118 protein-coding genes, 1 tRNA gene and 5 pseudogenes (2 of these 124 running past the window's edge) are annotated in these 111,451 nt (G+C 58.1%); 86 read left to right on the top strand and 38 right to left on the bottom strand.

Translation table 11 applies throughout. From position 1 onward, the window contains the following. From rpoB to K3762_RS15605, 4 genes are all read left to right on the top strand, one after another. Window positions 1-2,884 carry the 3' portion of a DNA-directed RNA polymerase subunit beta gene (rpoB, locus tag K3762_RS15620; RefSeq protein WP_132446968.1) on the top strand. It extends 1,253 nt beyond the left edge of the window, so 2,884 of the gene's 4,137 nt are visible here — the last part of the coding sequence; its start codon lies off the left edge, out of view; it ends in the stop codon at window positions 2,882-2,884. Window positions 2,885-2,979: 95 nt separating this feature from the next. Beyond that, window positions 2,980-7,230 carry a DNA-directed RNA polymerase subunit beta' gene (gene rpoC / locus K3762_RS15615; RefSeq protein WP_067938323.1) on the top strand — a complete coding sequence of 1,417 codons (4,251 nt, stop codon included), beginning with the start codon at window positions 2,980-2,982 and terminating at the stop codon, window positions 7,228-7,230. 185 nt (window positions 7,231-7,415) lie between these two features. After that, window positions 7,416-7,820, top strand: a complete 405-nt coding sequence (locus K3762_RS15610; protein ID WP_067622145.1) for a two-component system response regulator — start codon at window positions 7,416-7,418, stop codon at window positions 7,818-7,820. Window positions 7,821-7,988: 168 nt separating this feature from the next. Further along, on the top strand, window positions 7,989-8,876 hold the full coding sequence (locus tag K3762_RS15605; protein WP_120351873.1) for a DMT family transporter: 888 nt from the start codon (window positions 7,989-7,991) through the stop codon (window positions 8,874-8,876). On the opposite strand, the gene K3762_RS15600 is transcribed toward K3762_RS15605, so the two are convergent. Then, window positions 8,849-9,652, bottom strand: coding sequence for a putative rhamnosyl transferase (locus tag K3762_RS15600; protein WP_260010425.1), 804 nt, complete (start codon window positions 9,650-9,652; stop codon window positions 8,849-8,851). The two genes, K3762_RS15605 and K3762_RS15600, sit on opposite strands and share 28 nt — an antisense overlap. A gap of 399 nt (window positions 9,653-10,051) precedes the next feature. On the opposite strand from K3762_RS15600, the gene rpsL reads away from it, so the two are divergent. From rpsL to K3762_RS15560, 8 genes are all read left to right on the top strand, one after another. Continuing rightward, window positions 10,052-10,423, top strand: coding sequence for a 30S ribosomal protein S12 (gene rpsL, locus K3762_RS15595; RefSeq protein WP_007118826.1), 372 nt, complete (start codon window positions 10,052-10,054; stop codon window positions 10,421-10,423). A gap of 87 nt (window positions 10,424-10,510) precedes the next feature. After that, window positions 10,511-10,981, top strand: coding sequence for a 30S ribosomal protein S7 (gene rpsG, locus K3762_RS15590; RefSeq protein ID WP_007118827.1), 471 nt, complete (start codon window positions 10,511-10,513; stop codon window positions 10,979-10,981). A 65-nt stretch (window positions 10,982-11,046) separates the two neighbouring features. Beyond that, entirely contained in the window at window positions 11,047-13,173 is a 2,127-nt protein-coding gene (gene fusA, locus K3762_RS15585) for an elongation factor G (RefSeq protein ID WP_120351871.1), read from the top strand. An 86-nt stretch (window positions 13,174-13,259) separates the two neighbouring features. Next, window positions 13,260-14,435 carry an elongation factor Tu gene (gene tuf, locus K3762_RS15580; protein WP_132446964.1) on the top strand — a complete coding sequence of 392 codons (1,176 nt, stop codon included), beginning with the start codon at window positions 13,260-13,262 and terminating at the stop codon, window positions 14,433-14,435. Window positions 14,436-14,815: 380 nt separating this feature from the next. Next, the gene (rpsJ, locus tag K3762_RS15575; RefSeq protein ID WP_067267998.1) at window positions 14,816-15,136 is read left to right on the top strand and encodes a 30S ribosomal protein S10; all 321 of its coding nucleotides are present in this window, start codon (window positions 14,816-14,818) and stop codon (window positions 15,134-15,136) included. A 17-nt stretch (window positions 15,137-15,153) separates the two neighbouring features. Further along, window positions 15,154-16,032: a 50S ribosomal protein L3 gene (gene rplC / locus K3762_RS15570; protein WP_082849552.1), complete on the top strand. Its 879-nt coding sequence runs from the start codon at window positions 15,154-15,156 to the stop codon at window positions 16,030-16,032. Further along, a complete protein-coding gene (gene rplD / locus K3762_RS15565; RefSeq protein WP_067622160.1) occupies window positions 16,029-16,646 on the top strand; it encodes a 50S ribosomal protein L4 in 618 nt (205 codons plus the stop codon). The genes rplC and rplD overlap by 4 nt, the downstream gene beginning before the upstream one ends. Beyond that, window positions 16,643-16,939 carry a 50S ribosomal protein L23 gene (locus K3762_RS15560; RefSeq protein WP_007118833.1) on the top strand — a complete coding sequence of 99 codons (297 nt, stop codon included), beginning with the start codon at window positions 16,643-16,645 and terminating at the stop codon, window positions 16,937-16,939. The genes rplD and K3762_RS15560 overlap by 4 nt, the downstream gene beginning before the upstream one ends. Before the next feature lie 34 nt (window positions 16,940-16,973). Here the strand turns inward: K3762_RS15560 and K3762_RS15555 are convergent, their stop codons facing one another. Next, the gene (locus K3762_RS15555) at window positions 16,974-17,399 is read right to left on the bottom strand and encodes a DUF1801 domain-containing protein (RefSeq protein WP_120351870.1); all 426 of its coding nucleotides are present in this window, start codon (window positions 17,397-17,399) and stop codon (window positions 16,974-16,976) included. Between the two features lie 173 nt (window positions 17,400-17,572). Here K3762_RS15555 and K3762_RS15550 point away from each other — a divergent pair, with 173 nt between their 5' ends. The 9 genes from K3762_RS15550 (at window position 17,573) to rplP (ending at window position 25,454) form a co-directional block, all read left to right on the top strand. Then, window positions 17,573-18,604 (top strand): fatty acid desaturase, encoded by a 1,032-nt coding sequence (locus K3762_RS15550; protein ID WP_120351869.1) that lies wholly within the window; start codon window positions 17,573-17,575, stop codon window positions 18,602-18,604. A gap of 240 nt (window positions 18,605-18,844) precedes the next feature. After that, the gene (locus tag K3762_RS15545) at window positions 18,845-19,993 is read left to right on the top strand and encodes a PRC-barrel domain-containing protein (RefSeq protein WP_120352286.1); all 1,149 of its coding nucleotides are present in this window, start codon (window positions 18,845-18,847) and stop codon (window positions 19,991-19,993) included. Between the two features lie 202 nt (window positions 19,994-20,195). Beyond that, window positions 20,196-21,725 (top strand): IS21 family transposase, encoded by a 1,530-nt coding sequence (gene istA / locus K3762_RS15540; RefSeq protein ID WP_260010420.1) that lies wholly within the window; start codon window positions 20,196-20,198, stop codon window positions 21,723-21,725. Further along, window positions 21,715-22,506: an IS21-like element helper ATPase IstB gene (gene istB, locus K3762_RS15535; protein WP_260010418.1), complete on the top strand. Its 792-nt coding sequence runs from the start codon at window positions 21,715-21,717 to the stop codon at window positions 22,504-22,506. Before istA ends, istB begins: the two co-directional genes overlap by 11 nt. A gap of 305 nt (window positions 22,507-22,811) precedes the next feature. Further along, complete coding sequence (gene rplB, locus K3762_RS15530; protein WP_067267965.1) at window positions 22,812-23,654, top strand: 50S ribosomal protein L2; 843 nt, start codon at window positions 22,812-22,814, stop codon at window positions 23,652-23,654. Between the two features lie 3 nt (window positions 23,655-23,657). Beyond that, window positions 23,658-23,936, top strand: coding sequence for a 30S ribosomal protein S19 (gene rpsS, locus K3762_RS15525; protein ID WP_007118838.1), 279 nt, complete (start codon window positions 23,658-23,660; stop codon window positions 23,934-23,936). Between the two features lie 3 nt (window positions 23,937-23,939). Further along, the gene (rplV, locus tag K3762_RS15520; protein ID WP_067267968.1) at window positions 23,940-24,320 is read left to right on the top strand and encodes a 50S ribosomal protein L22; all 381 of its coding nucleotides are present in this window, start codon (window positions 23,940-23,942) and stop codon (window positions 24,318-24,320) included. After that, window positions 24,320-25,027 (top strand): 30S ribosomal protein S3, encoded by a 708-nt coding sequence (gene rpsC / locus K3762_RS15515; protein WP_067936359.1) that lies wholly within the window; start codon window positions 24,320-24,322, stop codon window positions 25,025-25,027. Before rplV ends, rpsC begins: the two co-directional genes overlap by 1 nt. A gap of 13 nt (window positions 25,028-25,040) precedes the next feature. Continuing rightward, on the top strand, window positions 25,041-25,454 hold the full coding sequence (gene rplP / locus K3762_RS15510) for a 50S ribosomal protein L16 (RefSeq protein WP_007118841.1): 414 nt from the start codon (window positions 25,041-25,043) through the stop codon (window positions 25,452-25,454). An 84-nt stretch (window positions 25,455-25,538) separates the two neighbouring features. Here the strand turns inward: rplP and K3762_RS15505 are convergent, their stop codons facing one another. Continuing rightward, the gene (locus tag K3762_RS15505) at window positions 25,539-26,471 is read right to left on the bottom strand and encodes a DUF2806 domain-containing protein (protein WP_132444192.1); all 933 of its coding nucleotides are present in this window, start codon (window positions 26,469-26,471) and stop codon (window positions 25,539-25,541) included. Window positions 26,472-26,603: 132 nt separating this feature from the next. Here K3762_RS15505 and K3762_RS15500 point away from each other — a divergent pair, with 132 nt between their 5' ends. Further along, on the top strand, window positions 26,604-26,804 hold the full coding sequence (locus tag K3762_RS15500) for a hypothetical protein (RefSeq protein WP_132444193.1): 201 nt from the start codon (window positions 26,604-26,606) through the stop codon (window positions 26,802-26,804). A gap of 15 nt (window positions 26,805-26,819) precedes the next feature. Here the strand turns inward: K3762_RS15500 and K3762_RS15495 are convergent, their stop codons facing one another. Together K3762_RS15495 and K3762_RS15490 are read right to left on the bottom strand one after the other, a co-directional pair. Beyond that, window positions 26,820-27,392: a hemerythrin domain-containing protein gene (locus K3762_RS15495; RefSeq protein ID WP_165935547.1), complete on the bottom strand. Its 573-nt coding sequence runs from the start codon at window positions 27,390-27,392 to the stop codon at window positions 26,820-26,822. Window positions 27,393-27,407: 15 nt separating this feature from the next. After that, entirely contained in the window at window positions 27,408-28,028 is a 621-nt protein-coding gene (locus K3762_RS15490) for a TIGR02466 family protein (RefSeq protein WP_067622256.1), read from the bottom strand. A 183-nt stretch (window positions 28,029-28,211) separates the two neighbouring features. Here K3762_RS15490 and rpmC point away from each other — a divergent pair, with 183 nt between their 5' ends. The 27 genes and pseudogenes from rpmC to K3762_RS15355 all read left to right on the top strand — a co-directional run bounded on the left by rpmC (window position 28,212) and on the right by K3762_RS15355 (window position 51,091). Then, on the top strand, window positions 28,212-28,415 hold the full coding sequence (gene rpmC / locus K3762_RS15485) for a 50S ribosomal protein L29 (protein ID WP_007118846.1): 204 nt from the start codon (window positions 28,212-28,214) through the stop codon (window positions 28,413-28,415). Window positions 28,416-28,429: 14 nt separating this feature from the next. After that, window positions 28,430-28,675, top strand: coding sequence for a 30S ribosomal protein S17 (gene rpsQ / locus K3762_RS15480; protein WP_120351863.1), 246 nt, complete (start codon window positions 28,430-28,432; stop codon window positions 28,673-28,675). Between the two features lie 63 nt (window positions 28,676-28,738). Continuing rightward, window positions 28,739-29,107 carry a 50S ribosomal protein L14 gene (gene rplN / locus K3762_RS15475; protein ID WP_005621870.1) on the top strand — a complete coding sequence of 123 codons (369 nt, stop codon included), beginning with the start codon at window positions 28,739-28,741 and terminating at the stop codon, window positions 29,105-29,107. Window positions 29,108-29,109: 2 nt separating this feature from the next. Beyond that, on the top strand, window positions 29,110-29,421 hold the full coding sequence (gene rplX / locus K3762_RS15470; protein ID WP_067267981.1) for a 50S ribosomal protein L24: 312 nt from the start codon (window positions 29,110-29,112) through the stop codon (window positions 29,419-29,421). Then, entirely contained in the window at window positions 29,414-29,977 is a 564-nt protein-coding gene (gene rplE, locus K3762_RS15465; protein WP_067622246.1) for a 50S ribosomal protein L5, read from the top strand. The genes rplX and rplE overlap by 8 nt, the downstream gene beginning before the upstream one ends. Before the next feature lie 18 nt (window positions 29,978-29,995). After that, window positions 29,996-30,301, top strand: coding sequence for a 30S ribosomal protein S14 (rpsN, locus tag K3762_RS15460; protein WP_007118851.1), 306 nt, complete (start codon window positions 29,996-29,998; stop codon window positions 30,299-30,301). A gap of 12 nt (window positions 30,302-30,313) precedes the next feature. Next, entirely contained in the window at window positions 30,314-30,706 is a 393-nt protein-coding gene (rpsH, locus tag K3762_RS15455; protein WP_067622243.1) for a 30S ribosomal protein S8, read from the top strand. Window positions 30,707-30,716: 10 nt separating this feature from the next. Further along, window positions 30,717-31,250: a 50S ribosomal protein L6 gene (gene rplF, locus K3762_RS15450; protein WP_067622240.1), complete on the top strand. Its 534-nt coding sequence runs from the start codon at window positions 30,717-30,719 to the stop codon at window positions 31,248-31,250. An 11-nt stretch (window positions 31,251-31,261) separates the two neighbouring features. Continuing rightward, entirely contained in the window at window positions 31,262-31,621 is a 360-nt protein-coding gene (rplR, locus tag K3762_RS15445; protein ID WP_067622237.1) for a 50S ribosomal protein L18, read from the top strand. A 168-nt stretch (window positions 31,622-31,789) separates the two neighbouring features. Then, window positions 31,790-32,371, top strand: a complete 582-nt coding sequence (gene rpsE / locus K3762_RS15440; protein ID WP_067267992.1) for a 30S ribosomal protein S5 — start codon at window positions 31,790-31,792, stop codon at window positions 32,369-32,371. Window positions 32,372-32,373: 2 nt separating this feature from the next. After that, window positions 32,374-32,562: a 50S ribosomal protein L30 gene (gene rpmD, locus K3762_RS15435; RefSeq protein WP_007118856.1), complete on the top strand. Its 189-nt coding sequence runs from the start codon at window positions 32,374-32,376 to the stop codon at window positions 32,560-32,562. Between the two features lie 635 nt (window positions 32,563-33,197). Then, on the top strand, window positions 33,198-33,680 hold the full coding sequence (gene rplO, locus K3762_RS15430; protein WP_067622231.1) for a 50S ribosomal protein L15: 483 nt from the start codon (window positions 33,198-33,200) through the stop codon (window positions 33,678-33,680). Window positions 33,681-33,799: 119 nt separating this feature from the next. Then, a complete protein-coding gene (secY, locus tag K3762_RS15425) occupies window positions 33,800-35,182 on the top strand; it encodes a preprotein translocase subunit SecY (RefSeq protein ID WP_120351861.1) in 1,383 nt (460 codons plus the stop codon). Beyond that, the gene (locus tag K3762_RS15420) at window positions 35,179-35,826 is read left to right on the top strand and encodes an adenylate kinase (protein WP_260010414.1); all 648 of its coding nucleotides are present in this window, start codon (window positions 35,179-35,181) and stop codon (window positions 35,824-35,826) included. Before secY ends, K3762_RS15420 begins: the two co-directional genes overlap by 4 nt. Before the next feature lie 261 nt (window positions 35,827-36,087). Further along, complete coding sequence (gene rpsM / locus K3762_RS15415; protein ID WP_007118860.1) at window positions 36,088-36,456, top strand: 30S ribosomal protein S13; 369 nt, start codon at window positions 36,088-36,090, stop codon at window positions 36,454-36,456. 15 nt (window positions 36,457-36,471) lie between these two features. Beyond that, window positions 36,472-36,861: a 30S ribosomal protein S11 gene (rpsK, locus tag K3762_RS15410; protein ID WP_067622222.1), complete on the top strand. Its 390-nt coding sequence runs from the start codon at window positions 36,472-36,474 to the stop codon at window positions 36,859-36,861. A 114-nt stretch (window positions 36,862-36,975) separates the two neighbouring features. Further along, window positions 36,976-37,992 (top strand): DNA-directed RNA polymerase subunit alpha, encoded by a 1,017-nt coding sequence (locus K3762_RS15405; RefSeq protein WP_007118862.1) that lies wholly within the window; start codon window positions 36,976-36,978, stop codon window positions 37,990-37,992. A gap of 163 nt (window positions 37,993-38,155) precedes the next feature. Continuing rightward, complete coding sequence (rplQ, locus tag K3762_RS15400) at window positions 38,156-38,572, top strand: 50S ribosomal protein L17 (protein WP_132444198.1); 417 nt, start codon at window positions 38,156-38,158, stop codon at window positions 38,570-38,572. 128 nt (window positions 38,573-38,700) lie between these two features. After that, a complete protein-coding gene (locus K3762_RS15395; protein ID WP_260010412.1) occupies window positions 38,701-40,074 on the top strand; it encodes a trypsin-like peptidase domain-containing protein in 1,374 nt (457 codons plus the stop codon). A 1-nt stretch (window position 40,075) separates the two neighbouring features. Continuing rightward, window positions 40,076-40,840, top strand: a pseudogene (locus K3762_RS15390) (AAA family ATPase); the annotation flags it as partial. Between the two features lie 144 nt (window positions 40,841-40,984). Then, window positions 40,985-42,148, top strand: coding sequence for a site-specific integrase (locus K3762_RS15385; RefSeq protein ID WP_093737972.1), 1,164 nt, complete (start codon window positions 40,985-40,987; stop codon window positions 42,146-42,148). Continuing rightward, window positions 42,145-44,394: a hypothetical protein gene (locus tag K3762_RS15380; protein WP_139186604.1), complete on the top strand. Its 2,250-nt coding sequence runs from the start codon at window positions 42,145-42,147 to the stop codon at window positions 44,392-44,394. Before K3762_RS15385 ends, K3762_RS15380 begins: the two co-directional genes overlap by 4 nt. After that, entirely contained in the window at window positions 44,379-46,388 is a 2,010-nt protein-coding gene (locus tag K3762_RS15375; RefSeq protein WP_093737968.1) for a hypothetical protein, read from the top strand. The genes K3762_RS15380 and K3762_RS15375 overlap by 16 nt, the downstream gene beginning before the upstream one ends. Further along, the gene (locus K3762_RS15370) at window positions 46,381-47,046 is read left to right on the top strand and encodes a hypothetical protein (protein ID WP_093737966.1); all 666 of its coding nucleotides are present in this window, start codon (window positions 46,381-46,383) and stop codon (window positions 47,044-47,046) included. The genes K3762_RS15375 and K3762_RS15370 overlap by 8 nt, the downstream gene beginning before the upstream one ends. After that, window positions 47,046-47,480 (top strand): hypothetical protein, encoded by a 435-nt coding sequence (locus K3762_RS15365; RefSeq protein WP_093737964.1) that lies wholly within the window; start codon window positions 47,046-47,048, stop codon window positions 47,478-47,480. Before K3762_RS15370 ends, K3762_RS15365 begins: the two co-directional genes overlap by 1 nt. 3 nt (window positions 47,481-47,483) lie before the next feature. Next, window positions 47,484-49,676, top strand: a complete 2,193-nt coding sequence (locus K3762_RS15360; protein WP_093737962.1) for an AAA family ATPase — start codon at window positions 47,484-47,486, stop codon at window positions 49,674-49,676. 86 nt (window positions 49,677-49,762) lie between these two features. Continuing rightward, a complete protein-coding gene (locus tag K3762_RS15355; RefSeq protein WP_093737960.1) occupies window positions 49,763-51,091 on the top strand; it encodes a replication-associated recombination protein A in 1,329 nt (442 codons plus the stop codon). A 741-nt stretch (window positions 51,092-51,832) separates the two neighbouring features. On the opposite strand, the gene K3762_RS15350 is transcribed toward K3762_RS15355, so the two are convergent. Together K3762_RS15350 and K3762_RS15345 are read right to left on the bottom strand one after the other, a co-directional pair. Further along, the gene (locus K3762_RS15350) at window positions 51,833-52,798 is read right to left on the bottom strand and encodes a cation diffusion facilitator family transporter (protein ID WP_093737957.1); all 966 of its coding nucleotides are present in this window, start codon (window positions 52,796-52,798) and stop codon (window positions 51,833-51,835) included. Further along, the gene (locus K3762_RS15345) at window positions 52,788-53,552 is read right to left on the bottom strand and encodes a transglutaminase family protein (RefSeq protein ID WP_244153561.1); all 765 of its coding nucleotides are present in this window, start codon (window positions 53,550-53,552) and stop codon (window positions 52,788-52,790) included. The genes K3762_RS15350 and K3762_RS15345 overlap by 11 nt, the downstream gene beginning before the upstream one ends. Window positions 53,553-54,346: 794 nt before the next feature. On the opposite strand from K3762_RS15345, the gene K3762_RS15340 reads away from it, so the two are divergent. The 3 genes from K3762_RS15340 to K3762_RS15325 all read left to right on the top strand — a co-directional run bounded on the left by K3762_RS15340 (window position 54,347) and on the right by K3762_RS15325 (window position 58,491). Further along, the gene (locus tag K3762_RS15340) at window positions 54,347-55,012 is read left to right on the top strand and encodes a L,D-transpeptidase (RefSeq protein WP_067264455.1); all 666 of its coding nucleotides are present in this window, start codon (window positions 54,347-54,349) and stop codon (window positions 55,010-55,012) included. 716 nt (window positions 55,013-55,728) lie between these two features. Beyond that, window positions 55,729-57,915, top strand: a complete 2,187-nt coding sequence (locus K3762_RS15330) for a cation-translocating P-type ATPase (protein ID WP_260012835.1) — start codon at window positions 55,729-55,731, stop codon at window positions 57,913-57,915. A 66-nt stretch (window positions 57,916-57,981) separates the two neighbouring features. Beyond that, entirely contained in the window at window positions 57,982-58,491 is a 510-nt protein-coding gene (locus K3762_RS15325; protein WP_067264398.1) for a murein L,D-transpeptidase family protein, read from the top strand. A 3-nt stretch (window positions 58,492-58,494) separates the two neighbouring features. Here K3762_RS15325 and phnE read toward each other — a convergent pair whose 3' ends face one another. Genes phnE through K3762_RS15305 form a run of 4 tightly spaced genes read right to left on the bottom strand, consistent with a single transcriptional unit; the run spans window position 58,495 to window position 62,634 of the window. Next, window positions 58,495-59,256, bottom strand: coding sequence for a phosphonate ABC transporter, permease protein PhnE (gene phnE, locus K3762_RS15320; RefSeq protein WP_244153745.1), 762 nt, complete (start codon window positions 59,254-59,256; stop codon window positions 58,495-58,497). Beyond that, window positions 59,253-60,029: a phosphonate ABC transporter ATP-binding protein gene (locus K3762_RS15315; protein ID WP_244153747.1), complete on the bottom strand. Its 777-nt coding sequence runs from the start codon at window positions 60,027-60,029 to the stop codon at window positions 59,253-59,255. The genes phnE and K3762_RS15315 overlap by 4 nt, the downstream gene beginning before the upstream one ends. Window positions 60,030-60,031: 2 nt before the next feature. Then, window positions 60,032-60,907, bottom strand: a complete 876-nt coding sequence (locus tag K3762_RS15310) for a phosphate/phosphite/phosphonate ABC transporter substrate-binding protein (protein WP_093744240.1) — start codon at window positions 60,905-60,907, stop codon at window positions 60,032-60,034. Beyond that, window positions 60,907-62,634 (bottom strand): cytochrome c peroxidase, encoded by a 1,728-nt coding sequence (locus tag K3762_RS15305; RefSeq protein ID WP_260010383.1) that lies wholly within the window; start codon window positions 62,632-62,634, stop codon window positions 60,907-60,909. The genes K3762_RS15310 and K3762_RS15305 overlap by 1 nt, the downstream gene beginning before the upstream one ends. Window positions 62,635-62,878: 244 nt before the next feature. Here K3762_RS15305 and mntR point away from each other — a divergent pair, with 244 nt between their 5' ends. Continuing rightward, window positions 62,879-63,349, top strand: a complete 471-nt coding sequence (mntR, locus tag K3762_RS15300) for a manganese-binding transcriptional regulator MntR (RefSeq protein ID WP_260010381.1) — start codon at window positions 62,879-62,881, stop codon at window positions 63,347-63,349. A 239-nt stretch (window positions 63,350-63,588) separates the two neighbouring features. On the opposite strand, the gene K3762_RS15295 is transcribed toward mntR, so the two are convergent. The 11 genes from K3762_RS15295 to K3762_RS15245 form a co-directional block, all read right to left on the bottom strand. Continuing rightward, window positions 63,589-64,530: a cytochrome c oxidase assembly protein gene (locus K3762_RS15295; RefSeq protein WP_244153749.1), complete on the bottom strand. Its 942-nt coding sequence runs from the start codon at window positions 64,528-64,530 to the stop codon at window positions 63,589-63,591. A gap of 337 nt (window positions 64,531-64,867) precedes the next feature. Further along, window positions 64,868-66,439: an apolipoprotein N-acyltransferase gene (gene lnt / locus K3762_RS15290; protein WP_260010378.1), complete on the bottom strand. Its 1,572-nt coding sequence runs from the start codon at window positions 66,437-66,439 to the stop codon at window positions 64,868-64,870. Further along, on the bottom strand, window positions 66,436-66,930 hold the full coding sequence (gene lspA, locus K3762_RS15285) for a signal peptidase II (RefSeq protein ID WP_394421859.1): 495 nt from the start codon (window positions 66,928-66,930) through the stop codon (window positions 66,436-66,438). Before lspA ends, lnt begins: the two co-directional genes overlap by 4 nt. Beyond that, window positions 66,914-67,696 carry a ZIP family metal transporter gene (locus K3762_RS15280; RefSeq protein ID WP_067264372.1) on the bottom strand — a complete coding sequence of 261 codons (783 nt, stop codon included), beginning with the start codon at window positions 67,694-67,696 and terminating at the stop codon, window positions 66,914-66,916. Before K3762_RS15280 ends, lspA begins: the two co-directional genes overlap by 17 nt. Before the next feature lie 22 nt (window positions 67,697-67,718). Further along, complete coding sequence (locus tag K3762_RS15275; RefSeq protein WP_260010374.1) at window positions 67,719-68,177, bottom strand: DUF411 domain-containing protein; 459 nt, start codon at window positions 68,175-68,177, stop codon at window positions 67,719-67,721. A 3-nt stretch (window positions 68,178-68,180) separates the two neighbouring features. Then, entirely contained in the window at window positions 68,181-69,548 is a 1,368-nt protein-coding gene (locus K3762_RS15270; RefSeq protein ID WP_260010372.1) for a M23 family metallopeptidase, read from the bottom strand. Beyond that, on the bottom strand, window positions 69,545-70,162 hold the full coding sequence (locus K3762_RS15265; protein WP_120351836.1) for an SCO family protein: 618 nt from the start codon (window positions 70,160-70,162) through the stop codon (window positions 69,545-69,547). Before K3762_RS15265 ends, K3762_RS15270 begins: the two co-directional genes overlap by 4 nt. Next, a complete protein-coding gene (locus K3762_RS15260; protein WP_260010370.1) occupies window positions 70,162-70,629 on the bottom strand; it encodes a copper chaperone PCu(A)C in 468 nt (155 codons plus the stop codon). The genes K3762_RS15265 and K3762_RS15260 overlap by 1 nt, the downstream gene beginning before the upstream one ends. 28 nt (window positions 70,630-70,657) lie before the next feature. Then, entirely contained in the window at window positions 70,658-71,317 is a 660-nt protein-coding gene (locus K3762_RS15255; protein WP_067263745.1) for a thioredoxin domain-containing protein, read from the bottom strand. Between the two features lie 2 nt (window positions 71,318-71,319). Further along, window positions 71,320-71,736: a disulfide bond formation protein B gene (locus K3762_RS15250; protein WP_260010368.1), complete on the bottom strand. Its 417-nt coding sequence runs from the start codon at window positions 71,734-71,736 to the stop codon at window positions 71,320-71,322. 5 nt (window positions 71,737-71,741) lie between these two features. Next, window positions 71,742-72,308: an SCO family protein gene (locus K3762_RS15245; RefSeq protein ID WP_260012833.1), complete on the bottom strand. Its 567-nt coding sequence runs from the start codon at window positions 72,306-72,308 to the stop codon at window positions 71,742-71,744. Window positions 72,309-72,522: 214 nt separating this feature from the next. On the opposite strand from K3762_RS15245, the gene K3762_RS15240 reads away from it, so the two are divergent. From K3762_RS15240 to K3762_RS15155, 17 genes and pseudogenes are all read left to right on the top strand, one after another. After that, entirely contained in the window at window positions 72,523-72,951 is a 429-nt protein-coding gene (locus K3762_RS15240) for a helix-turn-helix domain-containing protein (protein ID WP_067263750.1), read from the top strand. A 437-nt stretch (window positions 72,952-73,388) separates the two neighbouring features. Further along, window positions 73,389-73,988: a cation transporter gene (locus tag K3762_RS15230; protein ID WP_093743398.1), complete on the top strand. Its 600-nt coding sequence runs from the start codon at window positions 73,389-73,391 to the stop codon at window positions 73,986-73,988. Window positions 73,989-74,142: 154 nt separating this feature from the next. After that, complete coding sequence (locus tag K3762_RS15225) at window positions 74,143-74,610, top strand: DUF411 domain-containing protein (RefSeq protein WP_093743399.1); 468 nt, start codon at window positions 74,143-74,145, stop codon at window positions 74,608-74,610. 96 nt (window positions 74,611-74,706) lie between these two features. Next, on the top strand, window positions 74,707-75,141 hold the full coding sequence (locus tag K3762_RS15220; protein ID WP_093743400.1) for a CBS domain-containing protein: 435 nt from the start codon (window positions 74,707-74,709) through the stop codon (window positions 75,139-75,141). A gap of 119 nt (window positions 75,142-75,260) precedes the next feature. Further along, window positions 75,261-76,208 carry a cation diffusion facilitator family transporter gene (locus tag K3762_RS15215; RefSeq protein ID WP_093743401.1) on the top strand — a complete coding sequence of 316 codons (948 nt, stop codon included), beginning with the start codon at window positions 75,261-75,263 and terminating at the stop codon, window positions 76,206-76,208. 580 nt (window positions 76,209-76,788) lie between these two features. Further along, window positions 76,789-77,736 carry an exo-alpha-sialidase gene (locus K3762_RS15210; RefSeq protein WP_244153696.1) on the top strand — a complete coding sequence of 316 codons (948 nt, stop codon included), beginning with the start codon at window positions 76,789-76,791 and terminating at the stop codon, window positions 77,734-77,736. Continuing rightward, the gene (locus K3762_RS15205; protein ID WP_093743402.1) at window positions 77,733-78,227 is read left to right on the top strand and encodes a DUF411 domain-containing protein; all 495 of its coding nucleotides are present in this window, start codon (window positions 77,733-77,735) and stop codon (window positions 78,225-78,227) included. The genes K3762_RS15210 and K3762_RS15205 overlap by 4 nt, the downstream gene beginning before the upstream one ends. Before the next feature lie 16 nt (window positions 78,228-78,243). Further along, complete coding sequence (locus K3762_RS15200) at window positions 78,244-78,381, top strand: hypothetical protein (RefSeq protein ID WP_162931771.1); 138 nt, start codon at window positions 78,244-78,246, stop codon at window positions 78,379-78,381. After that, entirely contained in the window at window positions 78,378-78,854 is a 477-nt protein-coding gene (locus K3762_RS15195) for a cytochrome c (protein ID WP_093743403.1), read from the top strand. Before K3762_RS15200 ends, K3762_RS15195 begins: the two co-directional genes overlap by 4 nt. Beyond that, the gene (locus tag K3762_RS15190; RefSeq protein WP_260010362.1) at window positions 78,851-79,429 is read left to right on the top strand and encodes a DsbE family thiol:disulfide interchange protein; all 579 of its coding nucleotides are present in this window, start codon (window positions 78,851-78,853) and stop codon (window positions 79,427-79,429) included. The genes K3762_RS15195 and K3762_RS15190 overlap by 4 nt, the downstream gene beginning before the upstream one ends. Further along, on the top strand, window positions 79,426-79,941 hold the full coding sequence (locus K3762_RS15185; RefSeq protein ID WP_093743405.1) for a TlpA disulfide reductase family protein: 516 nt from the start codon (window positions 79,426-79,428) through the stop codon (window positions 79,939-79,941). Before K3762_RS15190 ends, K3762_RS15185 begins: the two co-directional genes overlap by 4 nt. Window positions 79,942-80,252: 311 nt before the next feature. Further along, window positions 80,253-80,540, top strand: coding sequence for a hypothetical protein (locus tag K3762_RS15180; protein ID WP_260010360.1), 288 nt, complete (start codon window positions 80,253-80,255; stop codon window positions 80,538-80,540). A 54-nt stretch (window positions 80,541-80,594) separates the two neighbouring features. Continuing rightward, on the top strand, window positions 80,595-81,242 hold the full coding sequence (locus K3762_RS15175; RefSeq protein WP_093743407.1) for an SCO family protein: 648 nt from the start codon (window positions 80,595-80,597) through the stop codon (window positions 81,240-81,242). After that, window positions 81,239-81,877: a hypothetical protein gene (locus tag K3762_RS15170; RefSeq protein ID WP_093743408.1), complete on the top strand. Its 639-nt coding sequence runs from the start codon at window positions 81,239-81,241 to the stop codon at window positions 81,875-81,877. The genes K3762_RS15175 and K3762_RS15170 overlap by 4 nt, the downstream gene beginning before the upstream one ends. After that, a complete protein-coding gene (locus K3762_RS15165; protein ID WP_093743409.1) occupies window positions 81,865-82,356 on the top strand; it encodes a hypothetical protein in 492 nt (163 codons plus the stop codon). Before K3762_RS15170 ends, K3762_RS15165 begins: the two co-directional genes overlap by 13 nt. Beyond that, the gene (locus K3762_RS15160; protein WP_093743410.1) at window positions 82,349-83,077 is read left to right on the top strand and encodes a cytochrome c biogenesis CcdA family protein; all 729 of its coding nucleotides are present in this window, start codon (window positions 82,349-82,351) and stop codon (window positions 83,075-83,077) included. Before K3762_RS15165 ends, K3762_RS15160 begins: the two co-directional genes overlap by 8 nt. Before the next feature lie 218 nt (window positions 83,078-83,295). Continuing rightward, window positions 83,296-83,421: pseudogene (locus K3762_RS15155) on the top strand (NAD-dependent epimerase/dehydratase family protein); the annotation flags it as partial. Window positions 83,422-83,444: 23 nt separating this feature from the next. Here K3762_RS15155 and K3762_RS15150 read toward each other — a convergent pair. Further along, a pseudogene (locus K3762_RS15150) lies at window positions 83,445-83,833 on the bottom strand (transposase); the annotation flags it as partial. Between the two features lie 114 nt (window positions 83,834-83,947). Then, complete coding sequence (locus tag K3762_RS15145) at window positions 83,948-84,154, bottom strand: helix-turn-helix transcriptional regulator (RefSeq protein ID WP_093743552.1); 207 nt, start codon at window positions 84,152-84,154, stop codon at window positions 83,948-83,950. A gap of 121 nt (window positions 84,155-84,275) precedes the next feature. Between K3762_RS15145 and K3762_RS15140 the strand changes: the two genes are divergently transcribed. Then, a complete protein-coding gene (locus tag K3762_RS15140; RefSeq protein ID WP_260010353.1) occupies window positions 84,276-84,653 on the top strand; it encodes a hypothetical protein in 378 nt (125 codons plus the stop codon). 89 nt (window positions 84,654-84,742) lie between these two features. On the opposite strand, the pseudogene K3762_RS15135 reads toward K3762_RS15140, so the two are convergent. Next, a pseudogene (locus tag K3762_RS15135) lies at window positions 84,743-84,991 on the bottom strand (transposase); the annotation flags it as partial. Between the two features lie 705 nt (window positions 84,992-85,696). Here K3762_RS15135 and K3762_RS15130 point away from each other — a divergent pair. The 9 genes and pseudogenes from K3762_RS15130 to K3762_RS15090 form a co-directional block, all read left to right on the top strand. Further along, a pseudogene (locus K3762_RS15130) lies at window positions 85,697-86,257 on the top strand (replication-associated recombination protein A); the annotation flags it as partial. 31 nt (window positions 86,258-86,288) lie between these two features. Further along, window positions 86,289-86,642: a CrcB family protein gene (locus K3762_RS15125; RefSeq protein WP_120351821.1), complete on the top strand. Its 354-nt coding sequence runs from the start codon at window positions 86,289-86,291 to the stop codon at window positions 86,640-86,642. Next, the gene (locus tag K3762_RS15120) at window positions 86,639-87,685 is read left to right on the top strand and encodes an RluA family pseudouridine synthase (protein WP_260010350.1); all 1,047 of its coding nucleotides are present in this window, start codon (window positions 86,639-86,641) and stop codon (window positions 87,683-87,685) included. The genes K3762_RS15125 and K3762_RS15120 overlap by 4 nt, the downstream gene beginning before the upstream one ends. After that, window positions 87,682-88,365 carry an HAD-IA family hydrolase gene (locus K3762_RS15115; protein ID WP_132444200.1) on the top strand — a complete coding sequence of 228 codons (684 nt, stop codon included), beginning with the start codon at window positions 87,682-87,684 and terminating at the stop codon, window positions 88,363-88,365. The genes K3762_RS15120 and K3762_RS15115 overlap by 4 nt, the downstream gene beginning before the upstream one ends. Further along, entirely contained in the window at window positions 88,362-89,075 is a 714-nt protein-coding gene (locus K3762_RS15110; RefSeq protein ID WP_132444201.1) for an ATP12 family chaperone protein, read from the top strand. The genes K3762_RS15115 and K3762_RS15110 overlap by 4 nt, the downstream gene beginning before the upstream one ends. Window positions 89,076-89,268: 193 nt before the next feature. After that, entirely contained in the window at window positions 89,269-90,285 is a 1,017-nt protein-coding gene (locus K3762_RS15105) for an amino acid ABC transporter substrate-binding protein (protein WP_067622203.1), read from the top strand. A 217-nt stretch (window positions 90,286-90,502) separates the two neighbouring features. Further along, complete coding sequence (locus K3762_RS15100) at window positions 90,503-91,717, top strand: amino acid ABC transporter permease (RefSeq protein ID WP_120351818.1); 1,215 nt, start codon at window positions 90,503-90,505, stop codon at window positions 91,715-91,717. A gap of 3 nt (window positions 91,718-91,720) precedes the next feature. Beyond that, window positions 91,721-93,019 (top strand): amino acid ABC transporter permease, encoded by a 1,299-nt coding sequence (locus K3762_RS15095; protein ID WP_120351817.1) that lies wholly within the window; start codon window positions 91,721-91,723, stop codon window positions 93,017-93,019. A 14-nt stretch (window positions 93,020-93,033) separates the two neighbouring features. Continuing rightward, on the top strand, window positions 93,034-93,801 hold the full coding sequence (locus K3762_RS15090; RefSeq protein ID WP_120351816.1) for an amino acid ABC transporter ATP-binding protein: 768 nt from the start codon (window positions 93,034-93,036) through the stop codon (window positions 93,799-93,801). A gap of 62 nt (window positions 93,802-93,863) precedes the next feature. On the opposite strand, the gene K3762_RS15085 is transcribed toward K3762_RS15090, so the two are convergent. The 10 genes from K3762_RS15085 to rpmH all read right to left on the bottom strand — a co-directional run bounded on the left by K3762_RS15085 (window position 93,864) and on the right by rpmH (window position 102,257). After that, window positions 93,864-94,358, bottom strand: a complete 495-nt coding sequence (locus tag K3762_RS15085) for a histidine phosphatase family protein (protein ID WP_132444202.1) — start codon at window positions 94,356-94,358, stop codon at window positions 93,864-93,866. Window positions 94,359-94,423: 65 nt separating this feature from the next. Continuing rightward, window positions 94,424-95,287: an acetylglutamate kinase gene (argB, locus tag K3762_RS15080; RefSeq protein WP_205570871.1), complete on the bottom strand. Its 864-nt coding sequence runs from the start codon at window positions 95,285-95,287 to the stop codon at window positions 94,424-94,426. 37 nt (window positions 95,288-95,324) lie between these two features. Continuing rightward, window positions 95,325-95,975: a ribosome biogenesis GTP-binding protein YihA/YsxC gene (gene yihA, locus K3762_RS15075; protein WP_120351813.1), complete on the bottom strand. Its 651-nt coding sequence runs from the start codon at window positions 95,973-95,975 to the stop codon at window positions 95,325-95,327. Beyond that, entirely contained in the window at window positions 95,975-96,712 is a 738-nt protein-coding gene (locus K3762_RS15070; RefSeq protein WP_206054291.1) for an MOSC domain-containing protein, read from the bottom strand. Before K3762_RS15070 ends, yihA begins: the two co-directional genes overlap by 1 nt. Then, window positions 96,712-98,583 carry a membrane protein insertase YidC gene (yidC, locus tag K3762_RS15065; RefSeq protein ID WP_132444204.1) on the bottom strand — a complete coding sequence of 624 codons (1,872 nt, stop codon included), beginning with the start codon at window positions 98,581-98,583 and terminating at the stop codon, window positions 96,712-96,714. The genes K3762_RS15070 and yidC overlap by 1 nt, the downstream gene beginning before the upstream one ends. 287 nt (window positions 98,584-98,870) lie before the next feature. Then, on the bottom strand, window positions 98,871-100,412 hold the full coding sequence (locus K3762_RS15060; protein WP_132444205.1) for a bifunctional diguanylate cyclase/phosphodiesterase: 1,542 nt from the start codon (window positions 100,410-100,412) through the stop codon (window positions 98,871-98,873). Between the two features lie 107 nt (window positions 100,413-100,519). After that, a complete protein-coding gene (gene ttcA / locus K3762_RS15055) occupies window positions 100,520-101,389 on the bottom strand; it encodes a tRNA 2-thiocytidine(32) synthetase TtcA (protein WP_132444206.1) in 870 nt (289 codons plus the stop codon). Between the two features lie 66 nt (window positions 101,390-101,455). Further along, entirely contained in the window at window positions 101,456-101,677 is a 222-nt protein-coding gene (gene yidD / locus K3762_RS15050; protein WP_067626496.1) for a membrane protein insertion efficiency factor YidD, read from the bottom strand. Beyond that, on the bottom strand, window positions 101,674-102,096 hold the full coding sequence (gene rnpA, locus K3762_RS15045) for a ribonuclease P protein component (protein WP_132444207.1): 423 nt from the start codon (window positions 102,094-102,096) through the stop codon (window positions 101,674-101,676). The genes yidD and rnpA overlap by 4 nt, the downstream gene beginning before the upstream one ends. Before the next feature lie 26 nt (window positions 102,097-102,122). Then, on the bottom strand, window positions 102,123-102,257 hold the full coding sequence (gene rpmH / locus K3762_RS15040; protein ID WP_007118882.1) for a 50S ribosomal protein L34: 135 nt from the start codon (window positions 102,255-102,257) through the stop codon (window positions 102,123-102,125). A gap of 318 nt (window positions 102,258-102,575) precedes the next feature. Here rpmH and K3762_RS15035 point away from each other — a divergent pair, with 318 nt between their 5' ends. The 4 genes from K3762_RS15035 (at window position 102,576) to K3762_RS15020 (ending at window position 106,275) form a co-directional block, all read left to right on the top strand. After that, window positions 102,576-103,310 carry a TVP38/TMEM64 family protein gene (locus K3762_RS15035; RefSeq protein ID WP_067626492.1) on the top strand — a complete coding sequence of 245 codons (735 nt, stop codon included), beginning with the start codon at window positions 102,576-102,578 and terminating at the stop codon, window positions 103,308-103,310. After that, entirely contained in the window at window positions 103,307-104,728 is a 1,422-nt protein-coding gene (locus K3762_RS15030) for an NAD(P)/FAD-dependent oxidoreductase (RefSeq protein ID WP_132444209.1), read from the top strand. The genes K3762_RS15035 and K3762_RS15030 overlap by 4 nt, the downstream gene beginning before the upstream one ends. An 8-nt stretch (window positions 104,729-104,736) precedes the next feature. Further along, a complete protein-coding gene (locus tag K3762_RS15025) occupies window positions 104,737-106,122 on the top strand; it encodes a HAMP domain-containing sensor histidine kinase (RefSeq protein WP_132444210.1) in 1,386 nt (461 codons plus the stop codon). 76 nt (window positions 106,123-106,198) lie between these two features. Beyond that, a tRNA-Arg gene (locus tag K3762_RS15020) sits at window positions 106,199-106,275 on the top strand. A 38-nt stretch (window positions 106,276-106,313) separates the two neighbouring features. Here the strand turns inward: K3762_RS15020 and K3762_RS15015 are convergent. Next, entirely contained in the window at window positions 106,314-106,955 is a 642-nt protein-coding gene (locus K3762_RS15015; protein ID WP_120351806.1) for a 2-hydroxychromene-2-carboxylate isomerase, read from the bottom strand. A 439-nt stretch (window positions 106,956-107,394) separates the two neighbouring features. On the opposite strand from K3762_RS15015, the gene K3762_RS15010 reads away from it, so the two are divergent. Both K3762_RS15010 and K3762_RS15005 read left to right on the top strand, forming a co-directional pair. Then, a complete protein-coding gene (locus K3762_RS15010; protein ID WP_132444211.1) occupies window positions 107,395-107,568 on the top strand; it encodes a M24 family metallopeptidase in 174 nt (57 codons plus the stop codon). Then, entirely contained in the window at window positions 107,565-107,690 is a 126-nt protein-coding gene (locus K3762_RS15005; RefSeq protein WP_260010321.1) for a hypothetical protein, read from the top strand. Before K3762_RS15010 ends, K3762_RS15005 begins: the two co-directional genes overlap by 4 nt. Window positions 107,691-107,784: 94 nt before the next feature. Here the strand turns inward: K3762_RS15005 and K3762_RS15000 are convergent, their stop codons facing one another. Both K3762_RS15000 and K3762_RS14995 read right to left on the bottom strand, forming a co-directional pair. Further along, window positions 107,785-108,507 carry a hypothetical protein gene (locus tag K3762_RS15000; protein ID WP_132444212.1) on the bottom strand — a complete coding sequence of 241 codons (723 nt, stop codon included), beginning with the start codon at window positions 108,505-108,507 and terminating at the stop codon, window positions 107,785-107,787. A gap of 225 nt (window positions 108,508-108,732) precedes the next feature. Further along, window positions 108,733-111,451 carry the 3' portion of a hypothetical protein gene (locus K3762_RS14995; RefSeq protein WP_260010318.1) on the bottom strand. Its footprint extends 3,023 nt past the window's final position, so the window shows 2,719 of its 5,742 coding nt (coding positions 3,024-5,742); its start codon lies beyond the right edge, outside the window — the gene reads right to left on this strand; it ends in the stop codon at window positions 108,733-108,735.

Genomic DNA, 111,451 nt, shown 5'->3' with positions numbered 1-111,451 from the left:
GGCTGTTGGCCGCGTGAAAATGAACATGCGTTTGGCGCTTGATAAGCCCGACACACAGCGCACGCTCGACCGTGACGACATTGTCGCTTGTATCAAAGCGCTGGTTGACCTGCGCGATGGCCGTGGCGACATCGACGACATTGACCACCTCGGCAACCGTCGTGTGCGTTCCGTCGGCGAATTGATGGAAAACCAGTACCGCGTTGGCCTGCTGCGCATGGAGCGTGCGATCAAAGAGCGGATGTCCTCCGTCGAGATCGATACGGTGATGCCGCAAGACCTGATCAACGCCAAGCCGGCCGCGGCTGCGGTGCGTGAATTCTTCGGCTCGTCGCAGCTGTCGCAGTTTATGGACCAAACCAACCCGCTGTCCGAAGTGACGCACAAGCGTCGTCTCTCGGCGCTTGGGCCTGGCGGTTTGACACGTGAGCGTGCGGGCTTTGAAGTGCGCGACGTTCACCCGACCCACTATGGTCGGATGTGCCCGATTGAAACGCCGGAAGGGCCGAACATTGGTCTGATCAACTCGCTGGCCACTTTTGCCCGCGTGAACAAATACGGCTTCATCGAAACGCCTTACCGCGTGGTCAAGGACAGCACCGTCACCGACGAAGTGCACTACATGTCCGCAACCGAGGAAATGCGCCACACCGTGGCTCAGGCGAACGCCAACCTCGACGAGAACATGAAGTTCGTCAACGAACTGGTCTCGACCCGTCAGTCCGGTGACTACACGTTGGCCCCGACGGAAAACGTGGACCTGATCGACGTTTCGCCCAAGCAGTTGGTCTCGGTCGCTGCTTCGTTGATCCCGTTCCTCGAAAACGACGACGCCAACCGCGCTCTCATGGGCTCGAACATGCAACGTCAGGCGGTTCCGCTTCTGCAAGCCGAGGCGCCGCTCGTCGGCACCGGCATCGAAGAAGTTGTGGCACGCGATTCCGGGGCGGCCTACACGGCACGCCGCGCGGGTATCATCGACCAAGTCGATGCTTCCCGTATCGTGATCCGGGCCACCGAAGACCTTGAGCTGGGCGACGCGGGTGTGGACATCTACCGCATGCGCAAATTCCAGCGCTCGAACCAGAACACCTGCATCAACCAGCGCCCGCTGGTGAAAGTGGGCGAGAAGGTCACGAAAGGTCAGGTCATCGCAGATGGCCCGTCGACCGATATGGGGGAACTGGCGCTCGGCAAGAACGTCGTCGTCGCCTTCATGCCGTGGAATGGCTACAACTACGAAGACTCCATCCTGATCTCCGAGCGGATTTCCCGTGATGACGTCTTCACCTCGATCCACATCGAGGAATTCGAAGTTGCCGCGCGTGACACGAAGCTTGGGCCAGAAGAAATCACCCGCGACATTCCCAACGTCGGCGAGGAAGCTCTGCGAAACCTCGACGAAGCCGGTATCGTGTACATCGGTGCGGACGTAGAGCCGGGCGACATCCTTGTGGGTAAGATCACCCCGAAGGGCGAAAGCCCGATGACGCCGGAAGAAAAGCTTCTGCGCGCCATCTTTGGTGAGAAAGCCTCTGACGTGCGCGACACCTCGTTGCGTGTGAAGCCAGGCGATTTCGGCACGGTTGTCGAAGTGCGTGTCTTCAACCGTCACGGTGTCGAGAAAGACGAGCGTGCGCTGCAGATCGAGCGTGAGGAAGTCGAACGTCTGGCCCGTGACCGGGACGACGAGCTGGCAATCCTCGACCGCAACATCTATGCGCGTCTCAAGGACATGATCCTTGGCAAAATCGCCGTCAAAGGCCCGAAAGGCGTGAAGGCGAACAGCCAGATCACCGAGGAACTGCTGGAAACCCTGACCCGTGGTCAGTGGTGGCAGCTGGCCCTCGAGGACGAGGATGACGCGAAGATCGTCGAAGCCCTGAACGAGCAGTACGAGATCCAGAAACGGACCTTGGATGCACGTTTCGAGGATAAGGTCGAAAAAGTACGTCGTGGTGACGATCTGCCCCCGGGTGTGATGAAGATGGTCAAAGTGTTCGTGGCGGTGAAGCGTAAGCTGCAGCCGGGCGACAAGATGGCCGGTCGTCACGGGAACAAGGGTGTGATCTCGAAAGTGGTGCCAATGGAGGACATGCCGTTCCTCGCCGATGGTACCCCGGTCGACTTCTGCCTTAACCCTCTGGGCGTGCCTAGCCGGATGAACGTTGGTCAGATTCTTGAGACGCATATGGGTTGGGCCGCGCGCGGTCTGGGCCTGAATGTCGACGAGGCGCTGCAAGAGTATAAGCGTTCCGGCGATCTGACACCTGTGCGTGAAGCAATGCAGCTGGCTTATGGCGATGATGTCTACGAAGAGGGCATCACCGGCATGGACGAGGACACGCTTCTTGAAGTGGCCGACAACGTGCGCCGCGGCGTGCCAATTGCCACGCCGGTCTTTGACGGTGCCAAGGAAGCGGACGTGAACGACAGCCTCAAGCGTGCTGGGTTCGACACCTCCGGTCAGTCGGTGCTGTTCGATGGTCGTACAGGTGAGCAGTTTGCCCGCCCCGTGACTGTCGGCGTCAAGTACCTGCTCAAGCTGCACCACCTGGTGGACGACAAAATCCACGCACGTTCGACAGGGCCGTACTCCCTCGTCACACAGCAGCCGCTGGGTGGTAAGGCACAGTTCGGTGGCCAGCGCTTTGGTGAGATGGAAGTCTGGGCTCTTGAAGCTTACGGCGCCGCTTACACATTGCAGGAAATGCTGACCGTCAAGTCGGACGACGTCGCGGGCCGGACCAAGGTCTATGAAAGCATCGTCAAGGGCGAGGATAACTTCGAAGCGGGCATTCCAGAGAGCTTTAACGTTCTCGTCAAAGAAGTGCGCGGCCTCGGCCTGAATATGGAACTCCTGGATGCGGAGGAGGATGAGTGACGCGGTAAACGGGATTTTTTAAAAATCCCGGCCCGTTTTCTTCATAAGAAAACGGGTCCGGTCCCTCCCAACGCACCCCTTTCAAGGATTTGAAAATGAACCAGGAACTGACAAACAACCCGTTCAACCCGCTGACGCCGCAAAAAGCGTTTGACGAAATCAAGGTCTCTTTGGCCTCGCCCGAGCGGATCCTCAGCTGGTCCTTCGGTGAGATCAAAAAGCCGGAAACCATCAACTACCGGACGTTCAAGCCCGAGCGTGACGGCCTGTTCTGCGCGCGTATCTTTGGCCCGATCAAAGACTACGAATGCCTTTGCGGTAAATATAAGCGGATGAAGTATCGCGGCGTTGTCTGCGAGAAATGTGGTGTCGAAGTGACGCTGCAAAAGGTCCGCCGTGAGCGCATGGGCCACATCGAACTGGCATCGCCAGTTGCGCATATCTGGTTCCTCAAGTCGCTGCCTTCGCGCATCGGCCTGATGCTGGACATGACACTGCGTGATCTGGAACGTGTTCTCTACTTCGAGAACTACGTGGTGATCGAGCCGGGCCTTACCGATCTTCAATACGGTCAGATGATGACCGAAGAAGAATACATGGACGCCCAAGACGCCTATGGCATGGACGCTTTCACCGCCAACATCGGTGCCGAAGCGATCCGCGAAATGCTGGCCGCCATCGATCTGGAAGCCGAAGCCGAGACCCTGCGCGCCGATCTGAAAGAGGCGACAGGCGAGCTGAAGCCTAAGAAGATCATCAAGCGTCTGAAAGTGGTTGAGTCCTTCCTCGAGTCGGGCAACCGTCCTGAGTGGATGGTCATGACCGTGATCCCGGTGATCCCGCCAGAACTGCGCCCGCTGGTGCCGCTGGATGGTGGCCGTTTCGCGACCTCCGACCTGAACGACCTGTACCGCCGCGTGATCAACCGGAACAACCGTTTGAAGCGTCTCATTGAGCTGCGCGCACCTGACATCATCGTCCGCAACGAAAAGCGGATGCTGCAGGAATCCGTCGACGCTCTGTTCGACAACGGCCGTCGTGGCCGCGTCATCACCGGTGCCAACAAGCGCCCGCTGAAGTCGCTCTCGGACATGCTGAAAGGTAAGCAGGGTCGCTTCCGTCAGAACCTTTTGGGTAAGCGCGTCGACTTCTCGGGCCGTTCGGTCATTGTGACCGGCCCTGAGTTGAAGCTGCACCAATGTGGTCTGCCCAAAAAGATGGCTTTGGAGCTTTTCAAGCCGTTCATCTACTCGCGGCTTGAGGCCAAGGGTCTGTCCTCCACCGTGAAGCAGGCGAAAAAGCTGGTTGAAAAAGAGCGTCCCGAGGTTTGGGACATTCTCGATGAGGTGATCCGTGAGCACCCCGTCATGCTCAACCGCGCGCCGACGCTTCACCGTCTTGGCATTCAGGCGTTTGAGCCCGTGTTGATCGAAGGTAAAGCAATCCAGCTTCACCCGCTCGTCTGCTCGGCCTTCAACGCTGACTTCGACGGTGACCAGATGGCCGTTCACGTGCCGCTCTCGCTGGAAGCCCAGTTGGAAGCACGTGTCCTGATGATGTCCACGAACAACGTTCTGTCGCCTGCAAACGGCGCACCGATCATCGTGCCGTCGCAGGATATGATCTTGGGTCTCTACTACACGACCCTTGAGCGCAAAGGCATGGTTGGCGAAGGCATGGTCTTCGGCTCGGTTGATGAGGTACAGCACGCCCTCGACGCCGGTGCGGTTCACCTGCACACCAAGATTAAAGCCCGGATCAAACAGATCGACGCCGAAGGCAACGAAGTGATGATGCGCTTTGACACGACCCCCGGTCGTGTACGTCTTGGCGCCTTGCTGCCGCTGAACGCCAAAGCACCGTTTGATCTGGTCAACCGTTTGCTGCGGAAGAAAGAAGTGCAGCAGGTCATCGACACCGTCTACCGTTATTGCGGTCAGAAAGAGTCGGTTATTTTCTGTGACCAGATCATGACGATGGGTTTCCGCGAAGCTTTCAAAGCGGGCATCTCCTTCGGCAAAGACGACATGCTGATCCCAGACTCCAAATGGCCGCTGGTTGAAGAGACCCGCGAGCAGGTGAAGGACTTTGAACAGCAGTACATGGACGGCCTGATCACTCAGGGCGAAAAGTACAACAAAGTCGTCGATGCATGGTCGAAGTGTAACGACAAGGTCACGGACGCGATGATGGGCTCCATCTCGGCCACCACGTACCACGAGAATGGTTCCGAAAAAGAGCCGAACTCGGTCTACATGATGGCCCACTCCGGTGCCCGTGGCTCGGTCACGCAGATGAAACAGCTGGGCGGGATGCGCGGCCTGATGGCGAAGCCGAATGGCGACATCATCGAGACGCCGATCATCTCGAACTTTAAAGAAGGTCTGACCGTTCTCGAGTACTTCAACTCGACCCACGGTGCGCGGAAAGGTCTGTCGGATACTGCTTTGAAAACAGCGAACTCCGGCTACCTGACACGCCGTCTGGTGGACGTGGCGCAAGACTGCATCGTGCGTCAGCATGACTGTGGTACTGAGACTGCGATTACGGCTGAAGCCGCGGTTAACGACGGTGAGGTTGTCTCCTCGCTGGCCGAGCGTTTGCTGGGCCGTGTTGCGGCGGATGATATTCTGGTGCCCGGCACCGAGGATGTTCTGGTGCCCGCAGGCTCGTTGATCGACGAGCGCATGTCGGATGCCATCGACGAAGCCGGGGTGCAGTCCGCACGGATCCGCAGCCCACTTACCTGTGATGCCGAAGAGGGTGTCTGCGCCATGTGCTATGGCCGTGACCTTGCACGCGGTACGCTGGTTAACCAAGGTGAGGCTGTCGGCATCATCGCGGCCCAGTCGATTGGTGAACCCGGTACTCAGCTGACGATGCGGACCTTCCACATCGGCGGCGTTGCTCAGGGTGGTCAGCAGTCCTTCCTCGAGGCCAGCCAGTCCGGCAAAATCGTGTTCGACAATGCCCAGACGCTTGAAAACAGCGCCGGTGAAATGCTCGTCATGGGCCGGAACATGAAACTGTCGATCGTCGATGAGAACGGCGATGAGCGCGCCAGCCACAAGATCGGCTACGGCACCAAGCTTCACGTCAAGGAAGGCGACAGCGTGGCACGCGGCGACAAGCTGTTCGAATGGGATCCCTACACCCTGCCGATCATCGCCGAAAAACCTGGTATGACCAAATACGTCGACCTTGTTTCGGGCATCGCGGTCAAAGAAGACACCGACGAAGCAACCGGCATGACTCAGAAGATCGTGATCGACTGGCGCGCGGCCCCCAAGGGCAACGAGCTTAAGCCCGAGATCATCTTGGTGGGTGAAGATGGCGAACCGGTCCGCAACGATGCGGGCAACCCGGTGACCTATCCGATGTCGGTGGATGCGGTTCTGTCCGTTGAGGACCAGACCGAGGTTCAGGCCGGTGACATCATCGCGCGTATCCCGCGCGAAGGTGCCAAGACCAAGGACATTACCGGTGGTCTGCCGCGTGTTGCCGAACTCTTTGAGGCACGTCGCCCCAAAGACCACGCCATCATCGCGGAAATCGACGGCTATGTGCGCTTCGGCAAGGACTACAAGAACAAGCGCCGCATCGCGATCGAAAGCTCGGATGATCCGGACGTGAAGGTTGAATACATGGTACCCAAGGGGAAACACATCCCCGTTGCCGAAGGCGACTTCGTGCAGAAGGGTGACTACATCATGGACGGCAACCCCGCGCCGCACGACATTCTGGCGATCATGGGCGTCGAAGCTCTGGCTGAATACATGATTGACGAAGTGCAGGACGTTTACCGCCTGCAGGGTGTGAAGATTAACGACAAACACATCGAAGTCATCGTGCGTCAAATGCTGCAGAAGTGGGAAATCCAAGAAAGCGGCGACACCACGCTGCTCAAGGGTGAACACGTCGACAAGCAGGAATTCGATCAGGCCAACGAAAAGGCCCTGTCGAAGGGTGGCCGTCCTGCCAAGGGCGAACCGATCCTGCTGGGCATCACCAAGGCGTCGCTGCAGACCCGCAGCTTCATCTCTGCCGCGTCCTTCCAGGAAACAACGCGCGTGCTGACCGAAGCTTCGGTTCAGGGCAAGCGGGACAAACTGGTCGGTCTGAAAGAGAACGTCATCGTGGGCCGTCTGATCCCGGCGGGCACTGGTGGGGCGACCCAGCAGATGCGCAAAGTGGCGACAGACCGCGACAACGTCGTGATCGAAGCGCGCCGCGAAGAAGCCGAAGCCGCTGCCGCCTTGGCAGCACCTGCGGCCTCTGCGGATGACGACATCGTCGGTGGCGATGTGTTCAACACGCCGGTCGGTGACGACGAGAGCCGCGATTGATCGCCGCTCTGACCTGACAATCAAAAGCCCCCGCAGTGAAAGCTGCGGGGGCTTTTTAATGCGCGGTGCCCCAGCATTGATTGCACATTGCCAGCGAGATGGCCGGGAATTTGCCGCCGTAGCCTTACATCCGCCACATAGTCGCAATAGGTTTGCGAAAGCTTAACCGTCGTAAGGTTCTTCAGATGACGTCTCGCATTCTACATATCGACGATGATCCGATCATTCTGGAATTGGTAAAGATGATCTTTTCCGACGACAGATCGCTGACCTTTGTCTCTTGCCTGAACGCCCGCGATGCGCTGGCGGTGGTGAATGACCTGAAGCCCGATTTGATCATCAGTGATATCTCCATGCCCGATATGGGCGGCCTGGAATTGGCGCACCGCTTTGGCGAAAACCCCGCCATCGCCGGAACGCCTATTATCTTCCTCAGCGGCCGCACCCGCGATCTTGAGGTTTATGACGCCTTTCGCAATCTGGCCGCGACGGTGATGCAAAAGCCTGTCGAGCCGGGGTTGCTGCGCAGCACGGTTCGGAACCTGTTGGCCAGTCAGCAACAGCCGGTGGCGCAGGCGTCCAACCAGTAAGGCCGGGCAACTGCTGGGCACCCGTCTTGCGCAGCCGCCATGCCCCATTTGAGGGGCGCAAGCCGCTGTCCTGCATAGCCGCCCGTTCTTGACAGCTCCCGCGCCCGCTGCCAGTCATTCGGGAGCGGCATCGATATAAGCCGCGCGGTTTTTTCCCGGAGCGCTTTCATGTCCCCCAATACCATCGGCGCGCTGCTGATGATTGCCTCGATGGCCTGTTTCACGTTTAACGACACGCTGCTGAAAATGACCGACGGGGCCCTGCCGCTGTTTCAGCTTTTGTTCCTGCGGGGGGTGACGACCTCGGTCCTGATCTTGGCCCTCAGCCGCCAGCTTGGCCGGATTGATTTCCGGCTCCAGCCGCGGGATTGGCGGGTGATTGGCCTGCGCTCGGTGGCCGAGATTGCAGCGGCTTATTTCTTTCTCACCGCGCTGTTCAACATGCCTTTGGCCAATGTGACCGCCATCCTTCAGGTGGTGCCGCTTTCGGTGACGCTGGCCGCCGCGTTGGTGTTTCGGCAGGCGGTGGGCTGGCGGCGGTTGGTGGCGATCGGGATCGGTTTCTGCGGTGTCCTGCTGATCGTGAAGCCGGGCGCGGAAGGGTTCAACATTTGGTCGATCTACGTCTTGATAGCGGTGCTTTGCGTGACGGTCCGTGACCTGTCGACCCGCGCCTTGTCGCCTGCGGTGCCTTCCATGACCGTCACCTTGGTGACCGCGCTGTCGGTGATGACGGCGGCGGGGCTGGCATCCCTCAGCGGACCATGGGCGCCGGTGACCCCGTCGGTGGCGGCGCTGATCGGCGGCTCCGGGGTCTTTGTGTTGGGCGGCTATTTCTTTTCGATCCAAGTCATGCGGGTCGGCGATATCGGATTTGTCGCGCCGTTTCGCTATACTGGCCTGCTTTGGGCGCTGCTGCTGGGCTGGGCGGTCTTTGGGGAATGGCCGGGTGTCTTGACGCTGGTCGGCGCCGGCATTGTCGTGGCCACAGGGGTCTTTACCCTCTACCGCGAGCGGAAGCTGAAGGTTCAGGCCGAGAAGACACGCCGTACTTGATCGTTGTCGATGGCGAAACGCTCCCGAAACAGCGCTTCGCCTTCGGCGTCCAGCGGCGCGACCTCCACATGCCGCGCAAGCCCTTGGCGCGAATCGTTCGATCCGTTGTGGCTGCGCAGGAACATCGCTGCGTCGGGCAGGCTGACGCAGGGCATGAAGCGCGGCAGTTTCTCATGGGCGAAGTTCATGATGGTGACCGGACTGCCGCCCTTCACATACATCGCCAAGGCCGCCACATTGAGGGGGCGGAACACTTCCGCCGCGCGGATGCCGCCCTGCCCGAACTCCGCGATATACCCTTTGGGCCAGTCGAAAGCGACCGAGCGTTGACCCGTCAAAAGCCCCGCGCTGTTCTCAACCGTACGCCGCAGCCGGGCAATAAAATCGACCGAGACCGCATCGTCATCGTCATAGCGGAATTGGAGACAGGGCTCTTTGGGGTTGATCCGCGCGGCGTTCAGCACCTCTTTCATCACCTCGCGGTGCTGGCGGGGCGGCTCGCGGTGGATCACCGCTTGCGGCAGGTCGGCGAGGAGCGATTCGAGGCGGCGTGCGTGGTGGTCCGGGAACTGGTCGCCGATCACGAAGATCATTGAGAAATCCGGGTCTGACTGTGCTTTGAGGCAGGGCAGGGCGACGGCCTCAAGCAAGCGGAAGCGCTCCTCAAGCCGGGCGTCGTCATAGAGGTAGGCGATACGTTCCTCGGTGGTGTCGTGCCCCACCTGAAATCCCCCAAGGGCGGGGTAAGAAAAACGGCACAGGCCGATGGCTTGCATGGTATTGCCCCTCAAGGAAAACTTCGACGAATATGGCGACAGGGGGCAGCCGCTGGCAAGGGGGCTCTGCGAGGGAAGGGGCCACATGGCGCATCCAGAGCACGCGATCCTCTGCTCTGGACAGCGCCGGGCCGGGCCCTGCTGTTGACAGCCCCCGCGCAACGTCCTATACGCCCGCTATCTCGGGGGTGGAGGCCGCTCTGCCAATCCGAACTCATAACTCAAGTGGTCACGATCCGGCCTACTACTGGCCCGATCCTCTGTTAACCCACCGCGTCGTTTTCCTCGGTACGGGAACGTTGCGGTCATTTTGCTTTGTGGACGCACGAAGTAACCGAATTTAGCCGCATGGGGGATCCCCCGTGTACAAAATCTGAGCGATACGGGGATATATCCGGAATGCCAACGATCCAACAGCTGATCCGCAAGCCGCGGCAGCCGAAAGTCAAACGTTCGAAATCCATGCACCTGCAGGAGTGCCCGCAAAAGCGCGGCGTCTGCACACGGGTTTACACAACAACACCCAAGAAGCCGAACTCGGCCATGCGTAAGGTTGCCAAAGTGCGCCTGACCAACGGTTTCGAAGTCATCTCTTACATCCCGGGCGAGAGCCACAACCTTCAGGAGCACTCCGTGGTTCTGATCCGCGGCGGTCGTGTAAAAGACCTTCCGGGTGTGCGTTACCACATCCTGCGCGGTGTTCTCGATACCCAAGGTGTCAAGGACCGGAAGCAGCGTCGCTCCAAGTACGGCGCGAAGCGTCCGAAGTAATCTCGCAGTGGTGGGGCATGCCCCCACCAATCCATTCGATGTTGGGTGGGGCATGCCCCCACCACCCGCCAAGAGGAAGACACTGACATGTCACGCCGCCACGCCGCTGAAAAACGCGAAGTCCTGCCAGACGCCAAATACGGCGATCTGGTTCTCACCAAATTCATGAACAACCTGATGATCGACGGCAAGAAATCTGTCGCCGAGCGCATCGTTTACAACGCGATGACCCGCGTCGAAGACAAGATCAAGCGCGCCCCGATCGAAGTGTTCCACGAAGCACTTGAAAACATCCAGCCGTCCGTCGAAGTTCGTTCGCGTCGCGTTGGTGGTGCCACCTATCAGGTGCCAGTCGAAGTGCGCCCCGAGCGCCGTCAGGCGCTGGCGATCCGCTGGTTGATCAAAGCCGCGCGCGCCCGCAACGAAAACACCATGGAAGAGCGTCTTGCAGGCGAACTGATGGACGCTGTCCAGTCCCGTGGTACTGCCGTTAAAAAGCGCGAAGATACGCACAAGATGGCCGACGCCAACAAAGCGTTCAGCCACTACCGCTGGTAATTTCAACGTCGCGCCCGGTTTCGGGCGCGATCTGTTCGTACTGATATTTTCGAGGAAGCAGCCCCATGGCACGCGACTATCCGCTCCAACGCTACCGCAACTTCGGCATCATGGCTCACATCGATGCCGGCAAAACCACATGTTCCGAACGCATCCTGTTCTACACCGGCAAAAGCCACAACATCGGTGAGGTGCATGACGGCGCCGCAACGATGGACTGGATGGAGCAAGAGCAGGAACGCGGGATCACCATTACATCCGCCGCGACCACCACGTTCTGGCAGCGCCAGGAAGAGCCCACAGCCGATGCGACATCTGACACCAAGTTCCGGATGAACATCATCGACACCCCCGGCCACGTTGACTTCACCATCGAAGTTGAGCGTTCGCTGGCCGTTCTCGACGGCGCGGTTGCCGTTCTTGACGCCAACGCCGGTGTTGAGCCGCAGACCGAAACCGTGTGGCGTCAGGCTGACCGCTACAAGGTGCCGCGCATCGTGTTCGTCAACAAGATGGACAAAATCGGCGCTGACTTCTTCAACTGCGTGAAGATGATCAAAGACCGTACAGGTGCCACACCTGCTCCGATCCAGATCCCAATTGGCGCCGAGAACGAGCTTGAAGGTCTCGTTGACCTCGTCACAATGAAGGAATGGGTCTGGTCCGGTGAAGATCTGGGTGCCGGCTGGGAACAGCGCGAGATCCGTGACAGCCTGAAAGAGTCCGCTGATGAATGGCGTGCCAAGCTCATCGAGACCGCGGTCGAGATGGACGATGAGGCGATGGAAAACTACCTGATGGACGGCGCCGAGCCGGACGTCGACACCCTGCGCGCGCTGATCCGTAAGGGCACTCTGGCGATCAAATTCATCCCTGTTCTTTGCGGCTCTGCCTTCAAGAACAAGGGTGTTCAGCCGCTGCTTAACGCCGTGATCGACTATCTGCCCAGCCCGCTGGACGTTGTCGATTACATGGGCTTCAAGCCGGGCGATGAGACAGAAACACGTAACATCCCGCGTCGTGCGGATGATGACATGGCGTTCTCTGGCCTTGCGTTCAAAATCATGAACGACCCCTTTGTTGGCTCGCTGACTTTCACCCGCGTTTATTCGGGCGTGCTCAAGAAGGGCGATACCCTCTTGAACTCGACCAAAGGTAAGAAAGAGCGCGTCGGTCGTATGATGATGATGCACTCGATCAACCGCGAAGAGATCGAAGAAGCCTTTGCGGGTGACATCATCGCGCTTGCCGGTCTGAAAGACACCACCACAGGTGACACGCTTTGTGCTGCCAATGATCCGGTGGTTCTGGAAACCATGACCTTCCCCGATCCGGTCATCGAGATCGCGGTTGAGCCAAAGACCAAGGCCGACCAAGAGAAAATGTCTGCAGGTCTGGCCCGTTTGGCCGCCGAAGACCCCTCTTTCCGCGTCGAAACCGATCTGGAATCCGGTCAGACCATCATGAAGGGCATGGGCGAACTTCACCTCGACATTCTGGTGGACCGTCTGAAGCGCGAATTCAAAGTTGAAGCGAACATCGGTGCACCGCAGGTGGCATACCGTGAGACGATCAGCCGCGAAGCCGAGATCACCTACACCCACAAGAAACAGTCGGGTGGTTCGGGTCAGTTCGGTGAAGTTAAGATGATCCTGATGCCGACCGAGCCGGGCGAAGGTTACTCCTTTGAGAGCCGCATCGTCGGTGGTGCCATTCCCAAGGAATACATCCCGGGCGTGGAAAAGGGTATCAAATCGGTTCTGGACTCCGGTCCGCTGGCGGGCTTCCCGGTCATCGACTTCAAGGTTGCTCTGATCGACGGTAAGTTCCACGACGTTGACTCCAGCGTTCTGGCCTTCGAAATCGCCGCCCGTATGGGTATGCGCGAAGGCATGAAGAAAGCTGGCGCAAAGCTGCTGGAACCGATCATGAAGGTCGAAGTTGTGACACCGGAAGAGTACACCGGTGGCATCATCGGTGACCTGACATCCCGTCGGGGTCAGGTGCAGGGTCAAGACACGCGCGGCAACGCCATCGCGATCGACGCCTTCGTGCCGCTGGCCAACATGTTCGGCTACATCAACACTCTGCGTTCGATGTCTTCCGGTCGTGCGAACTTCACCATGCAGTTCGACCACTACGAGCCTGTGCCGCAGAACATCTCCGACGAGATTCAGGCCAAATTTGCATAACCGGGATGGCGGGGTGAACCCCGCCCTACCCAATCTGTAGGGTGGGTTTTTAAGCCCACCACCCAACATCTAAAGGAGCCAACACCATGGCAAAGGCAAAGTTTGAACGTAACAAGCCACACGTCAACATCGGCACAATCGGCCACGTTGACCACGGTAAAACCACGCTGACCGCGGCGATCACCAAATACTTCGGTGACTTCCAAGCGTACGACCAGATCGACGGCGCGCCCGAAGAAAAGGCCCGCGGCATCACCATCTCGACCGCGCACGTTGAGTATGAGACCGAAGCACGTCACTACGCCCACGTCGACTGCCCCGGCCACGCTGACTATGTGAAAAACATGATCACCGGTGCCGCTCAGATGGACGGCGCGATCTTGGTTGTGAACGCCGCCGATGGCCCAATGCCCCAGACTCGTGAGCACATCCTGCTCGGCCGTCAGGTTGGCATCCCCGCCATGGTCGTCTTCATGAACAAAGTTGACCAGGTCGACGACGACGAGCTGCTTGAGCTGGTTGAGATGGAAATCCGCGAGCTGCTGTCTTCCTACGACTACCCCGGCGACGACATCCCCGTTGTGCCCGGTTCCGCTCTGGCAGCCATGGAAGGCCGTGATGAGGCCATCGGCGAAAACGCGATCCGCAAGCTGATGGAAGAAGTCGACAACTACATCCCGACACCAGAGCGTGCGGTTGACCAGCCGTTCCTGATGCCCGTCGAAGACGTGTTCTCGATCTCTGGTCGTGGTACCGTTGTGACTGGCCGTGTTGAGCGTGGCGTGATCAACGTTGGCGACGAGATTGAAATCGTCGGCATCCGCGACACCAAGAAAACCACCTGCACCGGTGTGGAAATGTTCCGCAAGCTGCTGGACCGTGGTGAAGCTGGCGACAACATCGGCGCGCTGCTGCGTGGCGTTGAGCGTGACGGCGTTGAGCGCGGTCAGGTTCTCTGCAAGCCCGGTTCCGTGAACCCGCACACCAAGTTCGAAGCCGAAGCCTACATCCTCACCAAAGAGGAAGGTGGCCGTCACACGCCGTTCTTCGCGAACTACCGTCCACAGTTCTACTTCCGTACAACTGACGTGACCGGCACCGTTCAGCTGGCAGAAGGCACCGAGATGGTTATGCCCGGTGACAACGTGTCGTTCGGCGTTGAGCTGATCGCACCGATCGCCATGGAAAACGGTCTGCGCTTCGCGATCCGCGAAGGTGGCCGTACGGTTGGCGCCGGTGTTGTTTCCAAAATCACTGAGTGATTTTGGGCGGGGCCTTCGGGCCTGACGTCTGAGAGATTCGAAAGGCCGCAGCGTTTGCTGCGGCCTTTTGCTTTTGTGGGGGAGGGGGCTTTTGGGGACGCTTCGGTGAAACGGGAAAGCTAAGTGTGGTTTTCGGTGGTGATTGAACGTTGGCGGGGTGCGCTGTCACGCCGTGGCCGGCGTGACTTTGCGCACTGGTTCTAAAAACACGGGGGTTTTTAGAACCCTCTTGCCACCTGTTGCGATTCCCCCTATAGGACGCCCATTGAACCGGGGTGCGTTAGACGCGCCCCGTTTGATTTAATACCAAGGCGCGATGAGGGGGCCGGATGAGCCTGCTTCCTCCAATCCGTTAGAATCCCAAAACAAGGGATATGCATATGGCCGTTCAAAGCCAGAACATCCGCATTCGCCTCAAGGCGTTTGACTACCGGGTGCTCGATGCCTCCACTCAGGAAATCGTCAGCACCGCCAAGCGCACAGGCGCTTCGGTTCGCGGTCCCATTCCGCTGCCGAACAAAATCGAGAAATTCACCGTTCTTCGTGGTCCCCACGTTGACAAGAAATCCCGTGACCAGTTCGAAATCCGCACGCACAAGCGTCTGCTGGATATCATTGATCCGACCCCCCAGACCGTAGACGCGCTGATGAAGCTCGACCTCGCTGCTGGCGTGGATGTCGAGATCAAGCTGCAATCGTAAGCCGGGAGGGTAATCATATGTTGCGCTCAGGCGTTATTGCAAAAAAAGTCGGCATGACCCGGCTGTTCATGGAAGACGGCAAGCAGATTCCTGTGACCGTTCTTCAGTTGGACAAGCTTCAGGTTGTCGCACAGCGCACCGCAGACCGTGACGGCTACACCGCCGTTCAGCTGGGTGCCGGTTCGGCGAAAGCCAAACGCACAAGCCAAGCCATGCGTGGCCATTTCGCAGCTGCGAAAGTGGAACCCAAGCGCAAGGTTGCTGAGTTCCGCGTCGATGCGGACGCGATGCTGGACGTTGGTGAGGAAATCATCGCGGACCATTACTTCGCGGGTCAGTACGTTGACGTTGCAGGCACTTCGATCGGTAAAGGTTTTGCCGGTGCGATGAAGCGTCACAACTTCGGCGGTCTGCGGGCGACACACGGTGTCTCCATCAGCCACCGTTCGCACGGCTCCACAGGCCAGTGTCAGGATCCCGGCAAGGTTTTCAAAGGTAAGAAAATGGCCGGTCACATGGGCGCTGCCCGTGTTACCACGCAGAACCTCGAAGTCGTCAAGACCGACAGTGCGCGTGGCCTGATCATGGTCAAAGGCGCCGTTCCTGGCTCCAAAGGTGGCTGGGTCACCGTCAAGGATGCGGTCAAAAAGCCGTTCCCCGAAGACGCGATTCTGCCCGCCGCTCTGAAATCCGCCGCTGAAGAAGCCGCGAAAGCCGCCGAAGAGGCAGCCGCCGCAGCCGCAGCAGAGGCAGAAGCCGAAGCCAAGCGTTTGGCCGAAGAGCAAGCCGCACAGGAAGCCGAAGCGCTGAAGGCCGCTGAAGCTGAAATCGCAGCTGAAGGTTCGGATGCCGATAATTCCGATGCCGACGCTGACAAGAAAGAAGGTGACGCATGAAACTCGATGTCATCAAACTCGACGGTGGCAAAGCCGGGTCCGTAGACCTGGACGAAGCACTGTTCGGCCTTGAGCCGCGTGCCGACATCCTGCACCGCGTCGTGCGCTGGCAGCGTAACAACGCGCAGCAGGGTACGCACAAGGTCAAGACCCGGTCCGAGACCAGCTACTCGACCAAGAAGATCTATCGCCAAAAAGGCACCGGCGGCGCACGCCACGGTGACCGTAACGCGCCGATCTTCCGTAAGGGTGGTATCTACAAGGGTCCGACCCCGCGTAGCCACGGCCACGAGCTGACCAAAAAGTTCCGCAAGCTGGGCCTGCGCCACGCGCTGTCCGCCAAAGCAAAAGCCGGTTCCTTGGTCATCATCGACGAAGCCACATCCGAAGGCAAAACAGCCGCTCTGGCCAAACAGGTGTCGAACCTGGGCTGGAAGCGCGCGCTGGTCATCGATGGCGCTTCGGTCAACGAGAACTTCGCACAGGCCGCGCGCAACATCGAAGGGCTGGATGTCCTGCCGTCGATGGGCGCAAACGTCTATGACATCCTCAAGCGTGACACTCTGGTGATCACCAAAGCGGGGATCGAAGCATTGGAGGCACGCCTGAAATGAGCGCCAAGCATGAACACTACGACGTGATCCGCAAGCCGATCATCACCGAGAAAGCAACCATGGCGTCCGAACAGAACGCTGTCGTTTTCGAAGTGGCGATCGAAAGCAACAAGCCGATGATCAAAGAGGCCGTTGAGGCGCTCTTTAACGTCAAGGTGAAGGCCGTGAACACGTCCATCACCAAAGGCAAGGTCAAGCGTTTCCGGGGCCAGATGGGCCGCCGTAAAGACGTGAAAAAGGCTTATGTGACGCTCGAAGAGGGCAACACAATCGACGTATCCACCGGGCTGTAAGCTTTCGGTACCGACATTTAGAAAAGGCCTCCGCTCAGCGGGGGCCTTTTTCGTTTCGACGGTGGTAGGTCAGCGCCTGGGCGATCAAAAGGGCCAGGGGCGTATTGGCGACCTCGGTCTCTGCATCAAAGAGGACAGCGCGATTGCCGTCATAGGTGAAGGCATCTCCGAAGACCGCACGGGCGTCTGAAATTATGGTTGTCTGGCAGTGCACGAAGACCGCGTAACCGCCAGACTTTGGCGCCCCAATGCGCAGGGTCGTGCCGGATTTGCTTTCGGATGTGAGATAGGCGGGCTGACCCCATTTCAGGGTTTCATCGATGGGTCCCACATTCTCGGTCGCCGCGACTTCGAAGATGAGGTGCCGTACTTCCAAGAGGCCGGGGCGTACCTTATCTGGAAAGTCGGCGAAGGCGCGGGTTACGGCGTCGGTTTGAAAGGGCAGGTCGGGCAAAGTCATGCGCAAGCGTAGGCGTGGAGACCGATAGGATCAATCACTCGGGGCCAGCAAGGCGACCTATCTCGACAGTTATTTGCCGCGTGAGCGGAAACCCCGCGTTAATACTCAACGGATAAGTTGCTTGCTGCGCGCTTTCCTTTACAAGGCATGAAGCAACGATAAAAAGCAGCTCTATGTCCCACGAAAAATCTACCTCCGGCGCGTCTGCGGACGTGTCGAACGCGCGCGACTGGGTGCGCGTGCTGGCCCGCTACCGCGAGCCAAGCACTTGGCGAAGCAGTTTTGAACTGGCGATCACGCTTGGGCCGTTTGTCCTTCTCTGGGCACTGGCTTGGTGGGCGTTGTCGATCAGTGGCTGGCTGACGCTCGGCATTTCGCTGGTGAATGCAGGCTTCCTGCTGCGCCTCTTTGCGATTCAGCATGACTGCGGCCATGCGGCCTTTTTCAGCAGCCGTCGCACCAGCGATTGGGTGGGCCGCGTCCTGGGGGTGCTGACACTGACGCCCTATGACGTTTGGCGCCGAACCCATTCGATTCACCATTCCTCGGCCGGGAACCTTGGCCGTCGCGGGATTGGCGACATTCACACGCTCACCGTTGCAGAGTATCGCGAGCTTGGGCTGCTTGGGCGGTTGCAGTACCGTCTCTACCGCAATCCGGTCGTGCTTTTTGGTCTTGGGCCGAGCTACCTGTTTTTCGTGCAGAACCGCGTCCCGCTGGGGCTGATGGCGCAAACCCGTTATTGGCTGAGCGCGATGGGCACCAACCTGACGATCCTCGCAGCACTTGCGGTGATCTTCTATTTTGGGGGGATCATGCCCATTCTGCTTATCTTCGTCCCCAGCACCCTGTTGGCGGCCACGGCGGGCATGTGGCTGTTCTATGTGCAGCACCAGTTCGAGACGACCCATTGGGAGGAGAACGAAGCCTGGGATTTGCATGACGCGGCCTTTCACGGCTCGTCGCATTACATCCTGCCCCGGCCCTTGCAGTGGCTGAGTGCCAATATTGGCATTCACCATGTGCACCACCTTTACAGCCGCATCCCGTTCTATCGCCTGCCGGAAGTGCTGCGTGACCATGTGGCCTTGGCCGAGGGGAACCGCATGACCATTCGCGAAAGCCTCGCCAATGCGCGGCTGCATCTGTGGGATGAAAAGAGCAAGCGCCTGTTATCCTTCGCACAGGCGCGCCGCGCCGCTTAAGCCCTAACATATCGCTGATGCAAGACCCCCGCTCCGGCGGGGTTTTTGCGTTTTTAGGGGGAGGCATTACCCATGCGCGATCCCGTCGAGGCCTGCCTCAATCATGTGGCGACCCATAAAAAGTTCCGAAAAAAGGCTATCAATTTTCTTGGAACAGAGCAGAAAGCTGCCGGTTGTCTCACCGTGGAAGACGGGGTGCTGGGCGCCCCAACTATCTTAAACGAATACGGGAGAGACCTAATGATCTATACCAAAACACTCATGGCCGGCGTATCCGCCGTTGCCCTTTTCGCAGCCGCTCCGGTTCTGGCGCAGGACGCGACAGACAAAGTCGAAGAGACCATTGAGCGCAACGCCGAAGCCGAGATGGAAGCAGAAGCTGAAGTCGAAGTTGAAGGTGACGCAGCCGCGACCGCCAATGTGGCCGGCGGCCAAGTGGTTGTCGAGCAGGAAGACGCCGAAGTTGACGTGACCGTGCCCGAGCCCGACGTAAACGTTTCGCAGGACGCCCCCGTGGTAACGGTTGAGCAGGGCCAGCCCGAAGTGACCGTCGCTGTGCCCGAGCCGACTGTTCGCGTGCAGCAGCAGGCGCCGATCATCACCGTTGAGCAGGCACAGCCGCAGGTGACCGTGCGCATCCCTGAGCCGGTCGTGACCGTGCAGGTTCCCAAGCCGCAGGTCGATGTGGAAACAGGTGAGCCAATCGTTGACCTGGAGCAGCCCGAACCCGTCGTGAAATTCGTTCGTCCCGAGCCGAAAGTGACCATCGAAGAAGCCGAGCCGCGCGTGACGGTTGAGCAGGCCGAAGCCAATGTGAACGTGGCTGAATCCGAAGAGGCCCGCGTCGCTGTTGAGCAGGAAGAAGCCAACGTGAACGTGCAGCAGGGTGAAGACGCGAATGTCGTCGTCGAAGAAGCCGAAGCGCCGCAGGTCAACGTTGAAGGTGCCGAAGGCGCCGAGATCAACGTCGAGCAAGAGCAAGCCCGCGTGCTGATGGAAGACTTCAACGCTGACGAGCAAGGCAATATGGCCGAAGAAGACCGCACCCGCTATCAGGAGAACGTGCAGCGTCTGCCGATCTTTAACCTGACCGCCGAAGAACTGACCGGCCGCAGCGTCGCCACCGAAACCGGTGAAGACGTTGGCGAGATCGACTTTATCGGCGTCCGTGGCGACACCGTTGTTGCGATCATCGGCGTTGGCGGTTTCCTTGGGATGGGCGAAAACGAAGTCGCCATTCCGGTTGAGAAGCTGATCATGCGTGAAGACGAAGTGATCGTCCCCGGCGTCACCGAAGAGCGTCTGGAAAGCATGCCGGAATTCAACGAAGCAGAAGTTGAAATCCTTGACCCCGGTATGCGTCTGGCCGAGAGCATTGGCCTTGACTAATACCCGCTTTGGGTAATCGGTAAACCTACGGAAGAAGGCGCTTCGGCGCCTTCTTTTCTTTTGTGCGGGCAGTGGGAGAGGAATTTCGCTGTTGATTGTCACCGAGAACTGACCCGGCAACTGCAGAAATTGTCATTGAGAATTGACCCATGTGTAACCTTGCCCCTGCTTGAATCAGCTGGGAGCTATTGGAGTGTTAGACATGGGATTTCTGAGGATTATTCGGAAATGGGCTCTGCGAGACAAGATGCCCATCCGCGAGATTGCGCGCCGGACAGGGGTGTCTCGCAACACGATCAAGAAGTATCTGCGGACAGGGATAGTTGAGCCCGAGTTCCAAATTTTGGACCGACCGAGCAAGTTAGACCCTTATGCTGAGAAGCTGACAGGCTGGTTGCTGTCTGAGCAGCGTAAATCACGCAAGGAACGGCGAACGGCCAAACAGATGCATGCAGATCTGGTTCAGCTCGGCTTTGATGGTTCATATGAGCGTGTCGCGGCCTTCGTGCGGAACTGGAAGGGCGAACGCCAGCGTGCTCAACATACGACTGACCGGGGTGTTTTCGTGCCCTTGGTCTTTCAGCCGGGCGAGGCGTTCCAATTCGATTGGAGCGAGGACTGGGCCTATGTCGGCGGCGAGCGCCTCAAGCTTCAGGTCGCTCATATCAAGCTGTCACACAGCCGCGCATTTCTGGTGCGGGCATATCGGCTGCAAACGCATGAGATGCTGTTCGATGCCCACTGGCATGGCTTTCGGGTGTTTGAGGGTGTTCCGGGGCGTGGCGTCTATGACAACATGAAGACAGCCGTTGACCGGATTGGTGTCGGCAAGAAGCGCGATGTAAACGCACGGTTCCTTGCGATGACCAGCCATTATGTCTTTGACCCTGAGTTCTGCAATCCTGCGGCAGGGTGGGAGAAAGGTCAGGTTGAGAAGAATGTGCGCGACGCCCGCCATCGGCTTTGGCAACTCATGCCCGCCTTTCCGGACCTCAATGCGCTGAATGAATGGCTGGAGGAGCGCTGCAAGCTTCTCTGGGCCGAGACACCGCATGGCAGATTGCCTGGCAATATTGCGGATATCTGGGACGCCGAGAAGGCCGCGCTGATGCCACTGCCCACAATGTTTGACGGCTTTGTCGAGCAGAGCAAGCGGGTATCCCCCACTTGTCTGATAGCATTCGACCGTAATCGCTACTCAGTGCCTGCCAGCTTTGCGAACCGCCCTGTCAGTCTCCGCATCTATCCTGAACGGCTGGTCATCGTCGCCGAAGGCCATGTGGTCTGCACGCATGAGCGCATTATTGAACGCTCACACCGTCAGCCAGGGCGCGTTATTTATGACTGGCACCATTATCTGGCGGTGGTTCAACGCAAACCCGGCGCGCTGCGCAACGGGGCGCCCTTCGTTGAGATGCCAGAAGGGTTCCGGAAGCTGCAGGATCATATGTTGCGTAGGCCAGGTGGTGACCGCGAGATGATCGACGTCCTATCCTTGGTCCTCCACCATGACGAACAGGCCGTGCTTTGCGCAGTAGAAATGGCGCTGGAGGCGGGCGTACCAACAAAAACCCATGTCTTGAACCTACTTCACAGGCTGGTGGATGGCGCACCGATAGACCAGCCCGATGTGACCCCGCCTGCGGCCCTTTCTTTGAATAAGGAGCCCGAGGCCAATGTCGCACGATATGACGGGCTACGCACCACGGGAGGAACACGTCATGCGTCATGATCCCGCCGGTGCTGCCATCGTCATCATGATGCGTAGCCTGAAGATGCCAGGCATGGCTCAGGCCGTGCAGGACCTGCATGAGCAGGGATCGCCTGCTTTCGATGCAGCGATCCCCATGTTGTCGCAGCTGCTTAAAGCCGAGATTGCTGAACGTGAGGTGCGTTCCATTGCCTACCACATGAAGGCAGCACGCTTTCCGGCATACAAAGACATCTCTGGCTTCGACTTTGGCGCCAGCGAAGTCCGTGAAGCTTTGGTCCGCCAACTTCACCGATGCGAGTTCATGGACGCGGCTGAGAATGCAGTGCTGATCGGAGGCCCTGGAACGGGAAAATCGCATGTCGCTACCGCCCTCGGCATTCAAGCAATCGAGCATCATCGCAAGCGTGTGCGCTTCTTCTCCACGGTCGAGTTGGTCAATGCGTTGGAGCAAGAAAAGGCCCAAGGCAAGGCAGGAAAGATCGCTGAGGTGCTGGTGAAAGCTGATTTGGTGATCCTGGATGAGCTGGGATACCTGCCGTTCAGCGCTACGGGTGGCGCGTTGCTGTTCCACCTTCTAAGCAAACTCTACGAGCGCACCAGCGTCGTCATCACAACCAACCTGAGCTTTAGCGAATGGGCCAGCGTGTTCGGTGATGCAAAGATGACCACCGCGCTCCTCGACCGCCTCACACATCGTTGCCACATTCTCGAGACCGGCAATGACAGCTACCGGTTCAAGGCCAGCTCCGCGACAGCCAAACAGAAACGAAAGGAAAAAGCGGCATTGACGCCATCATAACGCAAAGAACATAACAACTGGGTGGGTCAAGTCTCGGTGAAAATGCCGGGTCAGTTCTCGGTGACAATCAACAGAATTTCGCCATGCCCACTGGACGGGCAGAATTGAACCTGCTAGGTCGCCACATCGGCTCAAGCCCCGGATTCGTCCGGGGTTTGGCTATTTGAACGATCCCGGTGGTTGGGATGCCTGCCTCGCAAGAGATTTCAGCCCACCCACCACTCCTACAGGGGACCTTCGGGGCCCTACAACCAACGCGCTTTCATCTCGGTGGATGCGTGCCAAGCAAACGGAAGACAGAGAACATGGCACTCAAGTCGTACAAACCGACGACGCCAGGCCAGCGTGGACTGGTACTGATCGACCGTTCGGAGCTGTGGAAAGGCCGCCCGGTCAAAGCCCTTACTCAGGGTTTGACCAAATCTGGCGGTCGGAACAACACCGGACGAATCACAATGCGTCGTACAGGTGGTGGTGCAAAGCGCCTCTACCGTATCGTTGATTTCAAGCGTAACAAGCTGGACATGTCCGCTGTTGTCGCGCGGATCGAATATGACCCCAACCGGACCGCTTTCATCGCACTGATCCAGTACGAAGACGGCGAGCAGGCTTACATCCTGGCCCCCCAGCGTCTGGCCATCGGCGACAAAATCATCGCCGGCGCCAAAGTGGACATCAAACCCGGTAACGCGATGCCTTTCTCGGGCATGCCAATCGGTACGATCGTCCACAACATCGAGATGAAGCCCGGCAAGGGCGGTCAGATCGCACGTGCCGCCGGCACCTACGCCCAGTTCGTGGGTCGTGACGGTGGCTACGCTCAGATTCGTCTGAGCAGCGGCGAGCTGCGTCTCGTGCGTCAGGAATGCATGGCCACCGTTGGTGCTGTGTCTAACCCCGACAACTCCAACCAGAACTACGGTAAAGCGGGCCGCATGCGTCACAAGGGCATCCGTCCTTCTGTACGTGGTGTGGTGATGAACCCGATCGACCACCCGCACGGCGGTGGTGAAGGCCGGACCTCTGGTGGTCGTCACCCGGTTACTCCTTGGGGTAAGCCGACGAAGGGTGCCAAGACCCGCAACAAGAACAAAGCGTCCAGCAAGCTTATCATCCGCTCGCGTCACGCCAAGAAGAAGGGGCGTTAATCAATGGCTCGTTCAGTATGGAAAGGTCCTTTTGTTGACTCTTATGTCCTCAAAAAGGCAGAGGCTTCCCGCGAGGGCGGCCGTAACGAAGTGATCAAGATCTGGTCGCGCCGCAGCACGATCCTGCCCCAGTTCGTGGGTCTGACGTTTGGCGTGTACAACGGTCATAAGCACATCCCTGTTAACGTCAGCGAAGACATGATCGGTCAGAAGTTCGGTGAGTACTCCCCGACTCGGACCTACTACGGTCATGCCGCCGACAAAAAAGCGAAGCGGAAATAAGCCATGAGCAAGGATAAGAATCCCCGCCGCGTGGCAGACAACGAAGCAATGGCAAAACTGCGCATGCTTCGCACAAGCCCGCAGAAACTGAACCTGGTTGCAGCCCTGATCCGTGGCAAGTCCGTGGACAAAGCGTTGACCGATCTGACCTTCTCCAAGAAGCGAGTCGCGCAGGACGTGAAGAAATGCCTTCAGTCCGCGATTGCCAACGCCGAGAACAACCACAACCTGGACGTCGATGAACTCATCGTGGCCGAGGCCTATGTGGGTAAGAACCTGACCATGAAGCGCGGTCGCCCGCGTGCCCGTGGCCGGTTCGGCAAGATCATCAAGCCGTTTGCCGAGATCACGATCAAAGTGCGTCAAGTTGAGGAGCAAGCCTGATGGGTAACAAAGTCAATCCGATCGGTATGCGTCTTCAGGTGAACCGCACCTGGGATAGCCGCTGGTACGCCGACACCAAAGATTACGGTGATCTTCTGCTCGAAGATCTCGCAATCCGCGACTTTATCAAGAAAGAGTGCCACCAGGCCGGTATCGCTCGTGTGATCATCGAACGTCCGCACAAGAAGTGCCGCGTCACGATCCACACAGCACGCCCCGGTGTTATCATTGGCAAGAAAGGCGCGGACATCGAGACGCTGCGCCAGAAGATCGCCAAGATGACCAACTCGGAACTGCACCTCAACATCGTTGAGGTCCGCAAGCCCGAGCTGGACGCACACCTTGTTGGTGAGAGCATTGCACAGCAGCTGGAGCGCCGGGTGTCTTTCCGCCGCGCCATGAAACGTGCCGTGCAGAACGCCATGCGCATGGGCGCACTGGGCATCCGCGTGAATCTCGCGGGTCGTCTTGGTGGGGCCGAAATCGCGCGTACCGAATGGTACCGTGAGGGTCGCGTGCCGCTGCACACATTGCGTGCCGACATCGATTACGCACATGTCGAAGCGGCCACCGCTTACGGCATCATCGGGATCAAGACATGGATCTTCAAAGGCGAGATCATGGAACACGACCCCGCCGCGCGTGACCGTAAGGCACAGGAACTCCAAGACGGCCCAGCACCTCGCGGTGCCGGCGGTCGTCGCTAAGGGGGAATGAGAAATGCTTCAACCAAAGCGTACTAAATTCCGCAAGCAGTTTAAGGGCTCGATCAAGGGTCTGGCAAAGGGCGGGTCTGACCTGAACTTTGGCACCTACGGCCTGAAGGCACTGCAGCCGGAGCGGGTTACAGCCCGTCAAATCGAAGCGGCACGCCGCGCCATGACGCGTCACATGAAGCGTCAGGGCCGTGTCTGGATCCGCATCTTCCCGGACGTACCGGTCACCTCCAAGCCCGTCGAAGTTCGTATGGGTAAAGGTAAAGGTTCCGTCGACTTCTGGGCAGCCAAGGTCAAGCCGGGCCGTATCATGTTCGAAATCGACGGTGTCGGTGAAGACGTGGCACGCGAAGCTCTGCGTCTGGCAGCCATGAAGCTGCCGATCAAAACCCGGGTTGTTGTCCGCGAGGACTGGTAAGCCTGTCACCCTGTCAGGGGTGATTGCGAAGAAATCAGAAACCCCCGCCGAGCGATCGGTGGGGGTTTTTCTATGATATGACAGTTAGAACAGTATTTTCGGCTGTGGCATTATGAGATTTGGTCCATCTTGGTAAATTTCGCCAAACCCAAAATGTTCAGCGCCTTTAGATTTGGCCTGTTCACTTAAAGCGGCGAATTCGAAAGGCGGCTGAACTACCCGGAGCAAATCTCGCCCTGCTCTCGAAAGAAGGCCGACCTTAAAAGCGAGTTCATTGCCCTCGCCTAACTGGACGAAAAAGCCTTCTTCTCCGCGAGTTCTTTGCACCGCTCGCTGGCCATTTTTCGTGGAAAAAGTCAATATTTTGTCCGCCGTCCAGAAGCCCGATTGCTCCAAGTAGGTAATTTCCTTTACGGTCAAATTTGGTTTGATACACTCAAGCAGTGTCATGCCATCGTCTAGGGTGAAGGGGAGAACACGTTGAATGAGATCAGCGACGTCTTTCTCTAGCATGGAAACAAAATGAAGGGTTAATGGTGCCACTGATCGGGGGGCTCGCAATTCGCCCGCTAATAGGCGGCCAAACATCGCTTGAAGCTCTTCATCGCTGGCGTCTTCAGCATAACTCTCGAACTTGGACATCCAACTATCCGATGGCGCCTCGTTTTCCTTCTCAGATGGATGAACCTGAAGTTCTTCGATAGCTATTTTCGCTACAGCGTCTTTATTGCGTTGTGTTCGGTAAGCTTTGCTCAGCATACTATTCATTGCCCGCTCAAGAACTTTAGGATCTGTTGAAGCTTCGCAAGCAACTTTTGCGGATAGAATTTCAGAAATTGCGCTACGAGCTTGCGTTTTATCTCGCGTGCCTTGAGCTATGCCCTCCAGCCAAACAGCCGGAATCTCAATTCCCGCACCGATTAAACGGCTTATCGCTTTGCCAGCTGGACCAGCAAGCAGTTGAGGGATTCCACCTTCAATCGCTGCCTTTAAAAAATGTGGTTCACCTTCACCCATTTTACTTCCTCAAAATGCTAAATCTTCAACCGTAAATGTAAAAAACCTATGGAGAAGGTATGTCACTGAAAGGTGGTAGCCAAGTGATATGCGGCAAACTACAAATAGAGGGAACACTGGAGGCCCAGTCCTATGAAGCACGTCCCCAAACCCAATACCGACGAAGACTTGATCCGCGCCTTTCTCGATAAGGGTGGCGAGGTAAAGAAGGGCAAGACCAAGCCGATGCCCAGTGATCTCGGGCTCAGCAACAATCAGTGGGGCAACAAGCTGACCAAGGAAGAGAAGGCAGCGGTCAAAGCGCAGGAAGAGGCGGCGAAGAAGCTAAAATAGCCGCCGGGAGGTGCCTTAGATGTCGACCTGATAGACGCCCAATGCCTCGGCCAAGGCGGTCTCTTCGAATTTGAAATGCGAGCGCACCACTGCGACCAGTTGGTCGAATATCGCGCGGGTTTCGGCGAATTGTTCTGAGCTTGGTGCCTCGGACAATCCGCCCGCCGCCGCGCCCAGCCGTTCGAGAAGCGCGTGAACGACCTCATGTTCGGCCCGCAGCCGGTCCACGATTGCACGTACGGGTTCAGAGCCGCGGGCGTGCAGCTGCGGGAAAATGCTTTGTTCTTCGATATTGTGGTGCATCGTCAACGCCCAGCATTGCTGACCGCAGAGCGTCCCGGCGGCGGCGAAATTCTGGGCCATCTGGCTATGCAGGACGATATGTGCAAGCTCAGCCGGGGGCGCGTCTCCGGCCTCAATGCGGGTCATCACCTGAGCGATTTGTGATAGATCGCTAAGGTAGTGACGGTGGATCGCCGCAAGGTGCCGCCCAGCTTGTCGCTGTGCCTCGGTGACGTCGCCCATGTCGGGCAGGGGCGGGCGGGTCTCGGCGTCGATTGTCAGGTCCGACAGGGGGAGGGCGCTCACGTCCTCGGCCATCGGTCAGGCCCAGTTGTAGTTGAATGAGACCGAAACGCGGTCTTCTTCGATCATGTTCATCGGCACCTCATGGCGCAGCCAGCTTTCCCACAGCAGCACGTCGCCCGCGTCGGGTGCGACATAGATGAAGGGGCGCAGCTCTTCGCGGGCGTCTTTCACCCGGCCCGGCGCGGCCATCATCATCGGCAGGCGCGGATCCTCGAAGCGGATCGCGCTGGCGCCTTCGGGCATGGTCACATAGGTCGTGCCAGAGATCACGGAGTGGGGGTGGATATGCGAGGTGTGGATACCGCCTTCGGGCAGGATGTTCAGCCACAGGGAGTCTAGCACCAGCTTGCGCTCGCCCAGATCGAAGTCGAGATCCTTGGCAAAGGCGGCCACATGTTTGTCCAGCACCGCGACCAGATCCTTGAAGATCGGAAAGCGGTAAGGCAGGTCGTCCAGCGACGCATAAGAGGTGTAGCCCGCATAGCCGTTCTCTTCGCACCAGTCCTGCCCGGCCTCATCATCCTCGGCGATCGAGAAACAAGAGGCGGCGAGCTCATCGGTGTCGATGGGTTTGCCATGGTCCGACAGGGCGGCGTGATAGAGGCGGGTGGCGAAAAGCGATTTGATGTTTGACATAGGCCCTTCTTATGCGGAACATGTTCCTATCGCCAGCGTCTTTCCCGCCTAATTCACAGGCGCCGGGCCATCGGGGGTTGCCATGTGCGACCTCAGCGCGTATTGGCACCTTTCATCATGAACTCCACCAGAATCATGGTCACCCTGACAGGGGCCTACTGGTGATGTTGAAAGGAAGAGGCCGTGAAAGCCAGCGAACTGCATGACAAGACGCCGGACCAGCTCCGCGACGAACTTGTGAACCTGAAAAAAGAATCCTTCAACTTGCGTTTCCAGCAGGCCACCGGCCAGTTGGAAAACCCCGCACGTCTGAAGACTGTTAAGCGTGACGTGGCCCGTGTCCACACCGTGCTGAACCAGAAAGCCGCTGCTGCGGCAGCCGAATAATAGGAGCCTGAAACATGCCCAAGCGTATCCTTACAGGCACCGTGACATCGGACGCCAACGCACAAACAGTTTCCGTTTCCGTAGAGCGCCGCTTTACGCATCCGGTTCTGAAGAAGACCATCCGTAAGTCCAAAAAATACCGGGCTCACGATGAGAACAACACGTTCAAGGTGGGCGACAGCGTTCGCATCATCGAATGTGCCCCCAAGTCGAAAACCAAACGTTGGGAAGTTCTGACTTCGGACAAAACCGAAGCCTGAGCCCCTTAAACGAAACCCTGGGATGAGGGCCGCATCGCCCCCCAGAAGGTCGGGAGAAACCAAATGATCCAGATGCAGACCAACCTGGATGTTGCTGACAACAGCGGCGCGCGCCGTGTTCAGTGCATCAAGGTCTTGGGTGGTTCCAAGCGTAAATACGCATCCGTCGGCGACATCATTGTCGTGTCGGTCAAGGAAGCCATCCCGCGCGGTCGTGTGAAAAAAGGCGACGTCCGTAAGGCCGTTGTCGTTCGCACTGCCAAAGAAGTTCGTCGTGAAGATGGCACCGCCATCCGCTTCGACCGCAACGCTGCTGTTATCCTGAATAACAACAACGAGCCTGTCGGCACCCGTATCTTCGGGCCGGTTGTTCGTGAGCTGCGTGCGAAGAACTTCATGAAAATCATCTCGCTCGCTCCGGAGGTGCTGTAATCATGGCTGCTAAACTTCGCAAAGGTGACAAGGTCATCGTCTTGTCCGGCAAGGACAAGGGCAAGACGGGCACCATCTCGTCTGTTGACCCCAAGTCGAACAAGGCCATCGTTGACGGCGTGAAAATCGCCATCCGCGCAACGCGCCAGACACAGACATCTCAGGGCGGCCGCATCCCCAAGGCGATGCCGATCGACCTGAGCAACCTCGCACTGGTGGATGCCAATGGCAAAGCCACGCGCGTAGGTTTCAAAATCGAAGGCGACAAAAAAGTGCGCTTTGCCAAGACCACGGGGGACGTGATCGATGCTTGATACCGCAACCTACACACCCCGCCTTCAGGCCGAATACCGCGAGAAGATCCGCGCCGCCCTGAAAGAGGAATTCGGCTACAAGAACGACATGATGATCCCCAAGCTGGACAAGATCGTTCTGAACATCGGCTGCGGTGCCGAAGCCGTGCGCGACAGCAAAAAAGCCAAGTCGGCTCAGGAAGACCTGACCGCGATTGCAGGCCAGAAGGCTCTGACAACCGTGGCCAAGAAATCCATCGCTGGTTTCCGCGTGCGTGAAGACATGCCTTTGGGTGCGAAAGTTACCCTGCGTGGCGACCGCATGTACGAATTCCTTGATCGTCTGATCACGATCGCAATGCCCCGTATCCGTGACTTCCGCGGCATCTCGGGCAAGAGCTTTGACGGCCGTGGCAACTACGCCATGGGCATGAAAGAGCATATCGTGTTCCCCGAAATCGACTTCGACAAAGTTGACGAGACTTGGGGTATGGACATCGTGATCGCCACCACGGCGAAAACCGACGCTGAAGCCAAGGCGCTGTTGAAAGCTTTCAACATGCCCTTCAATTCATAAGCGCGGGAAGGATTAGAAATGGCTAAGAAATCCATGATTGAGCGCGAGAAGAAGCGCGAAGCACTGGTCAAAAAGTACGCTGAGAAGCGCGCGGCTCTGAAAGAGATCGTGAGCGACGAAAGCAAACCGATGGAAGAGCGTTTCCGCGCTTCCCTGAAACTGGCGAAACTGCCGCGCAACAGCTCTGCTGTGCGTCTGCACAACCGTTGCCAGCTGACGGGCCGCCCGCACGCCTACTATCGTAAACTGAAAATTTCGCGGATCGCGCTGCGGGACCTCGGCTCTTCGGGCCAAATCCCCGGCATGGTCAAGTCGAGCTGGTAAGGAGCGCATCAGATGAACGATCCTATCGCAGATATGCTGACACGCATCCGTAACTCTTCGCTGCGCGGCAAATCCACCGTCTCCACACCGGCTTCCAAGCTGCGTGCATGGGTCTTGGACGTGCTGGCCGACGAAGGCTACATCCGCGGCTACGAAAAAGTCACGGGCGCCGATGGCCACCCCGCCATCGAGATCAGCCTCAAGTACTACGAAGGCGAACCTGTTATTCGTGAACTGAAGCGGGTTTCCAAACCCGGTCGTCGCGTCTACATGGCCGTCAATGACATCCCCGTTGTCCGTCAGGGCCTCGGCGTGTCGATTGTCTCCACCTCCAAAGGTGTGATGTCGGACGCATCTGCACGCTCTGCCAATGTTGGCGGCGAAGTGCTCTGCACCGTATTCTAAGGAGAAGACAATGTCTCGTATTGGTAAGAAACCAGTCGCCATGCCTTCGGGCGTCTCGGCATCGGTGAGCGGTCAGACGATCGAAGTGAAGGGCCCCAAGGGCACCCGCAGCTTCCGCGCAACTGACGACGTGACCCTGACGGTCGAAGACGATGCAATCTCTGTGACACCGCGTGGCAAGTCCAAGCGCGCACGTCAGCAGTGGGGCATGTCCCGCACCATGATTGAAAACCTCGTGACCGGCGTCACCGAGGGCTTCAAGAAGGAGTTGGAAATCCAGGGTGTTGGTTATCGTGCGGCCGTCAATGGCAACACGCTGAAACTGAACCTCGGCCTCAGCCACGATGTTGACTACGTTGCGCCCGAAGGCGTCACCGTAACGGCACCGAAGCAGACCGAAATCGTTGTGGAAGGCATTGACGAACAGCTTGTTGGTCAGGTCGCCGCGAACATCCGCGCATGGCGCAAGCCCGAGCCCTATAAGGGCAAAGGCATCCGCTATAAGGGTGAGTTCGTGTTCCGCAAAGAAGGCAAGAAGAAGTAAGGAACGGAAAGATGGCAAACACCAAAAGACAGCTGTTCCTGAAACGCCGCATGCGCGTTCGGAACAAACTCCGCAAAGTGAACGCCGGGCGTCTTCGCCTGTCGGTACACCGTTCGTCCAAAAACATCTCGGCTCAGCTGATCGACGATGTGAACGGCGTGACACTGGCTTCCGCTTCCTCGATGGAAAAGGATCTGGGCGTTTTCGGCAAGAACAACATCGAAGCAGCGACCAAGGTCGGTGCCGCGATTGCCGAACGTGCCAAGAAAGCTGGCGTCGAAGAAGCATACTTCGACCGTGGCGGCTTCCTCTTCCACGGCAAGGTGAAGGCTCTGGCCGACGCCGCGCGTGAAGGCGGTTTGAAGATCTGATTGTGCGGTGCGTGGGCAACCACGCACCTGCTTTCATATGGAGGCTGTGCCCCGCGCATAGCTTTCCTGCGAAGAGGGCCGGGTTGGCCCTCTCGATGATCCGGGGGCCAAGGGCTCACCAGGATTGATCCTAAGGGCCTCAGGGCCACAGAAAAAGGAAGATGCCAGATGGCAAGAGATGACAACCGTGGGGGCAACCGCCGCAACCAACGCGACGAAACCCCGGAATTCGCTGACCGTCTGGTCGCGATCAACCGCGTGTCCAAGACCGTTAAGGGTGGTAAGCGTTTCGGCTTCGCCGCACTCGTGGTCGTGGGTGATCAGAAAGGCCGCGTGGGCTTTGGTAAGGGTAAAGCGAAAGAAGTACCCGAGGCCATCCGCAAGGCGACTGAGCAAGCCAAGCGTCAGATGATCCGCGTTCAACTGCGCGAAGGCCGCACCCTGCACCACGACATGCATGGTCGCCACGGCGCAGGCCGCGTTATCATGCGTACAGCACCTGAAGGTACCGGTATCATCGCCGGTGGTCCGATGCGTGCCGTGTTCGAGATGCTGGGCGTGAAAGACGTTGTGTCCAAATCGGTCGGTTCGCAGAACCCCTACAACATGATCCGCGCCACTCTGGACGGTCTGAAAAAAGAGCAATCGCCCCGTTCCGTCGCGCAGCGTCGCGGCAAGAAAGTGGCTGACATTCTGCCCAAGCGTGAAGACAACGTAGAGTCCTCCGCACAAGTGGCTGAGGAGGCATAAGCATGGCCAAGACACTCGTAATCAAGCAGGTCGGCTCGCCGATCCGCCGCCCCGCCAAGCAAAAGGCAACTTTGGTTGGCCTGGGTCTGAACAAAATGGGTCGTACCCGTGAGCTGGAAGATACACCTTCCGTCCGCGGCATGATCAACAAGGTCTCGCATATGGTTGAGATCGTCGAAGAGAAAGGCTGAACTTTGGTTCAGCGGTAGGGTGGGGGACCACTCTACGAATGCGCCTCGCAGGGAACTGCGGGGCGTTTTGCTATTTGCGGCTTCACGTACTGTTCCGGACCGATGTGTCGGAGTGATGGTGGACGCCTTCATCGCGTCTTACGGAACCATGAGGCTATCACTGCTGCCGTAACAACGGGATTTTGTACACTTGTTAATATTTAGTTAACATTTACCGTTGAGTGGCCTCGTAGATTTTTGCGGGGGCGTTAACGTATTGGATAAACGATGAAAGCCTTTTCAGTTTTAGTACTCATTATTGCGACGTTCGGCATGCCATCCTTCGCGTCAGCTCACACGCAAAGGGCCACACCCTATACCTCCGAAGTTCCTTCGCATGGCGGCGGATGCCGGAAATCTTCACCGCCCGGTCAATGCTGCCATGCTGGGTCAGAGCCATACCACTGCCATTAAGCAAACGGATTGCGCAGGTAGGGGGAGGATGACGTCCTACCTGCGTTTACCCACCCCCTTGTCACGCCTCCCGCCATCCCCTATACGCCCCCGGTGGCCCGTGTTGGGTCGCAATGGAATCGAAACGCCGCGTTTGGCCACTCCCGTCGCTGGGGGCCATTTCCGGCATTAGGAGAAGCGACATGAAACTGCACGAACTTTCCGACAACGAAGGCGCAACCAAGAAGCGTATGCGCGTTGGCCGTGGTCCCGGCTCTGGCAAGGGTAAAATGGGTGGCCGTGGTATCAAGGGTCAAAAATCCCGTTCCGGTGTCAGCATCAACGGCTACGAAGGCGGCCAGATGCCAATCTACCAGCGTCTGCCCAAGCGTGGCTTCAACAAGCCGAACCGCAAGTCTTTCGCTGTCGTGAACCTGGGCCTGATCCAGAAATTCATCGACGCCAAGAAGCTCGACGCCGGCAACACCATCGACGGTGCCGCCCTGATCGCGTCCGGTCTGGTCCGTCGTGAGCTGGACGGTATCCGCGTTCTGGCCAAGGGTGACATCACCTCCAAGATCGACCTGAACGTCGCTGGCGCCTCCAAGTCCGCCATCGAGGCGGTCGAGAAGGCAGGCGGCAAGGTGACCGTGACCGCCCCCAAGGCGGCCGAGGCATCCGAGTAAAGCGGCCTTAAGGCTTGTGAGCGGCGCGCCAGCCGCTTACATATCCTCAAGTTTTCCCGAACGCCGCCCGCCGGAAAACGGCCCGGGCGGCGTTTTCGCAACAAAAGAAGAGACCCCTCATGGTATCTGCCGTCGAAAACATGGCCGCGAACACGAGCTGGGCCGCATTGGGTAAGGCAACAGACCTGCGCAATCGGATCCTGTTCACACTCGGGCTGCTTATCGTTTACCGCCTTGGCACCTTTATCCCGGTGCCCGGCATCGACGGCGGCGCCCTGCGTGACTTTATGGAGAGCGCGGGCCAAGGCATCGGCGGCATGGTGTCGATGTTCACCGGCGGCGCGCTTGGCCGGATGGGTATCTTCGCTCTGGGCATCATGCCCTATATTTCGGCCTCGATCATCGTTCAGTTGCTGACCTCCATGGTCCCGGCGCTGGAACAGTTGAAGAAAGAGGGCGAGCAGGGGCGCAAGAAGATCAACCAGTACACGCGCTACGGCACCGTGGCGTTGGCGACCCTGCAGTCCTACGGTCTTGCGGTCAGCCTCCAGGCCGGTGACATCGTGGCCGATGGGCAGATGGGCTTTAGCTTCATCGCCGCCTGTATGATTACCCTCGTCGGCGGCACCATGTTCCTGATGTGGTTGGGTGAGCAGATCACCGCACGCGGCATCGGCAACGGCATCTCGCTTATCATCTTCGTCGGCATCATCGCCGAGGTTCCCGCCGCCATCGCGCAGTTCTTCGCCTCGGGCCGCTCGGGTGCGATCAGCCCTGCGGTGATCGTGGGTGTGCTGGTCATGGTGATTGCGACGATCATGTTCGTGGTCTTCATGGAGCGCGCGCTGCGGAAGATTCACATCCAATACCCCCGCCGTCAGGTCGGGATGAAGATGTATGACGGCGGCACCAGCCACCTGCCCGTAAAAGTGAACCCGGCGGGCGTGATCCCGGCGATCTTTGCCTCGTCCTTGCTGCTGCTGCCGGTCACCGTCAGCACGTTTTCGGGCAATTCCACCAGCCCGGTGATGTCGTGGCTTCTGGCGAACTTCGGCCCCGGTCAGCCGCTTTACCTGCTGTTCTTCGTGGCGATGATCGTCTTCTTTGCCTATTTCTATACCTTCAACGTCAGCTTCAAACCTGATGACGTGGCCGACAACCTGAAGAACCAGAACGGCTTTGTCCCCGGCATCCGCCCCGGCAAGCGCACCTCTGAGTATCTGGAGTATGTGGTCAACCGCATCCTCGTCCTCGGCTCGGCCTATCTGGCGGCGGTCTGTGTTCTGCCCGAGATTTTGCGCGGCCAGTTCGCCATTCCCTTCTACTTCGGTGGCACCTCGGTGCTGATCGTCGTCTCGGTCACCATGGATACGATCCAACAGGTTCAGAGCCATCTGCTGGCGCACCAATATGAAGGTCTGCTTGAGAAGTCTCAGCTGCGCGGCAAAGGCGCGGGCAAAGGCAAAGGTACACGCAAGAAACGGAGCCCCGTACGTCGATGAATATTATCCTACTCGGGCCTCCGGGCGCAGGCAAAGGCACCCAAGCACGTTATCTGGTCGAAACCCGCAACATGGTTCAGCTCTCCACCGGCGACATGCTGCGTGAGGCCAAGGACAGCGGTACGGAGATGGGCAAGATCGTGGCCGATGTCATGGACCGCGGCGCGCTGGTCACCGATGAGATCGTCATCGGTCTGATCCGCGAAAAGCTCACCGACAAGGCCGAACATGGCGGCTTTATCTTTGACGGTTTCCCCCGCACGCTGGCGCAGGCCGATGCGCTGGCCGATTTGATGCAGCAAGAGGGCCAGACCCTCGACGCCGTGATCGAGATGAAGGTCGACGATGAGGCGCTGGTCGCCCGCATCACCGCACGCTCGACCTGTGCGTCTTGCGGCGAGGTTTACAACGACCTGACCAAGCCGATCCCCGAAGATGGGAAATGCAGCAACTGCGGCGGGACCGAGTTCAAGCGCCGCGCGGACGACAATGAGGAAAGCCTCAAAACCCGTCTGATGGCCTACTACAAACAGACCTCTCCGCTGATCGGCTATTACTACGCCAAAGAGATGCTCAGCGGTGTGAATGGTCTGGGTCAGATCGAAGAAGTCCGCGGCGCCATCGCGCAGATTCTCGACAAGTGATTTCCCGGCGGTGGGGGCAGGGGCGACGCTGCCTTTCGCTCCGCGCCGCCGTTCCTACGGGAGTTTTGTGCAAGGCTTGACGCCCTGCGCAAAACCTCATAGTCACCCCTATCTCGCAAGAGAATCAAATTGCGGCAAGGGTTCCGCCCAGCCCCGTAAGATCACCTGATCAGCCTCAGCCCGATGGCCCAAACGCCTCGGGCTTGTGTTGTGAAAAAAGGGTCTGGAACGACGGACCCGCAACGAAAAGGAATAGCTAACGTGGCACGTATTGCCGGCGTAAACATCCCGACTGCAAAGCGGGTTCCAATCGCCCTCACCTATATCACCGGTATTGGCACCTCCTCCGCCAAAGCCATCTGCGAAGCCGTTGGCATCGACGCGACCCGTCGCGTTAACGAGCTGTCCGACGCCGAAGTTCTGGCCGTGCGTGAGCACATCGACGCCAACTACACCGTCGAAGGCGACCTGCGTCGTGATACGCAGATGAACATCAAGCGTCTGATGGACCTTGGTTGCTACCGTGGCCTGCGCCACCGTCGTAACCTGCCCGTCCGTGGTCAGCGTACCCACACCAATGCTCGCACCCGCAAAGGCCCCGCTAAGGCCATTGCTGGCAAGAAGAAATAAGGGAGGGTCTGATCAATGGCACGCGATAAGACAAAGACCAAGCGTAAGGTCTCCAAGAACATCGCCGCAGGCGTGGCGCATGTGAACTCGAGCTTTAACAACACCAAGATCCTGATCTCGGATGTTCAAGGCAACGCAATTTCCTGGTCCTCCGCTGGCACCATGGGCTTCAAAGGGTCGCGTAAATCGACACCCTATGCCGCTCAGATGGCCGCAGAAGATGCTGGCCGCAAGGCGCAGGATCACGGTGTCAAGACGCTGGAAGTCGAAGTTCAGGGCCCCGGTTCGGGTCGTGAATCCGCACTCCGCGCTTTGGCGGCTGCCGGTTTCAACATCACGTCGATCCGTGATGTGACCCCGATGGCCCACAACGGCTGCCGCCCGCCCAAACGCCGCCGCGTTTAAGCCGGGACTGTTTTACATGGGGTCGCGCCTTGCGTGCGGCCCCATACCGCTTTTCAGAAACCTCGAGCGTTTGTGTCATTTGGACATGAGGCACAAACAAGGATGGAGGGACGCATGATCCACAAGAATTGGGCTGAATTGATCAAGCCGCAACAGCTTGACGTCAAGCCGGGCAACGACCCCGCACGTCAGGCGACCGTCATGGCCGAACCGCTGGAGCGGGGCTTTGGCCTGACCCTCGGCAACGCGCTGCGCCGCGTGTTGATGTCCTCGCTGCAGGGCGCGGCGATCACATCTGTGCAGATCGACAACGTGCTGCACGAGTTTTCCTCCGTGGCCGGTGTGCGCGAAGACGTGACCGACATCATCCTGAACCTCAAAGGCGTCAGCCTGCGCATGGAAGTCGAAGGTCCCAAGCGCCTGTCGATCTCTGCCAAAGGTCCGGGCGTTGTGACTGCCGGTGACATCTCCGAATCCGCCGGTATCGAGATTCTGAACCGCGAGCATGTGATCTGCCACCTCGACGATGGTGCAGATGTCTACATGGAGCTGACCGTCAACACCGGCAAGGGCTATGTCTCGGCTGACAAGAACAAGCCGGAAGATGCTCCCATCGGTCTGATCCCGATCGACGCGATCTATTCGCCAGTCAAGAAGGTCTCCTATGACGTGCAGCCCACCCGTGAGGGCCAGGTGCTGGACTATGACAAGCTGACCATGAAAGTGGAAACAGACGGTTCCATCACGCCGGATGACGCCGTGGCCTTTGCCGCGCGCATCCTGCAGGACCAGCTGGGCATCTTCGTGAACTTTGACGAGCCGGAATCAGCGTCCCGTCAGGACGACGACGATGGTCTTGAGTTCAACCCGCTGCTGCTCAAGAAAGTCGACGAGTTGGAACTGTCTGTGCGTTCGGCAAACTGCCTGAAGAACGACAACATCGTCTACATCGGCGACCTGATCCAGAAGACCGAAGCCGAAATGCTGCGGACGCCGAACTTTGGCCGCAAGTCCTTGAACGAGATCAAGGAAGTGCTGTCGGGCATGGGCCTGCACCTTGGCATGGATGTCGAAGACTGGCCGCCAGAAAACATCGAAGACCTCGCCAAGAAGTTCGAGGATTCGTTCTAAGAGACACGGACCCGGAAACTTTTAAAGTTTCCGGGCCGATTTCTTCAAAAGAAATCGGGCACCGTTACGACCGGGCGCACGCCCCAAGGAGAGCCCCTGACACGCATCGCGGGCCAGACAAAGCAAAACCGCCCGTAGAGGGCATCACGATTGGAGTAAGACAATGCGTCACGCACGTGGATACCGCCGCCTGAACCGTACACATGAACACCGCAAGGCGCTGTTCTCGAACATGGCAGGCTCGCTCATCGAGCATGAGCAAATCAAAACAACCTTGCCGAAAGCCAAGGAACTGAAGCCGATCATCGAAAAGATGATCACGCTGGCCAAACGTGGCGATCTGCACGCCCGCCGTCAGGCCGCCGCCAAGCTGAAAGAAGACCAGTATGTCGCGAAACTTTTCGACATCCTCGGCCCGCGCTACAAAGACCGCCAAGGTGGTTACGTCCGCGTTCTGAAAGCTGGCTTCCGCTATGGTGACATGGCGCCGATGGCGATCATCGAATTCGTCGACCGCGACCGCGACGCCAAAGGCGCCGCAGACAAAGCGCGTGTGGCCGAAGAAGACGCCGCAGAATAAGATTTCGCAGATTGCGGAATGGAAAGCCCTGCCATTTGGCGGGGCTTTTTCGTTGTCGCGGCAGAGATTTCAAGATCATTCCGAAATGGGAGTTGCGCCAGCCGGGGCGGCTGCGCATATCTGACGGCATGAAATATTTGCTGATGATCCTAACGCTGCTTGCCGCCCCCCTAGCGGCGCAGCAGGTGCCCAGTTCCGCCGCGCAGATGCAGTTGAGTTTCGTGCCACTGGTCAAACAGGCCACCCCCGCGGTGGTCAACATCTACGCCCGCATCCTGACCAAGCCACAGCGCACGCCGCTTCAGGCCGATCCATTTTTCGAACGGTTCTTTCGGGATCCCTTCTCAGAGCGGCCCCGCGTGCAGAATTCGCTCGGCTCCGGGGTGATTCTGTCGGCGGATGGCATCGTGGTGTCGAACTATCATGTGGTGGGCACGGCGACTGATATCCGTGTGGTCCTGAATGACCGGCGCGAGTTCAGTGCCCATGTGCTTTTGGGGGATGCGGAGAGCGATCTGGCGATTCTCAAGCTGGAAGGCGCGGCGGACCTGCCGTTTCTTGAGTTGCGTGACAGCGATGCAGTCGAGGTGGGTGAGCTTGCCTTGGCCATCGGCAATCCCTTCGGCGTGGGGCAGACGGTGTCGAGCGGGATCGTCTCGGGCCTTGCGCGGTCGGGGGCGGCGGATAATGGCGGGCAGGGCTATTTCATTCAAACCGATGCGCCGATCAACCCCGGCAACTCGGGCGGGGCGCTGATTGACATGGCGGGGCGGCTTATCGGGGTGAACACCTCGATCTTGACGCGCTCGGGCGGCAGCAACGGCATCGGTTTTGCGATCCCCGCTGATCTGGTCGCGGCCTTTGTCGCGCAGGCCCGCGCAGGGGAGGTGGCGTTCAGCCGCCCTTGGGCGGGTTTGGCCGGGCAACCGGTGGATGCAGATATGGCCGGGCCGCTGGGGCTGGATCGACCGGGCGGGATCATCGTCTCGGGGCTGCATCGCGCCAGTCCCTTCAACGCGGCGGGGCTGCAGGTGGGGGATGTCATCGTCAGCGTCGATGACCAGCCGGTCAACACGCCGTTAGAGATGGTCTACCGCATGTCGGTTGCCGGTCTTGGGCATTCCGCGCGTGTGGGCGTCAGGCGCGATGGCGTTCTGCAAGAGATGACCGTGGCGTTGATCGCCGCCCCAGATGAACCGGACCGGGCCGAGGTCACGTTGGGCACCCGAAGCCTTTTGCCCGGATTGCGTGCTGCGCGTATCAATCCGGCGGTGATTTCAGAACTGAACCTGCCGCTGGAAAGCAGTGGCGTCGTGGTCATGGATGCGGGCCGCTATGGCCCACGTGTGGGGCTGCGGGATGGTGATGTGATCCTTTCGGTGAATGGGGTAGAGGTGGCAGAGACGCACAGTTTGGCCGCCCTGCTGTCGGGCGAGGTGCGGCGCATTCAGATGGTTATTCAGCGCGGCGACCGGCGTGTCGCTCTGCGGTTCAGGGGGTAGCGTGGCGGATCTATTTGGTGACGGCGACCCAGCGGCAGAGGCCGGGCACCGCCCCTTGGCGGATCGGTTGCGGCCGCGCGCGCTGTCCGAGGTGATTGGGCAAGAAAAAGTGCTTGGCCCCGATGCGCCGCTGTCGGCGATGTTGGCCGCGGGCGCGCTGTCTTCGCTGATCTTCTGGGGGCCGCCCGGCGTGGGCAAGACCACCATCGCGCGGCTTCTGGCGGATGAGACCGATCTGCATTTCGTGCAGATCAGCGCGATTTTCTCGGGCGTGCCGGAACTGCGCAAGGTTTTCGACGCGGCCAAAATGCGGCGGCGGCAGGGGCAGGGGACGCTTTTGTTCGTCGACGAAATCCACCGTTTCAACAAGGCGCAGCAGGATGGGTTCTTGCCGCATATGGAGGATGGCACGATCCTTCTGGTCGGTGCCACCACCGAGAACCCGAGTTTCGAATTGAACGCCGCTGTGCTGTCCCGCGCGCAGGTGCTGGTGCTGGAACGCCTGCCGCTCACCGATCTGGAGCGATTGGCGCAGCGGGCGGAGCGCGAGTTGGGCAAGCCCCTGCCGTTGCAGCCCGAGGCGCGCGAGGCGCTTTTAGAGATGGCCGATGGCGACGGGCGGGCGCTGCTCAACCTGATCGAGCAGGTCACGGCGTGGAAAGGCGATGCGCCGCTCGACCAGGCGGGGCTGTCGAAACGCCTCATGCGGCGGGCCGCGCAATACGACAAATCGGGGGATTCGCATTACAACCTGATTTCATATTTAACTCTATAGACCAAAGCAAAAAAATACCCAAACCAGCGTTTTGAGGGTCGTTTCGACGACGGGGTATATTTTTACGGCAAAATGTAATATTGAATGGTGAATTAACTACCTGCCCACAGCCTGCAGATCATCATCAGGAGCAGTATGAGCGGATTTGAGGTTGTCACTTGCGAAGTCGAACACCAAGGCATGGTGAGAACCGTCAAGATGATCCGAGACGGTGATACGCTCGCACCCTACTTCCCTGCGTCTATCTGGCTCATGAATGAATACTACCGGAAGCCGAGAGGCTATGATCAACTGGCTCACCAAGTCGCAAATTTCCTGAACTTTGCCAAAAGCAAAGGGATAGAGCCTCTCCAAGTCGATGCGTTCTTTCTCGAAGCATACTTAGACAAACATCTCTTTCAAGAGAAGCGATTAGAAGCGACTACCGTTGAACACTATCACGGGTTCATCGCAAAGTTCTATAGGGCGATGGAGCATCTGGGGTTCATTGAGAAGGCTATAGAGGTATCGGAATACATAAATCATAGTCTGCAAGAGGAAGTGAATCTGGCGGCCGGAACAAAGAATTCACTCGATCCGTTTGGCCTTTACGCGAAATACCTTTCCTATAAAGACTTCGAAACCCTCTCTGGTTACGTTGTTAAAAAGAACGCGAGGCTAAGAAGGCGAGATGAACTCATACTTCGTGTAGCCTACGAGACCGGTTGCCGCGGCGCTGAAATTGTTGATCCCGACAACTTCAGTATTCCAAGAATTAGGAGTGAGCTGAAGAAAGCTGAAAGCAGCCAGAGAAACGAATTTTTGTACGCAATCATTGGTAAGGGGCGGGGTTCCGGAAAGGTACGGAAGATTGCTTTCCCAACTGCCTTGGCGAAGGATATCCTCCGCTATGTTAATACCTTTCATGTGTCGGGCGATATTGCGTTTGGGTCGGCGCGCGACAGAAGATTAAGCACGTCATATCCGTCAAAAATTTATAAGTCTTGCAAGGACGCCATACTATTGAATGGGAATGCGAACACTCCCAATCTCGATATGTGGATACGGCATAGCCGGACACGGACATTCCACGGATTGAGACATACCTACGCGACTAACCTTGCAAATAGGCTTCGCGCTTTGAACGAAAACTATGAGCAGCTTAGAGAGAGGTTAGGGCATGAAAGTCTCGACACCACGAATATATACATCAACTTCGAAATCCTTCTCCATGGCAACGCCGAAGAACAGAATGCCAAAATGGTCGATCAAACATCTGATGCCAGCCAAGTCCGCTACTTGACGGAGGAGTTTGAATGACTAATCGATCTTCATTTGCGGAAGCGCGTTTAATTCGTGGAGGCCTTACTGAAGAAGAGAGCGACTATGCTGCAGAATACCGTAGCAACGTCCAGAATGTACCAGGCACATTGAAGGGGGTGGCACGGATTGGTGTAGATAGCCTCGGCGTGGTTCAAGAGGTTGGCGTCCCTGCCCAACTACGATGCCACCGATATATCGGGCCGATGATTGCAGTCATAAATTCCCCAGAATCGGGCATCACAGCTTCCCGTGTGCCAAGTTATAAAAGAGCATTTGAATATATAGTGAAGGTAGCGGTCAGCGGTGAAGAATCAGACAGGCGTTATTTTGGAAGAGCGCTACTCAAGCGTTTAAAGTCTGAGTTGACATCAGAATACAGCATTAAGGCAAGCATGGACGACGCCAAGAGGCTGTTCAATAAAGCCGCCGATAAGAGCGATGATCTAAAAGTGAAGCGCGAGATCAGAACCCTTATCGGGGGGAAGGGGGCAAAAGCCCTCGATAGCGGCTATTGGCCAAACCTAAGAGCGGTAGAAAGATACCCGACCAGGTCTCTCGAAGATGTATTCGGCGATAGTCTTAACTATACGAATGAGCAGTACATCGATGCTGTTACTGATTATGCATCTGCGTTTATCCGAAAATGGTCAGATGTTCGAAAGCGACTTCGGAACGAACATCCAGAGCTATATGCTAAGATCTGTGATGCGGTGACGCGGATCGGCGTGGAACGGCTCAAGAAGATTGAAAGAACACAAGCGTACTCACCCAGAGTTCTGAAATGGGAGAATGAGTGGTTCGAAATCTTGGGTATTAACATCGAGATTCTGGTGGCTATGGATGATGCGTTTCTCAATGCAATCGCAATGTCCCAATGGCGGAAGTCAATACATTTCGAACGTTTTTCATCCGCAGTGAATTTGGCCAAAAATGGAGCGAAGGGTTTCGCAGACCAGCTTTTAAAAGTCACTGCGTCATGTTCATACCCGAAATCTCAATGGTCTATTTGGGAAAATGGAGGGAAGAATTTCTCCATTATGTCCAGATTAATGCTTTCACTTCTCGACTTCTTAGGCCCCAGTTTGGAAGAAGAGACGTGCCTTGTCTGGCTGTTGGCATCACGAAGAATTCAGTTGTCTAACACGGTTCGCCTCAAACGGGCGCAAATTGATGAAGATGCGACAGGAATTTGGATTAGAAGCTTCAAGGGGCGGAGTGGTAAGGCCGAGAACGTTTGTATTAAGAAGAATACTAGGATGGGTCGAGCGCTTAAAGCATATCTGTGGGACTATGATCAGCGCCCATTGGGGAATGTCGTTTCTGAAGCGATGATATCACCCTATAAACCGCAGACTGCCCGTTTTAGCTCCACCTGGAATTTCTATCATTTGGCTTTCTCCGATCACTCGGAAGGGCTGATCGAGTACGGTTTGTCAGACGCAAACTTAATTGTAGTTAAACAGATATACTTAAGCGTCGTTCAAGTCAAACGTCAGAATGGCAGAGCGTTTAATTTTGGTGACGTCGAAAGGCGTACGGCTAAAGCGCTGCTTCCTTCGGCAATTGCTCAGTCGCATGTATATGCGGAAGAAGCAAAACGAGGAGGATTCATTAAATCCACTACGCTGCTGAAGTCCTATTACAGTGAAGATCCAGATGAACTCTCACGACAAGCGCAGAATGAATTTCATACATTGAAGACCCGTGAGGAAATCTATCGGGCGCGGTCGAGAGATAAAGTGAAGCTGAGGAAGGGCAGGGCGTTTGCCGCCGCCGTGTCAGAGGAAATGGCCAGTATTTCACATGATATTATTGGTGAATGGGAGGAGAGAACAAGCCCGTTTTCAGTTTCTGCTTTAGTGGATTTTATAGGCTTGCGGGGAAGTAGTCTCGAAGCTCCTCCCGAAACAATCCTAGCGGCCGCCAAGGCAGAGAAATTTATTGTCGAAAAAAGCGGTTTGATTAAAAAGGATGGAATGATTTATCTCTTCGATTCCGGTCTCACGGCTCGCATGATGATGGAAGAGGTGCGCCATATCGAGGGAGAGTTAGAGGGTCTTTTTGCCACCCAAGACCTCGACAAGGCTATCAATGCGTGGGCAAAGCTTAACTTTCTTGAGTTGCTCCTGAAGCGCTTCAGTGCTGTCAGTCTGAAAGATGCATCTGAAAAATATGGGCATTTGGAACGCAGGATACCACATGCACCGATATCGGAAGGGGGGAACTCATGGATCGTGGAATGATAGATGCTGCTAGTTCGTCTGACGGTGCTCCTCTCATTGACTCTTCTTGTTACGCCAAGAACCCAGGTAAGTATTTCGACGATATTTGGTTTATTCATCACGTCGATTCAGGCGAGGTAGTGAAAATTGACTTTAGGAGTCGTTTCGGGGAGCTTCGAAGCTGGCAGCAGCTGGTCGCAAAGAATATTGTGTTCTTGCGTTGTGAAGGGGTGGATAATGGCTTTGCGACTGTGCAGAGTCCCAGAAGCATGAGTTCTACCTATGGTAACATTGCCTCAGTATTTCATTTCATGAACAGTAAGTTTCAGGGGCGACTGCTAGCTGATCTCAGTGAGAGTGAACTTATAGAGCTCGTGATACACAATATCGATGGTTCGATTGCTCGGGGGCCCACGGTGTTCAGTAGAATTCGTCTACTTGCGTGGATGTATGATCTGCGGTACGCGGAGCACCGTTTGGTGCCTGAGCAGTACTTACCGGCGTCTAATCTAAGTGGGCGTTGGGAAGACCTTTGCTCAGTATGGGTGAGAGATGCCGGCGAAAGCTACGCAGATTGGCGGGCTGGCGGAAGTTTTTCGATCGTTCCTTTCGAAATTGCTTTGGCTGTCCTAGGTTATTGTTTCCAGCTGATAAAATCGGATGAGACCAAATACGTCCTCGCGTGGTTTCAAACGGAACGAAGGCTTCGCGAAGAGGGAAGGCTTCCTAGTTGGAAGACCGCTGGCCAATTTTTCTCAAATTTTGGTGAACGGAGCACATGCTATGGCAGCCGATTAAAGGCTTGGTCTGTAGATCAAGTGTTCTTCGAGGAGCTTTGCAAGTGTTACCCGAACGTGAAGTCGAGAGATCAGCTTCCCCTTCCATCAATCCCATTCGCGATTGGCACACATTCAATTAAGAGTTCAATTACCCGAAAGGGGGACCATCTTCTTACAGCATGTTATTTGGCGATTCTTATTTTGACTGGTATCCGACATAGTGAAGCGAGCGGAATGGCACGCGACGCGTTCGAGAAAAAGGGGGCGGACTATATCTTCGCGTCGAACATCGAAAAAACCAACCATGGGGTCGTTACGGATCGGCATGTTTCGGCTGCTGTCGCCGATTTTATCGATGTCCTGGATGGTCTAGGTGGCGTCGGCTTGACCTGCGAGAGGAGGAAAGAGCTTTTCTCCTACTTTAGGTATAGTTTCAACTCGCAGAACCAGCCGGTATACTCTCTGAATAAAAACGCTATTAACGTTACGATGCAGGTTAATTCCTTCTACGAGATTTTTCTTGAGGGACAGGGTGATGATGTCCGTAACTATTGCCCGCACGTAACAGCTCATGGATTCCGCCATGCTTGGGCCGAGTTTGCCATGCGCCGTTTCGATGGAAATATTATGCCACTTATCCGCGATCATTACCGGCACCATTTCGGGTCGAAAATGACTGGAGTCTACACGCATAATAAGGTCGAGCTGTCGGAGTATCAGCACCTTGGTAGGCGCCAGATTTTTGAACTCGTCAGTCGATACGTAGATGGTGCTGCCACCCTCCATGGGCAGCTGGGTGAATTCCTCACGAGGCAAGCGGACAATATTGGTTTAGTCGAGATGCACGATAAGAGTGCGCGTGATGCAACCATTAGGCAGATTATAGAAGAGCATGTTGGCGAGCCGATTGTCACCCCTCATGAATATGGTTTATGTGTTTTGACTGAGAACACAAAACAACTCGCGAATTGCCGTGACGAAGCGGGTATTCCAAGAACCCAAACGGCTGATGTAGATAGCTGCGTAGGGTGTGTAAATAGTTGCATAATAAAACAAACTGACAACAAGGATGATCCTCACTTCCTGACATTAAAACGACGTCTTGCGACCTACCGAGCGGAGGCTCAGGAATGGCAAGGCAATGATCTGATCGGCCCACTGTTCGTTGATGGCGCTCAAAAGACTCTTAGGGCTCTGGAGGCTCTGGTGAGAAAAATGGAGAAGGTGGATGTCTGACCTTGAAATGGAAGATTTTGATCTCGATTTCTCTCCTCAGCTGCCTGACAAAGCTCGCCCGCCTCTCTGGTATTATGATGCTGATGTTGCGCAAAGCTACAAAAGCATTGTGGATGTCGCACTCGTAGCGTTCGAGAAGAAGCTGGCATTCACCCGGGGATTGAAGCCCGGACGCACAGTCAAAATCAAGGAGTGGAAATTGGTCGCCGCAACTCTCAACAAAGCAGCGGGGCTCAACGAGGGACACCTCAGAAATAAGGATCGGCGAGATGTTCTGCGCACTGTAGAGTTCATAGGGTCGCTGAACACGCGCTTGGAGGCCGCGATCAAGGCCCGGAGTTTGAGCAACGCTAGGCCCTCAGCAACTGAGAGAAAGGCCGCCTACTCCGCCCTGCTTGAAAAGTATCGTAAGCTCGAGCAGATAAAGCTTTCGGAGTATGCCAAAGCGGCGTTCGAGCAAAACATGGCCGATCGCCTAGCGTCCCAGAACCATTCCTATGTTTCGCTATTCCAACAGAACAATCGTCTTCTCGAAAATAACGCCAAGTTGGATGAGGATGTAGAGCGACTACAAGGGAAGCTTGTTGAAGCATACGAAGAGATCAGCAGGCTTAAAGATCAGTTGAGGACCAAGTTCCAGATGAAGGTGGCGGAATAATGTCCAGCGGTCGGCAATTAGGGAGCGAGAACTTTGCTCGCTTCGTTGCATGGGTCTCTGAGCGGGAAGCGCGGGGTGATCATGCGGACTATATTCGTCGGGGTAAGCTAAACCGCAAGGAGGTTGCCACTGAGCTTGGCTTCAACAGACGTTCATTTGGACAGAACCCCGCCATCAAACAACTCGTCGAAGAACTCGACGTTCGATGGGGTTCGCAACATCCAGCCCTATCCAAATCCATCGCTGAGGAAAGCGCCGCGAGGGAAAGAGCCAATGATCGAATGAAGCGCACAGCGACGTCGAATTCGAAGCTGTTGCAGCGGATCGCAAGCTTGCAAGAGGAGAACCGACAATTGCGCCGTGAACTCGAAGAGGTGAAGCATTTCAAGTCGGCGAGAGATGCCTTCTTGGAGACGACGAAAGACTTCCGCTGACCCATGCTCATCCAGGTATCGAAGAGGCGTCGAAATGGCTCTGTCAGCGCCATGCGCATCGCAGCTGATGGCAGCGTCATACACGTGGCGAATAGCCTCTCTGTTTCGCTGCCAGAAGCCTGCAAGGATGCTGCCAAGGTTGGTTCCTTGTGGGAAGTCGACGGGCCGACGGCACAGACAACGTTCACGGCCGGCGGATACACAATCATCGAGGATCATCTCGAAGCCCATACAGCTCGGTTCGTAAAGCCAAACACTCGCTTGCTGGAAACGTGGCTCCAGAGAAACGTGAAGGGCATTGGGGAGGTCAAGGCTGGTCGCCTGGCCCGCAATCCTCGCTTGATCGAGATCATCGAGGAACGGGACATTAGCTCGCTTTTGGAGGCTGGGGTTCCGAGTCGGTCCATCGGCCCACTGCTACTGGAATTCCCAAGCGATGCCTACATGGCAGCTATCAACTGGCTTGCTGATCACCATCTGCCGGTAAAGCTGGCTGAAACGCTTTCGGCGGTTTGGCGTGAGAAAACCATCGCGATGTTGAAGGAGAACCCGTTTCGGCTGCTGAACTTCGACGTCCCATTCGAGCTGTGCTGCAAGATTGCAAAGGGGTTGGGCTTTGCCTCGGATCACCCGAAATACCAAGCTGCGTTGGCAGCTGATCTCATTTCGCAATATTGTCGCGCTACGTCATCGACTTTGATGCTACGGCCTGCGTTCGAGAAGAAATGCAGAGAGATGGGTGTCGACTTCAATGTCGTCCTGCGGCACGCGATGGAACAGGAACTCATCGGCTATATCCGTGGCGAGGACGGCTTTCAACTTGAAGGGGAATTTCTGCTTGAGGCCCTTACGGGGCAGAGGCTGCGTGATGCAATCCTTCGACCGCCGGGCGCGGGCAGCAGCGCGGCGGATTGGGAGTGCAATCTAACCGTTGAGGCGGTTAAGGAGCGATTGCGCGAATTTGAGCAGACCATTCAATTCAGGCTCACGGATGAGCAAAGGCGTGCGGTGTTGCTTGCGTCAAGTATGAACGTGTTCGCGCTATCGGGCGGAGCAGGGACGGGCAAGACGACAATCCTTCAGGCTATCGTGACGGTGTTGGAGAGGGTCTCCTTTGGTGTTGATATCTTCCAGGTCGCGTTGTCAGGGCGGGCTGCACAAAGGATGGTTGAAGCCACTGGTAGACCTGCTTCGACAATTGCTAAGTTCTGTGCGGACATGGCAAGGAAGAAGCAGGACCAGCGTCCCGACCATTGCATCGTTGTGATCGATGAAGCCAGTATGGTCGATCTATATTCCATGCACGCCCTTCTGCTACACCTACCTGCTGCCACGCGTTTTATCTTCGTAGGTGACGTGGACCAATTGCCGCCCGTCGGGGGCGGCCTGTTGTTTCATAACATTATGAAATCGACCTTCCCGGCCGTCGAACTAACTGAGGTGAAACGCCAAGGAGCCGAGAGCGGAATTCATCGGTTTGCAACGGCGGTGAGGCATCAACACGGGTGCATAGCTTTGCCTGACTATCAGGAGGGAGTGGAAATTGATTGCGCTGTCCTACGACGCGTCGACCCAGATGAAATTGGTCAGTTGTTCCAGGTTCACGGGGGGGCTGAACGGTGCGCAATTCTAACCTCGATGCAAGCTGGCGAAGCTGGTGTCGGAAACCTGAACATGGGCATGCAACGCCGGCTGGGCTTCAACCGTCCTGTAGTTCGTCTAGTCCATGAGGACGGCGTCTATGACTACGTAAATTTCACAGGCAGCAAGTTCTACCTGAACGATCCAATCCTCATAACAAAGAACGACTACGACATTGGCGTTAGAAATGGCGATCTCGGCACCATCGTGGAGATCTTCGATGAACAAACCGAGGACGGGCACCTTGGCTGCGTTAAGATCGGCGGCCGGATGTTCGATCTAAATGCAGACCTGTTGGACAAGATGAGCCTCGGTTACGCTATGACCATCCATAAGGCGCAGGGGTCGCAGTGGGAGAACGTAATCCTCGTCTTGAACAGAAGGGCAACGCACATGCTGGATAAGACGCTGCTCTACACGGGCGCGACACGCGCACAGAAGAAACTAATTGTTTGCAGTGAGGATATGGGCCTGGTCCAGCAAGCGGTGGATCGAGGCTCAATCGCCCTCCAGCGAAAGACTAACCTTTTACAGCACCTGGACGCGGACTTCTAAGGTGGCCCGAATTCGATGCACGTTTGTCGCGAACCTCGAACGAAGACCTGATGTGCCTTTGATTGGGGAAATGAATGGAGCGACGAATGAACCTGTTTGAGCAACAAGACGATGCGACTGAGCCTGAAACAGGAAAGGCTAAGACCCGCCCCTTGGCTGACCTACTGAGGCCTCAAGCCATCGAGGAAGTTATCGGTCAAGACAAGCTACTGGCCGGCGATGGTCCGCTGGGCTCCATGTTGGCAGCAGGGAAAATCTCGTCTCTAATCCTGTGGGGGCCGACCGGCGTCGGGAAGACCACTATTGGCAGGCTGCTGGCTATGAAAACGGATTTTCATTTCGAGCAGATCAGTGCAATATTCAGTGGCGTCGCGGACCTTAAGAGGGCTTTCCAGGCGGCGCGCGGCCGCCACCGCAGGGGGCAGGGAACACTCCTTTTCATTGACGAGATCCACCGTTTCAACAAGACCCAGCTTGACGCCTTGCTGCCAGTGATGGAAGACGGGACGGTTACCGTATGCGGAGCAACGACAGAGAACCCATCATTCTCTGTGAACAGGGCTGTGCTTAGCCGGTGTCAGGTGATGGTCTTGGAGCGCCTTGACGAACGAGCGCTATCCGCCATAATTGCACGCACTGAGAGGGTTCTTGATAGCCCCCTGCCTTTGGACGACGAAGCGAAGGAGCTCCTTTGTGCCATGGCGGATGGTGATGGGCGAGCTCTTCTGAATTTGGTCGAGAGCACGCTCACTTGGCCCCGGGACCATATCTATTCTGCAAAGGAAGTGGCCAATCGCTTGACACAGCGCGCGGCGCAGTATGATCGCGCGTCAGATGGTCACTACTCGATCGCAAGTGCCATCCAGAAATCGATAAGGGGTTCTGACCCCGAGGCCGCAATTTACTGGGTCCATAGAGCGCTTGAGGGCGGCGAAGATCCTCGTTTTATCCTGCGGCGGCTGACAATGATCGCATGGGAGGACGTAGGGTTGGCAGATCCGGAGGCATCCCGTATCTGTCTGAGCGCGTGGGACACTTTCGAAAAGCTTGGCAGTCCCGAAGGCGATCTGGCTGTATCTCAGGCCGCAATTTACTTGGCCTTGGCCCCGAAATCGAATGCCGGCTATTTGGCACACAAAGCCGCGCGCGCTGATGCGAAAATATCCGGTTCCGCACCTCCCCCCATGCACATCGTGAATGCGCCCACAGCAATGATGAAGAATCTTGGATACGGCGAAGGGTATCAATATGATCACGATGCTCCCGACGGTTTCTCTGGTCAGGTTTTCTTTCCTGATGGGATGGCAAGGCCCCAGCATTATCTGCCTGTTGAACGCGGGTTCGAGCGAGAACTATCAAAAAGGGTTCGCTACTTCGAAAAGCTTCGGAAAGTCCGCAACTCCGAAGGCGGGTAAGAACTAGTAGGTGCGCCCCGCCGATCATTTCGCAGCAATGAGGGCCGACCGCTCTCATCATTAAGGGCCGTAGGTTGGCCCTCATTGTTTGTTGCGACCGGGCTATCGCCTGATAGACTTTTTACCTTCCGCGGTAGAAAAGGCGCTGGTACCAAATACTCGCACAGGAGGCTGTATATCTGCATGAATTGCAGGACGGGTTTCAAGCCAAGCGCTTAATCAAAGACTGGGTCGGGTTTTACAACTCCGAGGTGTCACACACGGCTCTCGACAAACAATCCTCTGACGACGCATTCGTTGAAGCAGAGCGGACCCAGAGGGCGGCATGAAACCAACCAAATTACATCTTAGCTGAGCCACAAAGCTGTCCTAAAAAACAGGACCATTTCAGGGGCACGAGAGAGGGGCGATATCGAGGTGAGCTTCACCGATACCTCGGGCTGATGTTCGCAGAAGCGCATCGGTGAAACACATGACGGAGCGAAACTCATCACTGGCAGGGGCGGCGCAGGTGAAAGCGATGCCCGCAGCTTACCCGACGGCCACTTCGGACGTAGGGTCGATTTTCTGACGGGGTGGCGTTCGGTCTTTTAACGCTGTCTGAAAGCAGTTTGTGGGGCCTTATCGTGGAGGCATTTCACTCGCCCCACCGACTTGGCCGGATGGTCCGCCACTCTTCATTCTTGTGCGCATGAGTGCGCTCCATACCGTTTGCTCTGGCAAACGATGCCGGTGACATTGTCACTGTCTTTCAGTATCTTTGTTGTCTTCGTGGTCGGGTTTCTTCTCTACGTCGCCGTGGCCGAAGAGTTGGACGTTCTGGTGCGCGTGGTGGATGTTCTCGAACTCAAAGCTGGAATGCATTATGCTGAACTCCGCACTCAGCCGTTCTTTGATTTCCGCCTTGACCGGTTCGATGCGGCTCCAGCCCGCCTCTGTCAGCACCACGTGACAGTCGAGCGCTGCTTCGTGTTCCTGCATTTGCCAGAGATGAACGTGATGCACGTCCTCGACACCATCCACCTCGGTCATCGCCCGGACCACTGCACGGCTATCCATGTCGGGGGGGCTGCCGAGCATCAACGTACGGATCGGCTTTCCGATTTCGGTCAGGGCGAGGTAGAGAATGTAGAGGGCAATGGCAATCGTGATCGCCGGATCGACCCAAGTCACGTCGTAGAGAATGATCAGCGTCCCCCCGATGATCACCGCTACTGAGGCCAGTGCGTCGGATAGATTGTGTAGGAAGAGCGCGCGGATGTTCACGCTGCCTTTCTGCATCGACCAGGTGAGCCATGCGGTCAAGCTGTCTACCGCGAGCGCCACGCAACCGAGGATAACGACGGTCCAGCCAGCGACCTCCGTTGGCTCGATAAAGCGCATCGCGCCCTCGTAAATCAGATAGACGCCGACAAGGATTAGGGTGGTGTAGTTGATCAGCGCCGCTACGATCTCGATCCGGCCATAGCCGAAGGTCATGCGTTCATCTGCCGGTCGCCGGGCAATCTTGCGCGCGACGAAGGCGATGACTAGCGATGCCATATCAGAGAAATTGTGCAGTGCGTCTGCAATGAGGGCAAGACTGCCAGAAAAGATGCCGCCGACGACCTGCGCAACAGTCAGAAGAGCATTGGCCCAAATGGCGACCGATACCCTCCGGTCCCCGGAAGTCGGGTCCATGTGGGCATTACCGTGATCATGCGGCATAATGCGGCTCCTCTTGATTGTGGGCCGTAATCTCTGGCGAGGGGACCAAGCGGCCCGACCGGAGCGCGGCGACACGTGCGTTCATCCAATGGCGAATTCCGTGTCGGTAGAGCCATCCACGAAGGCGTCCGAATTCCTGCCGATGTTGCCGATAGAATTCATCCGGGGCATCAAATGTTCCGAGGTCGCGCGTGATGCCAGTGCGTTGGATGTAGGTGTCACCACCGCGCCAGTCGACCGGTGGTGCGCCGAGACAATCTGTCCCGATGCCGTAACCGCAGAACTCTTTGCGTCCGGGGAAGTGCGCTTGGAGCCGGGTTAGGTAGTCAGTATCCAGAATAAAGCCTTCGAGGTTCACCCAGGTGCCAATAACGCGAACCTCGACCCATGAATGCAGGATCTCTACCGGCGCAATCGGGTAGACTGCTTCGGGCACGACGCCACGCTGAAGAGCCTTGTGAATGGTGAAGCCATGCAGCCGGCAAGGGAAACCGAGCGCGCGCAGAAGCGCCATCAGCAGCGTGGCCTTAGTATTGCACTGGCCATAGCCGTCCATCAGCACGACTGAGGCCGGAATGTTGTCCGCGCGGTTATAGCCGAAGTGGATCTCATTACGGACGAAATCATATGCTGCGCCGATCCGACCATGTTCGGAAAGCGCCAGCCAGCCACGCTTTTCGATGAGACTACTGATCGGGCCTCGGCAAAAGTCGAGTAATTCTGTCGGCTGAAGCAAAGTTGTGTCGGCATTCATTCCCGTCTCCATCGAATCGTGATGAGACAAGTGTAATTGCTACAGTAGATGTAGCTTCAAGTCGAAAGTTATCCCGTGCGCTGCGCTACTAGGATGATGTTCGCTCCCGCGAGGCACCATCACCAAAAAAGTCGAAATCCATTTTGAACATCCTGGAGGTTGATCCCTAGGTTAATGCGCTACACGAAGCCAACTACAAGTTCGGACCACCTAAGAACTCGAATTCCGTTCAGGGCGGTTAGCTCAGTTCATTTGTGTGGAAAAATCTGCTGCGATGGTGAGGTGCCCACATGCCAATGGATAGCGATGACCGTTTCCTTAACTACATCTTAGCTGGGGGCTGCGGCGTTAGCTGGGGTTTATGGGGCTACTTACATGCCTGTATGCCTGTGAAAACGGATCAGCGCCAATGGCCCGCGTCAGGAAGTGGCTGGCGTTATACATTCATAAAAGCCGGCCTTTGACCCTTGGCCGCAAACCGCCTGCTATTGTCCGTTGGCAGAGAATTGAAACGGTGAACTCGTATCATCAGTTGCTAGAAGTAGCTTTTTTCGTCACAGAAACCGCCCGAGTAGGGGTGTTAACACAAATAAGGGAACGGATTTAGGTTCCAAGAAGCCCGGTTCGATAGAAATATTTCTCTTGAACCTACAGCGGCTTTAGGAGTTAGGACCGCAGGCGAAGAACGGCATTCGAGTCAAACAGGCCATACTGCTTCAGGCTTTCCTTACTGAACGGCAGAGTGGTCTTGTTTAAGCTTAGTTTGCCTACCTAACGTTGAAGGAATAAGAATGATGCTGACAAGACGACATTTTCTCCAGACCAGCGGTGCGCTGTTTTCTACTCCAATCGCTGGCCCGCTACTGGCAGCCACCCGGCCCACCAAGGAGGAGAAGGCCGCCTGGGACGCGCAGGTCACACCTCCCGCTTTTGATCCAACTACGTCAAACCCGTGGGGCCTGCACCCGCGCTTTTTGCCCCAGCGGGTGGACGCTAAGGACGGGCTTGTTCCGGGAGACGTCCACGTCGATGCCGTAGCGCGCTACATCTATCACATCGAAGAAGGGGGAACTGCGATGCGTTACGGTGTGGCGATCGCCCGTGGTAACCTGTACGAGCCCGGCACGTATACGATCCAGCGAAAAGTGGAATGGCCAAACTGGACGCCGACCCAAAACATGATCGCACGCGATCCCGAGCTCTATGGCCCGGTTGCCGACGGTGTTGACCCTGGCCCAGAAAACCCTCTTGGCTCGCGGGCGCTTTACCTTTTTGAAGGCAACCGAGACACCTATCTACGCATTCACGGGACGCCCGAACCAAGAAGCATCGGCGGGCGCGCGAGTTCGGGGTGTGTCCGCATGGTCATGGCACATATCAACCATCTATACCCGAACGTCAAAACTGGTTCGACGGCGTTCCTGTATTCGGCAGAAGAAAGCGTGACCCCGCGAACGTGATCTACGCCCAACCAGTCTGCACTGGTCAATTAGTCACGCCGAGCGCGTGGTGCAGATCGGGTTGCCACCTATTGAGCGGAGCGGCACCAGTGTCGTTTCTACTGGACCGCTGTGCTCATACCAGTAGCATCCATCCTCGGAACGAAGCCGAGCTGTTGTGAGGTCCTGACCAGGTGCAGCTAGGTTAACGATTTGTTCGGGAAGGTTTCCAACCGCGTCTACCGGCGCGCGGGAGTTAGCCATTGGTGCGGCACATCCGCTTGCGAGCAGCAGGGCCGCTCCAATCATCATATGTCGTGTTTGCATTCAGTCCTCTGACCTGTCCTAATTTGGTTTTCACCAACAATCTTGCATACCGGGCACAGGTCCACAAGAACCACCCTGGGGCGGTCGGAGCGCGGCATCTTCAAAAGAGTTCATAAAAAGAAACGCAATTTTTCTATTGAACCTCTAGTAACTGTAGGGGCTATGTCAGAGTTGAATCAATCTAATCCTAGGGTCAATCTATGTCTATCCATGACCACCGCCGCGACCACAAACACAAATCTGACCGCGATCGCGAGCACAGTGATTATCAAGAGCATCCGAAAGGAGTTTCCCACTCTCATGGAGAAGGTGGTACGTGCTGCGGTGCTGGAGCCGACACGGAACCAGCACAACCCATCCCCGCGACCGGACGAAGTTTCCAGGTCTCTGGTCTGGATTGTGCCGAAGAGGTGGCGATCCTGAATAGGGCTGTCGGTCCAACAGTTGGCGGGACAGAGCATCTGGCGTTTGATGTCATTAATGGACGAATGACGATTCTGGATACTGCGGATAAGATTTCAGATGATGAGGTCGCTGAGTTGGTCGCGAGCACGGGCATGAGCGCGAAACCGTGGGATGCCGACAACGCGGCCGAAAATCAGGCAGCGCATTTGGCACGTCAAAAGCGTTTTACCACGCTGAGCGGCGGGTTTTGGGCGGCAGGATTTCTCTACCATATCGTCGAAACGGGCATGGGTGGTGCGCTTGGTCTGTTTGCAGGGCATGGCACGGCGCCGATGCCCATCGCGGAAGCCGGGCTGTTTGCCGTCGCAATCCTTTTTGGCGTCTGGCTCGTTGCACCAAAGGCCTGGTCTTCAGCACGCAGAATTAGCCCTGACATGAATCTATTGATGGTGGTGGCCGTGGCGGGTGCTATCGGGCTGGGCGAATTATTCGAGGCAGCGACAGTTGCGTTTTTCTTTTCACTGTCGCTCTACCTTGAGAGCTGGAGTGTGGGGCGGGCGCGCAATGCGGTGTCGGCCCTTCTGGATTTAGCACCACCGACAGCCAGGATTATCCGGCCGGATGGTAGCGAGGCGAATGTTCCAGCGGCAGAAGTTGCCGTGGATGATCGCTTCATCGTGCGCGGCGGCGACCGCATCCCACTTGATGGCGAGGTCTTAGAGGGGGCCGGGGCTGTCGATCAGGCCCCGATCACTGGCGAAAGCGCACTGGTTCCGAAGGAACTCGGCGACGAGGTTTATGCCGGCACAATCAATGGTGAGGGCACACTGACGGTGCGCGCGACGAAGGCCGCCTCGGACACGGTGCTCGCGAAAATCATTCGCATGGTCGGCGATGCCCATGCCCGTCGCGCCCCGGTCGAGCAATGGGTCGCGAAGTTTGCACGCATCTACACCCCCATAGTGATGGCGCTGGCGGTCGCCCTTGCGCTGGTGCCGCCGCTCCTCCTGGGCGGTGCCTGGGACTATTGGTTCTACAATGCGTTGGTGCTGCTGGTAATCGCCTGCCCCTGTGCCCTTGTCATCTCAACACCAGTTTCGATCGTGGCAGCGCTGACCGCGTCGGCGCGAGCAGGGGTGCTTATCAAGGGGGGCGCTTATGTTGAGGCGCCAGGTCGCACCACTGCGCTGGCGATGGATAAGACGGGAACGATCACTATGGGCGAACCCGAGGTTGCAGCAGTTCACGCATTGGGCGAAGCCTCCGCGCGCGATCTCATAACGCTGGCAGCGAGTTTGGAGGCACGGTCTTCGCACCCGCTGGCACGGGCCATTCTCGCGCGCGCGCAAACTGATGGTGTTTCCATAACTGCTGCAGAGGATACACGCACCGTGCCTGGACGCGGGCTGGAAGGGCGCGCCGACGGGCGTGTAATCTGGCTCGGCTCGGATCGGTTCGCTGAGGAGAAGGGGTTTGGCAATCACATTCCGACAGATTTGAGAGATCGAATAGAAGGAGCAGGGAGCACCTTAGTTGTAGTGGGTGACGAGACTGCCGTGGTCGGCATACTAGAGCTGCGCGACCGCATCCGCCCTGATGCTAAGGGGGTCGTTGAAAAGTTGCATGCGCAGGGTGTGGAGACGATCGTGATGTTGACGGGCGACAACGAACGCACCGCGCGTGCCGTCGCGGCCGAAGTTGGGATCGACGAAGTGCGCGCCGAACTTTTGCCAGAAGATAAGGTGACGGCCATCGAAGAACTGGTGGAAATCCACGACATGGTGGCGATGATTGGTGACGGCGTGAACGACGCACCGGCCATGGCGCGGGCGCATTATGCCATTGCCATGGGGGCTGTCGGATCTGATGCGGCCATCGAGACGGCCGACATTGCGCTGATGACTGACGATATCGGCAAGGTGCCCTGGCTTATTGGTCATTCACGCCGGACCATGTCGATCATCCACCAGAATATTGGTATATCGTTGGCGACCAAAGCGCTGTTCGTCGGGCTGACCGCGTTCGGCATGGCCTCTATGTGGGGCGCCATCGCTGCGGATGTGGGCGTATCCCTGTTGGTGGTCGCCAATGCACTGCGGCTTTTGAACGGCTATCAGGTCGAGGGCGGGCCTTCGGGCGGTGAACCGGTGGGCGAGAATATGGCAAAGGGAGCACTCGCGCACGGTCATTGATCCGGCATTTGCGGTTAAGTAACGCCTAAAACACATCAGACCTCACGAAAGGGGCATCAAGCAGTAATGACTACCAATTTTCCACGACGGGTCTTTATTCTAAGTGGGTTGGCTGCCTTCCTGTCAGGCTGTGCAGATAAGTTCCGGACCTACAACGGACCCAAAGTAACCCGTCTTCGCATGTACAAGGCACAGCGGTTGCTCGTCCTTGACGGGAAGGCGGGCGTTTTGCGTACATTTCCCATCGGATTGGGCTTCGCGCCCCAGGGTCACAAACAGTTCGAGGGAGACGGCCGTACGCCAGAAGGCACCTACGTGATTGACCGACGCAACCCGGACAGCCTCTTCCACCTCTCCATCGGCATCTCATATCCCAACGCGGCGGATATTGCCTTTGCTGAGTCCCAAGGAAAGTCGCCGGGTGGCGATATTTTTATTCACGGTGGGCCACGCAAGGGGATCGACCCGATGAACAAGCGTGACTGGACCGCAGGATGCATCGCCGTAACGGACCGTCAGATCGAGGAAATCTACGCAATGGTGAAAAATGGAACACCGATCGACATTTATGCTTGATGGTTAGGTAAATCGACGACGCAGCGTGATGTTGATCGCCTCGATGACGATGACTAGGCCGACGACGGCAATCGTGACGCTGGCCGCCTTGTCATACTGAAAAGAGCGGATGTAGGTCTGGATGTAAAAGCCGATCCCGCCCGCGCCGACGATGCCGAGGACCAACGACTCACGCAGGTTCAGTTCGAACCGGAAAATCGTGTCGCGGGCGATGACTGGGGCCATCTGTGGCCAAATCGCATGTCTGAGCCGCACGAGCGGTCCAGCCCCTGCACTTTCAAGTGCTGCGATGGGGGCGCGAGATACGCCGTCGATCGCCTCGGCATAGAATTTAGCGAGCATCCCAGTGGCATGAAAGGCAACTGCGATGATGCCGGGCAGCGGCCCGAGCCCGACCGCGCCCACCATGAGCATGGCCACGAGGATCAGCGGTACCGCCCGGATAAAGGCCAGCAGCGCGCGGACCGGCCCGAACACCGCACGCGAAACCATGGTTTCGGACGCGAGAATAGCCAGAGGGGTCGACAGCAGCACTGCGCCGAGGGAGCCGAGGATTGCTATTCTTAGTGTCTCTGCGCTGCCTTTTTTGATCTCGGTCATCACTGTCGGATCGGGCGGGAACATCCGGCCGATAAAGTCGGTAATCCGTGGACCGGCCGAAGCAAGACGCGACAACTCGACATCGGTTGTGACGAGGGACCATAGGATGGCAATAGCGATCAGCGAACTGGTGACGAAGCCGCCGAAGTCGCGGGGGGCCATCATAACACCGCCCGGGGACCGAGTTCCGGCGTCGGTCCTGACCCCCGATAGAGTTCGGCAGTCGCATCGTCTTTCAACTCGGACGTTGGCACGTTAAACGCGATCCGCCCCTCTCGTATGCCGATGATGCGCCCTGCAAAACGCCGCGCCAGATCGGGTTGGTGCGAGGAGAATAGCGCTGTTGCATCACGCGCTCGCGCCGCCTTGGTCATCAACCCCAGAACCTCTCCAGCGCGGGCGGGGTCGAGGTTGCTCACTGGCTCGTCGGCGAGGATCAGCCGTGGTTCCTGCGCCAGACATCGCGCAATAGCCACGCGCTGTCGCTGTCCTCCGCTGAGACTGTCGACACGGCGTTCCGCGAGTTCTGCGATGCCGCAATCGGCGAGTGCTGTGCGGGCAATATCGAGATCGTGAGCCATTGGCGATCCCAGTACTGCGTGGAAAGGTGACATCCGCCCCAGGCGGCCGTTGAGCACGTTGCGTAGTGCCGTGGAGCGTTCTACGAGGGCGAATTCCTGAAACACGAAACCGGTATCAGGACGGCGAGCTCGGGGTGGTGGGCGGTCGGGATTGAGCGGCGCACCCAAGACAGAAACGCGCCCGCGCCATCCCTGAATCCTACCGTCGAGCAGCGCCAGCAACGTCGTTTTGCCCGCCCCGGATGGGCCCAGTAAAGCGACACACTCGCCCGCCGGGATCCGAAATGAGACTCGTTCCAACGCTGGTAGCTGTGCGCCCTTATGGACATAACTCAGATCGTCTATTTCGATAGCCATGCTCATCGTAACAGCCCGTATTTCTTTGCCATATCGCGTACGCCTTCATACGCGGTGCCGTCTGCCCTGACGTAGCCATCTGGTCCGTAAAGATAGCTCAATTTGTCGCGGTGCTTCGGTTCGTTGAGCTTCAGCATGACGTCAACAAAACGAGCTTGCAGGGCGGCATCGAGTTCTGGGCGTGCGATCACAAGGTGACTTGGAATCGGCGCGCTTTCTACGAGCCAAGTCACCTCGGCCTGCTGTTGTGGGGTCAACAACAAATCCGCATACTGACTGGCACCGGCGGCATCGACCAGACCTTCGGCCATAGCCTGCATGGCTTGCTGGTAGCCTCCCGCAAAGAACACGCGGCCGAAGAATTTCTCCGCTGCGCCAGGACCCTCAATTAGCCCGGCCTTAACGAATTCGGAAAGAGGATAAAGATAACCTGATTCAGAGATCGGGTCGGCAAAGGCGATATCGCGCCCGCGCAGGTCTGCCAGCGTTTCGATACCGCTGTTGCGGCGGACAAAAATGCGTCCTGTGTAACTTGACGCGCCCCGGTAGACCTCAGACAAGAGAGGTACCGCGCCAATTTCCGCCTCCGCCAGAACGAAAGGCAATGCGCCCATGAAGGAGACGTCTGCATCTCCGTTGCGAAGTGCCTCGACAGCCGCAGCATGGTCGATGGTGACGAAGCCTTCCACGGGAACGCCAATCTGTTCGGATAGCCATCTTGTGATGGCCTCAATGTCGCCTAAGAGCTTGTCGGGATTCTCCTGCGGAATGAAAGCAAGCCGCAAGGGAGTGTCTTGTGCGGTCAGCGGGGAGGCCAGCGAGATCGCGCCTGCACTGGCCAAGGCCAGCATATTTCTGCGGGTTAGGTAGAATTCCATCAGAATGCCCTCTCTTCGATCGCGTCGGCTTCGGTCTTGAACGCGGTCCAACTTGCTTCGGCGGCCCCCCAGTCGTCGTCACGGACTGCATCGCCGACTGCGGCAAGACGCTCGGCCAAGGCATAGACTTCGGGCCGTGCGGTCAGGTTCGACATGGTGCTCGCGTCTGCGGCGAGGTCCGCAGCGACAGTATCGGTCAGCAGCAGGATGTGCTCTGCGTCACGTCGGGGCAGAAGCGTGTCGAGCGTCGATGCAAATGTCGCCAATTCGGCAAATGTCAGGCGAAAGGCGGTGTTCTCTGCGTCGAACTTCTCGTAAGGCTCGTCTGCCGACCCTACAGTCTCCAGATACGCGGTCAGTTCAGTCCGTTCCGTCTCTGATAGCCCAAGCGATTTCGTCTCATCGAACCACTCAACAACGGCGGCCAACGTCGACAGCGAACCGTCGTGAAAATAGGGGGCGGTATATGCGGTTCCCAGCAAGGACGGCGTATCCAGCGCGCCTGCGCGCGCGCCACTATATGCCGGCGAGACCGATCCAATGTCATGGGCTTGCCGATCGAGGAAATTTGCGTCAGGCACGTGGCAACTAGCGCAGGAGCGATCGCCTAGCCCAGCGAAAGGCCGATTAAAAATAGCCTCGCCTCGGTGCGCCGCGTCCGGGTTTGCCTCGGACAGCGTACCATCCGCATTCAGCTTAGAGTTTGGTAGGAAGTCGAACTCGAGCATGTATCCTACCAGCGCGTCGAGCATCAAGGGCGTCGGCTCCGCGCCGCCAAATTCATTGACGATCACGTTCCGGCTGAAGTCGCGCAGAGAGGCAAAGCGCCCATCGCGACCATAAGGCCCGGTGAAGCGCAGCCCGCGCAGGCTCGGAATGTCGATCGGGTCGTCGCGCCGGTCGTTGAAGATAGGATTAAAGAACGCGCCATCGACGTCGATGGCACCGGGTTGGTGGCTGGCGCCCGGGATGAAGAGGCGCTGGTTCACATCCGAGCGATTGTGACAGGTCGAACAGGCGATCCCGAGGTTTCGCGCAGGATTTCCGAATATCTGCGGGCTGTCGAAAAGCATGTCGCCATAAGCCACCAAGGGCAGATCGGTCTCGTCGATACCTTGTTCCTCGAAGTTGAGGACAAGCAATGGCAGCGGGTCCTGATCGAAGATGTCGGAGCCAGGCGGCAAGCTTGGCGGCACCTCGATAGTGCGTCGGCTGAACACAGCGGTTTCGGGCAGGGCACTCAGTGTCTGACGTGGAGCATAGTTGGCTAAGAGGTAATTTTCCGCGAGATAGCTGGAAATGACTGCGCGCGCGGCCTCCAGCGTGTCGCGATCCGCGGAAAAGGCGCCAGCGCCGAGAAGACCAGCGGACCCCGTGCTACTGTTAAGTTCCAGCCAAGCGAGGCCGATACGTCTTGCTGCTTCGGGGTCGGCTGCCGCGATACCATCCTCAAACGCACGGTAGAGCTCGCCTGCCGTTCGCAGAGCCTGGCGCGCCTTTGCAGGCTCTTCGGCTGCGAGAGTCCGGTCCAATTCCTCTTCGATCCTAAGCGCTACAAGACGAGTGGCCTCTGTGAAAACTGCTTGCCGGTCTTCACGTGCCATGGCGTCAAGGATACCATCCGGCTTGATACCGCTTTTGCGGTCCACCCACTCCAACGCGCCGGTCGAGAATTCCGAACCCCGGTGAGGTTCTGTCCAAGCGGTCTCGATGTCGTCCCAAGGCACTGGCGCGAGATTTCCAAGAAAAAGTGTCAGCCGATAGGCTGCCGCCTCAGGAAGCCACGGAGCCTCTTTGACAGGCGTCGCCCCCCCGGGTCCGGACAGCAGGACCGCGCTTGCAGCGGTTAGCAGCAGCCTCGAAAGATTTTTTATCACCATAGCCTCCAGCGCTAAAACTTAGACTCGTCTAACTTAGGTATTCTAGGCTAATTAGATTGTCAATTTTAGTTATTCGTTGCAATGTCCGGACATGTCGAAGCTACAATCATACGAACGCGAGGCGTTCGAGACTGTCGAGAGAGCTCCCGAAGCGCAGGCTAAGGGTTTCGCGACTGTGCGCCGAGCACATGAAAGCGAAATGGCGGAGGATTATGTGGAACTGATCGCAGAGCTGATCGAGTTGCGGGGGGAGGCTAGGCCGGTCGAAATCGCCGAGCGGCTTGGCGTGAAATCTCCAACAGTGACCAAGAACATCTCCCGACTCAAGGCTGCTGGTTTGGTGCGGCGGGAGCGTTACCGCGCAATATTTCTAACCGATGCGGGCCGAGAATTGGCCGAGGCCTGTCGCCGCCGCCATAGAGTCGTTGTCGCGTTTCTTCTCAGCCTGGGAATCGACGAAGAGACTGCGGAACGCGATGCGGAGGGGATCGAGCATCACGTCAGCACGACCACGCTGGAGGCCTTCGAGCACGCCCTCCAGAAGTTTCAGAGCAGCAAGTAGCGCAGCATCGAGTTCTCTCGAAATTCAGCAAGGCGAGACTCAAGAGGCTGCAGCGTCAGCAGTCATACGTTGGCGGGGTAGCATTTGTGTCAATGCTTAACTCTGGTCCAACCCATCGCATCCTCTGAGTTTGGCCAGCACGAAATAGTGCGCCCAATATTCCTACCTGCGCCGACCATGCAGCGAAAATGCCGGTCGCGTGAAAAGAGGTAGGCGCAACCCTTGAGTGGGTCCTCTGTTCAAAGCGCATAGACAATTGTCACCACCGTTGTGATGACGATCAAGAACATGACCAATGCGCCTATGGCAAGGGTCCGGCCCATGTCGCGGTTTGTCTTTGCCACTTTCAGACGCAATTCTTCGGCGGTTTCCGGAAACTCCAGTGCCGCTGAATTCGAGCCGCGTAGCAGGTCGTATCTCGTATTCCAGCGACGTACTTCCGCAGCGTCCCAGCCGTTCATGACCAGAATGATCGCGACGATCATCACCATCGAAGACGGGACCCAAATAGTATAGCCGCCGATCGTTTCGTCGGACAGCGCATCGATCAATCCAATTCTTTCCCTATGGGAGAATGCGTAAAGGCTCACCTCCTTGAGTGTCGTCAGGGAACCTAGAAAAATGTTTGCTACGATCACAACAAAGGCGGACAACAGCCTCGCTCCGCGTTTGGCGCCCACAGGGGGGTCTCTGGGATCGAAGAGCATGGTAAAGAACCAGAGCCCTGCTAGTACCATTCCCAGATGAGCGAACACTTCGATAGCCGCGATACGCTGCGCAAGTGCGTAAATGACAGGTACCTGCCAGATAAATAGCGCTCCAACAATCAACCCAGTTGCGGCCGTTGGATGCGCTACGAAACTTTGTCCCCGGGAGTTCGCTGGCGCACTGAAGTGTTGACGCCGGCGTCTTTCGAGGCTGGATAGCAGGATGCGCCACGGCTGCGATACGGCGATGAGAAGGGGGCCGATAAGGCGAAGAAGAAGATGTTCGACCTGATGTATTGAGAATAAGGTATGTCCCATTACAGCGAGCGGTGCGTTCATGGCTGCAAGAATGCAAGCAAGGCCGGCGAAGAACAAGATCGGACGCCAGACAGAGATCGTTCCGCGGATACGCACGGGTCGTCTGAGGCCGCGCATATAGAACCATGCGGCCAAACTGACGGATACAATGGACACTGGCGAAATCGCAAATCCAAACGGGTCGAAAAGAAGAAAGAAGGGGATTATCAGCTCCTGTCATTTTGTATTGTCAGCCAGTCGATAGGTACCGATGAACGTCGGGATTTTCCCATTACGCAACCCTAGGAAGCGGGCAGTTTTAATTCGATACAAAGACCAAATTCGCGTCAGGAAGTGATGCGTAAGAGAACCACTGAGATGAAGAAACCCAGTAGGCCTAGGGCGATGCCGAAGCTTGCCGCATATTGAAGGATGTCTAGGTAGTTCCCTTTGCGGCTCCGGGCTAAATAGCCTCCCCAAAAAGCACCTCCGATAAAGCCTACAAACATTAGCATCACGGTTCCTTTGGGTTTGTTTTTACAGACTTATGTCGCTGTTTGGCCAAGCCGAAGGCAAATCTCAACGTCCAAGCTGCACAGATGAGCGACAGAAATGTCCAATCGCCGAAACGTCCGTAAGGCGTAGCCGTACGCGCTGCCGGTAGGCTTTCATTTATGACGTCTGTTCGCCCAGTGTCGAGGCGCGCGACGATCTCGCCGTTAGCATCAATAATTGCGGATATCCCGGTGTTCGCAGCGCGCACCACGGGTAGCCCTTCCTCCACAGCGCGCATGCGCGCGGATGCGAGGTGCTGCTCGGGCCCGATGCTGGCGCCGAACCAGGCGTCATTTGTGGCGTTGAAAATCCAGTCGGGACGAAAAAGATCGTCGACCACCTGGCCCGGGAAAATGATCTCGTAACAGATTGCCACCGCAACCAGAGGCGCGCCCGGAATTGCCAGCGTTCGTGGCCCTGGTCCCGGCGTGAAATCACCCAAACCTTCGGCCAGACGCTCGAACGGCAGCCAACCTTTCAGGGGCACATATTCCCCGAACGGAACAAGATGATGTTTTGCATATCCCGTTAGAATTTCGCCGCTGCCGTCATAGACCTGAACCGTGTTGAAATATCGGGTTCCCCCATCCCTCTCTACGCGGTCAGGCACACCTGTCAAAAGGATCCTACCGTCTGGCAAAACCGTGGATAACCGCCTGCGCGCCAAGGCGTCTTCGTCCAGAAAACCGGGAAAGGCCGTTTCCGGCCACAGCAGCAGGTCGAAGCGTCCGGGTTGAGCGGACAAGCCGAGGTATTTTTCCAGCGTGCGTTCGCGGCTGCCCGGCGCCCACTTCTCGACTTGCGGCACATTGCCTTGGACGATGCGCAAAGCAATGTCCGTTGGCGGCACGTTCTGATTTAGCCGAAGCACACCGCCCCCCCAAATTACCGTCACCGCGACGGCAAAGAGCGCCAAAACAGCTGCGCGGCTGTTTGGCGCGGCTGCGATGAACACACCTGGCAATATGCTGATAAATACCGTGACAAAGCCCAGACCGTAACTTCCGACCCATGCGGCGGGTTGGCGCAGGGGGGCATGTTCGACAAGGGCATAAGCAGCAAGGTTCCAGGGAAACCCCGTCAGGACATGACCACGCAGCCATTCCGCGGCAACCCAACACGTTGCAAGCAGAAGACCTGCCGTAATGCCGCCGACAGCACGGCGCTGCATTACGGTGGCAAATAACATCGCCGCAATAGCTGGAAAAATGGCCAGTCCGGCGGACAGTCCCGCGACTGCTGGGATCGCAAGGGCACCGAAACGTTCGGAATCGACGTAAAAGCTTTCGGCAATCCAGGAAATTCCAAACAGGAACTGGCCCATTCCAAAGATCCAGCCGATGACGAAGGCGCGCGCGGTGGAAACCTGCATGAGCACGAGAAAGAGTGCTGAGAAGGCGACTGGAACAGCGATGATCCATGAGAACGGTGGAAGGGTTAAAACCGTTAAACCGCCCGCCATAAAGCTAATCCCTGATCGCAGGGGAAAGCAACGGCTGCAGCCAGTCAATTGCAGCCAACCCGTCATCATGGGTCAGTGTGAAGTTTAGCGGCTAACCACGGTGCTAGGAGCAGCAGCCCCACGCCACCGACCACGAACACATCCGCCATGTTGAAGGCGGGCCAATGCGTGGAGCCGACGTAGAAATCGAGGAAGTCCGTCACACCCCAAAATCGAATGCGGTCGAGGACGTTGCCGAGCGCGCCACCGATGATCGCACCATAGGCGATAGCCTCAACCCGGTTGTCAGTGCGTACCAGCATGACGGTCAACCCGCCGCAGATGGCTAGGGCCAAGGTCGCAAGGCCCCACCATGGTGCTCCACCAAGCAGTCCGAATGTCACGCCATCGTTGCGCAAGTAAATAAGATTAAAACTGGGAAAGACCGGAATTCCGGCGCTCAAATCTGTCGCATTAGCGACGACGATTGCTTTTGTCACCTGATCGACAAGAAAAGCAGTTCCAGCCGCAATGAAGCCTTGGAAATGGGACTGTTTCATCTCATCACCCCAGCCATACATCTAGGAACAACATGATCACGAGGCCGACCGCGAGACCGAAAGTCGCCCTGTTTTGATGGCCGGATCGGTGGGTTTCGGGAATGATTTCGTGGCTGATTACGTAGAGCATCGCCCCGGCGGCGAAGGCGAGGCCCCATGGCAACAGGGGCTGCGAGATGCCGATGATGCCAGCGCCAAGAAGCCCGCCTACCGGCTCGACAAGACCTGTCAGGGCGGCAACCCCCCACGCACGGCGCCTGGAATACCCCTCACCAAGCAATGAGACCGCTACGGCGAGACCCTCGGGCGCGTTTTGCAGCCCGATGCCAATCGCGAGCGGCAAGCCACCAGAGAAACCATCAGCCCCAAACCCGACACCAACGGCAAGCCCTTCGGGAAAATTGTGGATCGTGATCGCTATGATGAAGAGCCAGACGCGGCGCAGAGATGCGGCGGCGGGCCCTTCTCGCCCCGTTTTGAAATGTTCATGCGGCAGTCGTTCATTCATCAGAGCGACCGCCCCCATGCCAAGCAAGATCGCAACACAAACGATGGCTGCCGGGAGAGCACCGTTGTCGAACTGTCTTTCGGCTGCGTCGAGAGCCGGAATGATCAACGAAAAGAATGAAGCAGCGAGCATGACACCCGCCGCGAAGCCAAGCAGCAAATCGCGCGTGGCACGGGAGGGGACGCGTCCAAAGAGAACGGGGGTCGCCCCGACCGCTGTCAGCGATCCGGCGGCAAGGCTTCCAAGAAAGCCGAGAGTTATTGGGGACAAGGGTTCCAAGCGCTGAGTTCCCGCCGATACGTCAGTCAGCGGCCAAATAGCTGCTAAGGATTTCGGTCGACCCATCGCCCTGGATCAAAAAGACATCGTAGCCCTCGCGATCATTTTCCGGTCCCATGCCCGGGGAGCCATAGGGCATACCCGGCACCGCCACCCCCACTGCATCTGGACGCTCATCCAACAAACGCTGGATGTCTGATGCCGGTACATGACCTTCGATCACGTAGCCGTCGACCAAAGCCGTATGGCAGGATACCATGCGCTGAGGCACGCCGGTGTCGAGTTTGAATCGCACAAGAGATCCCCCGAACATGTCCTCGCCTATCGGCGCGAATCCGCTTTCCTCAAGGTGCTTCATCCAGGACAGACAACAGCCGCAGCCGTTTGTCTTCCGGACATCAATCTGGATCGCATCGGCGACAGCTTGCGCCGCGGAAAACAAGGCCAGCGTGACTGCAAGAGCGGGAGCCAGTCGTTTCATGGATTAAAGCCTTTCGGTTGTTGTCTGCACAAATTCGCTGGTGAGCCTCTCGGCCAGTAGCGAGCGAGCCTCAGCCAATCGCTCAAGTGCAGCCGTGCCAACCGCATCCCGGTCGGCCGCCTCTACCAGTCGGTCGTCTGAGAGAGGATCCGTCGGGCGACCATCGACCAGAACCTCATAATGCAGATTTGGGCCGGTCGCGGTGCCGGTCGCACCGACGCGACCGATTATGTCTCCGGCCGTTACGCGCTGCCCTTGTTCGAGTGTGTCCGGCACCTCGCTGAGATGTGCGTATCGTGTCAGGGTGTCGGAACCATGCGATATCTCCACCACCCGGCCATATCCACCACGACGTCCGATGAAGCTCACGCGTCCAGGCGCCGTTGCTTTTACAGGCGTACCGCGGGCCGCAGCAAAGTCGACGCCGGTGTGCATGCGTACATTCCCATAGACCGGGTGCGTGCGACGGCCGAAGACGGAACTCAGCCGCGCTCCTTCCACCGGTTGGGCAAAGACACGCAGGACCTCTCCATCCACATAGATCGTCGCTTGACCGCTGCCGTCATCCGGCCAGACGATCTCATAGACCGATCCAGCAAGGTCCAATGCGGCAAAGGCAAGCTCGGGCTGGCCAATCCTTTTGTTTCCTTCTCGCGCCTCACGCCAAAGGAGACGCATCCTCTCACCCCCGGAGAGTTCACGTCGAAAATCGATTGTGCCGCCCAGCATCTGTGCCAGATCGACCGCGAAGCGTGCAGGTATCTTTGCCTTGTCCAACGCTGCGGAAATCGAACTTTCAACCACCGCCTCGCTTGCGAAAATCACCACTTTAGGGTCTGGTTCCAATACGCGCGTAAGAAGTTCTTCACCAAAAACCGTTTCGATCCGCACTCCATCATCAATGGCCAGTTCTACGCGCTTCGGATTGCCGTCCGCGTTTGAGATCACGGTGATCTCATGGCCTGGGCGCAATCGGCGCAGATCATATTCCACTCCAAGTGCCAGAGCGATCTCCGCACGGGCGGGTGCGGCAACGCCGGCGTTCGCTAAAACTGCATCCAACGTCTCACCCGACGCGATTTGACGCGTCCAAGTCACCAAGGGCGGTTCAATTGCTGGCAAGGCGGTTTCGGTGACGTCAGGCTGCAAGAGAGGGACGTTTAGGATTTTGCGCGCTCCGCCGACTTGTGTGGTTTTGGGAACCGTCATGACGCTATCAGCAAGTCGCGGTTCCAAAACTGCAGCAGGCGCCCATTGCGTTGCTTCGGCAATCGATTGGGGCACCGGTTCTTTGGGCCACCACCCTAAGGTGGCGATGGCAGTCATCGAAAAGGCGCCTACCAGGGCCACCGAGGCAACTCTTATTCTCATGTTGTGATCTCTACATCTTCTGTCAACGCACGTCGGATCTTCGGTACTGCGAATTCTCTTGGCTCGTGGTGGTCAATCATGGTGACGAACTCACCGTTGGCGCCAAAAAGAAATATGCTTGCCGTATGGTTCATCGTGTAGTCACCTCCCTCGGTCGGGACGCGCTCATACGAAGCCCGAAACCCTTCTGTAGCGCGGGTAATCTGGTTTTCCGTCCCGGTCCAACCCCGAATGGCCGGATGAAAATAGCCGACATATTCGGCCATGGCCTCGACCGTGTCACGCGCCGGGTCGACCGTGATGAAGACCACGTTCATCTGCGCGGCTTCGTCTCCGAGATCTTCAAGCCAGCCTGAGATATCCGATAACGTCGTGGGGCAGACATCCGGGCAGTAGGTGAACCCGAAGAACACCATGGTCGGCCGTCCGATCAGGGTTTCTGGGCCCACTTCATGGCCTTCGTGATCGGTCAGTCGGAAATCCATCGCCGTTAGGGGGAGCGGCCTTTGGCCAGTAGGTTTCGGAGCGCCGGGACCATCCACGCGCCACCAGCCGATACCAAGCATCATAGCCAGAGCGCCTGCACCGTATTGGAACAATTGCCGACGCTGCATCAGCTTTCCGGCCCGCGCGCGGCGATCCCCAGAATTGGGACCTCAACAGTCACTTCGCTACCGTCCGAGAAAGTCAGTGTCAGCGGGAAGGTCTCGCCTTCGATCATCGGGTCTTGCAGCTTCATGAGCATGGCGTGCAGCCCGCCCGGCTCCAATGCCACGCTTTCGCCCGGCCCAATCGTGATGTCGTCTGCAGGTGACATTGAACTGACGCCTGCAGCGTTGGTTTTCGTCTCATGGATCTCGGGCATCGTGGCAAGTGGTGTTGTAAGTCCGGTCAGCGTGACTGTGTCTTCAGTTGCGTTATGTATAGTGAAATATGCCGCGCCCGGTCGGTTTATACCAATCGAAGCACGGGACCACGCGTTTACTACGATGACGTCCTCCGAACCGGCAAATGTCGGAGTCGATATGCCCGAGAGCAGCAAAAAAAGAGTCAAGCCCTTGATATAAGGTAGCTCTATCATGACAGATTCTCCTTTATCTATCCGAGCATCAACTTTGGCTGACCGCAATTTCTGCAGCGACCAGTCGCCGCAGTTCGGCCTCACCGAACGGGTCTAATGGCTTGGCGTTGACGAAGAACGTGGGCGTTTGTCGCACGCCTACCGCTTCGACATCAGCGCGGTCCTGATTGAGCACTGCCACGACACCGGGGGCCAGCATCTGTGTTCGAGCAGCTTCGACATCCAGACCACCGCTTGCGGCAATCTCAAGGATCAAACCCGGTGCTGGAGTGCCATGGGACGCCCATCGTGGCTGCTCGCGCAGGACCGCTTCCAGCACGGGTTCGAACACATCCTGCATCCGCGCAGCTTCGAGAACACGGATCGCTTCCACTGAAGCTTTCCCGTGAAAGGCAGTATATCGAATGACGACACGGACCGCACCACCGTGCTCAGTCATGATATCCTTGACCACGGGATAAAAGGCGCGGCAGGCCTCGCAAGCTGGATCGAAAAACTCGACAATCGTGACAGGTGCCGTTTCGGGGCCAAGGATCGGGGAATAGGACCGGATCAGCACATCGTTCACTTCTGGCGCGACAGGGACTGCCTCTGCCATGGGTTGGGGGCGGGTGGCATACCAAGCCGCGCCGCCAAAACCTGCGGCACCAACAGCCAGAACGGATAGAACGAGGCCGCGTCGATTCATGTTTATTTTTCCTTCAGTGAAAGGGCCGACAGCACCCCGATAATCGTGAAGGCGACAAGCGCCATCAGCGGAATCGGAATCCCGGAGACCAACTGGTTGTCGTCGGTACAAGAGGGGCCAGTCGCCGTGCAGGGCTGGATCGCCTCGGGGATCAGACCGACATAGAGGCCGATGTGATACATCGCCACCGCCGCCCCCCCAAGCGCCAGTGCAACGCCATAGCGCCCCACGCGGGAATCCTGCCACCACAACCCGAGCCCAAGAACGATGGCCAAGGGGAACATGAAGGCGCGCTGGAACCAGCAAAGGATGCAAGGCGTTTGACCAAGCACCTCGCCAATAAAGAGCACGGCAAGCGATGAGATAAGCGCAATGATCCACGCTAGGCCAAGGGCTGTTTCTCCGGAGAGTCGGGGCATGACGATCAGATCCTCTCTTTCAGATCGGCGAGGATCTCTTCGGCGGGCGTGCCATAGGGCCAGGAATCCGCGAAGCCTGCCTGTTTGTCGAAAAGGAAAAGGTGCGACGTGTGACCCATCGTGTATCCACGCGGCGCAGTAGCCTCCTCGATCCGCTCAAAGAAAATTGGGAAAGTCTCGGATGTTGCGGCGATCTGCTCCGGCGTGCCGGTCAGCCCGATGATTCTTGCGTCGAACACGGGCACGTACTCTGCTAAAGCCGTCGGCGTATCTCGCTCAGGATCGATCGTTATGAAAATCGGCTGAACCATTGCCGCCTCATCGCCCAGACCCTCCATCACGGCCGCGACTTCGGACAGTGTTGTCGGACAGACGTCGGGGCAATTGGTGAAGCCGAAGAAGACCAACATCCAGCGACCTTTGAAATCTTCCTCCGTTTGGACCATCCCGCGATGATCGGTCAGTTCGAAATCAGCAAAAAACGGTGGTTCACTCTCTGTGCGGGCAAGGTCGGCACGGTAGTCCAACCACAGCAACAGCCACATGAGAACGAACGCCGCCACGCCCGCCAACACCTTCGATACCTTCTGAAAACCTGGAAGCCTCACACCGCTACGCCCGAACTTGATTCTATATTTTGGAGGTGTCTACAACTTCTAGCAGCTGTAGGTTCAAGCGCGATTGTCGCTAATTGGCTGGCAATCACGGACCTGTGAGGAGGTGGTGAATCTTGTGATGTCTGCCACTTAAAGCTACACCCTCTGTAGCTAATGTGGAGAGCCTGAAATGTTGACCATTGGGACGCTTGCAAAAAAGACTGGTACAAAAGTGCAGACAGTCCGGTATTATGAGCAGATCGGGCTCATGCCAGAACCCGGCAGAACTGAAGGCGGCCAGCGACGATATGGTGATGCCGAGCTTGACCGCCTGTCGTTCGTCCGGCACGCGCGGCAACTGGGGTTCTCGTTGGATGCGATCCGCGAACTGCTCGACCTCAGCGATCACCCGGGAAAATCTTGCGCGGAGGCCGATGCGATTGCCCGCCGGCAGCTTAAGCAAGTTGAGCATCGACTGGCTCGCCTGGAGGCGCTGCGCACGGAATTGAAACGTATGGTGCATGAGTGCAGTGGCGGGCAGACCGCTGACTGCCGTGTGTTAGAGGTGTTGAGAGACCACTCCGAATGCCTGACAAACCATGAAGAGATCGGCGGCTAAGATGCCCGTTGCGTTTGTCTATCCGATCGCGGCGCTTGCCGAAATCGCAGGGTGTTTCGCTATCTAGGCCTGTTGGCACTTTGGGTTTCGCCTGGCACTGCTGCTGTCCTAGCCTTGTTCGGATGGCTCTAGGCGCAGGTGGAAGCTGTCGCCGCGGGACACACATTTACAGCTTATGGTGGCGTCCATATAGCGGCCTCGGTTGTGTGGATGTGGTGGGCAAAAGTAGGCCTGACAGCCGGGAACTGCTCGGGACCGTTATTTGTTTGCTAGGGGCAACAGCCGCACCGCATGAATACTAAGAAATGGGCCCGTTCGGCTCAAGCGAAATCTGGTTCAACTTACTTTGATTCATTCCAGAAAGACGAAAGAACTCCGGAATAATAGCTCGTCGTTTGAGTTTGCAATTCTGCAAGTTCTGGGATTAAGAATAGCGCATGGTAGAGCAGAAGAATGCATCGGAAAGACGCACACTCTGGATCGTTCTGGGGCTGAACATCGGGTTGGCTATCGCCTTCTTTATCTCGGGCGCATTTGGCGATTCAACCGCCCTTATCGCCAATGGTCTCGACAATTTATCAGATAGTTTTGTCTACGGGATCAGTCTCTTTGCCTTGTCCCGATCCGCGAAGTGGAAGCGTGGAGCGGCGAATGTTTCGGGCGGCCTGCTGATCCTTTTCGCCGTCGGCATCCTTTATGATGCTTGGCGTCGCTACGTTGGCGGATCGGATCCTCTTGGCATAATCATGATCATCATGGCACTGGTCGCGGCGGGCATTAACGCGCTCTGCGTTTGGCTGTTGGCACGTATTCGCGATCCAGATGTGAACATCCGCGCGGCGAACACATTCAGCTGGAACGATTTCGCCGCCAATCTCGGCATTGTTGCCGCAGGCTTACTCGTGGCTTGGCTTGGAGCGAATTGGCCCGACCTTATTGTTGGCGTTATTGTTGCTGGCATTGCTGCTTGGGGCGGTGTCGGAATACTGAAAGACGCACATGGTGAACATCATAAGGCTGTTTGCCATGACGATTAGGTAGGGACGTGGGCTTGACCGGAGGGGTAATGACAGTTTAGCGCGCTGTGATTGTTTTTCTTCTGGCCTTTCTACGCTGTCTATCTGATCAAGCGAACGACTGTAATTCGCTCTTATCCTGTCCGATTTAGGAAAAACCTTGGAAGGATTTCACATGACCCTCACACGCCGCCGCCTTCTGGCCTGTTCCGCGAGCTCATTCGTCGCTGCGCCATTCGCAGTTTGGGCTGAAGAAAAGCCTACCATCCACGTGATGAAAGATCCCAATTGCGGGTGCTGTTCGGCTTGGATCGACATCTTGGAAAAAAACGGTTTTGCCGTAACAACTGAACGCAGCTTTGGGACGCTGTTGATCCGGCACAAGTTGGACAGCGGCATCCCGCAGAACATGACCTCGTGTCACACCGGCGAGATTGAAGGCTATATGATCGAAGGTCACGTTCCGCCCGCCGACATCCGCAAACTGCTGGCCGAGCGTCCAGATGCCATCGGCCTTGCCGTGCCGGGGATGCCCTATGGCTCACCAGGTATGGGGTCAGAAGATGAACGCGAAGCCTATGAGGTCTTTCTAATCTTTAGGGACGGCAGCACAAAAGTGTTTTCGCATTACGACGCTGCATAGGGCACTGCGCTGAAACTTGCTGCAAAGTATGGTGACAGGAACCTCAGTGTCCATCTTTTGGTTTGCACTGTGTCAACCAAAGCAAGGAGCAAGATCATGCAAGTTCAGGACATCATGACGAGCAATCCCACCTGCTGCGACCCCGATACTTCGATTCAGGAAGCCGCTGCCCTTATGGCTGAAAAGTCTGTCGGCTCCATTCCGGTGCTCAATGACGCCGGTGAGCCCGTTGGCATCGTGACGGACCGCGATATCTGCTGTGGTGCCGTTGCGCAGCGCAAGACGGTTGAAACACCGGTTTCAGAAGTCATGTCGAACGACCTTCTGACAGTCTCTGCTGACGACGACGTTGAGAGCTGTTGCAACAAGATGGAAGAAAAACAGGTTCTGCGTAGCGTGGTCACCGACGAAAGCGGTAAATGCTGTGGCGTCGTCGCCCAAGCGGATGTCGCCCGGGAGGCCGGTGAAGCGGAGACCGCAGAGTTGGTGGAAGAAGTTTCGCAACCCAAGAAGAAATCGGGCTGCTGCTGACAACGTAATGAGCCCAACGGTTCATCCGGATAAGGGCTTTCAGTTTTTTGCCAATGGAAATGATCAGAACGCGGTGTAGGACCGCGTTCTGATCGAACTAACAGAAAGAGGCGCGGCCGATGGCTCACGATCACGCTCATATAGATCCCGAGAGTGGTGACCGCAGGGTATCCATTGCGATTTGGGCGAACGCGCTGCTTACGGCGGCACAGATCGTTGGCGGGATTTTCGCCGGTTCGTTGGCGCTTATTGCTGATGCGCTGCATAACTTTTCTGACATGGCCTCATTGGTCATCGCCTTTGTCGCCCGAAAAATCGCGCGACGTCCAGCGGATGAACGCATGACCTTCGGCTATGGCCGGATCGAAGTCGTTGCCGCCCTGATCAACTACACCACGCTTATCCTTGTCGGGCTTTACCTGATCTATGAAGGCGGGATGCGCATGATTGACCCGCCGCAAGTGGCGGGTTGGACTGTCGTGATTTTGGGCGGGGTCGCGCTTGTAGTCGACACTCTTACGGCGCTGCTGACCTACTCAATGCAAAAGGGCAGCGTGAACATCAGAGCGCTGTTCCTGCACAATTTATCGGATGCTTTGGCTTCAGTTGCCGTAATCATCGGCGGCATCCTGATCATCCTTTACGATCTTCGGTGGGTTGATCCGGCCATCACCATCGGCATTGCCCTTTATATCCTATACCTCGCTCTAACTGAGATCGGCGATCCTATACGTATGCTGATGCTGGGCAGCCCGCCTGACATGGATGCGGGTGCGGTGGTTGAAGCGATGACGAACGTCGAGGGTGTGCGCGATGTGCATCACGTTCACCTATGGCAAATGCAGGAACATGAGGTCGCACTCGATTGTCATGTGGTTTTGGAGGGAACAGGTCTCGAGGACCTTGAGTCTGCAAAAGATACCCTCAAAGGAATATTGGCAGACGACTTTGGCATCACCCATTCAAGCCTTGAGTTTGAAACCCTCGGCAATGCGCATGAGAATGCATCACTGTTCGGTCATGCGGATCGGCGAAAGAGTAAAGGCGAAGGAACCGGCACAGATTGAGCGGCAGCCGAACTCGCGAAGGCTGCGCGCCGCCTTGAGCAACGTCCCGCCCATATGAGCGCATTCCGCCATTCTTCCGCTTTCCTTTTCGACCAAGGATCGACATTTCAACAACGTGCTCCTATATCACCATCATGCGCATTTTGCTTCGCCTTGCCACGTTCTGCCTATCACTCGTTCTCCTAACGGGTGCGTTGGCGCATGATCTGGCGGCGGCGAATATGTCGATAGAGATGTCCGGCATGACCGTATCCTCGACAAGTGATCAGGGCGAAGCCTGCGCAGCTTGTTTGCCAGGGGAGCAAAGCGAGGTTGTCTGCGACATAGATTGCACAGCTCCCGTATTTGTTTATTCGCAGATGCATCAGTCATCCATAGAGAGCGTTCAGCGCTTCTTCATGCCTGCGCCAGCGGATCTCAGCCTTGCCGGGCTTAATCCCGGGTCTGATCCTTTCCCACCAAGAACCACCTTCCTGAGTTGACCGGCCGCACCGAAGGGTGACGGCCCGGTCTCGCGTTGTCTGCTGCCAAGCGGCAGCAAAGCGATCGACCTTATCCGTCACTTTCGGGAACGACCTTCATGTCACTTTATCAATCGCGCGATATTTCGCGTAGACGCATGCTGTCCAGCGGACTCGCTGCCATGGGTGCGGCGCTGACCCTACCTCATGTGTCATATGCAACCACTCAGGGGGCTTCGATCCGGGCCCTCGGATACGACGGCAACTCATTGATCGTCGCGTCTGAGCATGCTCTCTGGCGCGTCTCCACCGCAAATCAAATAAGCGAACGGCCACTTGATCACACAGTCACCGCGATCGCCAGCCACCCCGAGGCTTCGGGCAGTCTCTTTGCGGCGGTCGAGCCAACCGGTCTCTTGCGCAGCCGCGACGGCGGGCGCACGTGGACCAACGCAGGTGCAGGTTTGCCTCCAGTCCGGGTTACTGCTCTGACCCAAGCGGCCCTTGAGCCAGGTTTGGCCTATGCTGCGCTTGCGGGTGACGGGCTCTGGCGCAGCGAAGACGCCGGGGAAAGCTGGGAGTTCGTGATGGACCGGCCCTATCTGAACGGAGCCGAGCAGGAGGTGCTCACGCTCGTTTCTGTGGGAAATCCGACTGGCATGGGCGGCATCTGGCTATATGCCGGAACTGAGGCAGGACTAACCCGCGTGCCCGATTGCTTTTGTCGCTGGCAGGATGTGACGGCGGGTAATGCCATGGATGCTCTGGTCGAGGGTAAAGCGCTGCCGCCCACGACACCGCTGCCTGTAGGGCAGCCTGTCCCACATCTCGCGCTCTCGCCCAAAGCACCGGAGCAACTCTACGTGGGCCTCGACAGTGGCCTTTGGACTTCGGCAGACGCAGGGGTGAATTGGTCGCTGGTTGCTGATGGAAAAATCGACGCACTGGCTGTCGATCCTGCCGATCCTCAGCGTCTGACCGTCGTTCGCGACGGCAATCTTTCTGTCAGCCGCGATGGCGGCCTGACGTTCGACACTCTCGACATCTTTGAAGGAGACAAAAATTGAACAGTAAATTCACCCTCGGCACGGTTGCCGCAATCACAGCCGCCGGCATCATTGGTTTTGCCACCTTCGGCATGGCCGAAAGCGACAGAGCGCCTGACACGGATACCGCTGCGATCACCGTTCCGGCTGACCGCCAGATGACCATTTGGCGCGATCCGTCCTGTGGCTGCTGTGACGCCTATGCCGATTATGCAGAAGAAAACGGTTATCATGTCACCCGCATTGACGACCGCGATTTTGACAAGCGTTCTGTCGAAGTTGGCGTGCCAGAACAGGGGCTCGGTTGCCACCTCGCTGAGGTCGATGGCTATTACATCAGTGGTCTGGTCCCTGTGGAGGTCATTCAACGCCTAACGTCTGAACGCCCCGAGATCACCGGCATTACGCTGCCGGGTATGCCCAGCAACGCACCCGGCATGGCGGGCAAGAGTGGCACCCTCAAGACCTATGCCTTCGGCGAGGACGGCGTGGCCGTGTATTCAAATGAGTGAGGATGGAATGATGGAAATGATGAACGGATCTATGATGAATGGGCCGATGTCGGCCGGAATGATGATCGGCTGCGGCCTGTTGTTCCTTTTGGTGCTGGCGGTGCTGGTTCTGGGCGTGTTGGCTCTGGTCAAATACCTGAGGCGCTCGGCATGAGAGCGTTGATCGTAGCCGCTGTGGTTGGCATCACGGGCGCCGCTGCGGTTGCTGTCTGGGCCGGGGGGAAGGAAGACGCCCCCCCGGCGCTCACCGTGCTTGGCGTGCCTGTGGATGCGGAAATGCTCGATCAGGGCGCTGACCTCTATGCGGAGAACTGTGCCTCCTGCCACGGCGCAGACCTCGAGGGCCAACCGGACTGGCGCAGGCGGCTCGACAATGGTCGCATGCCCGCGCCGCCGCATGATGAAACGGGCCATACATGGCACCATGCCGATCAGCAGCTTTTCGACATTACCAAGAACGGGCTGGCCTCGGTCGTGCCGGGTTATGAAAGCGACATGCCCGTGTTCGAGGGCATTCTGAGTGACGCGGAAATCACAGCGATCCTTGGCTATATCAAGAGCACATGGCCCGAGCGTGAACGCAATTATCAGGCCGAGATCACCTCGAAGAACGAGGAAGGATCATGAGCAACCAGGATCAAGCTGCGCCCAAGTGGCGATGGTCCCTTCTGATCGCCGCGCTTCCTGCGGCGGTCTTCGCGGCCATCGCGGCGGCTTTCCTATGGGGACTGTTTAACAATGAAGACAGCCTTCCGAGCACCATGATCGGCCGGGACATCCCAGAGTTTGATTTGCCTCCAATCGAAGGACGCGAAAACGGCTTGTCGACATCAGATCTCCGCGGCGAAGTTTCACTCGTAAATGTCTGGGCCTCCTGGTGCGTGCCATGCCGGGTCGAGATGCCGCTGCTGGTGGAGCTTTCTCAGACCGGCAGCGTGTCAATCCACGGCATCAATCTAAAGGACAAGCCAGCCGCTGCACGCAGGTTTCTCGCAGAACTCGGCGATCCCTATGACCGGATCGGTGCGGATAGCTCTGGCCGGGCCTCTATTGACTGGGGCGTTTGCGGAGTGCCGGAAACCTTTGTGATCGATTCAAAAGGGCGCATTGCTTACAAACATGTTGGCCCCTTCAACCGGCACTCTCTGGAAAACGATATTCTTCCAGTGGTGCGGCGTTTGCAACAGGAGCAGGGGGCATGAAGCGGCGCGGTTTTCTTGGCGGCGCACTGGCGCTCGGGGCCACGCCGGCTGCGGCGCGTCCGGTCATGGCCGAGCACAACGCGCCCTTACCAATGCTCTCGCCGCCGATCACCGACGGGAGGGGCCGGGACCTGACTTTGGCAGATTTCCGGGGACGCACGGTGTTGCTTAACATCTGGGCGACATGGTGCGCCCCTTGTCGTGATGAGATGCCAACCCTCGACAGACTACAGGCAAAGCTTGGCGGGCCAGAGTTTCATGTGCTCGCCTTGTCGATCGACCGGGGTGGTTTCGACACCGTCCGCGCATTCTATTCCGACATCGGCATTCAGCATCTTGCTCTCTACGCCTCGGATCAATTGAGGGCGATGATGGCTCTTGGCGTGGTCGGCTTACCGACGACACTTCTTGTTAGCGCCGAAGGCCGCGAAGTCGCCCGCAAAGTGGGACCGGCCGATTGGGACAGCCCGGCGGTAATCTCTCAAATCAAGCACGTCGTTTCAAAAGGATGAACCCAACAGTGACCCAAATTTCAAACAACGATAGGTCAGCAAGTGCGATCCCCGTGCCTTCGCGGCGACAGACCCTCATGCTGACTGGCTTTGCCGCTATCAGTGGCGGCGCTGCGCTCAACTGGGACTGGCTGACTGCTGTTGGTGCGGCACCTTTGATCCTTAGCCTCGCTCCTTGTGCCGCTATGTGCGCTCTGGGGCTTTGCATGCGCGGCGGCTCTGCCGGCTGCGCCAAAAACGATCCGACAACCAAGCCGGACACCACGACAGACTAATTCTCAACCCAAGAAGGAACTGACATGACTTACAAAATGAAAATCACCGCTGCTGCCCTGACCGGCATGATGTTGGCCGCTCCCATCGCTCAGGCACAAGATGCAAAACCAGAAGCGGGCGATATGCCGATGGCCGAAGGTCACAGCATGAACGGCGAGATGTCCGGCATGAAAAACATGGAAGGCATGAAGGGTATGGAAGACATGATGCCCATGATGAAAATGATGTCTGATATGGGGCCGATGATGGAAGCCTGCACAGAGATGATGCAGTCCATGACCGACCACATGAATTCTGCGCATGGCGAAGATCAAAAGGGCTGAACCTCGGTCCGCCCGTCTGACTGGCGGGCGGATCATTCTATTGAAAGAAGTATCATGACTAAGATTACGCCGGCCCGTCGTCGGCTAAGCATTGCCCTGTGGGCGAGTGCTATCGCTGCCGCCGTGCTTGTTGCGGGCCTTGCCCTGCTGCGCCCGGACCACGTTCCTGCCGGCCAAGCGGTCTATCGCGGCGACGCTGACATCCGTTCAGAATTCTCGTTGCTCGACCACAACGGTCAGGTCGTTAGCCAAAAGGACTACGCAGGCCGCTGGCAGCTTGTGTTTTTTGGCTTCACCCACTGCCCAGATATCTGTCCAACCACCTTGGCATATATGGGTAACGTGCTGGAACTGCTGGGCCCTGAAGCTGATGAGATTGCTCCGCTCTTCGTGACGGTCGATCCAGAGCGCGATACGCCTTCGGTTCTGAAGGAGTATGTCGCGAATTTTCACCCGAATCTGATCGGGTTGACCGGAAGCGAGGACCAAATCGCCGAGGCGACCGAGGCCTTCAAGGTTTACAACGAGAAAATTCCCGCAGAAACGGCGCCCCACGGATACATGATGGCCCACGCCGGCCATATTTACCTGATGAACCGCAAGGGTGAGTTTGACGCTGTTTTTCTTGAAAGCGCGCAACCAGCTGAGGAGATGGCCGAACAAATCTCCATGCGTATCGCGAAAGAGAAACGGACCCAATGACCCAAAAATACACCCCCATCACATGGCGCAGCGCCCTCTTACTTGTTGCCAGCCTACTTTTGGCCTCACCGGTTTTTGCCGATCATCCGGGTGAGAACCTTAATCAGGTGATGGCTGCCAAGGAAGCCGCCTTCGAACCGATCTTGCCCGGCGACGCACCAGACCTCGCTTGGATAGGGGCGGCGCATGAAAGCACATCCCTCAATGCTTTGAGGGGAAAGATCGTGGTTCTGAGCTTTGTGCCCGAAGGTTGTGGCGATCCTTGTGAGGCACAACAAGCTACGCTCACCGAAACGCTCACTGCGCTCAACTCCAGCGCGATGCGCGATATGGTGGTCTTTGTTACCCTTAGCGACGAGCCGCAAAGCGGTCCCGCTACGCAGAACAGGATATTCGCGCGGACGCCAGACCCTGAAAAACTTAGTCATCCAAACGCTGCTCTCGCTGGGGTAAGCGAACGGAAAGACCTAACCCCTCAGGTCCATCTGCTGAACCGCGCAGGCCAGCAGGTCGGCATTTTTCACGGCGCTGATTTTGAGCCGCTTAACCTCTTGCTCTATATCAATGTGCTGACCAACACCCATCCTCATGCTGAACCCAGCTTCTGGCAGCGAATGACTGGATGGTTCTTATGAAATCTTACAGCACGATCACGGGACCCCATTGGCTTTCCGCACTTCGGCGTTTTGCCGTAATCACCTTCCTGGGGCATCTTATTTGGGAGGCCGCACATATTCCACTTTATACCATCTGGGTTGAGGGAACGTGGGGTGAGATTATCTTTGCTGCCGTGCATTGCACCGGAGGCGATCTACTGATCGCCATGAGCAGCATATTGCTTGCCCTGTTCTTCTTTGGCACCGGCTCTTGGCCGCAAAGGCGGGTATATCCTGTTTTAGGCGCAATGATGGTGATGGGGCTTGGCTACACGGTTTTCAGCGAATGGCTAAATATCGAAGTGCGCGAAGCATGGGCCTACCGCGAGATCATGCCGGTCATTCCGATCATCGACGCCGGGCTAACCCCCATGTTGCAATGGATCTTCGTTCCTCTCGCGGCCTACTTCGGCGCGGTTAGGCATTCCTCCCGCAAGGTAGACGTGCCTGATGCTTGATGTCTCCTCTCTCGGGCTCATAGCGGCTTTGCTCGCCGGGATAATCTCCTTTGTGTCACCTTGCGTCTTACCTTTGGTGCCCGGCTATGTCTCCTATATCGCGGGACGAACTGGGGTTACTGGGGCGCATCGCAGCCGCAAACAAGCGGTTTGGTTAAGCTTCTGCTTCGTAGTGGGGTTTTCGACGATTTTCATAGGACTCGGGGCTTCGGCAACGGCTCTGGGGCAAGTGCTGCTGCGTTGGCGGTTCGAGTTAAACCTGATTGGCGGCGCAATCGTAATCCTTTTTGGGCTGTTCATGCTCGGGGCCGCCCGCATTCAGGCCATGGAACGTGACATGCGTTTCGACATTGACCTTCCCGGCGGGCAGCCGGTGGCATCCTACGTTCTGGGGCTTGCTTTCGGCTTTGGTTGGACCCCATGTATCGGACCGATCCTGGGTGCGATCCTGACAGCAAGTGCTGCCAGCGCCACAGTATCAGAAGGGATCGGATTGTTGGCTGTCTACTCAGCCGGCCTTGGCGTGCCATTCCTCATCGTTGCGGCTTTTACGGAGCAGGTTGCGGCCCGTCTGCGTGCCATCGGCTCTGTCGGGCGACGGCTCCATCAGGTGGCGGGGGGGATTATGGTCGTTATGGGGCTCACTATGATGACCGGACAGCTCAGTGCTTTCTCATGGTGGCTCTTGGAAACCTTCCCGATGCTGGGGCGGATCGGCTGAACTTTATTTGGAACCTTCCAGGGCTGGAAAGTGATTGTCCTCTTATAGGGTTAGTTTCGACCAGCAATAGATAGGGAAAAGAGATGATGGACGGTGATATGATGGGCGGCGGGATGATGTTTGGGATGGGGATCGGCTGGCTTTTGATCATCGTGATCCTCATTTTGGTGATCGCAGCTCTGGTTAAATATCTACGCAAGTAAAGCAGGAGACTGGCAATGAAGGAGTCCGACAAGCCAGTCATCGTCGTCACCGGTTCAAGCGGCTACCTCGGGGCGGCGGTCGTCAAACGATTGCACGAAAAATACCGTGTCGTTGGACTGGACCGCCATTCACCGCCTCATCCCCCGCATCAGGCCGAATGTATCTGCTTTGCTGGATACCTCATTCCTCGAACTGCCCAGCCCCTGTCATGCTTTTTTGAGCAGACGGTTCTCGAGTGTTAGGTCGGCCGCGCATTCTTTCAGAGCCATGGCTTCCGATCTCAACTCCTTCACCTCAGGGATGTCGCCTGACGCGCTGTCTCGCCGGAAAGACGACGATTTCCAGTCTCAAGGAATTCCTTCGACCAAGTGCAGTACAGGCTGTCAGAGATGCCCTTGCGGCGACATAACGCCGAGATGCTTTCCTCCCCGCGCAATCCGGCTAAAACAATTCTGATTATCTCCTCCGCCGAGTAGGTCTGGCGGTCTTACGGCGGAAGTTCTTGACCAGCTTGTTTGCTGCGTCTTTCGATGTTCCGGGCTTCTTGTTCATCTTCGCTCCTTAAAAGCTACGATGAACCAAAAACACTCCGTCGTTCAAATTCTAAAATCTGTCCCCCGGGGTGCTGGCGTCAGGCAGCGGACGCTTAACGATCGAAGCGTTACGCTAGCGTAAAGACGTTGGTGCGACTTCAAAAATAGATTGGAGAAACCGACAAGGATTGGTCCCAATACATTTCAGTATGACGCACAACTCGACCACATCTAAACGACGTTCTCCCAACTCATACTTGGCTACGTAAGAAGGAGGCTTTCCTAGCATTTTCGCAAGCTCAGCTTGTGAAAGTGCTGCAGCCTTCCGGCTTTCGATCAATTTTTTGCGGAAAACCAAGTATGTCTCCGTGTGCGCGGCGCCTGCCAATGTTTTGCTCCAATCGTGCTCGACAGGGTGCAATACGTTGGTTAGTCAGGCACTCCCAAAATAGGAGTGATTCGTGTCCCCAATAAATGGCCAACTTTCTGCCCTCGGTCTAAGCAATGATCTTGTTCTGCCCTTTTTACTCGTTTGGTATGGTTGGCTTTCTAAAGAGCAAGCTGGCGTTGCGAAAAAGCGGCGGCTCATAGTTATCAAGTGCAAGCTATCTGCCGAACCTGATGGAGGGCGTGCGTTTCTAACAGAGCGCGGGAGACGCAAGTTAAAAGCTTTTTTTGCAACCGACGTAGATCACGAAATGGCGTACGTTTATGCTACCTATCTAAAGGAGTACGGCAAGGTCAGCTCTGATCGTTGGTGCATGTACGCGGGCACTCCTCTCGGAGGCGGAGCAAGCGGGTTTGATTGGTATCACAATAAGGAAAATCTCATGCCATAAGGGCTTTTCGCTGACCTGCTCCCCTTAGTCCGCTATTTTGAGTTAGCTCTGTTCAGGTCTGGGTCTTTTACTAACCGTTGGTGATGCTCTCACGGAATGAGCCCGTCGAGGCTCGTGTGTGGGCGATGGGGATTGTAGTCCTCGCGCCAGGCAGAGAGCAGGTCCCGGGCTTGGCGCAGGTCGGCGAACAAATGCTCGCTGAGGCATTCGTCCCGCAGACGGCCATTGAAGCTTTCCACGAAGCCGTTCTGCATAGGTTTTCCGGGGGCGATGTAGTGCAATTCGACGCATCGCTCCTCCTGCCATTGCAAGATGGTGTTCGATGTTAGCTCCGTTCCATAGCACGTAGGGAAGAAGCGCCGCTGAGAGGTTCTAGCAGCTTCCGCAACCCTCAAATTGCGCAGCGGCTAGCCATAACCGGGTCTCAGGTCTCAACAGTGGTTTTGCATAACCACACCGCTGAGGAGACCGGCAATGGCGGCTATCTATGCTACCCTTGTCAACCGTGTTGGTCGCCATCGACATGAGGTTCTGATCAGCACTCCCGGCAAGTAGCGCCGCCGCCGCATATCGATCATGAACACGCTGGAAGATTTCGACCGCTTAGCCATAAATCCCGCCAGCTACGCCCGCAACAAGAGCTGCGGTTTGCCGGGAAGGCCCAGTAGGTCAGCCCACATCACACGTGAGCAAAATCGTGTTACTCGACTGGTTGTCGGTACATCTGTGGAATCACCACATACAAATCGACATGGCCGACACACTATTACTGCGGCGCAACGGCTGCGCACCGAACCGACCCGATCTGAGAAATCTGCAAACAGACACACCTTTCAATCTTGTGAGCCCGAGATTCTGGGTGGAAAACTCTGTATCACCTATTAGGTGACGATCTGGACGCTCGCCGATAGGTTGCGATTGGGAAGAAAAAAAATATACCCATGGAGAATACTGTTAAGGTTGCAGTTTCAGAACGCGCCGATCTACCTGATTATAAAGAAAATTTACTCGCTCACTCACTCACCGGGTAGAAAAACAAGTTAAATACGATTTCCGCCCTACACAAATCCATGCGCGGCTCGGACCCGGACGCGGCGCTTTATTGGCTGGGCCGGATGCTGGAGGGCGGGGAGGACCCGCGCTACCTGATGCGGCGCATTACCCGCATGGCGGTTGAGGACGTTGGCCTCGCCGATCCGCAGGCGCAGGCTTTCTGCCTTCAGGCATGGGAGACCTACGAACGGCTTGGCAGCCCCGAGGGGGAGTTGGCCATCGCGCAGGCGCTGACCTATATCTGCCTCGCGCCCAAATCCAACGCCGTCTACAAAGCCTACAAGGGGGCCCGCAGGCTGGCCCGCAGCACCGGGTCAGAGCCGCCGCCCAAGCATATCCTCAACGCGCCCACTAAGCTGATGAAGGAGCAAGGCTACGGCAGCGGCTATGCCTATGACCACGACGCCGAAGACGGGTTCTCGGGGCAGAACTACTTTCCCGACACGATGGAGCGCCCCAGCCTCTACGAGCCGGTGGAACGTGGCTTCGAACGGGAGTTGAAAAAGCGACAGGATTACTTCGCGGGGCTGCGGGCCAAGCGGAAAACTTGACTCCGGGCCGCGCCCGCGCGATGGGGTGTCGATGATGAAAACACTGATCATGGTGGCGCTCGGCGGCGCTCTGGGCGCGTGCTTGCGCTACCTTGTCGGTCTGACCGTCGGCTTCCCGCTGGGCACGCTGGCAGTGAATGTCGCGGGCTCGCTCGCAATCGGGGTGGTCTGGGTCGCACTGGCGGATAAGGCGCTGTTGCTGCCCTTTCTGATGACCGGCCTGCTGGGCGGCTTCACCACCTTTTCGGCGTTTTCACTCGACACGATGCGGCTGCTTGAAACAGGCCGCGCCGCTGTCGCATTTTCATATGTGGGGGCCTCGGTGATCTTGTCGCTGGCCGCCTGTTTGCTGGGCCTCTGGGTGGCCCGAGAGGTATTGGCATGAGCCGCGTACAAACCATTACCGTCGCCGAAGGCGATGGAGACCAGCGGCTGGACCGTTGGTTCAAGCGGATGTTTCCGCAGATCAATCAGGGGCTCATCGAAAAGATGTGCCGCAAGGGCGAGATTCGCGTCGATGGGGGCCGGGTCAAGGCCAACACGCGGCTCGAAGCCGGCCAAGAGGTGCGCGTGCCGCCGCTGCCCGACAGCGCCCCGCCGCCCCCGCCAAAACGGACGCGCATTACCGATGCTGATGCCAAGATGATCCGCAACTGCGTGATTTACCGCGACGAGCATGTCATCGCCCTGAACAAACCGCCGGGTCTGGCCGTGCAGGGCGGCTCGGGGCAGGCGGATCGCCATGTCGATGCGCTGTCTGAGGCGTTGATCTTTGACGCCGAGGAAAAACCGCGTCTGGTGCACCGGCTTGACCGTGATACCTCGGGCGTGCTGCTGCTGGCGCGGACCCGCTTGGCGGCCAAGGCGCTCACAGCGGCGATGCGGCACCGCGAGACGCGCAAGATTTACTGGGCCATCGTCGCCGGTGTGCCGACGCCGTACTTGGGCGAAATCAAATACGGTCTCGTTAAAGCTGGCGGTCATGGCCGCAGCGGCGAGGGCGAGAAGATGATCGCCGTGCATCCGCGCGATATGGATGACACGCCGGGCGCGAAACGGGCGCATACGCTCTATGCCACGCTGTTCCGCGTCGGCTCGCGCGCGTCTTGGGTGGCGATGGAGCCAGTCACCGGCCGCACGCACCAGCTGCGCGCGCATTTGGCCGAGATCGGGCATCCGATTGTCGGCGATGGGAAATACGGCGGCTCGGGGCAAGAGAACCTCGGCGACGGCTGGGGCGCGCAACTGGGCGGGATCATCTCGAAAAAGCTGCACCTGCACGCGCGGATGATGCGGTTTGAGCATCCCCATACCCGCAAGACGGTTACCATCACCGCCGAGTTGCCCGAACATATGGCGCATAGCTGGGACACCTTTGGCTGGACCGAAGATCTTGCCGACGAAGACCCCTTTGAGTCGCTGCAATGAGCAAGCCACTGCGTTTGGTGATCTTTGACATCGACGGCACGTTGGTCGACAGCCAAGGCGATATCGTGGCCGCGATGACGGCGGCCTTTGCGGCTGTCGACGCGCCCGCGCCGAGCCGTGCCGAGATCCTGTCGATCGTCGGCCTGTCGCTGGACGTGGCAATGACCGTGCTGGCGCCCACACGCCCAACCGGCGATCACCTTGCGATGGTGGAGGCCTATAAGGCCGCCTATATGACCCTGCGGGCCGAGGCGGGCGTGGCGCAATCCTCGCCGCTTTATCCCGGCGCGCTGGACACGTTGCGGCGCCTTCACGGCGAACCGGAGGTGCTGTTGGGCGTTGCCACTGGCAAGTCGAAACGCGGGCTTGACAAGCTGATCGCCGGGCACGGGCTGGAGGGGCTTTTTATCACCCAGCAGGTCGCGGATTTTCACCCCTCCAAGCCGCATCCGTCGATGATCCATCAGGCGATGGCCGATGCCGGGGTGGGGCCGGAGGCGACGGTGATGATTGGCGATACCTCTTTCGACATGGACATGGCCGCCGCCGCCGGGGTGGCCGGGATCGGGGTCAAATGGGGCTATCACGGTCCGGAACGGTTGGCCGCCGCCGCGCATCTGGTTGAGGAATTCGCGGCGCTGCCCGCACTGCTGGAACAAATCTGGAGCATTCCCGCATGAGTGACTGGAAAGCCAAACGCTTTTGGAAAGACGCCGCCGTGGTCGCGGTCGAAGACGGTTTCACCGTAGAACTGGATGGCCGCCGGGTGAAGACCCCGGCCAAGCGCCCCCTGACCCTGCCGACCCGCGCCATGGCCGATGCCGTGGCCGCCGAATGGCAGGCGCAGGAAAAGCAGATCGACCCCCGCACAATGCCGGTGACCAAAACCGCCAATGCCGCGATCGACAAGGTCGCGGTGCAAAAGGCCGAGGTCGTCGACATGCTGGCGGCCTATGGGGACAGTGACTTGCTGTGCTACCGCGCCGACAGCCCCGAAGAGTTGGTCGCCCGGCAAGCAGCGCAGTGGGATCCGATGCTGGATTGGGCGGCAGAGACACTCGGCGTCCGTTTGGAGCCGCGACAGGGCATCATGCATGCCCCGCAAACGCCCGAAGCCTTGGCCGAGTTGCACCGCCGGGCGGCGCGGCTCGTTGCGTTCGAACTGGCGGCATTTCATGACCTCGTCAGCCTGACCGGTTCGCTGATCCTTGGCTTTGCCGCGCTGGAGCAAGCCTTTGACCCCGAAGAGATTTGGGCCTTGTCGCGGCTGGATGAGAATTGGCAGGCCGAGCAGTGGGGCCGCGATGACGTGGCCGAGCAAGAGGCCGAAATCAAGCGACAGGCGTTTTTACATGCATGTGCAATTATCGTGCTTTGCAAAGCTGCTTAACTTGATAAAAGCTTTGCCACGCGATGTGAAAACCCGCCCTGATTTTGCCCATCGCGCCCTTGACCTTCAAACCTGAATCCGCCCACACTGCTTTTCATTGAGCAGGGGGAACCCTGCGCAAGATCGCTTTCGGCGTCACCTGACGTCGGATTAACCGCCAGTGAACGTGGCGGACTATCAGGAAGAGGTAAAAATGAAAAAAACCGTAATTTTTGGCGCGCTGACCGTTGCTGGCCTTGCGGCCGGTGCTGCTGGTGCCGCCACGCTTGATGACGTCAAGGCCCGCGGCAAGCTGAACTGTGGCGTGACCACAGGCCTTGCAGGCTTTGCCGCGCCGAATGCCAACGGCGAATGGGAAGGTTTCGACGTGGCTGTGTGCCGTGCCGTTGCCGCCGCCGTACTGAGCGACAAGAACGCCGTGGAATTCGTGCCGACAACCGGCAAGACCCGCTTCACCGCGCTGGCCTCGGGCGAGATCGACTTCCTCGCACGGAACACCACATGGACCTTCAGCCGTGACACCGACCTGAAGTTCGACTTCATCGGCGTCAACTACTACGACGGTCAGGGCTTCATGGTCCCCAAAGCGCTTGGCGTTTCCTCGGCCAAGGATCTGGACGGCGCGACCGTCTGCATCCAGACCGGCACAACAACCGAGCTGAACCTCGCGGACTTCTTCCGCAAGAACAACATCAGCTATGAGCCGGTGCCTGTCGAAACCAACGCCGAAGGCCAGCAGCAGTACCTTGCTGGTGCCTGCGACACCTACACCACAGACGCATCCGGCCTTGCCGCGACACGCGCCACTTTTGAGAACCCCGGCGAGCACGTGCTGCTGCCCGAGATCATCTCGAAAGAGCCGCTCGGCCCGCTGGTCCGTCACGGCGACAACGACTGGGGCGACATCACCCGCTGGGTGCTGAACGCGCTGATCGCTGCTGAAGAACTGGGTGTCACATCCGCCAACATCGAAGAGATGACCGGCAACACCAACAACCCTGAGATCGCTCGTCTTCTGGGCACCGAAGGTACCTTGGGTGAGATGATCGGCCTCGACGCCGAGTGGGCCAAGCGCGCCATCATGGCCGAAGGCAACTACGGCGAGATCTTTGCCAAGAACATCGGCGAAGAGACCCCGATCGGTCTGGCACGCGGGCTGAACGCCCAGTGGACAGACGGTGGCCTGCTCTACGCACCGCCCTTCCGCTAAATAGCAAGCCAAGGGGCGCAGGAATTCCTGCGCCCTTTGTGCCTCTGGAGGCGCGAAGTGCCTTTGCGACACGAAAAACGGTCTAAAAACGACTGACAAAACCCCAACGAGACAATAAAAGCCCACGATCGAAGAAACGATCAACGACCAAAAATGATTCGGCCAAGGTGCGCCAAATGCACCAATAAAAAACAAGCCGGAACACAGGGATACATACATGACGACATTCTCCGACCCTCCCAAGGAGTCGTTCCGGCCATCTATGCTGTTGAGCGACACCCGCTATCGGTCGATTACCTTTCAGGTTATCGCACTTGCGCTGCTGGTCACGGCGATCTGGTATCTGGGATCGAACCTTGCCGCGAACCTTCGCGCCGCCGGGTTGAACATCTCTTTCCAGTTCCTCGGTAACCCCGCGGGCTATGACATCAACCAAACGCTGATCCCCTACACCAGCCAGTCGTCGAACCTTCAGGCGGCATGGGTCGGCATCATCAACACGCTGCTGGTGTCCCTCCTTGCCTGCGTGACGGCCACGATCTTTGGCGTCGTCGCCGGGGTTCTGCGCCTGTCGAACAACTGGCTCATCCGCAAGCTGATGGCAGGCTATGTCGAGATCTTCCGCAACATCCCGGTGCTGATCTGGATCCTGATCATCTACACCATCATGACCGCCGCGATGCCCGCGCCTTCGGCCTTCCGGGGCGATGATCCGGCGTCGAGCATGATGCTGGGGTCTTTTGCCTTTACCAACCGGGGCGTCTATATCCCCGGTCCGGTCTGGGGACCGGGCTCGATGATCGTGGTGGCGACCTTTGTCGCCTCGGTGATCGGCGTCTTTGCCTACCGCCGCTATGCGACGAAACTGCTTTACGACACCGGTCGCCTGCTGCCGATGCTTTGGCCCTCGGTCGCGATCTTGTTGCTGCCGACGATCATCATGTTCTTCATCATGGGCATGCCGATCGGGCTGGATTACCCCGCGCTCAAAGGGTTCAACTTCCGCGGCGGCATCCAGATTGGTGCACCGCTGATCGCGTTGTGGTTCGCCCTGTCGATCTACACCGGTGCTTTCATCGCCGAGAACGTCCGCGCGGGCATCCAAGCCGTCAGCAAGGGGCAATCCGAAGCCGCTGCTGCCTTGGGGCTGCGGTCGGGCCGGATCATGAACCTTGTGGTGCTGCCGCAGGCGCTGCGCGTAATCATCCCGCCGCTGATCTCGAACTACCTCAACATCACCAAGAACTCCTCGCTGGCGATCCTCGTGGGCTATGCCGACATCACCGCCACACTGGGCGGGATCACCCTGAACCAGACCGGGCGGGCGATCGAATGTGTCGTCTTGTTGATGCTCTTCTACCTCGTCATCTCGCTGGGCATCTCCATGGTGATGAACGTCTACAACAACGCAACGAAGCTGAAGGAGCGTTAAGCCATGTCAGACACACATGCTGAATCCATCGCCTTCGTGCGTGAAACCTCACTGCCGCCTTCGGCACCGCCGGACAAGGTGGGCGGCCCGGTAAAATGGGTGAAAGACAACCTCTTCCCGACTTGGGCGAACGCCCTGCTGACGGTGGTGGCGCTTTATTTTCTCTATCTGTTGCTCGCCGGTTCTCTGCCATGGCTGTTGAACGGCGTTTGGTCGGCAAGCAGCCTGTCTGAATGTCGCGAGGTGCTGGACGGGGCCACGGGGGCCTGTTTCTCGGTGCTGAGCGAGCGTTGGCATCAGCTCTTGTTCGGGTTCAAATATCCCAGTGATCAATACTGGCGTCCGACCCTCGCGCTGGTGCTGCTGTTCCTTGCGGTGGCCCCGGTGCTCTTCATCGACCTGCCGCGCAAGCTGCTTTATTTCACTGGCGTCTACCCGTTTCTGGCCTTCTGGCTGATCTGGGGCGGTCCAATCTGGGGGCCGATCTTTGCCCTCGTGGGCGTGATCGCGGGCTATATCGTCTATAGCCGTCTGGTGCAGAAAAGCTTTGCCATGGCGCTGGCGGGTGGCCTCGTTGCTGCGGTGTTCGTCTGGTATATCGGTGGCTTCATCGGGGAGGCTTTGCGCCCCGCCTCGCCACTGCTGCAAGCGATCCCCAGCCGTGACCTTGGTGGCTTCATGCTGAACATGATGCTGGGCATCACCTGTGTGTCGCTGTCGCTGCCGATCGGGATTGCGCTGGCTTTGGGGCGTCAGTCCCACCTGCCAATCGTCAAAGGCATCTGCGTGGTCTTCATCGAATTCGTCCGGGGCGTGCCGCTGATCACGCTCTTGTTCGTGGCGAACGTGATGCTCGCCTATTTCTTCCCGCCGGGCTCAGGCGTTGACCTCTTCATCCGCGTCGTGATCATGATCACCATGTTCTCTTCGGCCTATATCGCCGAGGTGATCCGGGGCGGTCTGGCCGCGTTACCAAAGGGCCAATACGAGGCCGCAGACAGCCTTGGCCTTGATTACCCGCAGGCGATGCGGCTGATCATCCTGCCGCAGGCACTGAAGATCTCGATCCCGGGCATCGTCAACATCGCGGTGGGCCTGTTCAAGGACACCACGCTGGTCTCGGTGATCTCGCTCTTCGATATCATCGGCATGATCCGCGGCCCGATCTTGGCCTCGACCGATTGGAACGGCGTCTACTGGGAGCTTTTCCTCTTTGCTTCCGTGCTGTTCTTCATCGTTTGCTACGGCATTTCTCAATACTCGCAGTGGCTGGAACGCCGTCTTGCGACTGACCATCGTTAAGGGAGGGTTCTCGCATGGCTGAGACCGCACAAATGAAAGTATCCGACGAAGTCGCGATTCGGATCGAGAACATGAACAAGTGGTATGGCGCGTTCCATGTGCTGCGTGACATTGATCTGACCGTGCACCGGGGCGAGCGGATCGTGATTTGCGGGCCTTCGGGCTCCGGCAAGTCAACGCTGATCCGCTGTATCAACGCGTTGGAGGAGCACCAAAAGGGGAGCATCGAAGTCGACGGCACGCTCCTCAGCTCGGACCTTAAGAACATCGACAAGATTCGCTCCGAGGTCGGCATGTGCTTCCAGCACTTCAACCTCTTCCCGCATCTGACGATCCTTGAGAACTGTACGCTGGCGCCGATCTGGGTGCGTAAAACACCCAAGAAGGAAGCTGAGCAAACGGCGATGCACTTCCTCGAAAAGGTGAAGATCCCCGATCAGGCCAACAAGTATCCCGGCCAGCTTTCGGGCGGTCAGCAGCAGCGTGTGGCGATTGCCCGCTCGCTCTGCATGCGCCCGCGCATCATGCTTTTCGACGAGCCGACATCGGCGCTTGACCCTGAGATGATCAAGGAAGTGCTCGACACGATGATCGAGCTTGCCGAAGAAGGTATGACGATGCTCTGCGTGACCCACGAGATGGGCTTTGCACGTCAGGTGGCGAACCGGGTGATCTTCATGGACGAAGGCCAGATCGTTGAACAGAACGAGCCCGAAGCCTTCTTTAACAACCCACAAAGCCCGCGCACACAGTTGTTCCTGAGCCAGATTCTGGGGCACTAAGCCGCGTTACAGCATGATAACCAACCAAACGCCCCGGCCAATCGGTCGGGGCGTTTTGCGTTTCAGACCAGTTGCTTGGGCACGGTAAAGGCGCGCAACCCGCCGCTGCCGGGGGCGAGGTCGGCCCAACTGTCGATATCGAAATCCATTACCGTGGTCGCCCCCGAGGGATAGCGACCGAACGCATCTTGGTCGGGCGTGTCCTGCAACAGCGCCACCGCGGCGGCGGCAATGCCGGGGTTATGCGCGATAAGCAGCAGGGTGTCGCCAGACGTCCGCTGGCGCAGGGTCGCTATGATCTCATCAGGCTCGGCGAGGTAAAGCTGGCGGAGATGCGTCACAGTGCAGCTTTCAGGTAGGTTCAAAAGCGCGCAGGTTTCGCGCGTGCGCGCCGCCGTGGAGCAGAACCCCACATCAGGCACAAACCCTTCCGCCCGCAGCCAGTTGCCAAGCGCTTCGGCTGCGCCACGCCCACGGGGGTTCAGGGGGCGATCATGGTCGCTGGTGCCGTGGGACCAGTCCGATTTCGCGTGTCGCATTAGGATCAGGCGGCGCATGTCATTCCTTTCACTGCTCGGCCCATCATAGGCGCGAAGCAGGGGCAGGGGGCAAGCGCTTTGCCTTAGCCTTTGCGAATGATGCTTCCCGCGCCGTGTTCTGTGAAAAGCTCCAGCAAGCAGGCATTGGGCGCCCGCCCGTCAAGGATCACCGCCGCGCGCACGCCGCCTTCGAGCGCATCTAGTGCTGTCTGAACCTTAGGGATCATCCCGCCTGCAATGATGCCATCGGCGATCATGTCGCTGATCTGGCTCGCCGTCAGGTCGGTCACCACCTCACCCGCGCCATCTTTAACGCCAGCCACGTCCGTGAGCAACAGCAGGCGGTCGGCCTTCAGCGCGCCCGCTATGGCGCCTGCGGCGGTGTCACCATTGATGTTATAGGTCTCACCGCCCCGGCCCATGCCAAGCGGTGCGATGACGGGAATGATGCCCTTGTCGGCAAAGTCACGCAGGATGCGGGGGTTCACCTGTGTCGGGTTGCCGACGAGGCCCAGAGCGGGGTCTTCGGGCTCGCAAACGATCAAACCGCTGTCCTTTCCCGAGACGCCAACGGCGCGTCCCCCCTGTTCGGAAATCGCCTGCACGATCCGCGCATTGACGAGGCCCGACAGCACCATCTCGACCACTTCCATTGTCGCGGCATCGGTGACCCGCTTGCCATTCACGAATTCGGATTTGATGTTGAGCCGCGCCAGCATGTCGTTGATCATCGGGCCGCCGCCATGGACGATCACCGGGTTCACACCCACCTGCCGCATCAGCGCAACATCACGGGCAAATTCGTCCATCGCCGCGTCGCTGCCCATCGCATGACCGCCCAGTTTGATGACCACGGTGGCATCGGCATAGCGTTGCAGGAAGGGCAGTGCTTGGCTGAGGGTTTGGGCAGTGGCGATCCAGTCGCGGTTCATGTCTTGCGTTCTCATCTGTTGACCCATGGGAAGCCGATAGCGGCGAAAAGTGCTATTCCAGCGTGGCGATGATGGCACGCAGGGTAGGGATGCCCCAGCCCTTTTCCGAAGACGTGACCACAATCTCGGGATAGGCGGCGGGGTGTTTGCTTAGCGCGTCTTTCACCTGCGTCAGGATTTTCTCACGCTCGGCTTCTTTGACCTTGTCTGCCTTGGTCAGCACGACCTGAAAGGTCACGGCAGAGCTGTCGAGCAGGGACATGATTTCGTTGTCGACCTTTTTGACGCCATGACGCGCGTCGATCAGCACAAAGGCGCGGCGCAGAGTTTGACGGCCCGAAAGGTATTGCTTGAGCAGACGCTGCCATTTCTCGACCACCGGCAGCGGCGCGTTGGCATAGCCGTAGCCCGGCAGGTCAACGAGGTAATGCTCTTCGCCGGCCGTGAAGAAGTTAATCTCCTGCGTACGGCCGGGCGTGTTCGAGGCCCGCGCCAGTGCTTTCATGCCCGTCAGCGCGTTGATCAGCGTCGATTTCCCGACGTTGGAACGGCCCGCAAAGCAGACCTCCATGCGGTCTGGGGGCGGCAGCCCGTCCATCGCCACCACGCCTTTGACGAATGTCGTCTCACCGGCGAAAAGCATCCGGCCTTTTTCGGCGCTCGGCGCGTCCGGCTCCTCGGCAATGGTGTAGTTCACTTGCATCAAATCAGCTCCAGTTCGTCGCCCACGGCGATCTCTCCGCCGGTGGTGACGGTCAGGGTAACACCGAAGTCTCGGTGACCCAATTGGTCAAGCGCGGCGAGCGTATCCACGTCGTGCGCGCCGGTGTCGGTGTTCACGGTTGTAGCAAGGCAGCGGGTGATGCGTTTGGACACATGCAGCCGCGTCTCGCCGATTTTCAGGTCGCGTCCGATCCATTCGAACTCATCCCACGGGGCGGCCCCGTCAAACCAAATGTTGCCGCGCCAGCGGGCGGTTTGCAGCGGGCTGCCGGCAAGCGCTTCGACAGCGGCATGGGAGGCCAGGTTATTGAGCGAGAGCGTCGGTTCGGCACTGTCAGTATAGCCGCGCCCGTCGAGCCGCAGGATATCTGCGGGGGCGGCGCGGCCTTCGGCAACCAAGGGGCGCACCCAGTCGAGGAATGCGGCCTGTTCGCGATCGGGGTGAAAGGTGATTTCGCTGCGCGCCGGGTGGCGCAGGGTAAGCATCTCAGTCGTCTCATCCAGCTTGGCCGTGATCGCCTGCAGCTGCGGCGAGGACGCCCCCCGCGTGAAATTCAAACACCTCGCCCAATCTCCGGGCGCGGCTTTGGATGCGTCATGGGCCACGGCCCAGAGCCGGTCATAGGGCATCGACTGCCCGGCGCGCAGGGTCACACGCTCAACCGTCTCGCGGCCATGGGCCTTGAGCGGGTGCCGGTTGAGCGCAGTGATCTGCATCACTTTTTCGACTTGCCCGATTTGGGTTTGCTATCTGCATTGGCGGCATCACCCTTGGGCGTGCGTTTAAAGCCGCCTGCGATGTTGCCCCAGAGGTCAGGCTTGTACCCTTGGCTGCGCATGATCAGATACTGCTGGGTGAAGGTGATCGTGTTGTTCGCGATCCAGTAGACCACAAGGCCGCTCGCGAAACCGCCCAGCATGAACATGAAGACCCAAGGCATCCAAGCAAAGATCATCTGCTGTGTCGGATCGGTGGGGGCCGGGTTCAGCTTTTGCTGCAGGTACATGGAAATACCCAACAGAAGCGGCAGAATACCGATGAACACCAGCGCCAGCATCGAGCCGGGCTCGGGGGCCGCATAGGGCAGCAGGCCCCAGAGGTTCATGATCGAGGTCGGATCGGGCGCGCTGAGGTCTTGGAACGGGCCAAAGAAGGGCGCGTGGCGCAATTCGATCGTGACAAAGATCACCTTGTAGAGCGAGAAGAAGATCGGGATTTGCAGAAGGATCGGCAGACAGCCCGCGGCGGGGTTTACCTTGTTCTTCTTGTAAAGCTCCATCATGCCCTGCTGCATCTTCTGACGGTCGTCGCCCGCATCTTTCTTCAGCTTTTCCATTTCGGGCTGAAGTTCCTTCATCCGCGCCATGGAGACGTAGGATTTATAGGCCAGCGGGAAGAGCAGCGCCTTAATCAGCAGTGTCAGGCCGATGATCGCAACGCCCATGTTGCCGATGAGCTGGTTGAGGTTGTGCAGTAGCCAGAAGATCGGCTTGGTCAGGAAAAAGAACCAACCCCAGTCGATGCTGTCGATGAATTTGGCGACACCGGAGGCTTGGTAATCCTGCAGGGTTTCCCACTCCTTCGCACCCGCGAAGAACTTGCTGGAGGTGCTCACGCTTTCGCCTGCCGCGACCGAGCGGGTCGGCTGGCGGGTGAAGGCACGGTAGGTGTCGGCGCGCGGGTCATAGGTGAGCGCCTGCTCAAAGGTCTCGCCCGCGTCGGGGATCAGCACGGCCTGCCAATAGTGATCGGTGAAGCCGACCCAGCCCTCGGTGACGCCTTCGGTGACCACGGCGGGGCGGCCCCAGGTGCTGTTCACGTCGGCTTCGGCGATGTCGTCCCAATCGACTTCGGAAAGCTCACCATTGGCCATGGCCACGGCGCCTTCATGCAGGATGAAGAAGCTTTTCAGGTCTTCGGGCAACCCGTGTTGCGCGATCATGCCGAAGGGGGCGAGGTTCACCGCGCCTTCGCCATTGTTGGTCACGCTCTGGGTGATGTCGAACATATATTCGTCGTCGACCGAGATGGTGCGGGTGAAGACCTGACCGGCGCCATTGTCCCAGCTTAGTGTGACGGGGCTGTCGAGGCCCAGTGTTTCGCCCTCGCTCAGGGTCCAGAGCGTATCGACACCCGGCACGGCATCGGGCGCAAGGCCAGAGCCTGCGGCCCAACCATGCAGCGCGTAATAGGCATCGCTCGATCCTTCGGGGGAGAGCAGGGTCACGATTTCGGCGTCTGCGTCGAGCGTGGTTTGGTAGTCGTTTAGTTTCAGGTCATCGATCCGACCACCCATGAGCGAGATGGAGCCGCTGACCTTATCGGTCGCAATGGCCACGCGGGGGGCAGCCGCCAGAGCCGCGCGGCGGCCTTCGGGTGCGGCGCCTTCGCCATCCTCCGTGCCGGGCGCGGCAGCGGTGTCGGCGGTGGAGGCTGGGACCGAGGTGCCCTCGATGGTTTGGCTGGTCTCTGTGCCGGGTTCTAGCGCAGGGTCGGCTTCGGGGGGCGGGAACAGGAGGAACCACACGAGGATGACGGCAAAGCTGAGCGCCGTGGCAAGGATGAGATTCTTGTTCTGTTCGTCCATGGGGACCGCCACCTGATGTCTTTGAATATCATGGGGGTTCAACAGAGTGCGGGGCCAAAGGTCAAGTGGAATCGGGTAAGGTTAGGGGCGATGTAGCGTGGTTTTGGCCCATCTGGCATGGGTTTTGCGGAGTTTCGCCGGGGGCGGTTGCGGGGGGCCTGTGGCGCTGGCTTTGACTCGGGTCGGGGCCGAAGGGGGTTGGGGGCCTCGGCGCGAGGGGCGTATCATCTGTCTGGGGTAGGCACGGCACGCTACATTTGGCGCGTGCAGATCGGACGAATGTGGCGCTATGTCGCGCGCCCGTTCATGATGCGGGGCACATCTTGCAGTTTTGCATTGTGGCGGGCGATCCAATCAAGTGTTTGCTCAAAAGGCATGGGGCGGGCGATGCCGAAGCCTTGCACGTGGTCACAGCCGAGTTGGGCCAACAGGACATGCTCCCCCACCGTCTCCACCCCTTCGGCAAGGGTTTCGACGCCCAGGCGTTCGGCCATGGTCAAGATGGCGCTGATCATGCGTTGCTGATCGGGGTCGCGATCGGCCTTCATAACGAAGGAACGATCGATTTTGATCCGGCTTACCGAAAAGCGGCGGATGGACGCGATGGAGGCATGGCCGGTACCGAAATCATCAAGGTCGATGCGGCAACCGAGCTTGCGCAGGGCATTTATATTTCGGGTGATCACATCATCGGCGGCGGAAGCGACGACCGTTTCCAGTACTTCGATTGCGAGCCTTTCGGGGGATAAATCAAAACGGTCCAACTCCCACGTGATTTTGTCGATGAGCTGAGGGTTGGCAAGTTCGCCGCCTGCGAAATTCACCCCGATCTGGGGCACCTCGGTGCCGGAGCTGTCCCAAGCTTTGAGCGCTGCAAAGGAATGATACATCATCACCTCGGCCAAACGTTCCAACAGGCCAGCTTCTTCGACGGCGGGCAGGAAATCGGAGGGCGGGATCATGCCTTGGACCGGGTGGTTCCAGCGCGCCAGTGCTTCAAAGCCGGTGATTTGACCGGTGTCGGTTGAGATTTGCGGCTGGAACCATGGTTGAATCTGCCCACTGGCCAATGCCTGCGCGACCTCCTCGCGGAGTTCTGCGCGGCTTTCGGTTTCCCGGCGCATCTGGTCAGAGAAGGCGCGGATGGAAGATGGCCCGCGCCGCTGGCCGCTGCGCAGCGCCGTGGCGGCGGCGGCAAGCCAAGCGGAGCCATCACCGCCCGGGGCGCGGGTGTTGAGGCAAAATCCGACGGAGGCCGTGAGATAGATCGTGACCCCATCGACAAAGAACGGTTCTTCCAAAGTGGCCTGAAGCCGCCCGGCGAGTTGAATGCAAAGCTCAAGATCAAGCTGGCGGACCGGGGCCGTGCAGATGGCGAAACGTGCTTCGCCCATCTTGCCGATGATATCGTCATCCCGCAGGGCGCTGTGCAACCGTTCGCCGCTTTGCCGCGCAATCGTATCAGCGGCGGATTGGCCGTAACGTTCGATGATCTGGTCAAAATCCTCAAGCGCGATAAAGCACGTTGCCGACAAGCGCCCCTGTGTTCGGGCGCTTTGAAAGACCTGTTCGGTCAGCTCTTCAAAGGTGCTGCGCTGTAGTATGGCGGTGTGCGCGTCACGGGGAAACGTCGCCCCCTCGCCAAACCGCTGCCCCGCAAGAAACAGAAGTGGCAGCGCGGCAGAGGCGCCAATCAATGCCATTTCACCGCCGATCCAAAACGCCAGCAGTGACATCGCGGGGAGAAAGGCCAGAGCGGCCTGACCGCTAAGCAATGCGGCGAGCGACTGGCGCAGTTGCCCGGGCCCAGTGGTGCGGTAATGTGCCATCGCGATATCCCTCTTCAATGCGCGCCATGCCTGCGCTGATGGGGGTGGGATATCGCCTTTAGGGTGTGTCGTGGGTTAACAGAGACCGGTTTTTCGCGGATTATTATCTAAAATTGTTCTTGCTCTGTACTCTTAATGTTCCGCGTAAGCCCGGCAAAGTCGAAAAGCTCGGGATCCAGCAAATGTGAGGGCCGAGCGTTCATCAGGGCGCGGAACATAACTTGCCGACGACCGGGACTATTGGCCTCCCATCCGTCGAGAATCGCCTTGACCTGCTGGCGTTGAAGCCCGTCCTGCGACCCGCAAAGATCGCAGGGAATGATCGGGTAATTCATCGCCGTGGCAAAGCGTTCGCAATCGCTTTCGGCCACATGGGCAAGTGGGCGGTAGAGGAACAGATCGCCTTCTTCGTTCACCAGCTTGGGCGGCATCGTCGCCAGCCGTCCGCCGTGGAAAAGGTTCATGAAAAAGGTTTCAAGGATGTCATCCCGATGATGCCCCAGCACCACGGCAGAGCAGCTTTCCTCCCGCGCGATCCGGTAAAGATTGCCCCGGCGCAGGCGGCTGCAAAGGGCGCAGAAAGTGCGTCCGGCAGGGATCTTGTCCATCACGATTGAGTAGGTGTCTTGATATTCGATGCGATGCGGAACGCCCATCTTTTCAAGGAATTCCGGCAGCACGGTGGCCGGAAAGTTCGGCTGGCCTTGGTCGAGGTTGCAAGCCAGAAGCTCGACAGGCAGCAGGCCACGCCATTGCAATTCATGCAGGACCGCAAGCAGGGTGTAGCTGTCTTTGCCGCCCGACAGGCAGACCAGCCATTTGGGTTTCGGCGCGCCCTCGGCGGTCGGCTCGACCATGCCGTATTGGTCAATCGCCTCGCGGGTCATGCGGACGATGCGCTTGCGCAGTTTCTTGAACTCGGTGCTTTGCGGTGCGCCGGCAAAGAGGGGGTGAATCTCGTTGGTTTCGTCCAGCATCGTCGGTCTCTCACTATCTGCTTGGCTTCACCTAGGGCATTTTACCCCTTTGCCGCAAGCGTGGCGCTAGTCTGGGACGTTGTCGATCCCGCTGTGGCCCCACGGGTGGCAGCGGGCGATGCGCCGTGCGGCCAGCCATCCACCCCGCAGCCCGCCGTGTTTTTGCAAGGCTTCCAGCGCATAGGCGCTGCAGGTGGGCTGGTAGCGGCAATTGTATCCAACCCATGGGCTGAAAAGCAGCCGGTAGCCGCGCACCGGCAGGGCGAGCAGCGCCGCCAAGGGGGTCATTTGCGCGCCCCGTGAAGGATATCAAGCGCGCGGGTGAGATCGGCTAGCAACTGGTCGAAGGGCAGGGCCGCTGTCGCCTCGCGCCGCCCGACAAAGACATAGTCCATGCCTGCGCGCCCCGCCTGAGGCAGCGTCAGCCGCGCGATTTCACGCAGGCGGCGCTTGGCGCGGTTGCGGGCCACGGCGTTGCCGACCTTTTTCGAGCAGGTAAATCCCACGCGAATGGGCGCCGCGCTGGGCTCATCCTCCCGGCGGGGTCGCATTTGTAGGATGAATCCCGGGGTCGCTACACGTTTGGCGCGGCTGGCACGCTGAAAGTCCGCCCGTTTGGTCAGGATTTCCAAACGCAGAGAAACTGCCGGGGCAGGGTTCCCTTTTGTGGCGCAAATGCCATTCAAGGGTGCCTCCGGCGGTGTCATATTCTGGTTCCGAAGATCGAAGGCGCTTACGCGCTCAGCGATTTCCGGCCCTGTGCGCGGCGTGCATTGATGATCTTACGGCCGGCTTTGGTGGCCATGCGCGCGCGGAAACCATGGCGCCGCTTGCGCACGAGGTTCGAGGGTTGAAAGGTGCGTTTCATCGCTCCGTCTCCATCTAAAGCTGGCTGGGCACGGAATCACTTGAAGGGTTCCACCGCGGCCAGCGTCAATTCAAGCCCGTCCTCTAATGCGGCGGGGCGCGCAAGTCAAACCCCCTGAGGCGGAAAAACTGCGCTTTGCAACAAAATGCCGGTCAGAAGGGGGCGGTTTGTTTCAGTTCGCCCTTCTACCCTGCGAAATCGGGGCTCTCGGCACAAGTCCTATCAAGCGCGCGTGAGGAGCCTGTTCCTGCGCGCTGCTTCACGCCATCATTAAGGAAACGGAAAATGGTCTGATGTAGGCCTAATAAAAGTGTTGAAATGAGCCGCAAAGATCAAAGTAAGCCCGCGCTGATGCGTTACCTGCCCCTTGCGGTGATCCTAGCGGTCGCCGCCATCGGCGCGTTTACCCTGCGTGATTACCTGAGTTTCGACGCCCTGCGTGAGAATCGCGAGGCATTGATCGCCTTTCGTGACAACAACTACCTGCTGACCGCGCTGGCCTTTGTCGCCGCCTATGTAGTGATCGTGGCATTCTCCCTACCGGGGGCCACGGTGGCGACATTAACTGGCGGCTTTCTGTTCGGGCTGTTTCCCGGTGTCCTTTATAACGTGGGGGGGGCCACACTCGGCGCGATCGTGATCTTCCTGGCGGCGCAATGGGGGCTGGGCGACCGGCTGAAAGAGCGGATGGATGCCTCTGATGGGGTGGTGCGCAAGATCAAGGCAGGGATCGACGATAACCAGTGGTCGATGCTCTTCTTTATCCGTCTTGTGCCAGTGGTGCCGTTCTTTGTTGCGAATCTGGTGCCCGCATTCCTCGGCGTGCCGTTGTTTCGTTTCGCCATCTCCACGTTTTTCGGCATCATGCCGGGGGCGCTGGTCTTTACCTCTGTCGGGGCGGGGCTAGGTGCGGTTTTTGCCCGAGGTGAGACGCCGGACCTCGGGATCATCTTTGAGCCCCATATTTTGCTGCCCATTCTGGGTCTTTGCGTTCTGTCGCTGCTGCCTGTGGCGATCAAGACATTTACCGGCAAGAAGGATCTGCTGAAATGACCAACCGTATCAAGACCGACGTTCTGATCATCGGCGCAGGCTCTGGCGGGTTGTCGGTGGCGGCGGGGGCCGTCCAGATGGGCGCGGATGTGACCCTACTTGAAGGGCATAAAATGGGCGGTGATTGCCTGAACTATGGCTGCGTGCCTTCAAAGGCGCTGATCAAGACTGGCAAGACCGCCCATGCCCAGCAGCGCAGCGCGCAATATGGGGTCGAGAATGCCGCCGGTACGGTGGATTACGCGGCGGCCAAGGATCACGTGGCCGATGTCATCTCGCAAATCGCGCCGGTCGATTCGGTTGAGCGCTTTGAAGGCTTGGGCGTGCGGGTGATCCGTGAATACGGGCGTTTCATTTCCGATAAAGAGGTGCAGGCGGGTGATACGATCATCACCGCGCGGCGGATCGTCGTGGCCACCGGGTCATCCCCGCTGGTGCCGCCGATTCCGGGGCTGAATGATGTGCCCTATGAGACCAACGAAACCCTTTTCGATCTACGGGAAAAGCCGGAGCATATCATCATCATCGGGGGTGGCCCCATCGGCATCGAGATGGCGCAGGCCCATGTGCGAATGGGCTGCAAGGTGACGGTGATCGAAGGCGATCGGGCGCTTGGCAAAGATGATCCGGAGCTGGCTGAGGTGGTTCTTCAGACCATGCGCGACGAAGGCGTCGCTTTTGAAGAGGGCAGCAACGCCGCGAAGATCAGCGGTGAAGCGGGCGCGATTACGGTTGAAACTGAGGTTGGCCGTGTCATCAAAGGCTCGCACCTGATGATGGCCGTGGGGCGCAAGAGCAACATTGAGCGTCTCGACCTTGATAAGGCGGGAGTGGAAACCACCAAAGCAGGCATCAAGGTCGATGACAGCCTGCGCAGCAGCAACCGCCGCGTCTATGCCATTGGCGACGTGGCAGGCGGGCTGCAATTCACCCATGTGGCGGGCTATCACGCTGGGGTGGTGATCCGCTCGATCCTCTTTGGCCTGCCGAGCAAGACCAAATTACACCATATCCCATGGGTCACCTATGCCGCGCCGGAGCTGGCGCAAGTCGGGCTGACCGAGGCGCAGGCGCAAGAGGAGCATGGCGACAAACTGGAGGTCGTGCGTTTTCACTATAACCACAACGACCGCGCCATCGCCGAACGCCAGACCAAAGGGTTCATCAAGGTCATGGTGGTCAAGGGCCGCCCGGTCGGGGCCAGCATCGTCGGCCATCAGGCGGGCGAATTGATCACCCTGTGGTCACTTGCGCTGGTCAACAACATGAAGATGAGCCAGATTGCCGCTATGGTCGCCCCTTACCCCACGATCTCGGAAATCAACAAACGCGCGGCGGGGGCCTATTTCAGTCCGCGCCTCTTCGAAAGCGCGTTGGTTAAAACGGTTGTGCGCGCCGTGCAGCGCCTGTTGCCCTGAGATAGCACATGATTCACTCGCTCTCTGGCCGTTTGCTGATCCTCACCACCATCTTTGTGATGCTGGCCGAAGTGCTGATTTTCGTCCCCTCCATCGCGCGGTTCCGCGAGGAATATATGCTGACCCGGCTAGAGCGGGCGCAGATCGCGTCGCTGGCGCTTTTGGCTGACGATATGCTCGACCCGGAGTTGGAGGCGGAGTTGCTGCGCAACGCCGAGGTCTTCAACGTGGTACTGCGCCGGGACGAAGCGCGGCAATTGGTGCTGGCGTCCCCCATGCCGCGCTCTGTCTCGCAAACCTATGACCTGCGCGATGCCTCTGCGATGGTTCTGATTCGTGACGCGATGCTGCGGCTGTTCCGGCCGGGGAATGAGGTGGTGCGCGTGATCGGCGCCCCGGTGCGCGAGGCGGGGCTGCTGATCGAAGTCACGATGGAAACGGCACCGATGCGCGTTGCCATGCTCGACTACGGGATTCGCATCTTGATGCTTTCGGCGGTGATCTCCGTCATTACGGCGGTGCTTTTGTTCTTTGCCATGCGGGCTTTGCTGCTCAAGCCGATCAAGCGGGTGGCAGGGCATATGCAGCGCTACGCCGCCGCGCCCGAGGACGCCCGGCGGATTATTGAGCCCTCCGCCAGTGTCACCGAATTGCGCGAGGCTGAAGTGGCGCTTCAGAAGCTCCAGACGGACCTGACACAGGCGCTGAAACAGAAAGAGCGTTTGGCCCAATTGGGCAGCGCGGTCAGCAAGATCAGCCATGATCTGCGCAATATCCTCACCTCGGCGCAGCTGTTCACCGACCGGATCGAGATGTCCGAAGACCCAACGGTCAAACGCATGGCGCCCAAGCTCGTCAGTTCCATCACCCGTGCGGTGCACCTATGCGAATCGACACTGGCTTTCGGCAAGGCCGAAGAGCCGGGGCCGACGCTGACCCTCATGCTGCTGGAAGATCTGGTGGAAGAGGTCATCGACGGCGAACGCCTTGCCGACCCTGAAAGCGACATCAGCTTTGCCGCCGACATCCCCGCGAATCTGACCGTGCGTGCGGACCCCGAACAAATGTACCGCGTGCTGGCCAATCTGATGCGGAACGCCCGGCAGGCGATTACCGCCACCGGCAAACCGGGCGAAGTCTATTTGCGGGCCGAGGATATGAGCGATGCGTGGTGCGTCACCGTCAGCGACACCGGCCCCGGCCTGCCACCGAAAGCGCGAGAGCACCTTTTTACCGCGTTTCAGGGCGGTGCGCGCAAAGGTGGGTCGGGCTTGGGTCTGGTGATCGCATCCGAACTGGTGCGCGGCCACGGCGGCACCTTGGCCCTGCGCAGCAGTGGGCCGGAAGGGACTGTTTTTGACATAACGCTGCCCAAGGGGGACGGCACCCTATAGATTTTCGCAGAAAATTGCATTTCCTCAAAACGAGGGCTTGCAACTCCCCGGGGCTAAGACTAAACCCCCGCTCAGTGGACCGATAGCTCAGCTGGATAGAGTACCTGACTACGAATCAGGGGGTCGGGGGTTCGAATCCTCCTCGGTCCGCCACTACCCAAAATTGAAGAACGCAGTGCTTTTGGCGCGTCTCACCCGTCTTTCGGCGGGTTGTAAAAGCCCGTGTCGCGGTAGGGTTGGTCAAAGGCGTGATCCATCAATTCCAGATGGTCTTGGCCGTAATACATGTCTCCATTCAGAAAATAGCTGGGCGAGCCGAAGATGCCGCGGGCGATCGCCTCTTCGGTGTTCTCGGCGTGAATGGTCTGAACGTCTGCATCCGTCGCCTGCGCGATCAGAGCGTCACTGTCGGGATCAATCGCAGCGGTCGCGCGGCGCAGATGCTCGGGATTCGCGAGATCGATATCATCGCGCCAATGCGCCTGAAGAATCGCAAAGGAAAGCGCATCGACATCGCGCCCAGCCCGCGCGGCGGCGATCAGGTAACCGTTTGAAAGGTCGAGCGCATTGTCGTGATGCGTGGGGCGGTGGTTGAGGATGTCCAGCCCGCGATACTGAGCCCAACGGGTGATCTCTCTGCCAAAGAAATAGTCGATATAATGGGGGGTAAAGCCACGAAAATGGGACACCCGACCCGCTGCGATCACCGGATAAAGATCAAATGGTTGGTGGATGAGCTTCGCACCACGGGCGGCGCAAATCTCCAGCAGTTTGCGATGCCCAAGATAGGCGTAAGCGGAATGGGCGGAATAGAAATATTCAATGGTGTCCAACGTCGGCTCCCTCTGTTGCGCGCATCATGGCGGAAACCGATGTGCAGGCAAGGACGGGGGCCGAGAGGTAAGGGTAGAATCACGAAAGCGCTAAATGCAGAGCACTTAAATCAGCGATAGTCACTCAATACCGACGTTTGGGTGTGGTGTTTGCCCGCGGGCGGGGCGCAATCGCGCGGGCCTGCCGGGGCTGGGGGCGCTGCTTTGCCACGAGAGCCAAGGCCACCACGCCTGCGACCAGTATCAGGAATTCATACGTCCACATGAGCCATTCCTCCTTGGGCATGTTCATAAGGTTAACGACGCTTATGCTCGCTGGGTTCCGCCCTCCTGCCGGAGGCGGCGGTCTTTGGCCGAGGCCGTAATGAACAACGCCGGCGCATGCCAGCGGATGGCCTTATCGGTTCAACTGTTGTTCAGGGATCAGGCCATCTGGCGCATGACGGCCATCGTAGCGACGGCGGGCTGGGGGAGCAGCGATGTGGTCACGCAGGCAGGGTACGATGCGATTGTCCTGCACCGCCCGGGCCATGGTCTTGGCAGTGACGTACATGAGCCGCGTAAAGTCGCTGCGCATTCCGACCCGGTACTGGCCGAGGGAATGTCTTTTTGATCGAGCGGGGCATTTATCTGGAGTGCAAATTCGCCGTACGCTTGGAGAAGATCGTGATCCTGCGCGCCGATGGTCTGGAAATCTTCTCGGAAATGCCGCGCGAGGTGCAGCGCCGCAGCTAAAAAAGTGGCCAAAGCGGCGAAAATACGCACGCTTTGGCCTGGAGGGAGACAGACAGAGAGAGAGAGAGAGAGAGAGAGAGAAGGGGGCGCGTGGTTAGGAGGTGCCGCGGGCCATGTTTTCAAAAATGCTTTTCATATGGCTGTCGAACTCATTCCACGTGATGACGGCCCGGTTGCCCGCATGGCCGTGATAATAAGACCGGCCCGTTGACGTGGGCAGCCCGGCCCAGATGCGGGCGAGGTTCTCCATAAAGCGATGGCGGCTGATCTTGCCCTTCATGAAGGGGGTAAAGCCCGCATCTTCGAGCAATAGGTCGGCCAACAGGTCTTGGACCCGTGGGGTAAAGACGTCACTTTTGCTCAGCCCGGCTTCGGCGACGAGCGTTTTCAAGGTGTTGGGGATGAACTGGTAGCGCCCAATGGCATGGGGCTGGCCGGGGGTGGCCGCGATCCAGCGGTAGATTTCGCCGATGGTCATGCTTGTGGGGCGCTTCGGCGGCTTGACCCGTGCCCCGTGTTGCACCGCGTCATAGCCTTTGCCCCCGGCCTCAGCCGACGCGATGACATGGCGCACGGCGGCGGATGGCCCCCCGCGCGTGGGAATGGCAAGCTTGCGCGGTGCGCGTTTGGCGGTCGTCTTGATCATGCTGCGGTTAAGGTAAATGCGGTCCTCCGAAGCGGAGGGCGACAGGGCGAAATTCAAGCCGGCGACGGCGATCTTCCTGCTGTCGAAACGGGCGAAATCATTTGCATTTGCCGCACCGGAAAGGGTGGCGGCGATCAGGCAAAAGGCAGTGCTGGCAGCGAGCTTTTTCATCTGGGTTTCCCATCTGGGTTGGATGTTGCGTTGGCCCTGATCATGCGCGCTTAAAATCGATATTTCATTAATGCGGACAGCTAGTTAGCGTCTCGAAAGGATAGTTGGTCCGGCACTAGGAATAGGCCAGGTCACCTTTGGAGCGCAGCAGCGCTCTGAAAGAGGAATGAGCCACGTTCCAGATGCGCTTGGAACGTGGCTCTCCCTCGGGGCTGAGTCTCCCGGTCAGCTTCCGAGGAACTGGTCGAACTGGGTCCAGAGTGAGTTGTCCAACAGCAAGTTGAACCGGAAATAGAACCCTTCGTCATAGAGGCCGCTTTGCCCTGCCACCCGGCCACGGGCCTTGTTGTAGCCGAGCGCCAGCAGGATACCTTCGCGCGGGGTGAAGCCGAATTCGGCGCCGATCCCGTTGGAAGAGTTGCCCTCGCTGTCCCACAGGTGCGTGGCGTTGAGGCCGAGTTGGAAACGGTCGTCGCCAAATTCGTAGTTCAGACCGCCTTGAATCAGCTGCGTGGTGGTATTGGCCGCCGCGCCGGCATGGGTGCCGATCTTTTGGTACTGGCCGGCATATTTGCCGTTGATCCGCAGGTCGGCATCGATCTCGTAATTCGCATCGATCGACCATAGGTGCGTTTCCGTGCTGGCGTGTTTCTCTTCCAGCCGGTGTTCGTACCACGCCAGCACATCAAGGCGGGCATTGTCCTTGGGGCGATAGGCTGCGCCGATGCGGGTGCGCATACGGCGGGAGTCTTCGCTATCCCGCCGATCAAGCGCGGCACGGCTGCGCGCCAGAACGGTGAGGTCCGGGGTGACATTGCCCGCGATGCCGATGCTGGCGTAGTGGGTTTTGCCGGATTCTTCCCATGTGGTCTCCAGTTCGGCATCGCCGACCCAATCCCCATCCGCCGATTGCCAGCTTGTGCCGATTGCGAATGATGTCAGCTCACCGTCATCGGTCTCAAGGTTCCGCGAATGCTCAAGATCGGCGCGCAGATTGGTGCTTTCGTTGATATCCCAATCGACCGACAGACCCTGCACCATGGTGGTGTCGCTTGTGCCGCCGGCTTTGGTCATCTCGGTTCGGCCAGTGACCCATTCGTTCAGCGTGTAGGTGAACCCATAGGCGGCGCGGGTGACCAGCTCGTCACTGCCGAATTGAAGCTCGATCTCATTATAGACGCGCCAGCCGTTCTTGGGCTCGTCATAGAGGCCGAGGGTCAGTTCAGTGGGGGCGTCGCCACCGAGCGGCGCGCGCAGCTGGGCTTCGATCACGGTGCCGGGGCGGGCCGCCGGGGTCCAATGTGCACCCAGGATCAAGGCCGTGTCGCTTTCGCTTCCGGAGGCGGTGCGGTCGCGGCTGTATTCAAGACCAATCTCGCCGCGCAGGGTCTTGCTCAGATGCCGCGAATAGATCGCATCCACGGTCAGCCGAGCGCTGTCGTTGACCCGGTCACGTGTGTATTCCGCGCCAAAGGCGATGTCGCTGCGCTGATCGATCTCTTCGCCATAGCTTAGGCGGACTTGGCTGGTACCTGGGCGGGCCAGTCCGCCCTGAGCGTAGAAATCGCGCCCGGTGTGGATCGCCTCGAAAGCGAAATGGCGGGTCTCGGTCTTCAACTCATAGGACAGGCGCGCGGCGGTGTCGTTCTCGCCCATGGCGTTTTCCGAGCGGGCGACTTCGGCCTCCCACAGGCCGCCTTGGCGGTCTTCGTGCTGGATATAGGCAGAGTGCATCCGCTGGCGGGCCGTGTTGCCAAGGGGGGCGTCGGCATGCACCGCACGGGCGCCGATGGAGGTCCGCTCGGACAGGGCATAGTTCACCTCGCCTCCGTAGAGCCAATAGGCCTCGGCGCCCTCGGCTTCGACCTCATAGGTCACGCGGATTGACACGGGGTTGCCGTCAAGGTCGAACTGGCGCACCGGCGTGTCGAAGGTGATCGTGTTGCGGAAGAAGTCGAGCAAGTAGTCGGTGCCGCGCAGCAGGGGCGTGGCCGACAGGATATCGCCGCCATCTTCGTCCCGAACAAGGATTTCCACACGCTCGGACCCCTGCACATAGCCGCTCAGGTCAAGGTCATAGGGGCCAGAAACACCGCGCCCGCGGATTTCCTGTTCCTGCTGCTCCTGCGCGGTGCGGGCCGCAAAGACGGTGACCGATACGCGGTCGTTCTCCCAGTGACCTTTGGCGCCGGTGGCCACACGTTGCAGGCCGCCCAGTTTCAGCGCGCTGGCCTCAGGCTCGATGGCGATATCGCCGTAGAGCACGTAAGAGCGGCCCTTCTCCACCTTCACGAAAAGGTTGGATGAAGATTGCGCATCGGCACCGCGTTCGGAATTGTCGCCATAGACGGGGTAGTATTCCTCTCCGCGGATGTCGCGGAACAGGCTGTCTTCGGTGTCACGGTCCGAGCTGTAGCGCAGGGTCAGCAGGGCGTCGCCACGGATCACCCCTTTGAGGTAAAGCTCACCGCGGATCCCGGTTGTGGTGTCTTCGAAAGCGCTGATGCGGTCTTCTTCGATGACATTACCCGCGTCCCCGCTCAACGATACCGCGCCTTCGATCACGCCGATCAGAACCCGTTCGTTCAGATCCGGGGTGAAGGTCAGCCGCGCTTCAGCCTCGCCAAAGGACGACCGTACGGTGATCAGATCGGGGCCAGAGGCCTGCGGTGGGATGAGGTTAAAGGTCGCCTCACCATTGTCGAGATAGGCCTGCACGCCGGGCGCGCTGCTGCGGATGTCGGTCACATCCCAAAGCGACCGGCGGGCCGAAAGGGTCACCGTGCCGGACGCGGGCACCGGGCGACCCCGGGCGTCGAGCACGCGCACCACCACCGGCACCACAGAAGCGGGATTGGCCGCGGCGGTTTCCGGCAAGAGGATCTCAATCCGGGCGGGTTTGCCGGGCGCGGTAAGGCGCAGTTCCTTGCGGACACGTTCGATG

This window comes from Sulfitobacter sp. W074 (genome assembly GCF_025142275.1).
GTDB lineage: Bacteria > Pseudomonadota > Alphaproteobacteria > Rhodobacterales > Rhodobacteraceae > Sulfitobacter > Sulfitobacter profundi.
Note: the sequence above shows the minus strand (reverse complement) of the source record. Positions and strands in the feature narration are given on the sequence as shown.

Bases quoted from the DNA above. Each gene is read 5' to 3' on its own strand.
- K3762_RS15405 (WP_007118862.1), top strand. From the start codon at position 36,976: ATGATCCACAAGAATTGGGCTGAATTGATCAAGCCGCAACAGCTTGAC.
- K3762_RS15115 (WP_132444200.1), top strand. From the start codon at position 87,682: ATGAGCAAGCCACTGCGTTTGGTGATCTTTGACATCGACGGCACGTTG.
- ttcA (WP_132444206.1), bottom strand. From the start codon at position 101,389: ATGCTGGACGAAACCAACGAGATTCACCCCCTCTTTGCCGGCGCACCG.
- rpmH (WP_007118882.1), bottom strand. From the start codon at position 102,257: ATGAAACGCACCTTTCAACCCTCGAACCTCGTGCGCAAGCGGCGCCAT.
- rpmD (WP_007118856.1), top strand. From the start codon at position 32,374: ATGGCCAAGACACTCGTAATCAAGCAGGTCGGCTCGCCGATCCGCCGC.
- istB (WP_260010418.1), top strand. From the start codon at position 21,715: ATGCGTCATGATCCCGCCGGTGCTGCCATCGTCATCATGATGCGTAGC.
- K3762_RS15555 (WP_120351870.1), bottom strand. From the start codon at position 17,399: ATGACTTTGCCCGACCTGCCCTTTCAAACCGACGCCGTAACCCGCGCC.
- K3762_RS15340 (WP_067264455.1), top strand. From the start codon at position 54,347: ATGCTGACAAGACGACATTTTCTCCAGACCAGCGGTGCGCTGTTTTCT.
- rplP (WP_007118841.1), top strand. From the start codon at position 25,041: ATGCTTCAACCAAAGCGTACTAAATTCCGCAAGCAGTTTAAGGGCTCG.
- K3762_RS15270 (WP_260010372.1), bottom strand. From the start codon at position 69,548: ATGAGAATAAGAGTTGCCTCGGTGGCCCTGGTAGGCGCCTTTTCGATG.
- rnpA (WP_132444207.1), bottom strand. From the start codon at position 102,096: ATGACACCGCCGGAGGCACCCTTGAATGGCATTTGCGCCACAAAAGGG.
- K3762_RS15275 (WP_260010374.1), bottom strand. From the start codon at position 68,177: ATGAAACGACTGGCTCCCGCTCTTGCAGTCACGCTGGCCTTGTTTTCC.
- K3762_RS15190 (WP_260010362.1), top strand. From the start codon at position 78,851: ATGAGCAACCAGGATCAAGCTGCGCCCAAGTGGCGATGGTCCCTTCTG.
- K3762_RS15070 (WP_206054291.1), bottom strand. From the start codon at position 96,712: ATGCAGATCACTGCGCTCAACCGGCACCCGCTCAAGGCCCATGGCCGC.
- K3762_RS15095 (WP_120351817.1), top strand. From the start codon at position 91,721: ATGTCAGACACACATGCTGAATCCATCGCCTTCGTGCGTGAAACCTCA.
- rplV (WP_067267968.1), top strand. From the start codon at position 23,940: ATGAGCAAGGATAAGAATCCCCGCCGCGTGGCAGACAACGAAGCAATG.
- rplC (WP_082849552.1), top strand. From the start codon at position 15,154: ATGTTGCGCTCAGGCGTTATTGCAAAAAAAGTCGGCATGACCCGGCTG.
- K3762_RS15100 (WP_120351818.1), top strand. From the start codon at position 90,503: ATGACGACATTCTCCGACCCTCCCAAGGAGTCGTTCCGGCCATCTATG.
- secY (WP_120351861.1), top strand. From the start codon at position 33,800: ATGGTATCTGCCGTCGAAAACATGGCCGCGAACACGAGCTGGGCCGCA.
- rplB (WP_067267965.1), top strand. From the start codon at position 22,812: ATGGCACTCAAGTCGTACAAACCGACGACGCCAGGCCAGCGTGGACTG.
- K3762_RS15325 (WP_067264398.1), top strand. From the start codon at position 57,982: ATGACTACCAATTTTCCACGACGGGTCTTTATTCTAAGTGGGTTGGCT.
- K3762_RS15230 (WP_093743398.1), top strand. From the start codon at position 73,389: ATGGTAGAGCAGAAGAATGCATCGGAAAGACGCACACTCTGGATCGTT.
- K3762_RS15395 (WP_260010412.1), top strand. From the start codon at position 38,701: ATGAAATATTTGCTGATGATCCTAACGCTGCTTGCCGCCCCCCTAGCG.
- phnE (WP_244153745.1), bottom strand. From the start codon at position 59,256: ATGATGGCCCCCCGCGACTTCGGCGGCTTCGTCACCAGTTCGCTGATC.
- argB (WP_205570871.1), bottom strand. From the start codon at position 95,287: ATGAGAACGCAAGACATGAACCGCGACTGGATCGCCACTGCCCAAACC.
- K3762_RS15370 (WP_093737966.1), top strand. From the start codon at position 46,381: ATGTCTGACCTTGAAATGGAAGATTTTGATCTCGATTTCTCTCCTCAG.
- rplR (WP_067622237.1), top strand. From the start codon at position 31,262: ATGGCAAACACCAAAAGACAGCTGTTCCTGAAACGCCGCATGCGCGTT.
- K3762_RS15225 (WP_093743399.1), top strand. From the start codon at position 74,143: ATGACCCTCACACGCCGCCGCCTTCTGGCCTGTTCCGCGAGCTCATTC.
- K3762_RS15090 (WP_120351816.1), top strand. From the start codon at position 93,034: ATGGCTGAGACCGCACAAATGAAAGTATCCGACGAAGTCGCGATTCGG.
- K3762_RS15380 (WP_139186604.1), top strand. From the start codon at position 42,145: ATGACTAATCGATCTTCATTTGCGGAAGCGCGTTTAATTCGTGGAGGC.
- K3762_RS15000 (WP_132444212.1), bottom strand. From the start codon at position 108,507: ATGAAAAAGCTCGCTGCCAGCACTGCCTTTTGCCTGATCGCCGCCACC.
- istA (WP_260010420.1), top strand. From the start codon at position 20,196: ATGGGATTTCTGAGGATTATTCGGAAATGGGCTCTGCGAGACAAGATG.
- rpsG (WP_007118827.1), top strand. From the start codon at position 10,511: ATGTCACGCCGCCACGCCGCTGAAAAACGCGAAGTCCTGCCAGACGCC.
- K3762_RS15255 (WP_067263745.1), bottom strand. From the start codon at position 71,317: ATGAATCGACGCGGCCTCGTTCTATCCGTTCTGGCTGTTGGTGCCGCA.
- K3762_RS15350 (WP_093737957.1), bottom strand. From the start codon at position 52,798: ATGCCGCATGATCACGGTAATGCCCACATGGACCCGACTTCCGGGGAC.
- K3762_RS15060 (WP_132444205.1), bottom strand. From the start codon at position 100,412: ATGGCACATTACCGCACCACTGGGCCCGGGCAACTGCGCCAGTCGCTC.
- K3762_RS15160 (WP_093743410.1), top strand. From the start codon at position 82,349: ATGCTTGATGTCTCCTCTCTCGGGCTCATAGCGGCTTTGCTCGCCGGG.
- K3762_RS15310 (WP_093744240.1), bottom strand. From the start codon at position 60,907: ATGGAATTCTACCTAACCCGCAGAAATATGCTGGCCTTGGCCAGTGCA.
- K3762_RS15125 (WP_120351821.1), top strand. From the start codon at position 86,289: ATGATGAAAACACTGATCATGGTGGCGCTCGGCGGCGCTCTGGGCGCG.
- rplE (WP_067622246.1), top strand. From the start codon at position 29,414: ATGCTTGATACCGCAACCTACACACCCCGCCTTCAGGCCGAATACCGC.
- K3762_RS15025 (WP_132444210.1), top strand. From the start codon at position 104,737: ATGATTCACTCGCTCTCTGGCCGTTTGCTGATCCTCACCACCATCTTT.
- K3762_RS15180 (WP_260010360.1), top strand. From the start codon at position 80,253: ATGAAAATCACCGCTGCTGCCCTGACCGGCATGATGTTGGCCGCTCCC.
- K3762_RS15215 (WP_093743401.1), top strand. From the start codon at position 75,261: ATGGCTCACGATCACGCTCATATAGATCCCGAGAGTGGTGACCGCAGG.
- rplO (WP_067622231.1), top strand. From the start codon at position 33,198: ATGAAACTGCACGAACTTTCCGACAACGAAGGCGCAACCAAGAAGCGT.
- K3762_RS15175 (WP_093743407.1), top strand. From the start codon at position 80,595: ATGACTAAGATTACGCCGGCCCGTCGTCGGCTAAGCATTGCCCTGTGG.
- rplF (WP_067622240.1), top strand. From the start codon at position 30,717: ATGTCTCGTATTGGTAAGAAACCAGTCGCCATGCCTTCGGGCGTCTCG.
- K3762_RS15105 (WP_067622203.1), top strand. From the start codon at position 89,269: ATGAAAAAAACCGTAATTTTTGGCGCGCTGACCGTTGCTGGCCTTGCG.
- K3762_RS15490 (WP_067622256.1), bottom strand. From the start codon at position 28,028: ATGTCAAACATCAAATCGCTTTTCGCCACCCGCCTCTATCACGCCGCC.
- rplN (WP_005621870.1), top strand. From the start codon at position 28,739: ATGATCCAGATGCAGACCAACCTGGATGTTGCTGACAACAGCGGCGCG.
- K3762_RS15500 (WP_132444193.1), top strand. From the start codon at position 26,604: ATGAAGCACGTCCCCAAACCCAATACCGACGAAGACTTGATCCGCGCC.
- lnt (WP_260010378.1), bottom strand. From the start codon at position 66,439: ATGATGACGGGTTGGCTGCAATTGACTGGCTGCAGCCGTTGCTTTCCC.
- mntR (WP_260010381.1), top strand. From the start codon at position 62,879: ATGTCGAAGCTACAATCATACGAACGCGAGGCGTTCGAGACTGTCGAG.
- K3762_RS15210 (WP_244153696.1), top strand. From the start codon at position 76,789: ATGTCACTTTATCAATCGCGCGATATTTCGCGTAGACGCATGCTGTCC.
- tuf (WP_132446964.1), top strand. From the start codon at position 13,260: ATGGCAAAGGCAAAGTTTGAACGTAACAAGCCACACGTCAACATCGGC.
- K3762_RS15195 (WP_093743403.1), top strand. From the start codon at position 78,378: ATGAGAGCGTTGATCGTAGCCGCTGTGGTTGGCATCACGGGCGCCGCT.
- rpsC (WP_067936359.1), top strand. From the start codon at position 24,320: ATGGGTAACAAAGTCAATCCGATCGGTATGCGTCTTCAGGTGAACCGC.
- rpsL (WP_007118826.1), top strand. From the start codon at position 10,052: ATGCCAACGATCCAACAGCTGATCCGCAAGCCGCGGCAGCCGAAAGTC.
- K3762_RS15260 (WP_260010370.1), bottom strand. From the start codon at position 70,629: ATGATAGAGCTACCTTATATCAAGGGCTTGACTCTTTTTTTGCTGCTC.
- K3762_RS15120 (WP_260010350.1), top strand. From the start codon at position 86,639: ATGAGCCGCGTACAAACCATTACCGTCGCCGAAGGCGATGGAGACCAG.
- K3762_RS15165 (WP_093743409.1), top strand. From the start codon at position 81,865: ATGGTTCTTATGAAATCTTACAGCACGATCACGGGACCCCATTGGCTT.
- K3762_RS15560 (WP_007118833.1), top strand. From the start codon at position 16,643: ATGAGCGCCAAGCATGAACACTACGACGTGATCCGCAAGCCGATCATC.
- K3762_RS15610 (WP_067622145.1), top strand. From the start codon at position 7,416: ATGACGTCTCGCATTCTACATATCGACGATGATCCGATCATTCTGGAA.
- rplD (WP_067622160.1), top strand. From the start codon at position 16,029: ATGAAACTCGATGTCATCAAACTCGACGGTGGCAAAGCCGGGTCCGTA.
- rpsS (WP_007118838.1), top strand. From the start codon at position 23,658: ATGGCTCGTTCAGTATGGAAAGGTCCTTTTGTTGACTCTTATGTCCTC.
- K3762_RS15365 (WP_093737964.1), top strand. From the start codon at position 47,046: ATGTCCAGCGGTCGGCAATTAGGGAGCGAGAACTTTGCTCGCTTCGTT.
- K3762_RS15265 (WP_120351836.1), bottom strand. From the start codon at position 70,162: ATGCAGCGTCGGCAATTGTTCCAATACGGTGCAGGCGCTCTGGCTATG.
- rpsJ (WP_067267998.1), top strand. From the start codon at position 14,816: ATGGCCGTTCAAAGCCAGAACATCCGCATTCGCCTCAAGGCGTTTGAC.
- K3762_RS15200 (WP_162931771.1), top strand. From the start codon at position 78,244: ATGATGAACGGATCTATGATGAATGGGCCGATGTCGGCCGGAATGATG.
- K3762_RS15250 (WP_260010368.1), bottom strand. From the start codon at position 71,736: ATGCCCCGACTCTCCGGAGAAACAGCCCTTGGCCTAGCGTGGATCATT.
- K3762_RS15035 (WP_067626492.1), top strand. From the start codon at position 102,576: ATGAGCCGCAAAGATCAAAGTAAGCCCGCGCTGATGCGTTACCTGCCC.
- rplQ (WP_132444198.1), top strand. From the start codon at position 38,156: ATGCGTCACGCACGTGGATACCGCCGCCTGAACCGTACACATGAACAC.
- rpsN (WP_007118851.1), top strand. From the start codon at position 29,996: ATGGCTAAGAAATCCATGATTGAGCGCGAGAAGAAGCGCGAAGCACTG.
- K3762_RS15550 (WP_120351869.1), top strand. From the start codon at position 17,573: ATGTCCCACGAAAAATCTACCTCCGGCGCGTCTGCGGACGTGTCGAAC.
- K3762_RS15360 (WP_093737962.1), top strand. From the start codon at position 47,484: ATGCTCATCCAGGTATCGAAGAGGCGTCGAAATGGCTCTGTCAGCGCC.
- K3762_RS15385 (WP_093737972.1), top strand. From the start codon at position 40,985: ATGAGCGGATTTGAGGTTGTCACTTGCGAAGTCGAACACCAAGGCATG.
- rpsQ (WP_120351863.1), top strand. From the start codon at position 28,430: ATGCCCAAGCGTATCCTTACAGGCACCGTGACATCGGACGCCAACGCA.
- K3762_RS15605 (WP_120351873.1), top strand. From the start codon at position 7,989: ATGTCCCCCAATACCATCGGCGCGCTGCTGATGATTGCCTCGATGGCC.
- rpsK (WP_067622222.1), top strand. From the start codon at position 36,472: ATGGCACGCGATAAGACAAAGACCAAGCGTAAGGTCTCCAAGAACATC.
- K3762_RS15085 (WP_132444202.1), bottom strand. From the start codon at position 94,358: ATGCGCCGCCTGATCCTAATGCGACACGCGAAATCGGACTGGTCCCAC.
- yidD (WP_067626496.1), bottom strand. From the start codon at position 101,677: ATGACCCCCTTGGCGGCGCTGCTCGCCCTGCCGGTGCGCGGCTACCGG.
- rplX (WP_067267981.1), top strand. From the start codon at position 29,110: ATGGCTGCTAAACTTCGCAAAGGTGACAAGGTCATCGTCTTGTCCGGC.
- K3762_RS15355 (WP_093737960.1), top strand. From the start codon at position 49,763: ATGAACCTGTTTGAGCAACAAGACGATGCGACTGAGCCTGAAACAGGA.
- rpsE (WP_067267992.1), top strand. From the start codon at position 31,790: ATGGCAAGAGATGACAACCGTGGGGGCAACCGCCGCAACCAACGCGAC.
- yidC (WP_132444204.1), bottom strand. From the start codon at position 98,583: ATGGACGAACAGAACAAGAATCTCATCCTTGCCACGGCGCTCAGCTTT.
- K3762_RS15505 (WP_132444192.1), bottom strand. From the start codon at position 26,471: ATGGGTGAAGGTGAACCACATTTTTTAAAGGCAGCGATTGAAGGTGGA.
- K3762_RS15220 (WP_093743400.1), top strand. From the start codon at position 74,707: ATGCAAGTTCAGGACATCATGACGAGCAATCCCACCTGCTGCGACCCC.
- K3762_RS15420 (WP_260010414.1), top strand. From the start codon at position 35,179: ATGAATATTATCCTACTCGGGCCTCCGGGCGCAGGCAAAGGCACCCAA.
- lspA (WP_394421859.1), bottom strand. From the start codon at position 66,930: ATGTATGGCTGGGGTGATGAGATGAAACAGTCCCATTTCCAAGGCTTC.
- rpoC (WP_067938323.1), top strand. From the start codon at position 2,980: ATGAACCAGGAACTGACAAACAACCCGTTCAACCCGCTGACGCCGCAA.
- K3762_RS15170 (WP_093743408.1), top strand. From the start codon at position 81,239: ATGACCCAAAAATACACCCCCATCACATGGCGCAGCGCCCTCTTACTT.
- K3762_RS15010 (WP_132444211.1), top strand. From the start codon at position 107,395: ATGACGGCCATCGTAGCGACGGCGGGCTGGGGGAGCAGCGATGTGGTC.
- K3762_RS15345 (WP_244153561.1), bottom strand. From the start codon at position 53,552: ATGAATGCCGACACAACTTTGCTTCAGCCGACAGAATTACTCGACTTT.
- K3762_RS15185 (WP_093743405.1), top strand. From the start codon at position 79,426: ATGAAGCGGCGCGGTTTTCTTGGCGGCGCACTGGCGCTCGGGGCCACG.
- K3762_RS15030 (WP_132444209.1), top strand. From the start codon at position 103,307: ATGACCAACCGTATCAAGACCGACGTTCTGATCATCGGCGCAGGCTCT.
- K3762_RS15375 (WP_093737968.1), top strand. From the start codon at position 44,379: ATGGATCGTGGAATGATAGATGCTGCTAGTTCGTCTGACGGTGCTCCT.
- K3762_RS15600 (WP_260010425.1), bottom strand. From the start codon at position 9,652: ATGCAAGCCATCGGCCTGTGCCGTTTTTCTTACCCCGCCCTTGGGGGA.
- rpsH (WP_067622243.1), top strand. From the start codon at position 30,314: ATGAACGATCCTATCGCAGATATGCTGACACGCATCCGTAACTCTTCG.
- K3762_RS15545 (WP_120352286.1), top strand. From the start codon at position 18,845: ATGATCTATACCAAAACACTCATGGCCGGCGTATCCGCCGTTGCCCTT.
- K3762_RS15110 (WP_132444201.1), top strand. From the start codon at position 88,362: ATGAGTGACTGGAAAGCCAAACGCTTTTGGAAAGACGCCGCCGTGGTC.
- fusA (WP_120351871.1), top strand. From the start codon at position 11,047: ATGGCACGCGACTATCCGCTCCAACGCTACCGCAACTTCGGCATCATG.
- K3762_RS15315 (WP_244153747.1), bottom strand. From the start codon at position 60,029: ATGGCTATCGAAATAGACGATCTGAGTTATGTCCATAAGGGCGCACAG.
- yihA (WP_120351813.1), bottom strand. From the start codon at position 95,975: ATGCAAGTGAACTACACCATTGCCGAGGAGCCGGACGCGCCGAGCGCC.
- K3762_RS15240 (WP_067263750.1), top strand. From the start codon at position 72,523: ATGTTGACCATTGGGACGCTTGCAAAAAAGACTGGTACAAAAGTGCAG.